Genomic DNA, 115,343 nt, shown 5'->3' with positions numbered 1-115,343 from the left:
GACCACGCGGATGGCGCTGCACGCCATCAAGGCGGGCGAGGGCGACGTCTTCGTCTCGGCCGGGGTCGAGATGGTCTCGCGCTTCGCGAAGGGCAACTCCGACAGCCTGCCCGACACGATGAACCCGGTCTTCGACGAGGCCAGGGCCCGTACGCAGCAGCGCGCCGAGCAGGGCAGCGCGGAGCTGGGCGACTGGCACGACCCGCGTGAGGACGGCGCGGTGCCGGACGCGTACATCGCGATGGGGCAGACGGCGGAGAATCTGGCCCAGCTCAAGGGGATCACCCGGGAGGACCAGGACGAGTTCGGCGTGCGGTCGCAGAATCTGGCCGAGGAAGCGCTGAAGAACGGCTTCTGGGAGCGCGAGATCACACCCGTCACGCTGCCGGACGGCACCGTGGTGTCCAAGGACGACGGTCCGCGGGCCGGGGTGACGCTGGAGGGCGTGCGGGGCCTCAAGCCGGTCTTCCGCCCCGACGGCACGGTCACCGCGGGCAACTGCTGTCCGCTCAACGACGGCGCCGCCGCGCTGATCGTGATGTCCGACACCAAGGCGCGCGAGCTGGGCATCACGCCGCTGGCCCGCGTGGTCTCCACCGGCGTGTCCGGGCTCTCCCCCGAGATCATGGGCTACGGCCCGGTCGAGGCGTCCCGGCAGGCGCTGTCGCGCGCGGGTCTGTCGGTCGGCGACATCGACCTGGTCGAGATCAACGAGGCGTTCGCGGCGCAGGTCATCCCGTCCTACCGCGACCTGGGCATCGACCTGGACCGGCTGAACGTCAACGGCGGCGCCATCGCCGTCGGCCACCCCTTCGGCATGACCGGTGCCCGCATCACCGGCACCCTCATCAACAGTCTCCAGTTCCACGACAAGCAGTTCGGCCTGGAGACGATGTGCGTCGGCGGCGGCCAGGGTATGGCGATGGTCATCGAGAGGCTGTCGTAACGCGCCGTCGAAGCCCGTCATCCGGCCAGTTTGTGACCTTCCGTGATCACTCGGCTTCGTAACGCACAGTTGTGACGTAAGTCGCAATCAAATCGCCCCCAGGACGTGATTTTTCCTGGGGGCGATGCGTTTTCGCAGGTCAGAACGGTCATACCCGGATGGCCTAGGACGACAGACCCGGCCAATTCGTGACTTTCCGCACTGCAAAGGCCAGGGGTTTACCGGCAGAGTGTTGGGAGGGGAAAGTTTCACCCACCGCTTCGGTGGGCATTGCTCGGGTCGCGCGTCAGTCGGGAGAACGTCAGTGAGCGCCAACTTCACCGTCCTGCTGGTCGCCGCGGGTATCGCCGTGGCCGCGGGTTCCGCCGCCCTGCTCTCCGCTCGTGGCATGCGCCGCGAGCTGTCCGCCCTGCGTCAGGACCTCGCCGGTCTGAGTGTGCCCGGACCGCGCGCCTCCGCCGGGGACATCAGGTCCGCCGTCGCCGACGCGCTCGCCGACGAGCGGGAGCGGGAGCTGGCCGAGGCCCGTGCCTTCTGGGCCGAGCAGGAGGCTCGCGAGACCGCCACCGACGGCACCTTCTTCCGCGGCGGCGTCTACGGCGCCGGCGCCGAGGGGCCCGCGCCCGGTGACTACGAGGTCCCGCCGGTGCTTCCCTACCTGCCCCGGCAGGCCGACCTCGCGGGTCTTGAGGCGGCCGGAATCGAGACGGGCGGCCTCGAAGCGGCCCACGAGCCCGAGGCGTCGGAGGCGACCCTCCCGCTGCCCGGCACCTTCCCGCACCCCTCGGGTCCCGACTCCGCGCCGTCCCCGGTCGTCGCGTCCCAGGACCAGACCGCCGAGCGCCTCGCCGACCTCGCCGACGGCCGCGTCCCGCTGACCGACGTGCGCCCCGGACCGCTCGGCACCCTCGACGTGTACGTCTTCGCCGACGGCACCACCTTGTGCATGACCCCCGGCCACCGCGAGACCGCGGTGCAGCTCTCCGACGCCCTCGACCGCGGCGAGGTGCCCGTGCTGCGCGGCGGCTCCGCGATAGCGGGCGCGTACGCGCTCACCTTCGCGTACGGCGACGAGAGCGTGTACGTACTGGCCGACCGGGTCGTGGCCTCGCTCTGAGGCGGACCCGCTCCATGACGGCCTCGCCCCCAGGGCGGGACGCCGGATCCCGGCCCTTACGGGCTCAGCCGATCGCCTTCGCCGCCGCCGACACCCGCTGGAGGGCCGCGGCGCACACCTCCGCCGTACCCGCCGGGTCGGCTTCCAGGGCCGCCGCCAAGTCATTGCCCGCGACGGACAGTTGATCACCGACGGTGAAGACGCCGTCGTCGGGCAGCTCGTACGGCTCCCGGCCGGGGAACTCCAGCGCCTGCGCCTGCCGCGCCAACCACCGTGCCAGCGCGAGCCCTTCGGCCGCCGCGCCCGCCTGGAGGCGGCGCTGCGGAAGCGCCCGCAGCCGTCCCGCGAGGCGTTCGACGGAGGGGCGCAGAGGAGTGCGATCGGCCATGGTCGTGACCCTACCGGCGCGCGCGGACCGGCATCGCACCCATATCCGCACGTCCGGGGTGGTTGCCAACGGGGGAAGGCTCGGGCACGGTGGGGTAACCGGACCACCTACCGGAGGCGCCGATGTCCCAAACGCACTTCTCCGCCGAGACCCACCGCAATCTGCTGGACCGCATCCCGCACTGCACAGGCCGCGAGGTCAGCGACTGGCTGAGAGACCTCGCCGACGGCCCTTCTTTCTTCCGCTTCGACGACAAGGTGAGCTGGCTGCGCAGCGAGCACGCCCTCTCCTACGGCCACGCGAAGGCCCTCGTCCACGAGTACGACCTGCGGCGGGCCGCACGCAATCTGATGTAGCGCCCGCCAGGCCCCGCCCCCTCCCTCCGCAGACGCCGACGGGCCGCCCGGAAGCGATGCTTCCGGGCGGCCCGTCGCGATGACGCGGACCGCGTGCGCTAGTCGCGCAGGATCGAGATCAGCCGCAGGATCTCCAGGTAGATCCAGACCAGCGAGACGGTCAGGCCGAAGGCCGCGAACCACGACTCGTTCTGCGGGGCGCCGAAGCGGATGCCGTCCTCGACCTGCTTGAAGTCCAGGGAGAGGAAGAAGGCGCCGAGGCCGATGCCCAGCAGGCAGAAGACGATGCCCAGCGGGCCGGTGGTCAGGCCCAGGCCGTTGCCGCTGCCGAAGGCGTAGAACAGCAGGTTGACCACCATCGCCAGCAGGAAGCCGACCGCGATGGCCATGCCGATCCGCGCGTAGCGGGCGGTGACCCGGATCAGCCGGGTCCTGTACGCGAACAGCATGCCCGCGAAGACCGCCATGGTGCCGAGCACGGCCTGGACGGGCGCGCCCTGCCACCGCTCGTTGTACATGTTGCTGATGACGCCGAGGAAGACGCCCTCGAAGATCGCGTACCCCAGGATCAGGGCCGGCATCGGGGTGCGCTTGAACGACTGGACCATCGCCAGCACGAACGCGATCAGCGCCGCGCCGATGGCCAGGCCGTAGCTGTCGGGCAGCGCGAACCAGCCGAGGATCGCGCCGAGCACGACCACGCCGAGCGTCATCGCGGTCCGCATGACGACGTCGTCGATCGTCATCCGGCCGGTCTGCGCCGGACCCGCGGCGGGACCGGCGTACATCTCCTCCATCTGCTCGGGGGTGAGGGGCTGCCCGCCGGCCGCGTACGGGTTCCCGCCCTGCTGGGGCTGGGCGTACGGGCTCCCGGGCGCCTGCTGCCCGTAAGGGTTCCCGCCCTGCTGCCGGGCGCCTTGGGCGCCCGGCGCACCGAATCCGGCGTACGAGTCCCCGCGGGTGAATCCCCGCCGGGAGAAGACCGGGTTGCTGCTCCTCATTTCACTCCTCCAAGACCGCGTGCTGCGGCTCCGCTTGCGTCAAGAGTAATGGCTTGGCAAAAAGCCGAGCTACGCCTGGAGGAGGATCTTCCCCCAGGACGGACCCTCAGTCACGTCGGCGCCGGAAGAGTCCGCGGCGGGGCGGACCCGCGGCGGCGGTTTCCACGGCCGTTTCCCGGACGGCTTCCGCTTGTTCGCCTTGCTCGCCCTGTTCACTGTGCTCGGCTCGCTCGCCCTGTTCGCCTTGCTCGGCGTGTGCGTCCGAGCGGCGGACGGCGGCCAGCAGGTCGCGGGCGAGGCTCGTATAGGTGTCGTCCAGCCAGGGGCAGAGCAGCACCAGGCGGCACAGCGAGCCGAGGACGGTCACCTCACGGGTCTGGTACGCCTTCGCCGCGTCCAGCATCCGTTCGGTCAGCCGCAGGCCGACGTCGGCGCGGACGGCCGGGTCGCCCCAGGCGGTGGCCACCATCGCGAAGGCCGCCGTCTCGTTGACCCAGTCCTCGGGGCCGTGCAGCAGGTCGAGCAGGACCGCGCGGCGCCGGGAGTCCTCCCAGGGCTCGTCGGCGCGGTGGTGGGCCACGCCCAGGCAGGCGAAGGTCTGCACGGCGCGAATCCACAGCTCGGGGCGGTGGTCGCGCAGGAAGCGGCCCTGGTCGTCGTCCGGCGGCTGCGGCGGGTGCGCGAGGACGCCGAGCAGGTCGTCGAGGCCGAGCCCGGCCAGCCGCACCGCGTGGTCGTACGCGGCGGGCAGGTGCGGCCAGCTCACCGAGGCGGTGTCCTGGACCAGCCCCGCGGCCTCGGGCGACGGCGGCGCGACGGCGGGCAGCGCGGCCAGGCCCTCGTACCGCCAGATCCGGACGGCGACCTCGGCGGTCGGCTGCCGGGGGTCGGGGTCGCCCGCCGCGTCGTTGACGAGCGTGCCGCCGGGCAGCGCGAGGGCGAAGGCGAGGGCGGCGCTCGGCGGTTCGACCGCGGAGGCGGACAGCTTCGCGCCGCCGCCGGACCGGATCGCCTGCGCGTCGGGGCTCTCCAGGATCTGGTGCAGGACGTTGACGGTCGCCTCGGTGGCGCTGTCGACCACGCCGAGCCACGGCTGCCACTCACTGTGCCGGGCCAGGACGGTGCCCGCGTAGGGGTGGTCGGGGTGCTCGCGCAGGTGGTCGGTGAGGGCGACGAGATGGGCCGGGTCGCCGTCGGCGGCGTAGCGGACGCCGTGCACGGCCGGGGCGGCCTGCGGGTGCCCCGGGTCCGCGGTGACGGCCCGCTCGGCCCACGCCAGGCCCTGCTCGGCGCGGCCGGTGACCGCGTACAGCTCGGCGATGTCGACCATCAAGGAGAGGTCGGAGTCGTCCCTGGCCATCTCCTCCTCCCAGACCCGCAGCGCCTCGTCGGGGCGGCCCGCGGCGCGCAGCGCGTAGCCGAGCATGACGCTGGGCACGTGTCCCGGCTGGACCCGGCCCGCCTGCCGGGCCCAGGCGATGGCGCGGTCGTGGTCCTCGAAGCGGCGGGCGAGCCCCGAGCCGATGGCGGCGAGCTGCGCCTCGTCCGGGTGGCGTTCGACCACCGCTCGGGTCAGGTCGTAGAAGGGCCGCAGCGCGTCGCGGGCGTGCTCGGGCACGGGGTCGGGCAGCGCGCCGCCGACCGCGCGGGCCAGCGCCTGCGTCATGACCTGCGGTGGCAGCAGTTCGGGCAGCCGGTCCTGGGTGAGCCAGGCGACGTGCGACCACGGCCGGTCGTACTCGGCGCGTACGGCGGCGGCGATCAGGCCGACCGCCTCGGCCCACTCGCCGCAGGCGGCCTGGAGGTGCGCCCGGCAGACCACGGCGCCGATGTAGGGGTGGTCGAGCGGGAAGAGGTCGAGCGCGGCGCGCGGGCCGCCCGCGCGGGTGGCGAGTTCGGTGAGCGCCTCGTGGGTCTCGGGGAGCAGCGGGTCGATGGCGACCGCGTTGCCCAGATGGCTCGCCGCGTGGGGCAGGTCGCCGCCGTCCATGATCAGCCGGGCCAGTGCCGTCTCGCCCTCGGCCGCCAGCCGTTCGTCACCGCCGCCCGCGCACAACTCGGCGTCCCCCGCGTGCAGTTCGTCCATCTCTCCCGCCCCTCCGTCGCGGCGCCGGCCCGCCTGGGGCCGGACTCGGACAGCTACGACCTGTCCGCGCCCGACCGTAGTACCCGCGCGTGTCGAACACGGTCACCGGGGTGTCACGGGCGTGACCCGGAACGCACCGCCACACCGGCTTGCGCAGTGGACGGTGGGCGCCGCGCGCGGTATTACTTGAGGGTGCAGACGAACACACGTTCGAACGTCAGGGAGCAGGCCATGCCACGCCCCGACCACACCCGCGCGCTGCACGCCGCCCTGCTCACCGCGGCGCGCGGACTGCCGGTGATCCCGCTGTCCCGGACCAAACTGCCCGCCATCCGCTCACCGCACCGCGACGAGCCCCGCACGAGCGACTGCCGGGGCGCGTGCGGACGTCCAGGACACGGTGTGTACGACGCGAGCACCGACCCGGCCCGGATCCGCGCCCTGTTCGCCGCCGCGCCCTGGGCGACGGGGTACGGGATCGCCTGCGGCCGGGCGCCGCACCATCTGATCGGCCTCGACCTGGACGTCAAGCACGGCGCCGACGGCGTCGCCGCGCTCACCGCCCTGGCCGCCGCCCACGGTTTCGCCGTGCCCGACACGGTCACCGTGCTCACCCCCAGCGGCGGACGCCACCTGTGGCTGACCGCGCCGACGCAGGTCCCCAACTCGGCGGGCCGCCTGGCGCCCGGCATCGACGTGCGCGGCGAGGGCGGTTACGTGGTCGGCCCCGGCTCGCGTACGGTCGCGGGCCGCTATCTGCTGGCGCCCGGCACCGCGGGCCATCCGCTGGCGCCCGCGCCGTCCGAGCTGCTGCTGCTCGCGGCGCCGCCACCGCCGGTCGCGCCGCCCCGCGATGCCTCCGCGCCGCGCCACCCCGCGGAGAAACGTGCCGCCGCGCTCGTCCGCTTCGTCCTGGATTCACACGAAGGAGAGCGCAACGGCCGGTTGTTCTGGGCCGCGTGCCGGGCGTACGACGCCGGTCTCGGCGAAGCGCTGGCACCCGCGCTGGTGACGGCGGCGGTGCACACCGGGCTGAGCGAGCGCGAGGCGGCGGCGACGGTGGCCTCGGCGGCCCGCCCCCGTACCTCCCCGCACCCGTAGCCCCGGAACGAGGCACCCCGGCGGCTCCATGTGCCCTCCGACACCCCGACGCGGGGTTCGGACCTCGAACTGGTCGCGTCGTACGGCTGCTGACCGGCTGCCCGCGACCGGGGTACGCACCGGCCTTCCCGGGCATGACGTGTACACCAGCTCACACCATGGGGCCCGCGTGCCGCACATCCTGATCGTCGCCGCGGTCATCGCCGCCATAGTCATCGCCATAGCCCTGGCCGTCACCGGCCGCCGCGGCCGCATCCGCTGAGGCCCGCCTCACACGGGGGCACCGCCCGCCGGCTCCGAGGAGGGCGTGGGGGCACCGTGCTCGCACGGTGCCCACCGGGCGGTCCTCTGGGTGGAGCGGGGTCACCGCCGGTGAGGGCGGTGGTGCCCGGAGCCGGACTTGAACCGGCACGCCCCCGAGGGGCAGCGAGGTTTAAGCTCGCCGTGTCTGCGTTCCACCATCCGGGCCGGCGAGGCGCAGTGAAAAGCGTATCGGGGTTGGAGATCCCGAACAGGGCGCCCAACCGGCCATGTTGTCTTATTTTAGGGGTTACTGACGGGGTGTTAGTACGAGTTCCAGGGTTCTTGGGCTGAACAGGCACCGTTCACAGCAGTATCAGTCGCCACGCACAAGTGACGCGAAATCGCTCTCCGCGACCGGATCTCGCCCTCCGCGCTCAGCCGGGCCCCGCTCAACTCACCTCAGCACAGCCCAAACCCGGCCGGGCTCGGCCCAGCCGGGCTCAACTCAGCCACGCCGTGCGGGTCGCGGGCATGCCGGGGTCGCCGTCGGGGCCGGTGCGCACCGCGAGGACCTGGTTGACCCCGATCCGGTTGCGCTCGAAGGCCAGCGCGGAGGCCGCCATGTAGAGCCGCCAGACACGGGCGCGCCCGGCCGACGTGGCCCGCGCGGCGGCGCCCCAGGCGTCCTCCAGATTGCGCACCCAGGCGCGCAGCGTGCGCCCGTAGTGCTCGCGCAGCGCCTCGACGTCCCGCACCTCGAACCCGGCCTCCTCCAGCCGGGCCACCGTGGACCCGACCGGTGCCAGCTCCCCGTCGGGAAAGACGTACCGGTCGATGAACTCGTCGATGTGGTACGACTCCTCGTCGCGCAGCGGGCGGCGCGCGATCTGGTGGTTGAGCAGCCGGCCGCCCGGCCGCAGCAGTCCGTACAGCGCCTGCGCGTACTCGCGGTAGCGCTCGCTGCCGACGTGCTCGGCCATGCCGATGGACGAGATCGCGTCGTAGGGGCCGTCCTTGACGTCCCGGTAGTCCTGGACGCGGATGTCGATACGGTCGGTGAGCCCGGCCTCGGCGATCCGCTTGCGGGCGAAGGCGGCCTGCTCCGTGGAGAGCGTGACGCCCGTCGCGTGGACGCCGTAGTGCTCGACGGCGTGCAGCACCATCGACCCCCAGCCGCAGCCGACGTCCAGCAGCCGCATCCCCGGCCGGAGGCCCAGCTTGCGGCAGACCAGGTCGAGTTTGGCGGACTGCGCCTCCTCCAGCGTGGTCCTCTCGCCCTCCCACACCGCGCAGGAGTAGACCATCGAGGGGCCGAGGACCAGCGAGTAGAAGTCGTTGCCCACGTCGTAGTGGTGGGCGATGGCCGCCTTGTCGCGGGGCCTGCTGTGGGCGATCCCGGTACGGCGGCGGAGCTCCTCGGGCGGCGGCGGGGGCGGCAGCCCGGGCCCGGCCAGCGCGAGGGCCGCGCGGGCGACGCGGTAGTTCGCCGGGTCGCGCAGGACGCCCGCGGTACGGCGCACGGCGGCGGCCGTACCCTGCGCGGGCCCTTCCTCGCGCTCCCAGAACAGCCCGGACAGCAGGCCGAGCGCCTCGTAGAAGTCGCCGTCGACATCGAGGTCGCCGGAGACATAGGCGCGGGCCAGGCCCAGCTCGCCGGGCTTCCACAGCAGTCGGCGCAGCGCGCGGCGGCGCCGGATGACGAGGACGGGGGCGCCGGGCGGCCCGGCCTCGCTGCCGTCCCAGGCGCGCACGCGCAACGGGAACGGAGTCGAGAGGGCGTGGTCGGCGAGTTCGACGATTCTGTGAGCCGCGTCAGCCATGCTTCCGAGCGTACGACTGAAAGACAGTCTCCGCTGACGAATCTACGTTGCGGATACATGCATTTTTTCCGGGCCGGTCACCGGGGGCGGCGTTGGGCACCGCGCGGCGGAAGCGGAGGACGCCGCGCGGGTGCGCGGGACGGGCGGCGAGGCGCCGCCCGACCGGCTCACGGCGGGGCGTCCGGCGGCTCGGGGGCAGACCTCGCGGGCAGGTCCCGGAAACGGCGCCGGGCACGCCGAAGGGCGCCCGCACCACGGATGGCGGGCGCCCTTCGGACGGTGTGACGGGTGCGGCGCGCGCGCCGCGGCGCGTCAGGACGCCTTGGCGGGCTCCGCCGTCTTCTCGGCGGGAGCCGGCACCGCCGCGGCCGGAACCGGAGCGGGGCGTGCGGCCTCGTAGAACTCCTCGCGCGGGTTCTCGATCGCGCCGAGCGAGACGACCTCGCGCTTGAGGAACATGCCGAGCGTCCAGTCGGCGAAGACCCGGATCTTGCGGTTCCAGGTCGGCACGGCCATGCCGTGGTAACCACGGTGCATGTACCAGGCCAGCCGGCCCTTGACCTTGATCTTGGCCTTGCCGAAGACGATCATCGCGACGCCCTTGTGCAGGCCGAGACCGGCGACGGCGCCCTTGTTCGCGTGCTTGTACTCCTGCTGCGGGAAGCCGCGCATCCCGGAGACCACGTTGTCGCCGAGCACCTTCGCCTGGCGCAGCGCGTGCTGGGCGTTCGGCGGGCACCAGGCGCCCTCGCCCGCGGCGAGGTCGGGGATCTGGGCGTTGTCGCCCGCGGCCCAGATGTAGTCGCTGCCCTGCACCTGGAGGGTGGGGGCGGTGTCCACGTGACCGCGCGGGCCCAGCGGCAGACCGAAGCGGGCGAGCGCCGGGTTGGGCTTCACACCGGCCGTCCACACGATGGTGGAGGCGTCGACCTCCAGGCCGTTGGCGAGCACCACGTGCTTGTCGACGCAGGACTTCATCGACGTGCTGAGGTAGACCTCGATGCCGCGCTCGCGCAGGTGCTCGAGGCCCCACGTGCCGAGCTGCGGGCCGACCTCGGGGAGGATCTTGTCCGCCGCGTCCACCAGGATGAAGCGCATGTCCTCGCGCTTCACGTTCGGGTAGTACTTGGCCGCGTCGCGGGCCATGTCCTCGACCTCGCCGATGGTCTCCGCACCCGCGAAGCCGCCGCCGACGAACACGAAGGTCAGCGCCTTGCGGCGGATGTCCTCGTCGGTCGTGGAGTCGGCCTTGTCGAGCTGCTCCAGGACGTGGTTGCGCAGGCCGATCGCCTCCTCCACGCCCTTCATCCCGATACCGTTCTCGGCGAGGCCGGGAATCGGGAAGGTACGGGAGACCGCGCCGAGCGCGATGATCAGGTAGTCGAACGGCAGCTCGTAGGACTCGCCCACGAGCGGCTCGACCGAGGCGACCTTGCGGTCCTGGTCGATGTCGACGACCCGGCCGGTGAGCACCTCGGCCCCGGGCAGGACGCGTCGCAGCGGGACGACGACATGCCGCGGGGAGATGCTGCCGGCGGCAGTCTCAGGAAGGAAGGGCTGGTACGTCATGTACGAGCGCGGGTCGACGACTGTGACGGTCGCCTCGCCGTACCGCATCTTCTTCATGATGCGACGCGCCGCGTACAGGCCGACGTAACCGCCGCCTACTACGAGGATCCGTGGACGCTCCGTGGTGCTCATGGCGACAAGTATTCAGCACGTCCCAGGGGGGTGCTCGTGAGCCCCTTCACAAGGTACTGGACACCCTGTGCTATCCTGCCCGGCTTCATGACCAGGGCCTATCTGACCTGCGCGGACTCCTCCGCACCGCCCGCTCCGGCCACCACCTCTGAGCAGCGCTGATCGATCACCGCTCATCCGTCGTTCCGACGCCCGTCACACCGCCGAAACACGCCCCCGCCAAGGATTCAGGGGGTTTGACACGCGGTCACCTTGGAAAATTTGGGCCGCGGGGCGGGAACTTCATGTGAAGAGTTTCACAAAGCTTTTCCGGAGGAGGTCCGTCCGGCCGGGTCATCCGGCCCCCGTGCGGGTGAAGACCCGGGTCGTCCGGGTCCCCGGCGCGGCCTCCGTCGTATGGGTCCAGCGCAGGAAGCCGGCCTCCTGAAGCTGCTGGTCGAGCCCGTCGTCACCGTGGGAGTAGAGCCGGAATTCGGTCAGCACGGGGAAGCACTCGCGGAGCCGTTTGAGGGAGTCCGCGACCTCGCCGACGCCGAACACCATGTCGGACCGGACCGCGAGGACGGAGAGCCCCGGAAAGCGCTCCGCCAGCAGCCGCGGATCGAGCGTGGCCGGGGCGGCCCGCACCGACAGCAGCCACACCGCGCGCCGCGCTTCGGCGGGCCACAGCCCCGCCGTGCGCCACGCGCCCAGGTCGCAGTCGGGACAGGCGCAGTCGTCGAACCACAGTTCCTGGACGCCCGGCGCCGTCGGCGCCGGGAACCGGTCGTGCCGGACGGAACCGTCGAGGGACAGCACCAGCAGGGTGGGCGGCAACTCAAGGCCGGACAGGTCCGGTTCGGGGTCGACCAGACGCAGTGAGCGCAGATTCCGCAGCCGCCGGACGACCGCGTAGCTGTCGGCGACGCCGTCGACGGTGAGGTCCCTGACACCGGTCAGCCGGTGGAGAGGGGGCAGTTCGTGCGGCCCCACCGTCAGCGGCCCGACCCAGGACAGTTCGGAGAGCACGACATGGGCGAACTCCGCCGTGTCGAAGTCGGGCCACATGTCGGCCAGCCGCCGCTCGGTCTCCAGGTCGGGGAACGCGGCGAAACGGGCCGGCAGCCGCGTGGCGGAGGGCCCGCCGACCAGCCGGCAGGTCTCCAGGATCGCCCGCATCACCCGGGCGCCAACTCGGGCCGGGGGCCGGGCATCTGATTGAGCGCCACCTCGCCGGGATTCGCCGGCGCCGCGGCCTGCGCCGGATTCTGCGGGGGGATCAGCTCCGCCGCCCGCCGTCTCGCCTCGTCGACGACGCGCGGGTCGATCGCGGTGCCGTCGCCGACGCGGTCCACGGCGAGAACGGTCAGCCGCAGCCGGTGGGCCTTGTCCCGACGGGCCCGTTTCAACAGGGACTTGATCAGGTGAGCGCGCTCGGAGTCCCGCGCCCGCCCGGACACCACCACCACGACGTCCTGCCACTGGTCCTCGTGCGCGTGCTTGATCAGCAGGGCCGGATCACGTCGTCGAGCAACTGGTCCGCCGCCGGGTACTCCTGGAAGCTTGCGGTGCACGAAGTCCACCGAGTCGTGCGCCGGGGCGCGCAACAGCCCCGACCGCTCCAGCGGTTGGCGGGCCACGGCGGCGGATTCTTCGGGGTACTGCGCCGCGCGGGACGGCGCCGGTCAGCCGGGCCAGGACGGCCGGCGACGGGTTGCCCGCGTGGGCCCGTAATCGTGCCAGCCACACCGCGAAAGTCGGCCGCCGCCGACAGGTCCTCCGACTGATCGATGCCCCGCCGTTCCGGTCTGCCCGACCCTGTCCAGCCCTGTCCAACACAGTCCGGCATCTTCCCGCGTGCCGGAGACGGTGTCCGCGCTCCGGCTCAACTCGTCACGTACACAGAGAAGAAGGGGAAGGACATCGTGACGGTCATCGAGACGGCGGCGGCAGCCGCGCGGACGGACATCAGCTGAGAAAGTGTGCCGGCGCTCGCCCCGGGAGGCCCCTCAGCGGGCTTCCGCGGGGCCGTCTGGGACGTGCGGGCGGCCCCCCGGCGGACTCCCCCGGCCGGGTCGGGCCAGGCCCGCAGACGGCGCGCGAAGGGGTCGCCGTAGCGGCTCTGACCTGGGCTTTTGTGCCCGATGGGCCTAGCGTTCTCCCTGTCGGAAACGCCGGAGAAGACCGGAGAAGAGGGGGCTGGCGTGGAGCGGGACATCAGGTCGGTGGAGGACGTACTGAGGCTGCTGGACGGGCTGTTCGCCAGGGACGCGGACCGGTGGACGGCAGGGGCCGGCGGGTGGTGGGACGGGTTCTACGGGGACCGGGAACGGGGTGTGCCGTTCTTCGTGGACAAGCCGGACGAGAACTTGGTGTCCTGCCTGGACCGGGAGGTGGTGCGGCCGGGACGGGCGTTGGACCTGGGGTGCGGGCCGGGGCGCAACGCGGTGCTGCTGGCGCGGCGCGGCTTCGAGGTGGACGCCGTCGACCTGTCACCGGCCGCCGTGCGATGGGCGCGGGAGCGGGCGCGCGAGGCCGGGGTGGAGGGAATCCGCTTCCACGAAGGGGACGCCTTCGCGCTGAGCGAGGGCGAGGGCGGCGTGGGCGTGGGCGAGTTGAGCGGGCCGTACGACCTGGTCTGCGACTCCGGCTGCTTCCACCATCTGCCGCCGCACCGCAGGATCAGCTATCTGGCGCTGCTCGACCGTGTGCTCGCCCCCGGCGGCCATCTCGCGCTCACCTGCTTCGCCGCGGGGGCGATGGGCTCGGAACTGCCCGACGCGGCCTTCTACCGGGACGCGCGGCTGCACGGCGGCCTCGGCTACACCCCGGAGTCGCTGCGCTGGATCTTCTCCGGCCTGACCGAGGTCGAACTGCGCCGCATGCGCGACGAGCCGAAGGACTCCCCGCACTTCGGGGAGCCCTTCCTCTGGACGGCCCTGTTCCGCAGGGACGGCTAACCTGCCGACTCCGCCACCGCGTACGCGATCCCGTCGAGGATGTCGTGTTCGCTGACCACGACCTCCTTCGCGCCCGTGCGCTCCATGATCCGCAGCAGCACCAGCGCGCCCGCGCCGATCACGTCCACGCGGCCCTCGTGCATCACCGGGATCGCGGCGCGTTCGGCGTGGGTGGCGGCCAGCAGCCGCGCGGTGATCTCCGCGACCTGCTCGACGGTGATACGGGAGTGGTGGATCGCGGCGGAGTCGTACGCGGCCAGGCCGAGCGCGATGCCCGCGACGGTGGTGACCGACCCGGCCAGACCCACGAGCGTACGGGCCCGGTCGAGAGGGACGGCGCGGGCCGCCTCGTCCAGGGCGGCGTCGATGTCGGCGCGGATCGCGGCCACCCGGTCGCCGGTCGGCGGGTCGACGACCGCGCCGTCCGCCACCAGGTGCCGTTCGGTCAGGCGGACGCAGCCGATGTCGACCGAGCGGGCGGCGGTGACCGTGTCGTCGCCGAGGACGAACTCCGTGGAGCCGCCGCCGATGTCGACCACCAGATACGGCGGGTCCAGGGCCTCGGCGCCGGTCAGGCCGCGGGTGGCGCCGGTGAAGGAGTAAGCGGCCTCCTGGTCGCCGCTGATCACCTCGGGCTCGACGCCGAGGAGGGAGACGACTCCGCGCACGAAGTCGTCCCGGTTCTCCGCGTCGCGGGACGCGGAGGTCGCCACGAAGCGGACGCGGTCCGCGCTGACGCCGTGCTCCGCGATCACCTCCGCGTACTCGCGGCAGGCCGCGAAGGTCCGCTCCAGCGCCTCGGGGGCCAGCCGCCCGGTGCGGTCCACGCCCTGGCCGAGCCGGACGATCCGCATCCTGCGGTCGAGGTCGGTCAGCGCGCCGGTCGCGGGGTCGACGTCGGCGACGAGCAGCCGGATCGAATTCGTACCGCAGTCGACGGCCGCCACGCGGACGGTCGTGCCACGCGGCCCGTCGGTCGCCGTACCGGTCGTCACGCGGACTCCTCCGTCTCGGGGGCGGTCCCGGTCCCGGTCGCGGTCTCCGTCGCGGGGGCGACGCACGGGCCCTTCGCCCACCACTCGGGCAGCATGGCGATGGCCTCGTCGCCGAGCGGGTTCACGCCGGGGCCCGCGGCCAGGGAGTGGCCGACGAGCACGTGCAGGCACTTGACGCGGTCCGGCATGCCGCCCGCGCTCGGGAAGCCCTCCAGGACCTCGATGGCGTCGCGCCGCGCGATGTAGTCCTCGTGGGCCGCGCGGTAGGCCGCGGCCAGTTCCTCGTCCTCGGCGAGCCGGGCGGTCATCGTCTTCATCACGCCGTCGGCCTCCAGCGTGCCGATCGCGGACGCGGCGCGCGGACAGGTCAGGTAGTACAGCGTCGGGAAGGGCGTGCCGTCCTCCAGCCGGGGCTGGGTCTCGACCACGTCCGGGTTGCCGCAGGGGCAACGGTGCGCGATCGCGCGCAGGCCGCGCGGCGGGCGGCCGAGCTGCGCCGTGAACGCGGCGACGTCCGCGTCGGTGGGCGGGGTGGGGGCGGTGGGATCGGGGTGCTTCGTCATGGGCCGTTCTAGATCGGGAGGGGTCGGGGGCGGTACGCGGGGAGCGAGGGGTCAGTGCCGGGGCGCGGCGGCGGCGTCGGCGTGGTCGAGGCTGTCCCACAGATTGTCGTACCAAGGACGGTGTGCGGCGGCCTCGTTCGTCGTCCGGTGGTCGGCGGCGGCGTCCCCGGTCGGGGCCGGGGCCGCCACGTTGTAGCCGGTCTCGCCGGGCAGGACGAAGTGCAGGCGCTCGCGGGCCTGCGTCCGTACGTACTGCGGGTCCTGCCAGCGCGCCTTCTCCTCGCGGAGCTCATCGACCCGCTGGCGGGCCTTCTGGGCCTCGCGGCGCTGGTCGGCGATGTCGGAACGCTGGGCGATGTACTGCCGTGTCGGGTAGGCGAGCGCCACGACCAGGGCGCACAGCACCAGGGCGAGCAGGGCCGCGCGGCCGGTGAGCTTGTTGCGCCGCGGCGGGCGCCGCTTGGCCGCCGCCCGGTACACCCGGGCCTGCGCCTCCTGGCCGATGGCCTTCAGCCGGGCCGAGGTGGAGAACCGATCCGCCCCCACGCCGTGTCTCCCCTCGCCGTCCTCGCACGCCGTCGCGTCCACACGCTGCCGTACGGGCGCGCACGCCAGTACGTCCCCGCCCACGGTACGGGACCGGGTGCGGGGACGTACGGAGGCCGGGGCCCGGAAACGGACGGCTCAGTGCTTGAAGCGGGGGAACGCCGAGCGACCCGCGTACACGGCGGCGTCGTCCAGGATCTCCTCGATCCGCAGGAGCTGGTTGTACTTGGCGACGCGCTCGGAGCGGGCCGGGGCGCCGGTCTTGATCTGGCCGCAGTTGGTGGCGACGGCCAGGTCGGCGATGGTGACGTCCTCGGTCTCGCCGGAGCGGTGCGACATCATGCACTTGTAGCCGTTGCGCTGGGCCAGCTCGACGGCGTCCAGCGTCTCGGTGAGCGAGCCGATCTGGTTGACCTTCACCAGCAGCGCGTTCGCCGTGTCGTTGTCGATGCCCTTCTGCAGGCGCTCGGGGTTGGTGACGAACAGGTCGTCGCCGACGATCTGCACCTTGCTGCCGAGCTTCTCGGTGAGGACCTTCCAGCCCGCCCAGTCGTCCTCGAACAGCGGGTCCTCGATGGAGACCAGCGGGTAGGAGGCGACCAGGTCCTCGTAGTACTCGGTCATCTCGGCGGCCGAGCGCTCCTTGCCCTCGAACTGGTACTTGCCGTCCTTGTAGAACTCGGAGGCGGCGACGTCCAGCGCGAGCGCGATGTCCTGGCCGGGCGCGTACCCGGCCTGCTTGATGGCCTCGATGATCAGGTCGAGCGCCTCGCGGTTCGAGCCGAGATTCGGCGCGAAACCGCCCTCGTCACCGAGGCCGGTGGACAGGCCCTTGGTCTTCAGCACGCCCTTGAGCGTGTGGTAGACCTCGGCGCCCCAGCGCAGCGCCTCGGAGAAGGACTCCGCGCCGACGGGGGCGATCATGAACTCCTGGATGTCGACGTTGGAGTCCGCGTGCGAGCCGCCGTTGAGGATGTTCATCATCGGCACGGGCAGCACATGCGCGTTCGGGCCGCCCAGGTAGCGGAAGAGCGGCAGGTCGGACGCCTCGGAGGCGGCGTGCGCCACGGCGAGCGAGACGCCGAGGATCGCGTTGGCGCCGAGCGAGGACTTGTCGGGCGTGGCGTCCAGGTCGAACATCGCCTGGTCGATCAGCCGCTGCTCGGTGGCGTCGTAGCCGACCAGCTCCGGGCCGATCTGCTCGATGACGGCGAGGACGGCCTTTTCGACGCCCTTGCCCTGGTAGCGGTTCTTGTCGCCGTCGCGGAGTTCGAGGGCCTCGAATGCGCCGGTGGAGGCGCCGGACGGGACCGCCGCGCGGCCGGTGCTGCCGTCGTCGAGGCCGACCTCGACCTCGACGGTGGGGTTGCCTCGCGAGTCGAGGATTTCCCGGGCTACGACGACGTCGATGGACGGCACGAGTGTCTCCTTCAGTCCTTCTGAGATGTCTCTGTCTTTTTCGACCTGAGCCTAACCGTCTTCGGTCTCGCGCCCGGTACCGAGCCCGGACCCTGAGACGGAAAAAGGCCCCGGCCGGGCACGCTCGGGGGAGAGTACGTGCCCGGCCGGGGATCACATCCCGTGGCGTCAGCCCAGGTGCAGGTGCTGGCCCGGGTAGATCAGGTTGGCGTCCTGCACGATGTCCTTGTTCAGGTCGAACAGGTGCTGCCAGCCGCCGGAGACGTGGTGCGCGGTGGCGATCTTGGAGAGCGAGTCGCCGGAGACGACGGTGTACTCGCCGTTGCCCTTGCCGTGGCTCTTGTGGTGGGTGACCGGCGCGGAGGTCTCGGCCGGGGCCGGGGTGCTCTGCTGCTGCGACGGCTGCGAGGAGCTGTCGGAGGAGCCGGTCTTCGAGGAGCTGCTGGAGGAGTCCGAGCTGCTGGAGCCGGAGGAGCTGGAAGACGACGACGAGGAGGACGAGGACGGCGACGAGGTGTCGACGTTCGCCGCGGAGCCGCCCGAGGTCAGGTTGCCGGCGCCGGCGCAGGCCCAGGCACCCGGGCCCTGCATGGCGAGCAGCTTCTCGGCGGTGGCGATCTGCTGGTCCTTGGTGGCCAGGTCGGCGCGCGCGGCGTACTGGGTGCCGCCGGCGGCCTCCCAGCTCGACTGCGAGAACTGGAGGCCACCGTAGTAGCCGTTGCCGGTGTTGATGGACCAGTTGCCGCCGGACTCGCACTGGGCGACGGCGTCCCACGTGGAGACGGAGGCGGCGGAGGCGGAGGTGGCTCCGAGGAGCGGTACGGCGATCGCGGTGCCGGTGACACCGGCGAGCGCGGCGATGCGGACGAGCTTGGACGTACGGCGGTGCTTAGCCATGGTTCGTGTCCTCACCGACGCCTGCGAGGTGAGCTGTCGGGTTCGGGCGTGAGTTGCCCGGCCGGATCCGCGACCGCGGATTCCGTGCTTAACCCCGAGCCGGTGCGTTCCGCAGGCTGCGTGCCGTACGAACGTGACCGGCGAAAGACCTTGGGTCCCCCGCTCCTGCCTACGGCGCTTTCGCGTCGACTGTTCCCGTCGGTCGGCGGCAGGACTCGGCGTTCCTGACCGGCGGGGCCCGCTGTGGCGAGCGATGACGACGCTAAGCACAGGCGCCGGAAAGGACAAACATCCGCGTTCCGCCCGCGTACCGCTCCCGCACCCAGAGCGGGTTCAGAGAATCGCAGGTCACAGGGGCCGGTTTCAGCGCTCTGCGAGCGGGCGGTCACAGGGGCGGGCGAGAGGCTTGTCACACGGGCCGCGGAGGACGTCGTACGGTTCGCCCGGTTTGCCCCCGCGGCCCTGACGGACGGTCAGGAAGACGCGGAGCCCTCAGCCGAGGTCAAGTGTCAGGATCTGACCGGGTTTGATGAGGTTCGGGTCCTGGCCGATCACCTGCCGGTTGGCGTCGTAGAGACCGCTCCAGCCGCCCTGGACGTGGTGGCTGGAGGCGATACCGGCGAGCGAGTCGCCGTACGCGACGGTGTAGTCGTGGCCGCCGTCGGCGCTGTGTCCGGTGTCACTGGTGCCGGTGGCTCCGGTGCCGCCGTCGTCCGAGCCCTTGCCGGTGTCCGTACCGCTGTCCGCGCCCGCGTCCGTGACGGCGGTCAGCTCCGTACGGGTCGCCTGGTCGGCCGCGGCCAACTCGGCGTCGGTGGGCACGTACGGCTTCGCGTGGCGGCCCGTGCCGGGCGTCGTGGGCGCGTCGGCGGTGGGCGAGCCCGGAGTGGTCCGCGAGCCGTCACCGGGCGAGGTGGGGGTGGCGGGGGCGGTGGGCGCCGTGGGCGTCACCGGGGTGACCGTCGAGCCGTCGGCGGGCCCGGTGGGCGTGTCCGTCGCCGGCGCGGTCGGGATGATCGTCGGCAGCGACGGGTCGGTGTTCGAACCGCCGGTGCTGCCGGAGCCGCCGGTCGTGGCGTCGCCGGAGGGCGGGGTCGAGGCGGACGGCGCCGGGGTGGTGGGCGTGGCCGCGGGCGTGCCGCCCGCCACGGGCGGCGTCACGGCGTCCAGCAGCCCCGTACCGTCCTCGCAGCCGGGCCAGGCGTTCGGCCCGAGGTCGGCGAGCATCCGCTCGGCGACGGCGATCTGTTCCGTTCTGGACGCGAGGTCGGGGCGTGGCGCGTACGCCTGGCCGCCGTAAGCGTTCCAGGTGTCCTGGGTGATCGCCAGGCCGCCGTAGAAGCCGTTGCTCGGGTCGGCGCTCCACAGGCCGCCGGTCTCGCATATCGCGACTTTGTCCCACGTGCTGGAGTCCGCGGCGTGCGCGGCCCCCGCGCCGAGGAGCGGGAGTGCGATCCCCGCGCCGGTCGCCGCGACGGTCACCATGGCCGCCGGGGCCTGTCGCGGACGGCGGTGCCGGCCGTTCCCGGACGAGAGCATGCGGTCGCCTTTCTCGTAAGCCTTACGCGCCGGAGCGCGGTGCGTGACGTGACGGCGGCGGGGAGCGGGCCGGGGCCCGCCGACGTTGCTGTTGCTGTTCCTGCTGTTTCCGCTTCCGCTTCCGTGACGTCCGCCGCGTCTGGCGCGAGCCGTCCGCGAGAGGTGGCCGTCCGTACGCACCGTGCCCGTACGAGCGACCGCGCTTCTCGCGTTGACCGCAGAACGTAGCGGTGTTGGCCAACGGATCACAAGTCGGTGTAGCGATCATCACGTCGCGATCACGACCGTGACGCGCCGTCACTTCTGTTGCGCGGCCTCGGCGGTGAACGACACCGGCAGCGTACGCAGTCCGCGCATGATCAGTCCGCCGCGCCAGCGCAATTCGGCCGGATCCGCCGCGAGCCGCAGGTCGGGGAGGCGGGTGAGAAGGGACGCGAGCGCCGTCCTGGCTTCCAGCCGGGCCAGCGGCGCGCCCAGGCAGTAGTGGATGCCGTGCCCGTAACCGAGGTGGGGATTGTCACGCCGGGCCAGATCGACGGTATCGGGTGCGTTGAAGCGCGCGGGGTCGCGATCGGCCGCCGCGAGTACCACCAGTACGGGGTCGCCCGCCGCGATCGACTGACCGCCCAGGCTCAGCGCGCTGGTCGCGTAGCGCCAGGTGGCCAGCTCCACCGGGCCGTCGTAGCGCAGCAGTTCCTCCACCGCGGTCTCCAGCAGGCCGGTCTCGCCCGCGGCCAGCGACTCCTGGAGGCGGGCGCGCTGCTCCGGGTGGCGGAGCAAGGTGTGCACCCCGTTGCCGATGAGGTTCACAGTCGTCTCAAAACCGGCGAAGAGCAGGATGAAGGCCATGGCGGCGGCCTCGTTCTCCGTCAGGTGCTCGCCGTGGTCGCTCGCCCGGATCAGACCGGAGATCAGGTCCTCGCCCGGGTCTTCTCTCTTACGGTGGATCAGCTCGACCAGATACGCGCGCATCCGCTTCACCGACCGCGCCACTCCGCCGCGCGGGCCGCCGCCGTGCCGGATCATCATCCCCGCCCAGTCCCGGAAGTCGTCCTGGTCCTGCGGCGGCACGCCCAGCAGGTCGCAGATCGCGTAGATCGGCAGCGGGAAGGCGAAGTCGTGGATGAGGTCCGCCTCGCCGCTCGCCGCGAAGCCGTCGATAAAACGGTCCGTCAGTTCCTGTACCCGCGGCCCGAACTCCGCCACCCTGCGCGGTGTGAACGCCTTCGACACCAGGCGGCGCAGCCGCGTGTGGTCCGGCGGATCGATGTTCAGCAGATGCGTCATCAGATCCGCGCTGCGCTCCCCCGGAATCCCGGTCTTCCCCTTCGCGCCCGCCGACTCCGCGTGATGCACCGGATTCTTGCTCAGCCGCCCCTCCGCCAGCGCCTCCCGCGCGTCCCCGTACCGCGTCACCAGCCACGCCTCCACCCCGCTGGGCAGCGTCGTCCGCCGCACCGGCGCGTGCTCCCGCAGCCACGCGTAGGCGGGGTAGGGGTCGGTGGCGAATTCCCACGTGAAGAGGGTGGGGCCGCCGTCGGCCGGGTCGGTGGGGGTGGGGCCGGTGGGCGAGTCGGCGGTGGGGTCGGTGGGCGAGTCGGTGGTGGGGTCGGTGGGGTCGGTGGTGGGGTCGGTCATGCACCGACGCTATCCGGCCCGGCCGGGTTCCCGGCTCACCGCGGCCTGGCCGTTGACCTCACCACGGCCCGCCGGCCGCCGGGGCAGTCCGAGGCGGAGACGGGGGCAGGGGCGGAGGCGGGGGAGTCAGAGGCTCTCTGAGGCCGTGGACGCCAGGGCGACGCGGCTCAGGCGGTCGGACTGGCGGGTGGTTTCGGGGAGGCGGTAGGCGGGGGCGAGGGTCAGGGTGTGGGCGCAGGCGGTGGCGAGGTCGATGCCGTGGCCGGTGGAGACGTAGACGGGCTTGACGCCGGTCTGGGTGCGCAGGGCGCGGCCGACGGTTTCGCCGCCGTCGAGGAGGTCGGCGTACGCGCCGCGCTCCGGGGCGAGGGCGTCGGGGTCGTAGCGGCCGACGAACGGGGTCTTGGCGACTCCGGCGGTCGGCAGGCCGGTGAGCACGCCCAGGTGGCAGGCGAGGCCGAAGCGGCGCGGGTGGGACAGGCCGTGGCCGTCGCAGAGCAGCAGGTCGGGGGTGGCCCGCAGGGTGCGCAACGCCTCGACGAGGACGGGCAGTTCGCGGAAGGCGAAGAGTCCGGGCACGTACGGGAAGGTCGTGGTCGCGGTGGCCGTGGCGCGCTCGACCACATCGAGCGTCGCGGTGTCGATGACGACCACGGCCGCCGCGACGAGGTCCCCGGTGCCGCGTCCCTCGCCCGCGTAGGCGACGTCGAGCCCGGCGACCAGGCGGGGCGCGGCCGGTCCGGGGCCGCGGTGGTCGGCCAGCGGGCGCAGCCGGTCCTGGAGCGCCAGCGCCTCCGCCTCGTCGGCCGGCCACGCGTGCGGCACGTCGACGCGCATCGGCGCTAGCCCGCCTCGGTCGTACGGGGTGGACCGGCGGTACGGGCCCGCTCCGCCGTACGGATCGCGTCGCGGTAGCGGCGGGCCGCGTGGCGCAGGGCGGCTTCCGGGTCGAGGCCCGCGGCCTGGGCGGCGGCGGCCTCGGCGAGGAGGTGGTCGCCGAGGGCGGTCTCGTCGGTGGTGGGGGTGCCCGGGGCGGGGGTGCCGGGGGCGGGGGTGCCCGGGGCGGGGGTGTCGTCGGCCGGGAGCGGGAGGTCAGCCTCCCGGGCACGGCCCGCGAGCTTGGCGGCCAGGGCGAGGGCGGGCGAGGCGAGGGGCACGCCGTCGGTGACCGAGTCGCGGGACTTCTCGACGCCCTTGAGGCGGATCCAGTTCGCCCGCACCTGCTCGGGGGTCTCGGCGACCTCGTCGCCGAAGATGTGCGGGTGGCGGTGGACAAGCTTGTCCACCAGTCCCCCGGCCACGTCGTCGATGCCGAACGGCTCCTCGGGGTCGCCCTCCGCGATGGCCGCGTGGAAGACGACCTGGAGCAGGACGTCGCCCAGCTCCTCGCGCACCGCCGCGCGGTCCCCCTCCTCGATCGCCTCGACCAGCTCGTACATCTCCTCGATGCCGTACTTCGCCAGGTCCTCGTGCGTCCGCAGGCTGCTCCAGGGGCACTCGGCCCTGATCCGGTCCATCACCTGGACGAGGTCGAGCAGCCGGGCGCCGGGCAGGTCGTACGAGCCGGGCAGCAGCTCCAGGTCGGGCATGGCGACCCGTCCCGAGCCGCCGAGCCTGGCCAGTTCGTCGGTGACGGCCGGGTCGCCCGCGCCGCCGCCGGGCGGCAGATAGACGACCGTACGGCCGCCCGCCGTCGCGTCCACCAGCTCGCGGCCGCCGGGCGTCGCCAGCTCGACCCGTACCCCCGCCTCGCGCAGATAAGGGAGCTGCGGATGCGCGGGGTCGGCGCACACCACGAGGTCGGCCTCGCGCAGCGTCTGCCAGGCGGGCCAGGAGAGCTGTCCCGGCGCGACCCGGTGGCTGGTCGTGAGCAGCACCAGCCGCCCGGGCGCGTTCGCGTCGTCTACGTCGTTCACCCCTCGAACGTACCCCGGACCACCGACATGCCCTGCGGGCGGCTGCTGCACGGACCGCGCGGGCGGGTCCGCGCGCGTCGCGACGCCTTCGCTTCGCGGCCTACGCCGTCGGGTCGGCGTCCGTGGCGGCGTCCGCAGCGGCGTCGGTGGCAGCCCTCGTGGCGGCGGCGCGCGCTCACGCGACTGACGCGGTCGGGCCCGCTTACGCGCTCGGGTCCGCCGGGGTCGCCGTCTTGGTCACGACCCACGGCTCGTTGGTGGCGCCGACGATGGCCTTCTTGGCGTCCCAGGTGCCGTAGCGCGGGTTGACGTCCACGCCGAGCGACTTCGCGGTCTTGGAGATGACGGCGACGGCCGCCGCGTTCCCGTTGTCGCTGCCGGGCTGGAAGCCGAGGCTCTGGATCAGCTTGCCGACGGCGATGTTGGTCCGCAGGAAGGTGTCGATGCCGGACGGCACGATGTCGTACTGCTGGAGCAGCGCCGCCTCGAACTGGCTCTCGTCGCCGCCGAACTGCTGCAACGCCTGCGCGTGCGACTGCTGCACCTCGGCGGTGCTGACCGAGAGCCCGGCGTCGGACACGGCCTTGTCGATCACCTTGTTCTGCACCAGCATGCTCAGCGTCTGCTGCGGCAGCTTGCCGCTCTGCCCGATGAGCTGCGCCGCCTGCGGCGACTTGCTCTGCGCGTCGCGCACCTGGTCGACCTCGTGCTGGAGCGTGGCGATCGAGATCTTCTGGTCCCCGACCACCGCCGCGGCCCCCGGGTGCGCGGGTCCCGAACCGCACGCGGTGAGGGCGGGCGATGCCGCCAGCAGCGCGGCTGCGGCGATCGAGACGGCGGTGCGGCGGCGGACCATGGTGCCTCCCGGCATGGGAACGACCTAGCGGTACTGAAGCGATGATCGAGTACGAGGATATGGACCGGGGCCCGCCGATTTCCAGCACTCGGCGCAAACGGCTCTCCTCGCGGGGGAGAGTACGCCTCGCGGCTGGGCCCTCGCGCACCCGGTGGGCGCGGACCGTCCCCCGCGTTCCTGGCGCCTTTGTCCCCTCTACCGCCCCGCCACTCTCACCGCCCCTCGTCAGACGACGGCGACCGGGCCGTCCCAGGCGTCGCGGTCCACGGTCAGCGTGACGCCGCCGTAGGTCTCCTTGGAGTTGACCAGGAACTGGTGGCCGCGCCGGTGCCCGGTCCACAGGTTCGCCGCGAACGGGAAGCCGGTGGTGGTGCTGTTGACGCCGTCGTACTTGGCGTACCAGAAGGCGTCCGGCATGTCGTCCATGGTCGCCTTGGCCGCCGCCACGGCAGCGGCGCTGGACGAGCTGAAGCCGTAGAAGCCCGCCAGGTAACCGCCCGTGTGCAGCGCCCGGTTCCACGCCTGGACGTAGGTGAGGACGGCGTTGTTGCACGACGTGTCGGAGACGGCGTACGGCTCCATGTCGAGGTAGAGCGCGCTGGCCGAGCGCATACCGAGGGCCGCGGCCTTCGTCACCGCGTCGGCGCCGTCGCGCGCGCCGAGCGTGGCCGCGTTGGCCGCGGTGAGCCGTTCGGGGCTGTTGCCGGTCTGGCAGGGCGGCTGCGCGCCGACGTAGATCGGGATGAGCTTCCAGCCCGCCGCGCTGACGGTCGTCACCCACGAGGACGTCAACTGGGGCTGCGCGCAGCCGCGGTTGGCGCCGCCGATGTAGACCGCGGCGGCGCCGTAGGGCGAACCGCTCTTCCAGGACGCCATCTTGCTCGCGCTGGGCGCGGTGCAGGTGTCGAAGGCGAGGCCGGTGAAGGTGCGGACGAAGCCGCTGAACGGCGCGGCCGGACGGCGGGTCTGGTGGGGCACGGACGGCAGGGAGCCGGGGACCGAGGCGACCGGGTTGACGGGCTTGGCCGTCTGGGCGGCGGCCGGGGCGTGCGACGCGGAGGGGCTGCCGCTCGGGGTGCCGGCCGGGGAGCCCTTCGGGGCCGCGTTCTTGGCGCCGTTCGGTGCGTTGAGGGTGCTCGTCGCGCCCTGCGGGGCGTTCGCGTCGGCGGACCGGTTGGCGGCCTGGCCGGCCGCCGCCGACCCGCCCGTACCGCCGCCGGACGTGGCGCCCACGGCGAGTGCGCCGCCGCCCCCGACGACGATCACTGCGGCGACTGTCGCGATGACGCGGTACCGCATCGGCTTGGGCAGGCGACGGCTGTTCGACACGGGGTCCTCTGGAAGCTCGGGCGGCGCGATCCACCAGAGGCGATCGGAGTGATCGCGGTGCGCGCGGCCAGCAAAGTATGGCGGGGCCGCGCGCCGTTGACAATCACACCGCGGCCCCCGGCGTCACCCTCCGCACTGCGCGAGCATCGTGTCCTTGTCCGCGCTGGTCACCGGCAGTTGGTACTTGATCGAGACCTGCGCGACCCGGACCGCGTACGAGCACCGGATCTGCTTGTTCGGCGGCAGCCAGGACGCCGGTCCCGAGTCGCTCTTCGAGCCGTTGGACGGGCCGTCGACCGGGATGAGGTTGAGCGGGTCGTTGGCGATCGACTCCCGCTTGTCCTTGCTCCAGTGCGCCGCGCCCATCTGCCAGTCGTACGACAGCGGCATCACGTGGTCGATCTGGACCGTGGTGGCCTTGGTCTTGGTCCACTTGATGACCCGGCCGGTGTACGGGTCGTTGAGCGTCATCGTGGCGATCACGCACTTGGACGTGCCCTTGTAGTGGACGTCGTCGCCGTCCCGCTTGAGCAGGTCGTTACGCGTGTCGCAGCCGTTGTGCGCGAAGGGTACGGAGGGCGCGGAGTCCATCCACGCGGCGCCGAACTGCGCCCGCGAGTAACCCGTCTTGGGGCCGCGGCCCTTGGTCTTCACCTTGGCGATCAGGTCGCGCGCCTTCTTCTTGTCGGCGTCCGAGGTGATCGCGGCCAGACCGGCCTTCGTCCCGTCCGGGTTGTCCAGTGGGCTCACCGCCCGCCCGTTGCCAGCCGCGGGGCCCGCCGCTCCCGACGGGTTCGCGCTGCCCGTCGGGTCCGCGCCGAGCGTCGTGTCCTTGCACCCCGCCACGCCGATCACCGCGAGCAGGGTCGCGGCGCAGGCGAGGCGCCGGGATATCCGTCTGTCCATGTACGCACCTCGGAGGTCGTCGTCCGGGGACGCAACGGCACCGCCCCCCTGCCCCTACACAATCACGCCTGCCCCGCCGTGCCCCACTTACGTCGTCCTCATCTCCCCATCTCCCCGGGCCGCCCGCCGAATTGACCGGCCGCCAGGGCCAGCCAGCGCCGCCCCGCCTCCCGTGACCTCTCGCGGATCGCGCCCTCCGCCGCCCCTGACGCCAGGTCGGCGATGTCCCGCCGCTGCGTCGCGTCCTCCCCGGTCAGCAGATCGGCGCCGCAGCGCCGCCCGAGGCGGAACGCCATGTCGCGCAGGACCGACGAGCACCCGAGGACCGGCTCCGCGCCCATGGCCGTGTGCAGCGCCACCGCCCCCTGATACGCGAACGCCCGCGCCCCCGACGCCCCGTCACCCTCGACCAGTTCCCGCATCCCCTCGATGCGCCCGCGCCCCTCCGTCAGCGTCCCGGGCGTCCACAGCGCCTCCAACTCCTTTGTGTACGCCTCCAGATCCGCCGTGCGCCCGTCCCCGGCCACCACCCAGAACAAGATCGCCGCCGCCCGTTCCGCACAGGCCGCCCCGAACACCGCCGCCTGCTCCCGTGCCGCGCTCCGCGCGAACTCCCCCGTCACCGCCTCCGCCCCCCGACCTTCACTCGATAGATTCCCGCCGTGGGCACGGGACTTCACCCCAGATCGCGCGGCGGGTCGTACTCCTCATCATGGCCGACGTAGAGACGCGTCGGAGGAATGGAGACCATACACACGTCTCCCGCTCGCAGCTCCGATGCCGCCGGGACGACCACTTCACTGGCGACCGTCTCCGTCAGCCCTGTTCGACCCATGTGTACCGCTCCCACACCGTCTGTCGGTCACTGGCCTCCAGGAGGACCTCGGGGCCCGTCGTGGGAGGTAGGAGACAGCCCTTCGGCCAGGTGATCTCCTCCCCTGCGACAGTGATCACCGTGTCTGCGGAGTCGTCGGACGTCTGAAGGTTGTAGAACGTACGGTCCCCGAACAACGTGACCGTGGAGAACTCCGGCTCCACGGTCACGATGACGCAGTCGTCCTCACCGTCGTCCAACGTCAGACCCATCGACGTGCCCGCCGGAACCGCGCCGACCACCGTCGCGAGGTCCGACAGAGGGACCTTCGAGTTCCGGTAGGACGGGTCCCACGTCTCCACGGTCACGACGCCACGTGTCATTGCGCCGCGAAGCCTCGGAGTACAGCGGCAAGTTGGTCGCTGTACGCGTCGCAGGATGCCTCAAGTCGCTGGCGTACGGCGGACGTCAGGAGATCCGCACCGGCCGGGGCGGCGAGAACGGCGTCGTGACACTCGGCCTCGACGGCGAGGTTCCGGGTGCCGAAATACCCCAGCCCGTAGACGCGCAGGGACTCGTCGACATCAGCGAGCCAGCGCTCGCGGGTCTCTTCGCCGGCGACCTCGGTGAGCGAGCCGGCCATGTAGTCGTCAAGGTAGACGGCCATCGCGCGGGCGACGTCGATGATCCGCTCGGTGTCGGCCTCGCTCATCTCGCCGAGGGCGTCCGCGAGCATCAACCAGCCGTTGAGAGCTTCCAGTTGGAAGCTCTCCGCGAATTCCGGCTCGATCTCCGACTCGAACAGCGGGGCGGCGGTCAACGCGGCGACCGCCCGGGCGAACTCCGCACTGCTCCCGCCGTCCGCCACGTCCGCCCCGGCCCGGAGCAGTTCCGCGAGCGCCGCCGGGTCCACTCCCCACTCCTCGGGCATCGCCATACCGACCAACGGCCCCCGCAGTCGCCGCAGGGCGAAATACGCCGCCTGGTAGCGCTGCCCCCGCCCCATGGCCGCGACCTGCGCCGACAGCCCTTCGTCGTTCTGCCAGTCCGGCTGACTCGCTGTTCCACTCACCGATAGCCCATCGTCGCGAGGAAGTTCGTCCATGCTTCGTGATTTCTCCACACGTACATGGACTGACCAGGGATTTTCGCCTTTGTTCCCAGCGTAATGGGTCCTGTCATCTGCGCGCCCACCTGGTTCAGGAAGTCGCTGCATCCATCGGGGGCGCAGGCGTTCCGCGACACGCCACCAGCCACGGGTGTCAGATCGTTCTGCGCCATGTAATGGACAGCGGTCTCCTCGGCGTGGGCCCCTTCCATATTGGTGGCGGCCACGACGTCTTCCCGTCCCAGAGACGCGATGTAGTTGAGCTGTTCCTTCTCCAGCCCCCGGCCCGCACCGCTCACCACGTGTACGAGAGATCCGTTAGCCCGCCTGGCGGCCGTCACCGCGGTGGTTCTGAAGACATCCCGTGCGAAGGGGCTCGGGATCTTGCTGTGGATGTCGTCGGCCAGCGTCTTGGCCCCTGCCGCAATCTCCTCCACATCGCAGTTGTGGACCAGGACCGGTGTGTCGCCGGCCTCCACGTAGTAGGTGTGGAGGTCGCCGATGGTCAGGTCGTATGTGGTGGTGTGGGCGTGGAAGAGGCGGACGGTGGTGATCTGGGCGGTGCCGGTGGGGGTTTGGAGGAGGTCGCCCTGGTGGAGGTCCTTGGCCTCGACGAAGGCGGACTGGGTCTCGTCGTAGAAGGGGTGGTGGAAGGTGGTGGTGAGGTGGCCGTTCGCGGGCGTCGGGGCGGCCGGGGAGACCGCCGCCACCGGGGCCGTGGCCGGGTGGGAGTCGGCCGCGTGGTGGGTCGCGCCCAGGGCGCCCAGGACCGCCGCGGAGGCCGCGAGGCCGAGGGCCGCGCGCCGGACCACCTTCTTCGCGGCGGACGTGACGGCGTTGGCCGCGACCGGCTTCACCGCGACGTCCACGAAATCGTGGTCCGTCGTCGTCACGATCACCGCGGTGACCTTGTGGCTCTGCGTGCCGGAGGCACCCGGCACCGAGTTGACGACGGAGTCGCCCACCTTGATCCGGTCGATGGCCTTGGTGCCGCCGCCCGCCATGAGGACACGGGAGCCGGCCGTGAAGCTGTGGCAGGTCCCGCTGTCGGTGGCCGACTTGGCGGCGCCCGACTCGCCCTCGCGCGCCGCGGTCTGGGTGGCGTCGCCCGCCGCCGCCTCCTCGGCCTCGGTGGCGCCCTTGCCGAAGAGCCCGCCGACGGCCTCCATCGCCTTGGGGGCGAACTTGCTGAGCACCTTGCCGCCCAGCGACCCGAGCGCCCCGCCGATCGCGCCCGCGACGGCGCCCGTCACGGCCGAGGTCGCGAAGGCGCCCGCGCTGCACGCCGCGCCGCCCGCCTCGGCGCACTTGAAGCCCTGCTCGACCAGTGACCCGGCCGCGCCCGCGACCGCCGCGCAGCCGATGGAGCCGACGCCCGCCGTGACCGCCTCGCAGCCCATGAAGACGGCGGTGGAGACCACGAAGGACGTGATGGCCGCCGCATGGTGCTTGGCGTAAGTGGCCGCGGTTTTCACGGCCTTGACGGTGGCGTGATACGCGGTTCTGGATGCCTTCGCCACCGCCTTGGCGGTCTTCTTCACCGCGTGGACCACGCGTTTCGCGACCTTCTTGACCGCGTGGTAGGCCGAGTGGACGGCGTGCACGGCGGCGTGGACGACGCGTTTCACCTTGCGCGCCGCGTAGTGGTAGACGCGGCGGGTGTAGCGGACGGTGGCGCGGTAGACGTCCCGCACGTGGTGGACGACCCTCTTCACCACGCGCTTGGCGGCGTGCACGACCTTGTGCACGATCGGCGGCGTGTAGTGGTAATAGGCGTACGAGGCGTAGAAGTTGAAGGAGCTCCAACTGCTGGAGGCGTACGAGGTGGCCGCGTGGTAGGTGCTGCTCACCGCGTGGCTGACGGCGTGGCTCGCCGCGTGCCAGACGCTGCCCAGGCCCCAGTTGCCCGAGGGGTCGGTGCCGTCGAGCGGGTTGTCGCCGACGTACGCGAAGGGGTTGGCCGCCGCCTCGTTCGGGACCGGGTTGACGGACGCGGAGTCCTTGTTCATGAAGGTGCCGGTCGCCGGGTTGTACCAGCGCGACGCGGTGCCGACCTTGCCGGTGTCGGCCTCCGTCCAGCCGGACTGGAAGCCGAGGTGGCCGATGAGCCCGTTGTTGGCGGTGACCTTGCCCATCGGGTCGTACGTCGTGGAACCGGCCAGGGCGGTCGCCCCCGGCGCGAAGTTCCCGATGACGTCGTCGTGGCTGTCGGTCAGGGCCAGTTGGCCGGTGCCCGGCGCGGTGCCGCCGTTGATGCCGATCAGCGAGCCGCCGGGATCGTACGTATAGCTGTAGTTGCCGTCCGCGGCGATGGTGTTGTCGGCGCCCGAGTACTGGAAGGCGCGCGAGGACTGGTCGGCCGCGTTGGCGTCGGTGATGTTCCGGCCCGACGCGTCGAGCGTGTACGAGTGCGTGCCCGCGGTGATCTGGTTGTTGTACGCGTCGGTGGAGTAGGCCACTTGGCCGTTGGCGGTGGAGGTGTCCGAGGTCATGGTGCCGCGCGCGGAGTACGCGTAGCTGTGGACGCCGTCCGAGGTGAGCTGGTCGCGGGCGTCGTAGGTGTAGACGTCGGCGCCGACCCGGGTGCGGTTGCCGGAGTCGTCGTAGGAGTAGTTCGTGGTGGCCGTGCCGTTGTTCCACGAGCTGAGGCGGTCGGCCTGGTCGTAGGTGTAGACGTTGTTGGAGGCGCCCGCGACCCCGACGGTGTTCTTCGACGTCAGGTTGCCGTTCCTGTCGTAGCCGTAGGTGATGGCCGACAGTGTGCCGGCGCCCTGCGTCAGGGTGTCGCCGGTGAGGTCGTGCGCGGTGTTGTACGTGAAGGTGCGGGTCTGGCCGCTCGCGCCGTACTTGACCGACGCGGTCTGGTTCAGCGTGTTGTAGCCATAGGTGAGCGCGGTGCCGGAGGCCGCGTCGTTGAGCGTGGACAGCCGGCCCGCGGTGTCGTAGCCGTAGGAGGTGGTGCCGGCCGCGTCCGAGCGGGTCAGCGGTGAACCGTCGTCGTTGTAGGTGAAGTTGGACGAGCCGCCGGAGCCGCCCGCCGACGTCAGGTCGCCGCGGTCGTCGTAGCTGAACGTCTCGTGGGTGGCGGCCTGGTGGTCCTTGGCGCCGGTGGTGCCCGCCTCCGCGGTGTCGGCGGCGGTCACCTGGTTGTCGTGGTCGTAGGTGAAGCTGCGGGTCGCGGTGGCGGCGTCGGCGCCCTGTCCCGAGGCGGTCTTCAGATTGCCGAGCTGGTCGTACGTCATCGTGTTGGTGACGCCGCCGGGCAGCGTGCTGGAGGCCAACTGCCCGTCGAGGTCGTAGACGTTGGTGGTCGTGGAGTCGGCCGCCGAGCCGTACTGGGCGGTGGCCGGCTGCTTCACCGTCTCCTGCTGGCCCCACGGGGTGTATCCGTACAGCCAGGAGTTGTTGCGCCCGTCGGTGAACCGGGTCCTGTTGCCCGCCGCGTCGTACCCGAAGGACGTGGTGATCGAGGTGGTCGCGGTGACCGGCTGGATCTCCTGGGTGACGGTGCCCGCCGCGTCGTACGTGAAGTGGCTGGTGTTGCCGTTCGCGTCCGTGGAGGCGGTGAGGTTGCCGACGCCGTCGTAGATCTGGTGGGTCTGCCTGAGCTGCGTGTTGGCGGCGTCGTACTGGGTGCTCAGCGTCGGGTTGCCCGCGACGTCGAAGTCGGTCTCGGTCCAGGTGTTGTCCGGCTGGATCGTCTTCTGCCGGTTCCCCATGAAGTCGTACGTGTACTTCGTGGTGTTGCCCGCGCCGTCGGTGACCGAGGTGACCTCGCTGGCCCGGTCGTACCCGTAGGTGGTGGTGACCCCGGCGGGCGTCGTGGTCGACGCCAGATTCGCGCCGTACGGATTCCCGGTGGTCACCGCGTACGAATTGGTGGTGGTCAGCACCCGGTTGGAGGGGAAGCGTTCCAGCGTGCTCGCGGTGACCTGCCGGCCGAGGTAGTCCCAGGTGGCCTGGGTGACGGCCCCGGTGCCGTCCGTCACCGACAGTCGGTCGCCGTTGGTGTCGTACGTGGTGTGCAGCTTGGTGCCGTCCGGCTCGGTGACCTGCGCGAGGTCGCCGAGCTGGTCGTACAGGAAGCCGGTGGTCTTCCCGCCCGGGGTGGTCGAGGAGATCTGGTTGCCGTCGGAGTCGTACGACCAGGTCGACGTGGCCGCCAGCGGGGCGGACGCGCCCGCCGGGGTGTACGGCGGCAGGGTCTCGGAGACCTTGTTGCCGTTGGCGTCGTAGACCGTGGTGGTCTGGTTGCCGGTCGGATCGACCTCTTCGACGGCCTCGCCGAAGGTGTCGAACCCGCTGGTGGTGACCGGCCGTTGGGTGACCGGCTGGCCGCCGCCGGTCTCGACCTGGACGGCGGGGGCGGTGGTGACCGCCAGATTCCCCGCCTCGTCGTAGGAGTAGTCGGTGGTGAAGTTGTCCGCGTCGGTCATCGACTTCGGCAGGCCGCGCTTGTCGTACGTGTAGCGGGTGGTCTGCTCGGTGGAGGAACCGACGGTGCCGCCGGTACGGCCGTTGCCGTACAGCGTGTTGACCTCGGTGCCGGTCAGCGCGCGCGGGTAGACCTGCACGTTGGAGACCGAGCCGGGCAGGAAGTCGGTCGGCGCGCCGTTGTACTTGCCCGCGCCGATGGTCAGCGGGCCGTTCGCGGACCACGGCGCGGTGTTGGTGCCACTGCCGGACAGCGCGCCGTTGACGTAGATCTGGCTGGCGCCGTTGGCGACGTTGTACACGCCGACCACATGCGTCCAGGTGTTGGTCTTGGGCACGGCGGTGGAGTACGCGGACGGGAAGGTCGGCGCGGCCGTGTCGGCGCTGGTCTGCTCCATGCTCCACAGCGGCGCGCTGGTGTGCGCGTAGTTGTACTGGAGGTAGAAGGCGCTGGCCGTGGTGCCGCCCTGAGCGACGATCGTCGCGTTGTGGGTCGGCAGCGACGCCATGTTGACCCAGGCGGAGACCGTGTAGGACCCGGCGGTGTTGAGCACCGGGCCGTTGGTGGCGATCTGCTGGCCCGAGGTGCCCGGGAAGGTCGCCGCGTCGCCGCCCCAGGTGACGCCCGAGGCGGCGCCGGTGTAGCCGCTGCCCGAGGTGTCGGTGACGGTGGAGCCGGTGGTCTGGTCGAGCTTCCACCAGGCGGAGGGGTGTCCCGAGGCGTCGCCGTGCAGCGTCTCGGTCAGGGTGTTGCCCGCCGCGTCGTAGGTGGAGGAGGTGGTGCGGTCGAAGCCCGAGGAGTCGTGCTCGTTCTGGGTGGCGACCTGGTCGTCCGGGGTGAAGGACACGCTGGTCACCCGGTCGACGCCGGTCGGGTCCACGGTGGTGCTCGTGGTCCTGGAGGCCGCGTCCACCGTGAAGTTGACGACCGTCTGCCCGTTGTCGGTGGTCTGCGACAACTGGTTCCCGGCCGCGTCGTACGTGGTGGTCTGGAGCACCGTCGAGGCCGTGCCGTCGGCGCTCTTCTTGCTCGCGGTGACCGCCAGGCCGTTGTCGGTGTACGTGTACGACGTCGTGGCGCCCATCGAGTCGGTCACCGACGCCAGCCGGCCCGCCGGGTCGTACGCCCGCGAGGACTCCGTCAGCGTGGTGGCGGCCTGCGGGCTGACCGGGTCGCCGGTGTACTGGAGCGTCTGGGTCAGCAGGTGCCCGTTGTCGTCGTACGTGTAGTTGGTGGTCGTGCCCGACTTGGACACTTCCTGCGTCTTGTTGCCCGACGTGTCGTACGTGTACGTCGTCGTCCCGCCGTTGGTGCCGCCCGCGTTGGCGTTGGCGTCGGTCTGGGTGAGGACGTGGTCGTACGCGTCGTAGGTCTGGGTCTCGGTGCGGGGCGCGTCGCCGCCGCTGAGGTCCTTGACCGTCTGCGAGGTGATGTCGCCGTCGGCGTCGAAGACCGTGGTGGTGGCCGCCGCGTGGGTGGCGCCGGTGACCCGGTCGGTGAGCTGCGGGTCGTCCTCCTCGGTGATCTGCCCGGCCTTGTCGTACGTGTAGGACGTGGTCAGACCTGCGGGGTAGGTGTCGGAGACGGCCTTCTTGGTGAGCACCTGCCCGAGGCCGTCGTAGGTGTAGCTGGTGACCAGGCCCACCGCGTCGGTGGAGGAGGCCACGTCGCCGTTGTGGAAGTACGACACCGAGTTGACCGCGCCGCCGGGCGAGACCGACCGCACCGGCAGGCCCTTGGGCACGTTCCCGCCGTCGGCGGCGGGGTAGGTGGCGGTGCCGTCGCTGAACACGGTGGACGAGGCGCGCCCGTTGGGGAAGCCCGCGACCGGCGGTCCGGTCACCGCGGTCTCGTCGCCGAACGCGTCGTAGGTGTACGAGGTCAGGTACGTGGGGTCGGTCGCCGAGGAGGAGCGGCCGTCCCGCTCGGTGAGCAGGACGTCGTTGCGCGGGTCGGCGGTGGTGAGCTGTTCCGTCGTGTCGTCGGGGAAGTACGTGTAGTACTCGGTGGAGCAGACCTTGGCCGCCTGATTCTGGCAGGTGGTCGAGGAGACGACGTTGCCGCGGACGTCGTGGCCGGTGACGGTCATCGCGCCGTTGGGGTCGGTGACCGTGTGCTCGTAGCCGCCGGTGTCGTAGCCGAAGCTGGTCCTGTTGCCGAGGCCGTCGGTCTCGGTGAGCTGGCGTTCGTTGTTGACGACGTCGTAGGTGTACGTCGTCACCTTGTTCGCCGGGGAGGTGACCTTGACGGTCTCCACCGGCAGCAGGCCGGTGGAGTTCTTGCCCGCCTGGAAGTGGCTCTCGGCGTCCTGCGCGGTCAGCGCGGTGCGGTAGGTGGCGACGTCGGCGAGCGTGCCGTTGAAGTAGGCGACGGTGCCGTTGGTCAGGCCGGTCCAGCCGGAGCCGGTGGTGCCCGCGCCGATGTAGGCGGTGGTCCTGGCGCTGTTGGACAGCGCGGCCGTGGCCGTCTTGGTCGCGGCCTGCGCGCCGTCGAGGTACAGGGTCTGGCTGGTGGCTCCGGCGCTGAGCAGCACATGGTGCCACTTGCCGTCGGTGACGGTTCCCGTGGTGCCCATCTGCACCGAGCCGGACGTGGTGTAGAAGCCGCCGTAGAGCTTGCCGTCGCTGCCGATCCACAGTTGCGGTGTCGTGGAGGAGACGGTCGAACCGATCGCGCCGCTCTGCGTGTTGAGCAGGATCGCGCCGCCGTGGGTGGTGCTGAACCACAGTTCTGCCGAGGCCGCGGTGTCCCCGGTCACGGTGTCCGGCACCTTCACCCAGGAGCTGGTCCCGTTGAACGTGGCGGCCTTCTGGTCGCTGAACGGCCCGGTCGCGCCGAGCGTCACCGCGTTGTACGTGCCGGTCCCGCCGCGCGTCTCGTCCAGCGCCGTGGTGGCGCCCGCGGGTTCGCCCAGCCGGAAGTACGTGGCGGGCGCGCCGCCGAGCACCGCGCCGCGGTAGGTCTGGCTGGAGCCGGTGACGGTGGGCGCGCCGAGCTTCCAGACGCCGCCGTTCTCGTCGGTGAGCTGGGTCAGCGCCGTGGTCGCCGGGTCGTACGTCATGGCGTGGTACGTCTTGGCGGACGGCCGGGTGACCGTGCTCAGCAGGCTCGCGGCGTGGGTGCCGTAGGTGCGCAGCGCGCTCGCGTCGGCGGCGACCAGCGGGCGGTCGTACCAGGCGGCGTCGGCGATCGCGCCGTTGAAGTACGTGGCGTAGCCGGTCTTGTCGGTGGTGCTGGAGTGCGGCTGGTCGGGCCAGGCCCCGCCGAGGAAGCCCGCTCCCAGGGTGTTGTACGGCTGGTTCTTGCCGAAGGCGATGCCGGGCTGGATGGAGACCGAGCCGGACACCGAGCCGACCTTGGCGCCGTCCAGGAAGAGGGTCTGGCTGTTGCCCGCGGCGGACAGCACCATGTGGTGCCACTTGCCGTCGGCGACCGAGGCGGTGGTGCTGATCGGCGCGATGCCGCCGCTGTACCAGAATTCGGCCTTCAGCTTGCCGTCGGTGCCCACGTAGGCGGCCGGGGTGTAGCCGCCGGGCGAGTCGCCCGCGGTGACCGGCTGCGAGGCGTAGGAGTAGAGCACGCCGGGCCCGGCGGAGGTCTTGAACCACAGCGACAGGGCGCCGGAGTCGGTGTTGTTGCCCATGTCGAACGGGAGGGTGGCGTACGAGCTGGTGCCGTTGAACCCGATGGCGGTGGCGGCCGATCCGGTGAGCGGGCCCGCCTGGCCGTAGGTGACGCCGCTGTACGCGAGGTTCTTGGTGCCCTGGTTGGCGAGGACCGCGTCCTTGCCGACGGTGCCCGACGCCTCGGACATCGGCCACACCGCCCGCGGGTCGAGGTCGAGCGCGGCGTTCTGGTACTGCGATCCCGCGGTGTAGTTGTACGCGGTGCACTGCGTGCTGGAGATCGGCGAACAGACCTTCGTGAGCTGGTCGTTGGTGTAGCCGTACGTCCAGGTCTGCGCGGAGTTCGGGTCGGCGGCGGTGACCGGGTCGGTGACGACGGTGGCGACGTGCGCGGCGCTCGCGCCGGTGGGTGTCTGCCAGGTCAGGTGCAAGGCGCGGGCGGAGGTCACCGAGGTCATGGTGGTGACGTGGCCGCTGGTCCAGGTGAAGGTGACGGCGCGGCCGTTGGCGTCGGTGACCGAGGTGATGCCGTACGCGCCGGAGCCCAGCGACTGGGTGAAGGCGTAGACGGTGGCGTTCTTGTCGGTCAGCGTGTAGCCGCCGGTGACGGCCTTGAAGGTGGCGAAGCGGCCCGCGGGCGGCGAGTAGCTGCCGTCGCCGTTCTTGCCGAAGCCGACCTGGGAGCCGTCCGGATAGGTGACGACGTTGGAGACGACGGCGCCCGCCGGGTTGTACTGCTCGGTGGCGCGGGCGTCGAAGATGCTCGACCAGCCCGCGCCGAACGCCCCGGTCCAGCGCGGGTCACGGGAGTTGTAGTCGCGGTCGACGTCGAGGCTCGGGCCGACGGTGGAGACGGTCGCGTCGGTGTCGGAGGTGGTGTAGTTGCCGATCGACGGGTCGTAGCCGTGGTCGCTGCTGTTCTGGGACAGCCCCGAGGTGATCAGCGGCTGCGGGACCTGGATCGCCATCTGGTACCAGGTGGCGCCGGAGTACAGCCCCGCGTCCTGCGACTGCACCGTCCAGGAGTAGCTCTGGCCCCACTTGAGCTTGCCCGCGGGGACCGTCCAGGAGCCGGTGGTGAGCAGTCCGGAGTCGACGACCTTGGTGTTGGTGTTGTCGTAGATCTGGAAGTCGTACTTGGTGGTGGTGTTCGCCTGCGAGTTGGCGCCGCCGGACCAGGCGGTCAGTTGGGGGGTGGTGGTGTACTCCACCTCGTTGTCGTTGGGGTACTGCTGGTAGACCTGCGGCGGGGTGGTGCCGGTGTACGTGACGTCGATGTACGGGCCCTTGCCCGCGTCGGCGAAGGAGCCGAACTGCTTCCAGTGCAGGGCGTCGGTGGTGGCCGCGTAGACCGCCAGGCCGTAGTCGGGGGTGGTGCCGTTCATCCAGCCCTGGATGGAGGCGGTGGTGAGCGGCACCTCCACCGCGTTGCCCTTGGTGGGGTCGGCGGCGGTGTTGGCGCAGGCGATGGGCACGCTGGGCGTGAGGTTGCCGATGGACGCGCCGTGCGAGGGGCCGGGGTAGGTGGTGACGCCGGTCGGGGTCCACGGCGCGGTGATCAGCGCGACGTCGAAGCGCTCGGCGGTGCATGTGGAGGCCCAGGTCTCGAACAGGTGCAGCGACGCGGCGGTCACGGTGACCTTGGAGCCGTCCCAGCCGCCGTACCAGTGGTTGACGAAGGTGTTGGCGGAGTGCGTGCCGGAGTCGTACGAGCCGATCTTGACGGTCTGCTCGAAGGAGTGGTCGCCCGCGGGGTTGCCGGACTCGGCGTAGGTGGTGGTCCAGCCGTCGACGATGCTGGGGTCGACGGTGACGGGGAAGACCCGCGCGGGGTCGTGCAGCCACGTCGGGTCGAGGGTGACCTTCAGGGCGGTGCCGCCGTGGTCGGCGACCAGCCGGTAGTCGACCGCGTAGGTCGTCGCCGGCTCGCCGGAGCGGCGGTCGACCTTGGAGTCGTAGGCGTAGGCGCGCGGTATCCGGGCGGTCACCTTGCCCGCGGCGTCGCGCAGTTCGACCGAGCCGTCCTTGGCCTGGACGGGAGTCAGGCCCTGGAGCCTCAGCGGGAAGAGCCAGGAGTTGGCGGCGCTCGCCGCGTGCAGGACGACGGCTTCCTTGACGCCGGTCGCGGACGGGGCGACGACCAGGTCGGTGCGCGGCAGGGCTTCGGGGTACGTGACCTCGTCGCCCGACACGGCGGCGGTGACGTCGGCCGCGCCGGACAGGCCGTACACGACGGAGTGCGCGGCGTCGGTGCGCAGGGTGGCCAGGTCGGGCGCGGAGGAGCGCGGCGCGAAGTCGACGCCGAGGGAGTTGGCGGCCTCGTGGAGGCGGCCGTCGGCCCGGCGGTGCACGCTGGTGTCGATCGGCTGCCAGGCGCCGTGCGCGTCCCGGTAGTTGACCGGCGTCTGCGACACGCGGCGGGTGTGCGTGCCGTCCGCGTTGTCGAACACCGTGACGGTGTCGGTCGACTTCGCCGCGTTCCGCTTGCTGGTGCGGGCGGAGTAGCCGCCGACGACACCGCTGCGGCCGGACGTGGACGCCTTGCGGAACGGGTGGTAGGCGTCGAGTTCGCCGGGCGCCTTGCCGGGCTTGTGCCCCGCGCCGACGTGGGCGCGGGTGGAGTCCGCGGTCGCCCGGTGGCTGTGCCCGGCGGCGGTGCCGCTCTCCTGCTGCGGCACGCGCCCCCAGTGCGGGTGCTTCAGCCACGCGGTGAGCGAGGCGAGGCTGGGCATCGACAGCGCGGGCAGGGTCGCCCCGTCCGCCGCCGCCTGCTCCGTGGTCAGCACCAGCGCCAGCGCGATCAGCGACAGCATCGCGGTGGCACGCAGCCACCGGCGGCGGAGGGTTGTTCTCCGGGACGAACGACGGGCGAAGGATGCGCGCACGGCACAGGCTCCTGACAGGATCGACACAGAAAACTCGCCGATCGTGACCGTTTTCCTCACCCGCGGATAGATCGCGGGGACGATCCGGGGACACTCTTTGCCTGTACATGATCAAGCGCGGCGACTTGTGACCCCTGTCCCGGTTCGTTCCGGGAACGATCTTTACGATGGAGGGGTTTGGTCCGCCTTTCGCCCTGCTTTTGGGCAAGCGAGGTCAAGCCCGCGCGGGCCTCCCGGCGGACCCCTTCAGCGACACCTCAGTGACGCAGCGCGTCGGTCACGGCGGCCTCGACCGCCTTGCGCGTGCTCGTGGCGGAGCCCCCGGGCACGGCGGTGACATTCGCACCGGGCGCGTCAGCCGTACCGCCCGTACCGCCCGCCTTCTCCCCCACGACGACGAAGCGCGTGCCGGGGAATTTCGGTCCCGCCGCCGGGACCGCGCCGTCGGGGGCCGCGCCGACCGTCAGGACGACCGTGCACTTGCGGTCGGCCAGGGTCGCCAGATAGGGCCCGGCCGCCGCCGCGCTCTGCTCCCCCGCCATCGCCAGATAGCTGACCTTCGCGCGCGTCCCGGCCGAGGCGTCCCGCATCCCCGCCCACACCGGCGCCGCCGCCGGGTCCGCCAGACCGCGCTCCCCGGTGAGCAGACACGCCTGCTGGTCGGTGTACGTACGCGCCCGGGCCGGCGGCAGAGCCCGCTCCTTGCCGGGGCCGGAGGACGTCAGGACCAGGGCTGTCACGGTGGCGGCCACCGCCACGGCCGCGGCGCCCGCCAGGAGTATCCAGAGCCGATGCGCGTTCGTCCACGTTTTCACGGCGGGCAGCATATGCGGCGCGGGCCGCCGGGACAGCGGCGGCCGAGGGGTATCTTTCTCGCGGTGAAGCACCGCATAACGGTGCATACGGGACGGAGACCGTGGGGGCCGCGCCGGTCCGCCGGGAGCGGCGGGCCCGCGGTGCCGGGACGCGAGTGGCGGAGGTGAGTGGGGATGGCGGGTTCAGGAGTGCCCCCGGCACAGCCGCGTCCCGTATCTTTTCCGGCAGACCCCGACCCAGCTTCCGCGGGAGGACCGACGATGGACAGGGCCGAGGCCGTCATACCGGCGCAGGACACCAGAGCCGCCGCGCCCGGCGGCACCACGGTCGACGACGCGCCGACGACCGGCTTCAGGCCCGGCGGCATCGGACCGCGCGTCGACCCGTATCTGCTGGCCACGGTCTTCTTCGCGGCGTTCCTCGCGCTGTCGGTGACCCGCTACCGGCGGATGCTCACGATGTCGTGGGACCTGGGCATCTTCGAGCAGGCGGTCGGCTCCTACGCGCACTTCCACGCGCCGGTCGCCGACCTCAAGGGCCCCGGCTTCAACATCCTCGGTGACCACTTCAGTCCGATCACCGCCCTGATCGCCCCCTTCTACCGGGTGTTCCCGAGCCCGGTGACGCTGCTGGTCGCGCAGGCGCTGCTGTTCGCGCTGTCGATCGTGCCCGTGACCCGGGGCGCCGCCCATCTGCTGGGCCGCGGGCGCGGGCTGGCGGTCGGCGTGGCGTACGGGCTGTCGTGGGGCGTGCAGCGGGCGGTCGAGTTCGACTTCCACGAGATCGCCTTCGCGATGCCGCTGCTGGCGTTCTCGCTGGAGGCGGTGCTGCGCAGGAAGTGGGCGCCGGCGATGTGGTGGGCGCTGCCGCTGATCTTCGTCAAGGAGGACATGGGCGTCACGGCCGCCGCGATCGGCGCGATCGTATGGCTGCGGACCCGCAAGGAGACCGAGCCGGACGCTGGATCCGAGTCCATGTCCGGGGCTCCGTCAGGGGCGGGGTCGGTCAGCGGGTCCGGGTCCGTCGGCGGGTCCGGGTCCGTTCGGGGCGAGGACGTCGTCCCGGCGCCGCGCGCCGACGGCGCCGAGGCCCCGGAGGCCGAGGAGAGCGGGACGCGGGCCGAGGAGCCGCCGCGGCTCAGCGACGGCATGCGGTACGGGCCGTACGCGCTGGGGCTGGTCAGCCTCGGGGTGCTGGCCTCCGCGCTCGCCTTCGCGGTGATCATCCCGGCGTTCAACAGCGCGGGCGGATACGACTACTGGAACAAGCTGAACGGCAACGGGGCGCCGATGCCGGGGCACATCCCGTTCGGCACCGCCGTGCACACCCTGCTGTGGATCCTGCTGCCGACCACCGGTCTGCTGGCGCTGCGTTCGCCGCTGCTGCTGGCCGCGCTGCCGACCATCGGCTGGCGGTTCATCTCGCACGACGACCACTACTGGGGCACCGAGTGGCACTACAGCGCGGTGCTGATGCCGGTGGTCTTCCTCGCCCTCGTGGACGCGGCGGCGCTCTCCCGCAGGAGCCCGCGGCCCTGGCTGCGCTCGTACGCCTCGGGGCTGCCCGCGGCGGCGGCGGGCGCCGCGCTGGCGCTCACCTTGACGATGCCGCTGGCCTCGCTCAGCCACTCCGACACCTACAAGGTCGACGCGCACACCAAGGCCGTGGAGAAGCTGCTCGAGACGGTGCCCAGCGGCTCCTCGGTGGAGGCGAACGTCGGGCCGATCAGCCGTCTCGTCCACCGGACCACGGTGTACTGGGTCGGCGACACGCAGGGCATCAGCCCGGACTACATCGTGATCGACAACTCCTCGGGCTGGGTGCCCGATCCGCTCACCTACGCCAAGCAGCTCCACCCGAACGCCGAGTATCAGCAGATCGTCAACGCCGAGGGCTATGTGATCATGCACCGGACGAGCCCGCCGAACAGCTAGGCGGGCCGGGCGCGTTGAGCCTGGCCGGGCCGACCGGTCCGCTCAGGCCGTCGGGTAGTCGACGTAGGCGAAGCGGCGGCTGTCCGGGGCCCAGCTGTTGACGTTGAGGCTGCCCTGGCCGCCGGGGAAGGCCAGGACGTCACGCGGGGCGCCGCCGTCCGGGGCCATGACGCGCAGGACGACGTCGCGGTCGGCCGGGTGCCCCTCGGTGCCGGGCGGGAAGCTGATGTAGAGGACGTGTCGTCCATCGGGTGACAGGTGCGGGAACCAGTTGACGCGCGCGTCGGAGGTGAGCCGCGTCAGCCCGGTGCCGTCCGGCCGCATCCGAAAGAGCTGGGCGTGGCCGGGGACGGTCGCGCCGTGCTCGGAGTTGAAGTAGATCCAGGCGCCGTCGGGGCTGAACTCCGGGCCGTCGGCGGGCGCCGGAGAGTCCGTCAGCCGGGTGTCGGGGCCGCCGGCCGCGGGGACGGTGAAGATGTTGCGGTAGCCCCACTCGTCGCCGCCGTACGGCTCGACGCCCACGTACGCCAGCGTGCGGCCGTCGGGCGAGACGCCGTGCAGGAAGTGCCGGAAGGGGCCGGGGCCGCGGTCGTTGGTGATCCGGCGCGCGGGTCCGCCCTCGAACGGCACGGCGTGGATGTGCCCGTCGCCCGCCGACAGATAGACGGTGCCGCCGTCCGGCGAGAGCACATGGTCGTTGTTGGCGTCCGTGATGCCGCCGGTGTCGATGACCTCGGGCGCCCCGCCGCCGGGGGCGATCCGCAGCAGCAGCCCGTCCTGGTTGAAGACCAGCCAGCGGCCGTCCGGCGACCAGTTCGGCGCCTCCAGCGCGCTGTCCGCCGTCTCGTACACCAGGCGCGGCTCGCCGCCGTCGATGTCCCCGACCAGCAGCCGCGCGCGCTGTCCCGCCGCCAGCGGCCGTACGTTCGTCCCCGCTCCGGTGATCGTCACAGCCGCTCACACTAACGCGCCCCGCTCGTGGTGAGCGGGGCGCGTCGGATGAAGCGTGCGTACGGGCTGGGCCCGTACGGCCTTACCCGCGTACGGCCTTGCGTGCGTCCGTGGGACGACGCCGGGTCAGCAGCTCAGGTTGTTGCCCGCCGGGACTCCGAGGATCGAGACGAAGCTCTGGTAGGAGTTGATCCGGCTCTGCACCTGCGCGGGGTTGCCGCCGTTGCACTCGATGCTGCCGTTGATGCTGCGGATGGTCTCACCGAATCCGGCGCCGTTGACCATGGCGTTGTGCGGGGTCATGGTGCCGGGGCCGGTCTGGGTGTTCCAGTACCACAGGCCGGTCTTCCAGGCGACGGCCGAGTCGGTCTGCACCAGGTTGGGGTTGTGCAGCAGGTCGATGCCGAGCGCGTCGCCCGCGGCCTTGTAGTTGAAGTTCCAGCTCAACTGGATCGGCCCGCGGCCGTAGTACGCGGACTGTCCGGCCGGGCAGCCGTAGGACTGGCTCGTGTCGCAGTAGTGCGAGTAGTTCGCGGTGTTCTGCTCGACGATGTAGACGAGGCCGCCGGTCTCGTGGCTGACGTTGGCGAGGAAGGCCGCGGCCTCCTGCTTCTTCACCGTGTCGCTGCCGGTGTTCGCGAAACCGGGGTACGCGCTGAGCGCCGCGGTCAGGCCGCTGTAGGTGTAGAAGGAGTTCCGGTTCGGGAACATCTGGTTGAACTGGGCCTCGGTGACGACGAATCCGCTGGGGTTGCCGGGCGGGGTGGTCGTACCGCCGCCGTTGCAGCCGAACGGGTCCCAGTACCAGGTGCTGATGGTGGGGTCGTAGCCCGGGTTGTCGTGGGAGGCCTTGTAGTAGTTGCCGTTGCTGTACTTGACGATGTCACCGGCGACGTAGTTGTGGCCCTGGACCCACGCCGGGTAGTTGCAGGTCCCGCCGGTGCCGCCCGTGGTGCCGCCGGTGCCGCCCGAACCGCCGGTACAGGCGCCCTGGTCCGACCAGACGTCGGCGGCACCGGGCGTCTCGCCCTGGGTCCACCACTTCGCCAGCCAGTTGTGGCTGTTGTACGACGCGCTCATGCCGCCGGTGTACACCGACGACGAGTTCCACGCGGTGGAGCAGCCCGCGGCGGAGGCGGTGGACGCCAGCGGTACGAGGATGGCGATTCCTATCGCGACCGCGAGTGCGGTGAGGAACGCTATGAGCCGTTGTCTCGACACGTGACCACTCCTTGTGGGGGTTCGAGTGGGGTCGGGACAGACTCAAGCGGAATGGTCTGGACCTGTCAAGGTCCAGACCATTGAACGTCCGCCGGGCGGTGGGAAACCGGCTGGAACAGCCCTAGTTGTCCCACACGCGGGGCCGCCGGCCGTGCGGCGCGCCCGCCGTCAGTTGTCCAGCACTGTTGTCAGTTGTCCAGCACCGTTGTCAGTTGTCCAGCACCGTCGTCAGGAACTCCGCCGTCCACTCCAGCAGTTCGCGCCCCACCACCGGCTTGCCGCCGATCCGCGCCGTCGTCGGACGCGGGACGAGGATCTGCTTCGTCGCGTGCTTGAGCACCGTGCGCGGGTAGAGCCGGTTCAGCCGCAGCTCCTGCGACTCGCGCAACTCCACAGGGCCGAAGCGGACGTTGACGCCCTGGAGGGTGATGTCGCTGACGCCGACCTTGCGGGCCAGCATCCGCAGCCCCGCCACCAGCAGCAGATTCTCCACCGGCTCCGGCAGCTTGCCGTAGCGGTCGGTCAGCTCCTCGCGGACCGCCGCGATGTCCTCGGCCGTGTTGGCCGCCGCGATGGCCCGGTACGCCTGGAGCCGCAGCCGCTCGCCCGGCGCGTAGTCGTGCGGGACGTGCGCGTCCACCGGCAGCTCGATCTTGACGTCGAGCAGCGTCTCCTCCGGCTCGCCGCCGCTCTCCAGCGCCGAGCGGTAGTCGGCGACGGCCTCGCCCACCATCCGTACGTACAGGTCGAATCCGACGCCCGCGATGTGCCCGGACTGCTCGCCGCCGAGCAGATTGCCCGCGCCGCGGATCTCCAGGTCCTTCATGGCGACGTACATGCCCGCGCCCATCTCGGTGTGCTGGGCGATGGTGGCGAGCCGCTCGTGCGCGGTCTCGGTCAGCGGCTTCTCCGGCGGGTACAGGAAATACGCGTAGCCGCGCTCGCGCGAGCGGCCGACGCGCCCGCGCAACTGGTGGAGCTGGCTGAGCCCGAAGGTGTCGCCGCGCTCCACGATCAGGGTGTTGGCGTTGGCGATGTCGATGCCCGACTCCACGATCGTGGTGGACACCAGCACGTCGAACCGCTTCTCCCAGAAGTCGACCACGACCTGTTCGAGCTGCGACTCCCCCATCTGCCCGTGCGCGGTGGCGATCCGCGCCTCCGGCACGATGGCACGCAGCCGCGCCGCCGCCCGGTCGATCGACTCCACCCGGTTGTGGATGTAGAAGACCTGGCCCTCGCGCAGCAGTTCACGGCGGATCGCGGCGCCGATCTGCCGCTCCTCGTACGGGCCGACGAAGGTCAGCACCGGGTGCCGCTCCTCCGGCGGGGTGGTGATGGTGGACATCTCGCGGATGCCGGTGACCGCCATCTCCAGGGTGCGCGGGATCGGGGTGGCGGACATGGTCAGCACGTCCACGTTGGCCCGCAGCTTCTTGAGCTGCTCCTTGTGCTCGACGCCGAAGCGCTGCTCCTCGTCGACGATGACCAGGCCCAGGTCCTTGAACTTCGTCTCGGAGGAGAAGAGCCGGTGGGTACCGATCACCAGGTCGACGGTGCCGTCCCGCAGCCCCTCGATGGTGGCCTTGGCCTCGCTGTCGGTCTGGAACCGCGACAGCGCCCGCACCTTGACCGGGAACTGCGCGTACCGCTCGGCGAAGGTGCCCATGTGCTGCTGCACCAGCAGCGTGGTCGGCACCAGCACGGCGACCTGCTTGCCGTCCTGCACGGCCTTGAAGGCCGCCCTCACGGCGATCTCGGTCTTGCCGTAGCCGACGTCGCCGCAGATCAGCCGGTCCATGGGGACGGACTTCTCCATGTCCTCCTTGACCTCGGCGATGGTGGTGAGCTGGTCGGGCGTCTCCGCGTAGGGGAACGCGTCCTCCAGCTCGCGCTGCCAGGGGGTGTCGGGGCCGAAGGTGTAGCCGGGGGCGGCCATCCGCGCCGAGTACAGCTTGATCAGGTCGGCGGCGATCTCCTTGACGGCCTTCTTCGCCCGCGCCTTGGTCTTCGTCCAGTCCGCGCCGCCGAGCCGGTGCAGCGAGGGGGCCTCGCCGCCGACGTACTTGGTGACCTGTTCGAGCTGGTCGGTGGGGACGAAGAGCCGGTCGCCCGGCTGGCCGCGCTTGGCGGGCGCGTACTCGACCAGCAGGTACTCGCGGGTGGCGCCTTGCACGGTGCGCTGCACCATCTCCACATAGCGGCCGACGCCGTGCTGCTCGTGCACGATGTAGTCGCCCGCCTGGAGGGTGAGCGGGTCGATGGTCTTGCGCCGCCGGGACGGCATCCGGCCCATGTCCTTGGTGGACGAGCGCTGCCCCGACAGGTCGGTCTCGGTGAGCACCGCGAGCTTGAGCGCCGGGTCGATGAAGCCGTGCTCGATGGAGCCGGTCGCCACGTGGACCACGGACGCCGCGAGGTCGGCCAGCTCGATGTCGAGGCGGGCCGCGATGCCCTCGCCGCCCAGCACCTCCACCACGCGGGCGGCCGGGCCCTGGCCCTCGGTGACGTAGACGGTGCGCCAGCCGTCGGCCAGCCAGCCCTTGGTGTCGGCGAGCGCGCGGGCGGTGTCGCCGCGGTACAGCTCGGGCGCGTGCATGCCCAGCTTGAGGGTGTCGGCGGCCAGGTCGTCGGCCTCGTCGGCGGCGAAGGGGCTCACCGACCACCAGGGGACGCCCAGCTCGCGGGCCCGGTCGCGGACGTCGGCGATCGACCACAGCGAGGCCGCGCCCAGGTCGATCGGCGCCTCGCCGCCGCCGGCCGACGCCGCCCAGGACGCCTCCAGGAATTCGCGGGAGGTCGCCACCAGGTCGGCGGCGCGGGTACGGACCCGCTCCGGGTCGCACACCACGGCCATGCTGCCCGCCGGGAGCACGTCGAGCAGCAGCTCCATGTCGTCGACCAGCACCGGGGCCAGGGACTCCATGCCCTCCACCGCGATGCCCTCGGCGATCTTGTCCAGCAGCTCGTGCAGCTCGGGGTGGGCGACCGACAGCGCCGCGGCCCGCTCCTTCACCTGGTCGGTGAGGAGCAGCTCACGGCAGGGCGGCGCCCACAGGCCGTGCTCGGCGACTTCGAGGGAGCGCTGGTCGGCGACCTTGAAGTAGCGGATTTCCTCGACGTCGTCGCCCCAGAACTCCACCCGCAGCGGGTGCTCCTCGGTCGGCGGGAAGACATCGAGGATGCCGCCGCGCACCGCGAATTCGCCGCGCTTCTCGACCAGCTCGACGCGGGAGTACGCGGCTGCCGCCAGACCCTCGGTGACGGTGCCCAGGTCGGCGCTCTGCCCGGTCCGCAAGGCGACGGGCTCCAGGTCGCCCAGGCCCTTGACCTGCGGTTGCAGCACGGACCTGATGGGGGCGACCACGACCTGTACGGGTCCGGTCGCCGCGTCGTCGGCCCGCGGGTGCGCCAGGCGGCGCAGGACGGCCAGGCGGCGGCCGACGGTGTCGCTGCGCGGGGACAGCCGTTCGTGCGGCAGCGTCTCCCACGCCGGGTACTCGGCGACGGCGTCCGGCGGCAGCAGGGTGCGCAGCGCGGCGGCCAGGTCCTCCGCCTCGCGACCGGTCGCCGTGACCGCCAGTACGGTGCGGTGCGCGCGGGCCGCGAGCGCCGCGATGGCCAGGGAACGCGCGGCGGGCGGCCCCACCAGGTCCACCATCGGCCGGGCGCCGGAGGCGGCGGCCTCCACCGCTTCCGCGAGGGCGGCGTCCTCGACGACGACGTCGACCAGACCGTTCAGACTCATGAGGGGTTTTCCGTCCCGGGGCAGAGGCAACGCGAAGCACCCGACACGTGTCACGGGCCGGGGGTACCTCCAGCGTACGACGTACCGCCGACAGCCACAGGCCATCGCGCGAGGCGCGGGGCCGCGGAGCCCGTGGGCGGGGACGCCCGGCGGGGGCGGACCCGGGGGCGGGACGCACGGGCGGCCCCGGAGCGCGGGGGGTTGCGCTTCCGGGGCCGCGTCTGTGGTGACCTGCGCCACCGGCCGGTGTGACCGGCGGCGTCAGTCCGTGGCGATCGCGTTCAGTACGTTCATCCGCCCCGCCCGGAAGGCCGGGAGCAGCGCGGCCAGCAGGCCGACGACCGCGGAGCCGATGAAGACCAGGATGATCGTCGTCCACGGGATCTGGAGGACGCCGAGCCCCTGGGAGGCCAGCACCTTCTGTCCCGTGGTGCCCCAGCCGAGGCCGAGACCGAGGCCGACCAGCGCGCCGAAGAGCGCGATGACCACCGATTCGAGGCGGATCATCCGGCGCAGCTGCCGCCGGGAGGTGCCGATCGCCCGCATCAGGCCGATCTCCCGGGTGCGCTCGACCACCGACAGGGCGAGGGTGTTCACCACGCCCAGGATGGCGACGATGATCGCGAGGCCGAGCAGCCCGTAGATCATGTACAGGAGCTGGTTGACCTGCTTGTGGATGAGGTCCTTGAAGTCGGACTGGTCGCGGACCTTGAGCTGCGGGTAGTCCTTGACGGCCGCGGTGAGCGAGGCGCCCGCCTCCTTGGCCTGGCCGTCGACGGCCTTGGCGAACATGATCTGGTCGAGCGGCTGCTTGTCCGCCGGGAGGTACTGCTTGGCGGTGGCCAGGTTGGTGTACCAGACGCCGTGGTCGACCGTGGTGTCGTCGCTGGTGATGACGTTGACGCGGAGCTTGGTCGGCGTGCCGCCGATCATCGTCACCGGCAGCTCGTCACCGATCTTGATGTGGTGGTCCTTGGCGTACGCCTCGTTGACGGACATGCCGTTCTTCGCGTACGCGTCCTTCAGATTGCCCTTGACGGTCTTGAGCCGCAGGTCGTCGGCGTAGGTCGGGCTGACCGCGCTGAACTGCTTGGTGACCGTCTTGCCGTCGGGCAGCGTGACCTTGGCGTTGACGCCCGCGTACTCGGTGAAGTGCTCCATGTGGGAGGCCGACTTGATCGCCGCCACCAGGGCGGGGGTCAGCGGCTGGCCGCCGTCGGGCTGGAGGATGAAGTCCGCGCCGACCGACTTGTCGAGCTGGTCGTCGGCGGAGGCCACCATGGACGAGCCGACCACCGACATGCCGGCGACCAGCGCGAGGCCGATCATCAGCGCGGAGGCGGTGGCACCGGTACGGCGCGGGTTGCGCAGCGCGTTGCGCTCCGCGAGGCGGCCCATCGGCCCGAAGAACCGCAGGATGACCGCGCTGACCGCTCGTACGATCACACCGGCCAGCAGCGGGCCGATGATCACGAAGCCGACCAGGCTGAACAGCACGCCCAGGCCCAGCAGTCCGCCGCCGGAGGACGCCTTGTCCGACTGTCCCGCGCCGACCAGCGCCACGGCGCCGATCGCGCAGACCAGGACGCCGATCGCGGCGCGGATCCGGCCGGACTTCGCGTCGGTGGGGGTGCCCGCGTCGCGCAGCGCCGCCATCGGGGAGATCCGTCCGGCCCTGCGGGCCGGGATGTAGGCGGAGATCACGGTGACGATGACGCCGATGGCCAGGCCGACGATCGGGGTGGTGGCCTTGATGGTCAGCTCGGAGGTGTCGAGCTTCATGCCCGCCTGGCCCATGAGCTTCATCAGGGCGACGGCCAGGCCGATGCCGCCGCCGATGCCGAGCACCGAGCCGACGACGCCGAGCAGCACCGCCTCGACCAGCACCGACCGGTTGACCTGCTTGCGGCTGGAGCCGAGGGCCCGCATCAGACCGATCTCACGGGTGCGCTGGGCGACCAGCATGGAGAAGGTGTTGACGATCAGGAAGATGCCGACCAGGACCGAGATGCCCGCGAAGCCGAGCATCGCGTACTTCATGAAGTTCAGGAAGCCGCCGACGTCGTCCTTGTCCTTCTTCTTGGTCTCGGCGGCGGTGTCGACGGTGTACTTGCCCGCGCCGATGGCCGTCGTGACATCCGCCTTGAGGCGGTCGTCGGTGACGCCCTTGGCGGCGGTCAGGCCGTAGCCGGTGTACGCGTGGCTGTCACCGAGCAGCTTGGCCTGGGCGGTGGCGGTCTCGATGTAGATGACGGCCGCGCCGGGGTTGGTGGTCTTGAAGGTGACGATGCCGGAGATCGTGACGTGGAAGTCGCCGGGCGCGGCGATGACGCGCAGCGTGTCGCCGATCTTCAAGTGGTGCTTGTCGGCGGTGTCGGCGTCGATCACCGCGTCGGTGGGCCCGCGCGGGGTGTTGCCCGAGGACAGCTCGACGGCCTTGGTCTCGGTCGGGTCCCAGTTGCTGACGATGGTCGGGGCGCCGCTGGTCGGGCTGATGCTCTTGTTGTTCGCGTCGGCGACCGTCACCTGGTCGCTGGTGACGTCGGGGTAGGACTTGGCGACGCCCGGCACCTTGAGCAGGGTCTGCTGGAGCGAGGCGGGCACGGTGTCGGGCCGCCCGGTCTCCTGCGCGTCGTCGACCTTCTTGGCGCTGATGGTGACGTCGGAGGCGGTGGAGCCGAAGAGCTTGTCGAAGGTGGCGGTCATGGTGTCGGTGAACACGAGCGTGCCGCACACGAACGCCACCGAGAGCAGGACGGCGACGGCGGACAGCGCCATGCGTCCCTTGTGCGCGAGGAAGTTGCGCACCGATGTCTTCAGGACGGTCACGAGGTCCTCCCGCGACCGTCGAAGGACTTCATGCGCTCCAGGACGCCGTCGGCGGTCGGGTTCTGCATCTCGTCGACGATCCGCCCGTCCGCCAGGTACAGCACACGGTCGGAGTAGGAGGCGGCGACCGGGTCGTGGGTGACCATCACGATGGTCTGGCCCAACTCGTCCACCGACTTGCGCAGGAAGCCGAGGACTTCGGCGCCGGCGCGGGAGTCGAGGTTTCCGGTCGGCTCGTCACCGAAGATGATCTCGGGGCGGGCGGCGAGGGCGCGGGCGACCGCGACGCGCTGCTGCTGACCGCCGGAGAGCTGCGTGGGGCGGTGCTTGAGGCGCCCGGCGAGACCGACGGTCTCCACCACCCGGTCGAACCAGTCGCGGTCCACCTTGCGGCCCGCGATGTCCATGGGCAGCGTGATGTTCTCCGCCGCGTTGAGCGTCGGCAGCAGGTTGAATGACTGGAAGATGAAGCCGATCTTGTCCCGGCGGAGCTGGGTGAGCTTCTTGTCCTTGAGGGTGGTGATCTCGGTGTCGCCGATCCAGATCCGGCCCTCGGACACGGTGTCCAGCCCGGCCAGGCAGTGCATCAGCGTGGACTTGCCGGAGCCCGAGGGGCCCATGATCGCGGTGAACCGGCCGCGCGCGATGTCGACGTCCACCGCGTCGAGCGCCAGGACGCGCGTCTCGCCGCTGCCGTACGCCTTCGTCACCGCTCGGCCTGCTGCGGCAACGGCCGGACGCTCTCCGCTGCCCCCGGACTTGGGAATCGTCACTGCCGTTGTCACGTGAATCTCCTGTGAGGTCGATGCGGGCCCTGACCAGGCCCTGTTGAGCCGGTGTGCTCAGCTTGTCGGAGCGCCGTCCCCCGGCACGATGGGGGAGGTCTCCGTCTTGTGGGTGGGGCTATCCCCACCCCGCCTCATGACCGTATGGAACGGACGGCCCGGGATCGTCATCCGCCGGTACGAACCGGTGGCCGCCAAAAGTAGGTACCTCCCCCTAGGGGTCTGCTACCTGAGACTCATCCCCGTGTCGGGGACGTCGTCGCGACCGCGCAAAGGTGTCATTTACACGTACGGGAGTTGAGGGGCTGTCATGGCCGGGGGGGACGCCCGCATCCACGGCCGCGGACGCGGGCGGTTCGTCGTGGACGGGTTCGCCGCGAGCCGGTTCTTCACGGCTCAACCCGCCGAAGGTCAGTGCATCACGGCTCAACCCGCCGAAGGTCAGTGCTTCGAGGCCCAACCCGCCGAAGGTCAGTGCATCGTGAGGCGCACCGGGCGTACGCCGCCGATCAGGGCGGTCAGCGCGCGGTCGATGTCGGGGCCCACGTACCAGTCGCCGGTGTGGTCGACGGTGTAGACGCGGCCCTCGGCGTCGATGGCGAGCAGCGCGCCGGACGCGGGCTCCTCGCCGAGCGGGCTGATGTCGGTCTCCAGGGCGCGGCCGAGGTCGCCGAAAGTCCGCGCCAGGTGCAGGCCGCGCAGCGGGTCGACGGCGATGGCCGAGGGGGCGATCTGCCGGCCGGGACCCGAGGCGCCGGGGATCAGCAGGCCGCCGAACTCCGCCCACGCCTCGACCGCGGCGGGGAAGACGGCGTGCCGGTGGCCGCCCGGCGACTCGTACGCCCGCAGCCGGTCCGCCCAGAACTCGGCCTGCTTGATGTCCCAGCGCCCCGGCTGCCAGCCCGCGGCGCGCAGCGCGGCGTCGACGCCGACCGGGAAACGGGTGGTGCCCGCCATCGGGATGCTCATGCTCCTTCGGCCGCCGGATCCACCGGCTTGACCCCCAGGTGCGACAGCAGCGGCGCGCACGAACGGCAGGGCGGGGCGTACGCGCCGTGCGTCGGGTCGCCGTCCTCCCGGATGCGCCGCGAGGTGAGCTTCGCCCCGCGCAGCGCCTTGCGGGCCTCACCCTGGGTGAGCGGCTTGCGGGACGCACGCTTGCCCCGGTTTGCCTCGACTGCCGTCAAGTGGCGTGAAATGAGCACCGGTTCGGGACAGCGCCCGGTGAACCGCTCCCGCTGCGCGACCGGCAGCGCGTCCAGGAAGTCCTGAACGATCGGGTGCAGTACGGGCGGTTGCTCACCTTTGGCACCGGTGCAGGTCAGCACGTCGTCGCGGATCAGCAGCGCCGCGGCGACCGCGGGCATGATGCCGTCCCTGCGGTGCCGCAGCACCGGCGGGCCCACCGGATCGTGCGAACCGCTCCAGCTCAAGCGCGGATCGGCGGCCCCCGCCGCCTGGGTCTGAGTTGTCATGATCTGTGTGCATCCCTCCATCCGCCCGCCTGGGCGGGCGATCCCCCGTATGTCGTTCAGAGTGCCAAACAGGCCATGCGACGGGAAGCCGGACGCGGCACCACGCCCATCCTGTGTGGGCCATGTCACCGTCGTGTGACGGAGCGTCGGCAGGGCGGGCACAGCACGTGCACGGAACCGGCCGCCATACGGTCGCGGGCGATCGTCGTACGGGCGCGGACGGTCGACGCAGGGTGACGGCCGGTCCCCGGCGGGCGCTTCCCGAACACATGTCGGCGGGCGGGCGCGCGCACCGCGGGGGCGTGGGGCACGCACAGCCGCGACACAGCTTCGGCGCGGCATGGACGTGCGCCCGACATGGCGGGAGTATCGGCAGTCGGTCCGCGCCCGCGGACCCGCTGCCGCCGATCAGGGAACGTGACCCCCCCATGCGCAAGACCCGGCTCCGCCTGGCCGCCGCCGTGCTCCCCGCCCTCGTCCTCGCCGCGGCATGCTCCGGCTCGTCCGACGGCTCCAAGGACGCCGACGGCAAGGGCGGCAAGGCCACGGGCTCCGCTTCGGCCTCCGCTCCGACGAGCGGCGCCGACAGTCCGTCGGACGGCTCGGCGCTCACCAAGGCGCAGCTCACCAAAGCGCTGATCGCCGAGGCCGACGTGCCCGGCTGGACGATCCAGGTCTCGCAGACCGACGACTCCGCCGACACCTCCACGCTCACCGCGGACAAGCCCGCGTGCCAGCCGCTCGCCGACATCACCAGCAGCAAGCCGAAGATCCCGCGCAAGGCGTTCGTCGGCGCGGCCTTCGCGAAGACGACGTCGAGCGCCACCCCCGACGCGATCAACCAGATGCTGGTCGCCAGTCACGCGCCCGGTGACGCCCAGAAGGTCATCGAGTCGGTGAAGACGGCGCTGGGCACCTGCAAGAGCTTCACCGCGACGGACAACACCGGCACCAAGACGCCGTTCACGATCTCCAAGGGCCCGGCGGTGCCGACCGGCGACGAGGCCGTCTCCTATGTGATGGCCGACACCGCGGACAAGAAGTCCGGCGCGGCCCTGGTGAGCGTCGTGCGGACCGGCGACACGATCACCGCGTACCTGTCGGTGAAGTCGGCGGGCGGCGCGGGCACCCTGCCCATGGATGTCGCGCGCAAGCAGAGCGAGAAGCTGAAGGCGGCGCAGGCGAAGTGACCGTCCGCTGAAGGGCCTGTGGGGCCCGTTTCGGGGCGCACCCCGGGGCCCGCTTTCGGGCACCTCTTTGTGAGCAGCCCCACAGGCGAAATCGCGACCCTGGTGCCGTAAAGTCGCGCGGCAACAGGCCGTCGCCCGTGCGATCCCGGGGACGGACACAACACAGGGGAACACCAGATGCCGATACGTGCACGCAGTCGCCTACTGACCGGTAGCCGGGAGTCGGCCGCTGACCTGCGACGCGGCGGCCCGCACACGCGGGCCGCTGTACTGGCGGCCGCCGCCCTGGTGCCGGTGCTCGCGCTCACCGCGGCCTGCGGGGGCGGGGGCGGCGACGACAAGGCGAAGAAGGAGCCGGGCCCGGTCCGCGCGTCCGGCGCGGTGTCTACGGCCAAGCTCACCTCGGCGCTGCTCACGTCCTCCGACGTCCCCCACGTCCAGGTGCTACCCGCGGGCAGCAAGACGCAGCTCCTCGGCCCGGCCACGACGGTCGACAACGCGGCCTGCCAGCCGGTCGCCGACCAGTGGAGCAGCCGGCCCAAGCACACGCGGCAGGTGTACACCGGCGCGATGGTCACCGACACCGCGGACAAGGACAAGAACGCGAAGGCGATCAGCCTGGAGGTGATCGCCTCCTACGCTCCCGGCACCGCCGAGACCGTGCTGGACGAGCTGACCACGGCGCTGAAGACCTGCCGCACCTTCAAGGCCACCCGTAACGGCGGGGTCACCTCCTACAGCGTCCGGCCGGTGGCGCCGCCCGCGGGCCGGCCCGCGCTGGGCGACCAGGAGGTGGCGTACACGATCGCCGACACCGCGCGCGGCGCGGCGGGCATCGTCCTGGTCACCGTGGTCAGGTCCGGCGGCGCCACGGCCGCGTACGAGACGGTGCGCGCCGACCACAAGACGGCGACGCTGCGGGCGGCGATCGCGCTGAAGCAGGCGGAGAAGCTGCGGGCGGCGGCGACCGGCGACTGAGCCCGACGGCTGCCGAGGCGGGGCCGACAGCCGCCGACGCGGAGTCGACGGCTGCCGACGCGGGCCCGGCGGCGGGCCGATCAGGCAAGTTATCCACAGGCCCTGGCTCTGCCCTGGTGGTGAGGCCCTAGGCTGTGGTCATCAGCCAGACGCAGCAGGGGGCAACCGCCATGACGACAGGTCGGCAAGGGCTGGGCGCACCTCCCGGTCCGCGGGCCGGGGGACGTATCGTGCCGCCGCCGAACGCGGCCTACGCCGGACAGGTCGTGCATTTTCCCGACCCGGTACGCGCCGCCCGCCATCCCCAGGGTGTCTGGGTGGACGACAACGGGATCCCGGACTTCGCGCCGTACGCGCGGGCGGTGGCGGAGATCGCCGAGCCCCCCGAGGGCTTCGGGATAGACGAGCTGCGGCTGACCGACTACGTGTCGGCGAACGCGGCGCTGCACGCCTCGGGCCACGAGCTGTGGGGCAGCCTCTCCCCCGTCGCGACCCCGCACGGCTGGACCTGGCACCACGTCATCGGGACCCGCCGGATGGAGCTGATCCCGGTCGAGGTCAAGGCGCTGCTGCGGCACCACGGGGGCCTGGCCGCCTCCTCCGCCGACCACGCCAAGCGCGGCACCCGGCCGCTCCAGGAGACCCGCCCGGTGCACTTCGGACTGCCGAAGGACCCGGTCGCGGTCACCGAGTCGCAGGTCCGTGACGTCGAGGAGGAGCTGGGCTACCGGCTGCCCGGCGGCTACCGCACCTTCCTGAAGGCGGCGGGCGGCTGCGCCCCGAGCGGCGTCGCGCTCGACCCGGACCTCGGCCTGCTGATCGACCAGCCGTTCTTCACCGTCCGCGACGACGCCGCGGTCAACGACCTGGTGTACGTGAACAAGTGCCTGCGCGACCACCTGACCAAGGACTTCCTGGCGATCTCCTACCTCCAGGGCGGCCTGCTCGCGGTCAAGGTCAAGGGCGAGCGGACCGGCTCGGTCTGGTTCTGCGCGTACGACGACGTCCGCGACGGCGACCGCTGGGCCGCCCCCGCCGACCGGGTCGCCGAACTGCTGCTGCCCTGCGGTGAGTCACTCGACGCGTTCCTGCTCCGGCTCGCGGGCAATCCGCCGGAATTGGAGACCGTCGCGAACCTGATGGTGGACGGGGGCTTCGCCAGCGCCGTCCCGGTGGAGGGATGAGGCCGGACATGGTCACTTTCGCGCAGGCCCAGGAGCGGGCGGAGCGCTGGATCAACGGCGACGTCCCCGCGTACGAGGCCCGGGAGATCCGGGTCCGCGAATTCGACCTCGGCTTCGTCGTCTGGTCGGAGCCGCGCGAGGGCGGCCCGTCCGCGGGCGACGGCGGCGACGTCCGCGTCGTCATAGCCAAGGACAGCGGCGAGGCCACCTTGTGGCCCGGCCTGCCCGTCGGGGAACTCATCAGGCGTTACGAGGAGGAGTACGGCCCGGTGCCGAACGACGCGGTGCCCGACCCGCCGCAACGCATCGACCTGGAGGCCACGTCCTTCCTGCTGAGCCCACCGCAGTGGCTCCAGGACGCGGCCGACAAGATGGGCATCCCCGACAACCGCCGGTCGAGCCGGACCAACGGTGCCGGTATCGCCGCCGGCGCGGGCGCCGACGCTCCCGCGTGGCATGCCGCCGCCCCCGGGTCCGACAACGCCCCGGCCGACCGTGCCCCGGCGGCCGACGCCGACGGCGGGTACGGCCTGGCGGCGGCCTCGGGACCGGGCGACGGTACGGGCTCCGCGCCCGACTCCGGCGGTATCGACTACCGGCGGCCCGCATCCTCCGCTGCCTCGACGCCCTCCCCCGCGCCCGCACCCGCTGACAGCGCTCCCGTCGCACCGGCCGCGTCCGGCGGGATCGACTACCGGCGCCCGGCCCCGGCGGCCGACACGCCCGCGACGCCCTCGGCGCCCGCGGAACCGGCGGTGCCCGGCGGCAGTTGGGCGGGCAAGACAACCAGCGACAGCGGCGAGGGCCAGTCGGTCCCGGTGCCCGCGACCGTCTTCGCGCCGCCGATCAGCGGCTCCGACCAGGTGGACCTCGCGCAGGACCCCGAGGCCGAGCAGGCGCGCACCGAACTGCTGCCGAGCGGCAGCGGGTTGCCCAAGACCCGGATCGCCCCGCCCGTGGAGCCGCAGGCTCCCGTGCCGCCCGCCAGGCCCGGCGTGCCGCACACCGTGGGGGGTTCGCAATTCCCGCCGCCCGGCGGGCCCGCGGTGCCGCTGCCGCCGCCCGGCGGCCTCGGCGCCGGATCCGTACCTCCGCCCGGTGGCCCCGGTCGCGGTGCCGCCGACATCGCCGACCTGGAGACGGCGAAGGCCGCTCGCGGCAATGTGCCGCCGCCCTCGGGCGGTCCGGTCCGCAGCCCGGACGCGCCGCCGCCCCCGCCGGGAGCCGCCGCTCCGGCGGGCGGTTACCTGCCGACGCAGCTCGTACCGCAGAATCCGCCGGGTGGTCAGAGCCCGCAGAACCCGCAGGGACCGCCGCCGCCCGGCGCCGGTCACCCCGGCGGCAACGACCCGCACTACGCGGCGACGATGCTCGCGGGCCCCGGCGGCCCGCCCGGACCTCCCGGACCCACCGGTCCGACGGGACCGCCCCCGCCGCCACCCGGCCCCGGCATGTCGCCGCCCCCGCCGCCCGCGGGGAACAACGACCCGCACTACGCGGCCACGATGCTGGCAGGGCCTTCGGGTCCGCCCGGACCTCCGGCACCCGGCGCGGGCCCCGGCGCGCCCGGCCGGCCCGGCGGCAACGACCCGCACTACGCGGCGACGATGCTGGCGGGTCACGGCGGCGCGCCCATGGGTCCGCCGCCCCCGCCCGGTGGCGGCGGCATCGCCCCGCCCCCGCCGCCCGGCTACGGCTACCCGCAGCCGACGGCGGTGCCCACGGTCGGTCCCGGCTACATGGCGGTGCTCCGCTACCGCGGCCAGGACGGCAGCGAGCAGCAGCTCATCCGGCGTTCGGCCCCCGGCACTCCGCACCCGGAGTGGCAGATCCTGCACGAGCTGCGCTCGATGGGCGTGCGCCCCGAGCAGGTGCTCGAACTGCACACCGAGTTGGAGTCGTGCGACCTGCCCGGCGGTTACTGCACGCGGATGATCCGCGAGACCTGGCCGCAGGTGCGGATCAGCCACACCGCGCCGTACGGCAGGGACCACGCCAGCCGCCAGCAGGGCGTCCAGCATCTGCTGACGCACCAGGGCGAGCTGCACCAGGTGGCGGGCGCGCCCGCGCGCCCGCAGCCGCAGCGGGTGCCGATGCCCGACCCGCACAGTGTGCTGCGGGTGCCGCCGGTGCCGCTCGACGTGATCGGGCAGGAACTGGCGTCGGCCTTCGGGCCGCAGGGCCTGTTCCGCTTCGACCAGCGGGCGGTGTCCCGGCAGGGCGTGCCCGACATCGTGGCGCAGACCCTGGTGTGGTCCGGGCTGCCGGTGGACTTCGGGCCGTTCTTCTGGGCGCAGGCCCAGCCGGGCCAGCCGGTGCCGACGCTGGCGGAGCTGGCCCAGCAGCGCGGCGTGCAGGCGGCGTCGGACGCGGGCTCGTATCTGGTGATGGGCAATGACTTCGGCCGTCAGCTCTGTGTGCAGTACGGCACCGCGCACATCGTGGCGGTACCGCTGGAGGCCGGTCCCGGCGGGCAGCCCGCGCCGCCGCAGTTCGTCAATTCGAGCCTGCCGGAATTCGCCCGCTGCCTGGCGCTGCTGGGCCGGATGTGGCGGCTGCGGATCGGGCTGACGCCCGATCAGGCGGGCCGCTGGACGGTGGACTTCCAGGCGCAGCTCGCCGCGCAGGACCCTGCGGCCATCGCCTCGCCCGACCACTGGTGGTCGGTCCTCATCGAGCAGATGTGGGACGGACTGCTGTAACGGCCCCGTGAGGACCCGGCCGGCAGAAGTTCCGTCCCGCCGGGTCGTAGCAGAGGCGCCGGTGACCGGCCCCGCCGCGGCGGGGCCGGTCGCTGTGCCGTTCAGGCGGCCCGATCAGGCGGGCCGATCAGGCGGGCCGATCAGGCGTTCAGTGGTGCGAACAGCGCCTGGACGGTTTCGGTGGCCAGGTCGCGCAGCCAGATGTGGGCGCGGTCCTCGTCGTACCGCTGGTGCCACAGCAGGTACAAGGGGACGTCGGGCAGCGGGAGCGGCGTCGGCAGGGTGAGCAGGCCGAGGTGGTCCCTGGCCTCGCGGGTGACCGCGTCGGGCACGGTGACCACGAGGTCGGTGTCGAGGACCAGCCGCAGCGCGAAGGCGGCGGTGGGCCCGGCGGCGGCGCGTCGTTCGAGGCCGCGCGCGGCCAGGGCGTCGTCGACCGAGTCGCGCAGACTTCCGCGCCGCACGCGGCGAAGAGCCGGGTGACGAAGGGCACTTCCCTTCTCCACCCGGCCCGTCTGCGTTCGGGGCCATCAGGAAGGGAGTGGATGGGTAGGAGACAGGTCGGAGTGTCGCAGCCCGTACAATTCGGACATAAGCCAAAAATAGGCAGGACGGAACGGCCGACGGCGAGGGGCAGGGCATGAGCAGCAACACCGCATCGTCAGCCCGCAACATCGACACCGCGCGCGGACGCGGCTATCGGCCAGAACAGGTCGACCGTTTCCTCGACGAGTTGTCGGAGGACCGGGACGCCGCCTGGGAGCGGGCCGCCCGGCTGACGGTGCTCGCCAACGAGATGGACGCCGAGTGCGCCTCGTTGCGGCACCAGGTCGAAGCGCTCGGCGCCACCTCGTTCGACGCGCTCGGCGACGGCGCCCAGGAGTTGCTGCGGCTGGTCGAGGAGGAGGCCGCCGCCGTACGCGACCGCGCCGAGGCCGAGGCGCAGCACGCGCGCGACACCGCGGAGACCGCCCGCCGCACCCTTCAGGACGAGGCCCGCGCCGCCGCCTCCGCCCGGCTCGCCGCCGCCGAGGAGCAGGCGGAACGGCTGCTGGACGAGGCGTGCGGACGCGCCTCCGAGATCCTCGGCCAGGCCCGCGCGGAAGCCGAGGCCGTACGCGGCGAGGCGGGCCGCGCCCTCGACGCCATGCGGCAGGACGTCGGCCGGACCCTGGCCGAGGTCGACAAGGAGCGCCGCGAACGGCTCGACACCCTCGAACACGAGCTCGCCGAGCGCGAGGCCGGGGTCGACAGCAGGCTCGCCGATCTCCTCGGCGACGCCGAACGGCGCCTCCACGAGGCGCACCAGGAGCGTGCCGACGCCGAGGAGGCCCTGCGGGTGCAGCAGCAGGAGGCCGAGGAGCGGGCGTCCGAGCTGCTCGCCCAGGCGCGTATGCACGAGGAGCGCACCCGTCGCGAGAGCGAGCGCTCGCTGCGCGAGCACGAGCAGCACCGCGACGAGATTCGCGCGCATCTCGCGCACGTACGGGCCACCCTCGCCTCTCTGACCGGCCGCCACCTCCCGCCCTCCGGGCCGGACCAGCCCGAAGCCCCGGGCGCCCCCGGCCTCCCCGAACAAGCCGACCCGTCCGACCCGGCCTGACCCGGCCCCGCCTGATCCCGCGCGCGCTGCCATTGCGCAGGGCGTTGTCTTGAGGGGCGCGGGGAAGGTGCGCGGCCCGCCCCCACCGGGCTGTCGGCCCGACAACAACGGCGTCTGCCCCGCTGGGGCCGGTTTTCACAGGCCGCGCCACCGTTGGTGGCTGAGCGCGCCGTTCCCCGCGCCCCTGGGGCGCGTCCTCCTGCGCACGGTGGGCGTGCAGCGGCCCCGCCCCCGAAGAGCGGCTTACCGTCCGGCGCCAGGGGAGCGTCAGATCGGGCGGGCTGCCAGGGGCAACAGGGCGGAGACGCGGAAACCGCCGTCGGGGGTGGGGCCCGCGGCGAAGCCGCCGCCGTGGGTGGTGACACGTTCCTTCATGCCGACCAGCCCGTGCCCCCCGCTGGGAAGCGGCGTGGCCGGGGTGCCGTCGGAGGGCCCGTTGAGAACGAGGACGGCGATCTCGAGCTCGCGGTAGGCGAGCCGGACATGGGCCCTGGCGCCCCCGGCGTGCTTGTGGACGTTGGTGAGCGCTTCCTGCACCACGCGGTAGACGGTCTGTTCGACGCGGGCGCCGCAGGGCCGCTCCTCGCCCTCGACGGTGAACTCGACGGTCATCCCGGCGGCCTGGGACTGCTCGACGAGTTCGCCGAGCTGGTCGATGCAGGGCCCCTCGGGCTCCGGCTCCGGCTCCGGATCCGGCTCAAGAACCCGCGGCGCGGGAAGCCGCGGGGCGGGCGCGGACGCCCGCTCGGGTGCCGCCGTGCGCAGCACCCCGAGCATCTGGCGCAGTTCGGTCAGCGCCTCGCGCCCCATGTCGCCGAGCAACTCCGCGGTGCTGGACGCCTTGGCCGGGTCCTTGAGGGCGACGGCCTTGAGGGCCGCCGCGTGGACGACCATCAGGCTCACCCGGTGGGCCACCACGTCGTGCATGTCGCGGGCGATCCGGGTCCGCTCCTCGGCGCGGGCCCGCTCGGCGCGCTCGGCCGCCTTCTCCGCGAGGAGTTCCAGCTCGCGTTCCAGGCCGTCGGCCCGCTCCCGCAGGCTCTCCACCAGCCGGCGCCTGGCCCGTACGTACAGACCGAGCAGGACCGGCGGGGCGGTGAGGCCGAGCGCGAGCAGGAGTGAGGTGCTCAGGACGATCGGCAGGGACATCGAGCGGTTGTTGTCCGCGTTGCGCAGGCTGTCGTGGAGGCGGATGAAGGAGACCAGGAAGGTGCCGAGGCCGTTCATGGAGGCGAGCGCGGCGGTGATCCGGCGCGGCACCTCGGAGACGGTCAGGGAGTAGAGGCCGACCACCGACAGCAGGAAGCCCAGCTCGGCCGGGCTCAGGGCGATGCCCACCAGGACCACGGCGATCGGCCAGCGGCGGCGCAGCAGCAGGGTGCTGCCCGCGAGCAGCCCGATCAGCGCCGCCACCGCGGGTGTCACCCCGGTCTTGTGGGCGAAGGTCACCCCCTCGAAGGCGCACTCCACGGCCGAGGCCACGGCCAGCGCCAGGTCCAGGAGGAAGCCGCGCCGCCGCGTCCACCACCACCAGCCGGACCCGGGCCGTCCTCCAGCCCCGTCGTCCGGTACGTGCGCCCCCGTCGTACTCATGGCGTCCAGACTAGGCGGTGCCCGAGGCGGCGTGGCGGCCGTGTCAGCCCCGTATCGGCGCGGTATCGGCCGGCGGGACCGGTAAGGGTCTCCAGGGGTGAGCGCGACCGGGTGCCGTGTCCGCCAGCTGGGCGGGCCGTCTCGCCGCGGAGGCGGCCACCTATCCTGGAGCGGTCGGACAGCGCGGTCCGCAGCCACGTCTTTCCCTACGCCTTGTATGCCGTCGTCCAATTCCACTGCACAAGGAGCCGCACCTGTGAGCAGCGCCGACACCGCCCCGGAGAGCAGTACCGCCCTGCGAGCCGACATCCGCCGCCTGGGAGAACTGCTCGGCGGCACGCTGGTGAGACAGGAAGGCCAAGAACTCCTCGATCTCGTCGAGCGGGTACGTGCCCTGACCCGCACCGACGGCGAGGCAGCCGCCACGCTTCTCGGCGACACCGACCTGGAGACCGCCGCCAAGCTGGTACGCGCCTTCTCCACCTACTTCCATCTGGCCAACGTCACCGAGCAGGTGCACCGCGGCCGGGACCTGCGCGAGCGCCGCGCGCAGGAGGGCGGCCTGCTCGCCCAGACCGCCGACCTGCTGAAGGACGGCGACCCCGAGCACGTACGCGAGACCGTACGGAATCTGAACGTGCGGCCGGTCTTCACCGCGCACCCCACCGAGGCCGCGCGGCGCAGTGTGCTGAACAAGCTGCGCAGGATCGCGGAGCTGCTGGACGACACCACCGGGCAGGGCACGGGCGACCGGCGCCGCGCGGACCTGCGGCTCGCGGAGAACATCGACCTGCTGTGGCAGACCGACGAGCTGCGGGTGGTGCGCCCGGAGCCCGCCGACGAGGCGCGCAACGCCATCTACTACCTGGACGAACTGCACGCGGGCGCGGTCGGCGACGTCCTGGAGGACCTGGCGGCCGAGCTGGACCGGGTCGGGCTGCCGCTGCCCGCGGGGACCCGCCCGCTGACCTTCGGCACCTGGATCGGCGGCGACCGCGACGGCAACCCCAATGTGACCCCGCAGGTCACCTGGGACGTGCTGATCCTCCAGCACGAGCACGGCATCACCGACGCGCTCGACCTGGTGGACGTGCTGCGCGGCGCGCTGTCCAACTCCATCCGCAACTGCGGTGCGAGCGCCGACCTGCTGGACTCGCTCGCCACGGACCTGGTGGCGCTGCCCGAGATCAGCCCGCGCTACAAGCGGCTGAACGCCGAGGAGCCGTACCGGCTGAAGGCGACCTGCATCCGGCAGAAGCTCGTCAACACCCGGGAGCGGCTGGCCGGCGGCACCCCGCACGTCCCCGGCCGCGACTACCTGGGCACCAGCGGTCTGCTGCACGACCTCCAGCTCATCCAGGACTCGCTGCGCGTCCACCGCGGCGGCCTGATCGCCGACGGCCGCCTGGACCGTACGATCCGGACCCTGTCCGCCTTCGGCCTCCAGCTCGCGACCATGGACGTGCGCGAGCACGCCGAGGCGCACCACCACGCGCTGGGGCAGCTCTTCGACCGGCTCGGCGAGGAGTCCTGGCGGTACGCGGACATGCCTCGCGACTACCGGCGCAAGCTGCTGGCCAAGGAGCTGCGCTCGCGCCGCCCGCTGGCGCCGACGCCCGCCCCGCTGGACGAGGCGGGCGCCAAGACGCTCGGGGTGTTCCACACCATCCGGGAGGCGTTCGAGCGGTTCGGTCCCGAGGTCGTGGAGTCGTACATCATCTCGATGTGCCTGGGCTCGGACGACGTCTTCGCGGCCGCGGTGCTGGCGCGCGAGGCCGGGCTGATCGACCTGCACGCCGGGATCGCCAAGATCGGCATCGTGCCGCTGCTGGAGACCACCGACGAGCTGAAGATCGCCGACCAGCTCCTGGACGAGATGCTGTCCGACCCGTCCTACCGGCGGCTGGTGTCGCTCCGCGGTGACGTGCAGGAGGTCATGCTCGGCTACAGCGACTCGTCGAAGTTCGGCGGCATCACCACCTCGCAGTGGGAGATCCACCGGGCGCAGCGGCGGCTGCGTGACGTCGCGCACCGGCACGGGGTGCGGCTGCGGCTGTTCCACGGCCGCGGCGGCACCGTCGGCCGCGGCGGCGGCCCCTCGCACACCGCGATCCTCGCCCAGCCCTGGGGCACCCTGGAGGGCGAGATCAAGGTGACCGAGCAGGGCGAGGTGATCTCGGACAAGTACCTGATCCCGTCGCTGGCCCGGGAGAACCTGGAACTGACGGTCGCCGCCACGCTCCAGGCGTCCGCGCTGCACACCGCGCCCAGGCAGTCCGACGAGGCGCTGTCGCGCTGGGACGCGGCGATGGACATCGTCTCCGAGGCGGCCCACGACTCGTACCGCAAGCTGGTCGAGGACCCGGACCTGCCGCCGTACTTCTTCGCCTCCACGCCCGTCGACCAGCTCGGCGAGCTGCACCTGGGGTCGCGTCCCTCGCGCCGCCCGGACTCCGGCGCGGGTCTGGACGGGCTGCGCGCCATCCCGTGGGTGTTCGGCTGGACGCAGTCCCGGCAGATCGTCCCCGGCTGGTTCGGGGTCGGCGCCGGTCTGAAGGCCGCCCGCGAGGCGGGGCTCGGCCCGGTGATAGACGAGGCGTTCGGACAGTGGCACTTCTTCCGCAACTTCCTGTCCAACGTCGAGATGACCCTGGCCAAGACCGATCTGCGGATCGCCCGGCACTACGTGGACACCCTGGTGCCCGACGAGCTCAAGCACGTCTTCGCCACGATCGAGGCGGAGCACGCGCTGACGGTCAGCGAGGTGCTGCGGATCACCGGGGAGTCCGAACTGCTGGCGGGCAGCCCGCTGCTGGCGCAGACCTTCCACATCCGTGACCAGTACCTGGACCCGATCTCGTATCTCCAGGTGACGCTGCTGGCCCGGCAGCGGGCGGCGGCGGAGCGGGGCGAGACCCCCGACCCGCTGCTGTCGCGCGCGCTGCTGCTGACGGTGAACGGTGTGGCGGCGGGGCTGCGCAACACCGGCTGACCGATCGGAGGAAGGCGCCCGGCGGACCGATGATCGGTCCGCCGGGCGCCTTCTTCTGTACGCCTGTACGCCTGTACGCCTGTACGTCGTCGGCCGCCTCAGTTCTTGCGGTGGCCGATCAGCCGCGGCTTGGGCTCTATGCCCGCCAGGCCGTTCCAGGAGAGGTTCACCAGGTGGGCGACGACCTCGGCCTTCTTCGGCTTCTGCGCGTCCAGCCACCACTGGCCGGTGAGCGCCACCATGCCGACCAGCGCCTGCGCGTACATCGGGGCGAGCTTGGGGTCGAAGCCGCGCCGCTTGAACTCGTGGCCGAGGATGTCCTCCACCTGGGTGGCGATGTCGCTGATCAGCGAGGCGAAGGTGCCGGTGGACTGGGGCACCGGTGAGTCGCGCACCAGGATGCGGAAACCGTCGGTGTACTGCTCGATGTAGTCCAGCAGCGCGAAGGCGGCCTGTTCCAGCAGCTCCCTGGGGTGGCCGCCGGTGAGGGCGCCGGTCACCATGTCGAGCAACCGGCGCATCTCACGGTCGACGACGACGGCGTAGAGCCCTTCCTTGCCGCCGAAGTGCTCGTACACCACCGGCTTGGAGACGCCCGCCTTGTGGGCGATCTCCTCGACCGAGGTGCCCTCGAAGCCGCGTTCGGCGAAGAGCGTGCGGCCGATGTCGAGAAGCTGCTCGCGCCGTTCCTTGCCGGTCATACGGACCCGGCGGGCGCGCCGGGCCGTGGGCCCCGCCGCGCCTGAGGCCGTAGCCGGACGTGAGCCCGACTTCGCACCCGAATCCGTACCCGAGGCCCTGCCGCTTCCGCCGTCGCCGTTCGATCCGCTGCCGTCGCTCACGCGTCAATCATGCCGCTTCACTGATGTTTTCCTTACGGCGGGCCGCGATACGGTCCGCGCTCGGCCAGCGGACGTCGGTGGCCCAGCCGAGTTGTTCGCACCAGCGGATGATCCGGGCGCTGGAGTCGACCTGGCCGCGCAGCACACCGTGCCGGGCGGAGGTGGGGTCGGCGTGGTGCAGATTGTGCCAGGACTCGCCGCAGGACAGGACCGCCAGCCACCACACGTTGCCGGAGCGGTCACGGGACTTGAACGGGCGCTTGCCGACCGCGTGGCAGATCGAGTTGATCGACCAGGTGACGTGGTGCAGCAGCGCCACCCGAACGAGCGATCCCCAGAAGAACGCGGTGAACGCGCCGTACCACGACATGGTGACGAGGCCGCCGACCACCGGCGGGATGGCCAGCGAGATCACGGTCCACAGCCAGAAGTCGCGCGAGATGCGGCGGATCGCGGGGTCCTTGATCAGGTCGGGCGCGTACTTCGCCTGCGAGGTCTGCTCCTCGTCGAACAGCCACCCCATGTGGGCCCACCACAGGCCCTTCATCAGCGCGGGCAGCGTCTCGCCGTACCGCCACGGGCTGTGCGGGTCGCCCTCGGCGTCGCTGAACTTGTGGTGCCTGCGGTGGTCGGCCACCCAGCGCACGATCGGGCCCTCGACGGCCATCGATCCGGCGATGGCGAGCGCGATCTTCAGGGGGCGGTTGGCCTTGAACGAACCGTGGGTGAAGTGCCGGTGGAAGCCGATGGTGATGCCGTGGCAGCCGAGGAAGTACATGCCGATCATGAGGCCGAGATCCAGCCAGCTCATGCCGCGGCCCCAGGCGAGCGGGATGGCCGCCACCAGCGCCACGAAGGGGATGCTGATGAACAGCAGCAGCGCGATCTGCTCGATCGACCGCTTGCTCTCACCACCGCGGGTGGCGCTGTTCAGCGCGTCTTCCTGTCCCGAGGGCCCGGGTTCCCGGGACTCGGGCCTCACGTCCGTGTGCGTGGTCATGTCTGTCCCTTGGGGATCTGAGGGGGCTGGTTTCAGCCGGTCAAGCCCGTAACTTACGCCGCCGTAAGTATTGCAGCGGCCGACGACGAGCGACAGAACCACTTCGTGCGGCCCGTCGGGCGATCTCTACCCCGGATCTACGTCGCGTCCACCCCTGCTCGTACGGCATGATGGTGAAGTCCAGCCCGCCCGGCTCGCCAACGGGTCGAAGACGCGGGTTGATCCGCCGTGGTGTAATTGGCAGCACTGGGGCTTTTGGTGCCTTATGTCCGGGTTCGAGTCCTGGCGGCGGAGCACCTCACCGGGGCCCCGGCCGGTCCGGCCGGGGCCGCCCGGCGTCCATCCGGGAACCCGTCGGTATCCTGCGGATGTCCAGCACCCGAAGTCGAGGAGTCTCCTCACGTGAGCCCGAACCGTCCGGCTGCCGTCGTCGTCCTCGCCGCAGGTGAGGGCACCCGCATGAAGTCGGCCACCCCGAAGGTCCTGCACCCGATCTGCGGCCGTTCCCTGGTCGGCCATGTGGTCGCCGCCTCCCGCGAACTGGCTCCGCAGCACCTCGTGGTGGTCGTGGGCCACGCCCGCGAGCAGGTCACCGAGCACCTCAACGGCATCGACCCGCAGGCGCTCACCGCCGTGCAGCACGAGCAGAACGGGACCGGGCACGCGGTCAGGATCGGCCTCGACGCGCTGTCCGCGCAGGGCGTCGTCCTGGACGGCACCGTGGTGGTCACCTACGGCGACACCCCGCTGCTCACCGCCGAGACCCTGTACACCCTGGTCGGCGCGCACGAGGGCGACGGCAACGCCGTGACGGTCCTCACCGCCAAGGTGCCCGACCCCACCGGCTACGGCCGGATCATCCGCTCCTCCGACGACCGGGTCACCGCGATCGTCGAGCAGAAGGACGCCGGACCGGCCCAACTGGCGATCGCCGAGATCAACTCCGGGGTCTACGCCTTCGACGCGGCTCTGCTCGCCGACGCGCTCGGCAAGATCACCACGGACAACTCGCAGGGCGAGGAGTATCTGACCGACACCCTCGGCATCCTGCGCGAGGCCGGCCACCGTGTCGGCGCGTACGTCGCCCCCGACCACCGCGAGATCGCCGGGGTGAACAACCGGGTGCAGCTCGCCGAGGCCCGCCGGGTGCTCAACGACCGCCTGCTCCACCGCGCCATGCTGGACGGCGCCACGGTCGTCGACCCCGCCTCCACCTGGGTCGACGTCGACGTCCGCTTCGAGCAGGACTGCCTGGTGCACCCCAACACGCAGCTCCTGGGCGCCACCAGCGTCGGCGCGGGCGCCGAGGTCGGCCCCAACTGCACGCTCACCGACACCGCGGTCGGCCCCGGCGCGCGCGTGTCCAACACCGTCGCCGACCAGGCCGAGATCGGCGAGCAGGCGACCGTCGGCCCGTACGCGTATCTGCGGCCCGGCGCCAAGCTCGGCCCGAAGGCCAAGGCGGGCACGTACGTGGAGATGAAGAACGCCTCGATCGGCGAGGGCACCAAGGTGCCGCACCTCAGCTATGTGGGGGACGCCACGATCGGCGAGTACACCAACATCGGCGCCGCCAGCGTCTTCGTGAACTACGACGGCGAGGCCAAGCACCACACCACCATCGGCAGCTACTGCAAGACCGGCTCCGACAACATGTTCGTGGCGCCGATCACCGTCGGGGACGGCGCGTACACCGCCGCCGGATCGGTGATCACCAAGGACGTTCCCGCGGGGTCGCTGGCCGTCGCCCGCGGTCAGCAGCGCAACATCGAGGGCTGGGTGGCGCGCAAGCGTCCCGGCAGCGCCGCCGCCGAGGCCGCCGAACGCGCACAACGAGGAGACACGCCGCAGGGCGAGTGAGGGACGTCTCATCCGGGCCCCTTGAGGTGCACAGATGCGCCGGTTGGGGCGTAGCGTGTGGCTTGCACACAATTCCGCCAGCACGCCTAACCGAAGGCGACGCTGTGCCGAACACCAGTCGAAAACTCCAAGGAGACGGTGCAGTGACCGGGATCAAGACGACCGGTGAGAAGAAGCTGATGCTCTTCTCCGGCCGCGCCCACCCCGATCTGGCGGAGGCGGTGGCACACAGTCTCGGAGTCGGCCTGGTGCCGACCAAGGCTTTCGACTTCGCCAACGGCGAGATCTATGTGCGGTTCCAGGAGTCGGCCCGCGGCGCGGACTGCTTCCTCATCCAGAGCCACACCGCTCCCATCAACAAGTGGATCATGGAGCAGCTCGTCATGCTCGATGCTCTCAAGCGGGCCTCCGCGCGGAGCATCACCGTGATCGTGCCCTTCTACGGCTACGCCCGGCAGGACAAGAAGCACCGCGGCCGTGAGCCGATCTCGGCCCGGCTGATGGCGGACCTGTTCAAGACCGCGGGCGCCGACCGCATCCTCACGGTCGACCTGCACACCGACCAGATCCAGGGCTTCTTCGACGGCCCGGTCGATCATCTCTTCGCCCTGCCGGTGCTCGCGGACTACGTGGGCGCCAAGGTCGACCGCGCCAAGCTCACGGTGGTCTCGCCGGACGCCGGCCGGGTACGGGTCGCCGACCGCTGGTGCGACCGGCTCGGCGCGCCGCTGGCCATCGTCCACAAGCGCCGCGACCCCGACGTCGCCAACCAGGTGAAGGTCCACGAGGTCGTCGGTGACGTCAAGGGCCGGGTCTGCGTCCTGGTCGACGACATGATCGACACCGGCGGTACGATCTGCGCCGCCGCCGACGCGCTGTTCGCCAACGGCGCCGAGGACGTCATCGTGACCGCCACCCACGGTGTGCTCTCCGGGCCCGCCGCGGACCGGCTGAAGAACTCCCGGGTGAGCGAGTTCATCCTCACCGACACCCTGCCGACCCCGCGCGAGCTGAACCTCGACAAGATCACCGTGCTGTCCATGGCGCCGACCATCGCCAACGCGGTGCGCGAGGTGTTCGAGGACGGCTCGGTCACCAGCCTGTTCGAGGACTCCGAGCACTGAGCTAGATCGATTTCTCCCGGGGCCTCCCCGCCGGTTACGCTGTCCGCGTTGCTCGGCGAGGGAGGCCCCGGTTTTTCCGGCGGACCTCCGTTATCGGCGCGCTCCTCGTAACGGTCTCCGCGCAAGCGGGGGTGAGTCGTGGAACGGCCCGTCGTGGGTCGGGCGACCGTATGACCCCCCTTTCGCGTACCGAGTTTTCCGTATCGAGGAGTTGAGCATCATGGCCGAGGTCAAGATCGCCGCAGAGCCGCGCACCGAGTTCGGCAAGGGCGCCGCCCGCCGCGTGCGCCGCGCCCACCAGGTCCCCGCCGTCATCTACGGTCACGGCGCCGACCCGCAGCACGTCACCGTCCCCGGCCACGAGCTGCTGCTCGCGCTCCGCACCGCGAACGTGCTGATCTCCCTCCAGCTCGACGGCAAGACCGCGCTGGTCATCCCCAAGGCGGTCCAGCGCGACCCGCTGCGCGGCACCATCGAGCACGTCGACCTGCTGTCCGTGAAGAGCGGCGAGAAGGTCACCGTCGAGATCCCGGTGCAGACCGAGGGCGAGCTGGCCGTCGGCGGCAACCTGCTGGAGCACGTGCTCAACACGCTGCCCGTCGAGGCCGAGGCGACCCACATCCCGACCGCGGTCACCGTCTCCATCGAGGGCCTGGAGGCCGGCGCCTCCATCCTCGCCAAGGACATCACCCTGCCCAAGGGCTCCACCCTGGCGATCGACGAGGACGCGGTCGTCATCCAGGTCGTCTCGGCCCAGGCCGAGGCCGCCGACGAGGCGGGCGACGAGGCCGCCGAGGGCACCGAGGACGCCGCCGCCGAGGCGTAGTCCCCCGCGCTCCCCCGGTCCTCGCGCGCTGATGCGCTTATGCGCTCGTGTGCCTCACGTGCTCACGTGCCTGCGCGCTCGCGTGCTCGCGTGTGACCCCGGCCGCCGCCGCACCCTCACGGAGTGCGGCGGCGGCCGTTTTCCCGGTACGAAGTCGGCGACACGGAGTCGGAGACGTGGATGAGTGACACCTCAGGGCCCTGGCTGGTCGCGGGCCTCGGCAATCCGGGCCCCGAGTACGCGGGGAACCGGCACAACATCGGCTTCATGGTGGCCGATCTGCTCGCCCAGCGGGTCGGCGGCAAGTTCAAGCGCGCGCAGAAGGCGCAGGCCGTGGTCGTGGAGGGCCGGATCGGCCCGCCCGGTCCCGCGAACCAGCGGGTGGTGCTGGCAAAGCCCCAGTCGTACATGAATCTGTCCGGCGGCCCGGTGACCGCGCTGCGTGACTTCTACAAGGTGCCGACCGAGCGGATCATCGCCGTCCACGACGAGTTGGACATCGACTTCGGCACGCTGCGGCTCAAGCTGGGCGGCGGCGACAACGGCCACAACGGCCTCAAGTCGATGACCAAGTCGATGGGCCCCGACTATCTGCGGGTGCGCGCGGGGATCGGCCGTCCGCCGGGCCGGATGGACGTGGCGGCCTTTGTGCTCAAGGACTTCTCGTCCACCGAGCGCAAGGAGCTGGACTGGTTCGTGGACCGGGCGGCGGACGCGGTCGAGGCGCTGATCACCGAGGGCCTGGAGCGCGCGCAGACCACGTACAACACCTGACGGGACGCGCGACCGGTCAACCGCCGGACACGGCGCTCACCCTTGTCGAGGGCGGGCGCGTACCGAGGTTGACCGGACGGCATGCGATGGCCAAAGATCGCCCGCATGGTGAAACGCAGCCGTTCCCGCCGGATGGCCGAGGGCACCTGGGGGCTGGTCCTGCTGGCCCGGGTGGTGGGCGGGTGGGCGCTGGTGCTGCTGCTCCTGGCGTCCGGCGCCTGGGACTCGTGGAAGACCGCGCAATATGTGGTGCTCACCAAGGGGCACGAGCACGGCACCATGACGCTGACGAACTGCGGCGACTCCACCTGCACCGGCCCCTTCGCGCCGAAGGGGTCGGCCGTCGCCCGCCCGAAGGTGGTCATCAGCCTGCCGGTCAAACACCATGTCGGCGACCGTGTGCCGGTCGTGGTGAAGCCCGATACGAACACGGTCGTACGGTCCGACTGGGGCGGTCTGTTCTTCTCCTGGGTGCCGCTGGCCGGAGCCCTGCTGCTGGCCGCGGTCGTGGCCGGCGGGGCGCTGCGGATGCCGCGCACGGCATGGACGCTGGCGGCGCTGGGGGCGGCGCTTATTGGTGCGGCCTTCTTGCTTCTGTAGGACGCGTGGGGGCGTCGGGCGCGCTCGCCCGACGCCCCTGCGCACGCGAGCGTCAGGCTTTCATCGCCATCGGCTCCAGGAACTCCAGCCGGTTGCCGACCGGATCCTCGGAGTAGAAGCGGGAGTGGCCCGGCAGGTCGTAGTCCCAGACGACCTTGGCGCCGCGCGCCTGGAGCTCCGTGCCGAAGGCGTGGATCCCGGTGACGCGGATGCCCGGGTGGGCCTTGCGGGCGGGCCTGAAGTCCTCCTCGATCCCTAAGTGCAGCACCGCGTCCCCCGCAGCGAACCAGCAGCCGCCGCGCGCCGCGAGCACCGGCGGCTTGGTCAGCTCGGCCATCCCCAGCACCCCGACGTAGTACGCGCGCAGCGCCTCCTCGCTGCCGGGCGGCGCGGCGAGCTGGACGTGGTCGACCCCCGCGATCCCGAAGCCGTCGGCGCCCCCCGACGTCTCTCCTGCCGCTCCCCGCGTCACGCCACGGCCTCCTGCCCCTGTTTGCGCGCGACGGTGAAGATCCGCCGGAAGGGGAAGACCGTGCCGTGCGGGCCCGGCGGGTACGCCTTGCGCAGCAGGTCGCGGTACTGGCCGACGAATTCCGTCACCGCTCCCCGGTCGCCGTCCAGCGCGGTCAGCACCGGCCGCAGCGCGGTGCCCTTGGTCCACTCCAGCACCGGGTCCTCGCCCTGGAGCAACTGCACATACGTCGACTCCCACACATCGGCCGCGCAGCCCAGTTCGGTGAGCCGCTCCAGATAGTCGGCCGGGCTGAGGATGTGGACGTAGCGGCGGCCGTGTCCGTCGAGCCGGTCGCGCCACTGCGGGGTGTCGCACAGCTCGCCCAGCAGCGCGTGGCTGGGCGCGGTGAAGTTGCCCGGCACCTGGAAGGCCAGGGTGCCGCCGGGCGTGATGTGGTCGAGCCAGCCGGGGAAGCGGTCGGCGTGGCCGGGCACCCACTGGAGCGCGGCGTTGGAGACGATCAGGTCGAAGGACTCCTCGGGCACCCACTGCGCCGCGTCGGCCTGCCGGAAGTCCAGCTCACCGCCGCCCGCCGTGGGTCCCGCGTACCGCGCCGCCGCGTCCAGCATCTCGCGGGAGCTGTCGAAGCCGGTGATCCGGGCTCCGGGCCAGCGGTCGGCGAGCAGCGCGGTGACATTGCCCGGACCGCACCCGATGTCGGCGATCCGGGGCGCCTCGCCGCCCGGCAGATCCTGGATACGGGTGAGGAGGTCGAGGAAAGGGCGGGTGCGGTGGGTGGAGTGCCGGAGATACTGTTGCGGGTCCCACGTTGGCGCTGCGTGCATCGTCGTACTCCCTGGCTTTTCATAGCCGGCTGCGCACAGCCGCTACCGAAACGGAGGGCGAGGTTCTGCCCTCTGGTCGGTGTCCAGGCTCCTCCGACATATCTCTTGAAGTCAAGAGGCTTCATATCAAGAGACTTCATATCGACAGACCTACTACACTGAGCGCATGGAGGACGAGGTCGACCGGCTGGTCGCTGCATGGCGCCGAGAGCGCCCCGACCTCGACGTGGAGCCGCTGGAGGTGCTCAGCCGGGTCAGCAGACTCGCCCGGCACCTCGACCGCGCGCGGCGGCTGGCCTTCGCCGAGCACAGTCTCGAACCGTGGGAGTTCGACGTGCTCACCTCGCTGCGCCGCGCGGGGCCGCCGTACCAGCTCTCGCCGGGTCAGCTCCTGACCCAGACGCTGGTCACCTCCGGCACGATGACCAACCGGATCGACCGGCTCGCCCAGCGCGGGCTCGTCGAGCGGCTGCCCGACCCCAGCGACCGGCGCGGCGTGCTCGTCCGGCTCACCGTGGTGGGCCAGGAGCGCGCGGACCAGTCACTGGCCGGGCTGCTCGCGCAGGAACGCGCGATCCTGGGCGAGCTGTCCGCCCGGCAGCGCAGTGATCTGGCCGGGCTGCTACGACAGTTGACCGCGCCTTTCGACAACGTCCCCGGCTGACGGCACCAGCTCCACCGGCCCCACGCCCGCCCTGCGGGCCAGCGCGACCGCCGCCAGCGTCGAGTGCACGCCGAGCTTGCCCAGCACATTCTGCATATGGGTGCGGACGGTGTGCGGCGACAGGAACAGCCGCTCGGCGACGGCTTTGCGGCCCAGGCCCGCGACCATACAGCGCAGCACCTCCTGCTCGCGCGGCGTCAGCGACTCCACCAGCCGTTCGCTCTCGGTGCGGTGCCTGCGGGCGGCCGTCAGCTCGCGCAGCACCCCGGTCAGCAGCGCGGGCGGCAGATGCGTCTCGTCGCGCAGCACGCCGCGTACGACCGCGAGCAGCCGTGACAGCGAGCAGTCCTTGGCGACCCACCCCGACGCCCCGGCCTGGAGCGCGCGGGCCGCCCTGCGGGCGTCGTCCCGCTCGGCCAGCACGACGGTACGGGTCCCCGGATACTCGGCCCTGACCCGTTCCACCAGCGCCAGGCCGTCCAGGACCGGTTCCTGCTCGACCGGGATGCGCGGCACCGCCGCGAGCGTCACCGGCGGTCGCGGACCGTCCCCCAGATCGGCGTCCACCAGCAGGACGTCGTAGCGCCGATTGTCGGCCGCCGCGCGGTCCAGGCAGCGCTGAGCGGCCGGGCCGCTCCCCGCGGCCGAGACGTCGACGTCGGGCTCCGCCGCGAGCGCGGCGGCAAGCGACTCGGCGAAGATGCGATGATCATCGACGACGAGAACGCGGATTCGTCCCACGGGTACCACTCCCGGTGTTGGGCACTCCCCCAGTGGCGGGGCGGCATTCGCGCGGGATCCGGCACACGGACAGGGACCGCCGCCCCTCCCCGGGTGCCGAACCCTTTGCGTCTCGCCCCCTGATGCACGCCGGCCCCCACCGGCGCTGTCCCAAAAGCGTAGGGCGTCGCGCCCCCGTTAACACCGTCTTGACGGAAGTTCTCCGTCGCGGGATTCCGGATTCCCTCGCCTTGTGGTACTGGAGTGGCCACGGTGACGGGAGCGGCCCCGCGCGCGCCGAACGGGCCGGTCCGCGCGTGCCGAGCTTCACACGGACCGACCCGTCCGACAGCGAGAACGGGAGCGGGGAACGGGGTCTGGGAGCGGAGTCTGGAAACGGGGTCCGGGAACGGGGTTTGAGATCCGGGCCCCGCTAAACCAGCCGGTGCGCTCCGGGGCCCGCCGTCGTCGAGAAGAGCCGGGCCGCCGGGAGGGCGGCCTGGATCGTCGCGGACAGCTCCGGGATGTCGGTGGCCTCCGCCAGGACGATGGCGGAGCCGCCGAAGCCGCCGCCGGTCATACGGGCGCCCAGGGCGCCGTTGGCGAGCGCGGTGTCGACCACGAGGTCGAGTTCCGCGCACGAGATCCGGAAGTCGTCGCGGAGCGAGACGTGCCCCGCGGTCAGGACGGGCCCGATCTCGCGGGTGCGCCCGGCGTCCAGAAGGGCGATGACCTCCTCGACGCGCCGGTTCTCGGTCACCACGTGCCGGGTGAGCCGCCGCAGCCGCTCGTCGGGGAGGGCGGCCAGCGCGGCGTCGAGCCCGTCGTAGGGGACGTCGCGCAGGGCGGGGACGCCGAGGGCCGCGGCGGCGGCCTCGCAGCCCGCGCGCAGTTCGCCGTACGCCCCGTCGGCGTGCGCGTGCTTGACGCGGGTGTCGACCACCAGCAGTTGCAGCCCCTGCGCGGCCAGGTCGAACGGCACCTGGCGCTGCGTGAGCCCGCGCACGTCGAGGTGGAGCGCGTGCCCCCGCGTACAGCAGGCGGACGCGGTCTGGTCCATGACGCCGACGGGCGCGCCGACGTAGGTGTTCTCCGAGGACTGGCAGAGCAGGGCCAGTTCCTGGCGGGGCAAGTCCAGTCCGTGCAGTTCGGTGAGGGCCAGGGCGGTGACGACCTGGAGGGCGGCGGAGGACGAGAGCCCGCCGCCGACCGGCACATTGCTGTCGTAGTGGATGTCGGCGCCGCCGATGGCGTGGCCCGCCTGCCGCAGCGTCCACAGGACGGCCGCGGGGTAGACGGCCCAGCCGCCGGTCGTACCGGGAGCCAGTTCGTCGACGCGCAGTTCGACGATGCCGCCGTCCATGTCGGCGGAGTGCACGCGCAGCAGCCCGTCGTCGCGGCGGGCGACGGCCGCCCGGGTGCGGTGCGGGAGCGCGAACGGCATGACGTAGCCGTCGTTGTAGTCGGTGTGCTCGCCGATCAGATTGACCCGGCCGGGCGCCGCCCATATGCCCTCGGGCGCGCGCCCGAAGATGTTCTTGAACGCGATCTCGAACGCGGCTTCCGTCGTGGCTTCCGTCATCGTCCGTCCTCCCCCTGCGTCGGCGAGTGGTCCTGCGACAGCGACCGGGTGAAGTTCCATGCGTCGCGGACGATCTCCGCGAGGTCGGTGCGGCTGGGCTGCCAGCCGAGCCGCTGCCTGGCGCGCTCCGCGGAGGCGACCAGTACGGCGGGGTCGCCCGCGCGGCGCGGCTCGTCGGTGGCCGGGATCGGGTGGCCGGTGACCTGGCGGGCGGTCTCGATGACCTCGCGGACCGAGAAGCCGTTGCCGTTGCCGAGGTTGCAGATCAGGTGCTCGCCCGCGGGCGCCTTGTCGAGCGCCAGCAGATGCGCCTCGGCCAGGTCCGCGACGTGGATGTAGTCGCGCAGGCAGGTGCCGTCCGGCGTCGGGTAGTCGTCGCCGAAGACCGAGACCGCGCGGCGGCGGCCCTGCGCCACCTGGAGCACCAGCGGAATCAGGTGCGACTCGGGCTCGTGCCGCTCGCCGTGGCCGCCGTACGCGCCCGCGACGTTGAAGTACCGCAGGGAGACGGCGGACAGGCCGTGCGCCGCGCACTCGCTGGTGATCATGTGGTCGACGGCGAGCTTCGTCGCGCCGTACGGGTTGGTGGGCGCGGTCGCCGCGTCCTCGGTGATGGGGATGGCGGTGGGCTCGCCGTAGGTGGCGGCGGTGGAGGAGAAGACGAGGGTGCGTACGCCGGAGTCCCGCATGGCGGCGAGCAGTTCGAGGGTGCCGCCGACGTTGTTGCGCCAGTACTTCTCGGGTACGGCGACGGACTCGCCGACCTGCGAGGAGGCGGCGAAGTGCAGCACCGCGTCATAGGTGCTGTCGAGCACCTTGTCCGCGTCCTGGACGCGGCCCTCGACGAAGTCGGACCCCTTGGGCACGCCCGCGAGGAAGCCGGTCGACAGGTCGTCCAGCACCGTCACCCGGTGCCCGGCCTCCAGCAGATGGGCGGCGACGACCCCGCCGACGTATCCGGCGCCGCCGGTGACCAGGACCTTCTTGGGCCGGGCGGCCGTCTCCCGCTGGGCGGTCGTCGACTCGGTGCCCGCTCGCTCGGTGCTCACTGGCTCGCTACCTCTCGCAGTCGCAACGCCGCGGACTCCGGCGGCACATCGTTGATGAAAGCGCCCATTCCGGACTCGGAGCCCGCGAGGAACTTCAGCTTGCCCGATGTGCGCCGGATAGTGAAAAGCTCCAGATGGAGCGCGAAATCGCGGCGGTCCGGCGCGTTGAACGGCGCCTGGTGCCAGCCGGAGATGTACGGGGTACGCGGCTGGCCCTCGCCGAAGATCCGGTCGAAGCGGCGCAGCAGCTCCAGATAGACCCGCGGGAACTCGGCGCGCGCGTCCTCGTCGAGGCCGAGCAGGTCGGGCACCCGGCGGTGGGGGTACAGGTGCACTTCGTACGGCCAGTGCGCGGCGTACGGCACGAAGGCGGTCCAGTGTTCACCCGTGAGGACGATTCGGCGGCCGTCCGCGCGCTCGTCGGCGAGGACGTCGTCGAAGAGGTTGCGCCCGCCGGTGCGCTCGCGGTGCTCGGCGAGCGAGCGCAGCATCAGGGCGGTGCGCGGTGTGACGAACGGATAGGCGTAGATCTGGCCGTGCGGGTGGCCGAGGGTGACGCCGATCTCCGCGCCGCGGTTCTCGAACGGGAAGACCTGCTCCACGCCGGGCTGCTGGCCCAGGTCGCGGGTGCGGTCGGTCCAGGCGTCCAGCACCAGGCGGGCGGAGGCGGGGCTCAGGTCGGCGAAGGACGCGTCGTGGTCGGGGGTGAAGCAGACCACCTCGCAGCGGCCCGCGTCACCGGCCAGCGAGGGGAAGCGGTTCTCGAAGACGACCACCTCGTAGTCGCTGTCCGGGATCTCGCTCAGCCGGCCCTCGCGCGACGGGCACAGCGGGCACTCGTCGGCGGGCGGGTGGTACGTACGGCCCTGCCGGTGCGAGGCGACGGCGACGGTGTCGCCCAGCAGCCGGTCGGCGCGCAGCTCGGACTCGGTGGCGACGGGCTCCAGCGGACGGCGGTCCACGGCGTCGCGCACGACGTCGTCCCTGGAGTCGTAATAGATCAGCTCACGGCTGTCGGCGAGCCGGGTCGTCGTCTTCTTCACCCTTGAGGCCCCTCATCACAAGCACTCAACATAATCAAACACAAGGAACCACAAAATAACAGCCCGGTCAATGGGGACTCCGGGAAGATGCTTGAAACAGGTTGATTGTGGTGGTAAGTGTCCGCGCACGCGAGAGCGGGGCGGCACCTCCTGTCCGGAGATGCCGCCCCGCGTGCGGAAGACGTGCGGAAGTCGTGCGGAAAAAAGGGGGTGCTGGGGTCTGTGCGTCAGCCCGCCGCGCCGGGACCGGCCGCTGAGGACTGCGGGAACGGCGGGGACGCCGGGGCGCCTTCGGCCGCCGCGCGGTCCAGCAGGCCGGTACGGGCGGCCAGGGCGGCGGCCTCCAGCCGGGAGCCGACCCCCAGCTTCATCAGGACGCGCTGCACATGCGTCCGCGCGGTGCTCGGCGCGATCCGCATGCCCGCCGCGATCAGCCGGGTGTCCTCGCCCTCCGCGACCCGCACCAGGACCTCGATCTCGCGCGGGGTCAGCATCTCCAGCAGCCGCGCGCCCTCGTCGTCCGGCTGCCGCGCGGGGTTGAGCAGTTCCGCGAAGGCGCCCTGGAGGAGCGTCTGCGCCACCGCGACCTCCCCGGCCCGCGCCTTGGCCATCGCGCGCTCCACGCCCTCGATGCGCTCGTCGTGGCGTACGTAACCGGAGGCGCCGGCCGCGAAGGCCGCCGCGATGCCGCGCGGGTCGGGCACCGGTCCGAGGACGACCACGGCGACCGCCGGGCGCTCCCGCTTGATCCTGGCCACCGCGTCGAATGCGCCCGGCTCGGCCGGTGCGGCCGTGCCGTACAGGCACACCTCGGGAGACCTGCTCAGTACCAGTTCCGCCGCCCCCGCCGCGGGCGCCGCCGCCGCGAGCACCCGGTGCCCGCGCAGCTTCAGTGCCGAGGCCAACGCCTCGGCGAGCAGGCGGTGGTCGTCAACGACCACGAGCCGTACGCCCATGTCGGGTATCCCCTATCCCCCCGGGGTCCGGACCACTGCCGACCCCGACCCCTACGCATACCGCCCTAGGCGGCGAAGCTACACGCATCCACCACCGCCCGCGCCCCCTATCGAACAGAAGGTTCCGGCGAATCCGGAATTACCGTCGGTAGGGGGCACGGGCGGAGCGTTCGGTCGTCCGAGGAGCAGATCGGCTGGTGAGTCGGTCGGCCGGCCGGTGGGGCGGCCGGTGGGGCGGCTGGCCCGGTCAGTCGCTCCGCTCGTCGGCTCGTCAGCTCGTCAGCTCGTCAGCTCGTCAGCCGAAGGTCACCAGATAGGTCTGGTCGGACGAGGACGCGTACACCGTGCGCGTCGCGATGATGAAATGACCGTCGTGCCAGACGGGGTAGCTGCGCATCGCCGACACGTTCAGCTTCTGCGAGGCGTCGGTGTCGAACTGCGCGTAGGTGGTGAGCGCGCCGCTGGCCGGGTCCAGGGTCACCAGACGGCCCTGCACGTCGTAGTCGGCGGGCTCGTACGCGAGCAGCTTGCCGTCCTCGATCGCCAGGCCCTGGATGTCGTGCTTGCTGTCGGGCTTGGCGATCCACTTCTGCTTGCCGTCGCTCAGGTTGAACGCGACGATCCCGCTGAGCACCTGGCCGTTGCTGTCGTGCTTGCTCGTCAGCGACAGATAGAGGGTGTCACTGCTGACGATCACATTGTGCACGGCCTGCATCTCGGTGCCGTCCGTGCTGATGTCGTACTTGTCGGTGCCGAGCGAGACCCGCGACTGGAGACGGCCGTCGACGATCGTCGCCACGTCCGTCTGCCTCTCGCCCTCGGTGCCGAGCACCACCACCACCGGGTCGGTGGAGACGACGGCCGAGACCTTGGTGCCGACCGGCGCCGTCCACGACCATTTGGCGCTGCCGTTGTTGTCCGGATCGATGACCTGGACCTTGTACGTCTTGTAACCGCAGTTGACGATTGCCACGAACTGCTTGCCGCCCGCGTAGCCGTCGTCCTCGCAGTCACCGTTGCCCGACCGCCACAGCACCTTCTGGGTGCTCAGCCGGTAGCCGATCGAGCCTTCCAGCCAGTCCACGCCGAGCGTGTCGCCGCTGATCGCCATCTCGCTGTAGTTGAAGTCCGGCTTCTCCGAACTGCCGACCGGCAGCTTCGCCGTCCACACCGCCCTGCCCGCCGCGAGATCGATCACCATGACCTGCTCGCAGTTGGCGCCGAACTGGACGGCCGTCATGTTGTTGTTGGAGTCGCGCGCGGCCGTGCAGTCGCCGCTCGACGGCGTCGGTACCGTCCACGCCACCGCGCCGGTGCCCAGGTCGTAACCGACGACCTTGTCGATCTCGTTCTTCACCACGTACTTGTCGGTGAACCAGACGCCGAGGACGCTCTTCAGATTGTCCTTCGACGCCACCGGGTCCGCGGGCTTGTCCCACTTGTACGACAGTGTCGAATTGTGCGTCTTGGCGGTGTTCGTACCGCCGTTGGCGCCACCGGCGTTGGCCTGCGGCTTGGGCGCCGGGTCGTCGCCGCCGCCGCTCTTGGTCGCGAAGTACACGCCGCCGCCGATCACCAGCACCGCGGCGACGACCGCCGCGACGATCACGATCAACTTGTTGTTCGACGAGCCGCCTGAGGGGGCGGGGTGGCCCGAGGGTCCGGGCCCGTACGGCGGCTGTTGCTGCTGCGGATAGCCGTACGCCTGCTGCTGCGGCGGGACCTGGCCGGGCTGCGGGTAGCCGTACTGCGGGGGCGGTGTCTGCCCCTGCGGCACCTGGCCGGGCGGCGGGGGCGGGGGCGGGGGCGGCACCTGGCCGGGCGGCGGAGGAGGTCCCTGCCTGCCGCCGTACTGCTGCTGCGGGAAGGCCGGTTGGGTGGGCGCCTGCGCGTACGGGTTCTGACCGGGGGGCACCGGCTGCGCGTACGGGTTCTCGTTACCGGGAACCGGGCCCGCCTGGCCCGGGTATCCGTAACCACCGCCGGGAGGCGGCGGGTTTCCGGGGGGCGGCGGGGGCGGTTGCGACATCAACAGGTCCTTCGGGCACAGGTGAATCAGGGACGGATGAACGGAAATTCTTTCTATCACCCGCCCCAACCACCCCCTCGGGGAGCGGCCCGACCGTTACCTGGCCGCTACACGTCTTCACACGTCGAGAGGTTCTGCTTCACCTGCGAAGCGGTGTTGCCGGCCCCAGGTGAAGGGGTGTTACGCGTCCTCCGCCAACTCCAGCCAGCGCATCTCCAGTTCCTCGCGCTCCTCGCGCAGCGCGCGCAATTCGGCGTCCAGAGAAGCGACTTTCTCGAAGTCGGTCGCATTGTCGGCGATGCCGGTGTGCAGCTTCGCCTCGCGCTGGCCGAGTTTGTCGAGCTGCCGCTCGATGCGCTGGAGTTCCTTCTTCGCCGCGCGGGTGTCGCCCGTGGGCTTGTCCTTGGCGGGCGCCGGGGCGGGTGCCGCGGCCTCGGCGACCCGGCGGCGGCGCTCCAGGTACTCGTCCACACCGCGCGGCAGCATGCGCAGGCTGGCGTCGCCGAGCAGCGCGAAGACGCGGTCGGTGGTGCGCTCCAGGAAGTACCGGTCGTGGCTGATCACCAGCATCGAGCCGGGCCAGCCGTCCAGCAGGTCCTCCAGCTGGGTGAGCGTCTCGATGTCGAGGTCGTTGGTGGGCTCGTCCAGGAACAGCACATTGGGCTCGTCCATCAGCAGCCGCAGGATCTGGAGCCGCCGACGCTCACCGCCGGACAGGTCGCCGACCGGCGTCCACTGCTTCTCCTTGGTGAAGCCGAACTTCTCGCAGAGCTGCCCTGCGGTCATCTCCCGGCCCTTGCCGAGGTCGACGCGCTGCCGTACCGACTCCACGGCCTGGAGAACCCGCCAGTTCGGGTCCAGCTCGGCGACCTCCTGGGAGAGGTAAGCGAGCTTCACCGTCTTGCCGACGACCACTTTGCCGGCCGCCGGCTGCTGGTCGCCGCCGGTCGCCGCGGCCTCGGCGAGCGCCCGCAGGAGTGAGGTCTTGCCCGAGCCGTTGACGCCGACCAGGCCGACGCGGTCGCCGGGGCCGAGCTGCCACGTCAGATGCTTCAGCAGCACCTTGGGGCCCGCTTGGACTGTCACATCCTCCAACTCGAAGACCGTCTTGCCGAGGCGGGAGTTGGCGAATTTCATCAGCTCCGCGGTGTCGCGCGGCGGCGGCACGTCGGCGATCAGCTCGTTCGCCGCCTCGATGCGGAAGCGCGGCTTGGAGGTGCGGGCCGGGGCGCCGCGGCGCAGCCAGGCCAGCTCCTTGCGCATCAGATTCTGCCGCTTGGTCTCCTCGGTGGCCGCGATCCGTTCCCGCTCGGCGCGCGCGAACACGTAGTCGCTGTAACCGCCCTCGTACTCGTACACCGAGCCGCGCTGCACGTCCCACATGCGGGTGCAGACCTGGTCGAGGAACCAGCGGTCGTGGGTGACGCAGACGAGCGCGGAGCGGCGGGTGCCGAGGTGGCCCGCCAGCCAGGCGATGCCCTCGACGTCGAGGTGGTTGGTCGGCTCGTCGAGGACCAGCAGGTCCTGCTCCTCGATCAGCAGCTTCGCGAGCGCGATCCTGCGCCGCTCGCCGCCGGAGAGCGGGCCGATGACGGTGTCCAGGCCGAGCGGGAAGCCGGGCAGGTCCAAGCCGCCGAACAGGCCGGTCAGCACGTCGCGGATCTTCGCGTCGCCCGCCCACTGGTGGTCGGCGCGGTCGCCGATCACCTCGTGGCGCACGGTCGCGGCCGGGTCGAGGCTGTCGCTCTGCGTCAAGACGCCCAGTCGCAGCCCACCCTGGTGGGTGACGCGGCCGGTGTCCGGCTCCTCCAGCTTGGCGAGCAGCCGGATGAGGGTGGTCTTGCCGTCGCCGTTGCGGCCCACGACGCCGGTGCGGTCGCCTTCGGAGACGCCGAGGGACACGGATTCGAGCAGCGCTCGCGTGCCGTATGTCTTGCCGACGGCTTCGACGTTGACCAGGTTGACGGCCACTCTCGTACGCTCCAGGGGTTCGCGGGGGTTCTGCTTCAGCGTAGTGCGGCGCGGTGAGGTGCCGGTTCCGGGTGGTGCCCCGGCGGTCAGGGGGCGGCGACGACGGTCGCGCCGGGGGCCGGGGAGGCGGCCGGGCGGGCGGTGCGGCAGGTGCCGGACGCGGTGAGGGTGACCGCGATCTTGGCGGCGGTGTCGGCGTCCGGCGCGAGGAAGGCGCAGGTGGGTCCCGAGCCGGAGACCAGCGCGGCGAGCGCGCCCGCGTCCGTGCCGGTGGCCAGGGTGTCGGCCAGCGCGGGCCGCAGCGACAGGGCGGCGGCCTGGAGGTCGTTGACCAGGACGGCGGCGAGCGCGTACGGGTCGCCGGTGCGCAGCGCGTCGATCAGCGCGGGGTCGGCGACGGGCGCCGGTACGTCGTCGGTGGTGTCGCCCGCGCCGGACTCGCGGCGCAGGCGGTCGCACTCGCGGTAGACGGCCGGGGTGGACAGGCCGCCCTCGGCGACGGCGAAGACCCAGTGGAAGGGGCCCGCCACCTCCAGCGGCGTCAGGATCTCGCCCCTGCCCTCCCCCAGCGCCGCCCCGCCGACCAGGCTGAACGGCACGTCGCTGCCCAGCTCCGCGCAGATCGCGAGCAGGTCGGCGCGCGGGGTGTTCAGGCCCCACAAGGTGTCGCAGGCGAGCAGCGCCGCCGCCGCGTCCGCGCTGCCGCCCGCCATGCCGCCCGCCACAGGGATGTCCTTGGTGATGTGCAATCCCACAACGGGATCGACGCCATGGTGCGCGGCGAGCTCGACCGCCGCTTTGGCCGCCAGATTGGTGGCGTCCAGCGGGATGTTGTCGGTGTCCGGGCCGGACGCGGTGATCGTCAACGTGTCGGCGGGCACTGCTGTCACATGGTCGTACAGGCCGACCGCCAGAAAGACGTTCGCCAGGTCGTGGAAACCGTCGCGGCGGCGACCGCCGACCGCGAGCTGGACGTTGACCTTTGCGGGCACGCGGACGGTGACGGGTGCGGCGGTCACTGCTGGCTCCCTTGCGAGGGTGGTGCGTACGGAGGACGGTCCGCCGGGCGCGGCGGATTCACGGGCTGGGGATTCGCGGGCGGCGGGTACGGGCGGCGGCGGGTTTGCGGTGCGGCGGCGTCAGACCGCGGGCTTGTGCTCGGCGACGGCGGCGAATTCCTCCACCGTCAGTTCCTCGCCCCTGGCCTGCGGGGAGACCCCTGCGGCCACCAGCGCGGCCTCGGCAGCCGGGGCCGAGCCCGCCCAGCCGGACAGCGCGGCGCGCAGCGTCTTGCGGCGCTGGGCGAAGGCCGCGTCGACGGCGGCGAAGACCTCTTCGCGGGTGGCGGTGGTCTTCGGCGGGTCACGCCGGGTCAGCGAGACGAGACCGGAGTCGACGTTGGGCGCGGGCCAGAACACATTGCGGCCGATGGAACCGGCGCGCTTGACCTCCGCGTACCAGTTGGCCTTGACCGACGGCACTCCGTACACCTTGTTGCCCGGCCCGGCGGCCAGCCGGTCGGCGACCTCGGCCTGGACCATCACCAAGGTGCGCTCGATGCTCGGGAAGGCGGCGAGCATGTGCAGCAGGACGGGCACCGCCACGTTGTACGGCAGATTCGCCACCAGGGCGGTGGGCGGCGGCCCCGGCAGTTCCGTCACCCGCATCGCGTCGCTGTGCACCAGGGCGAAACGGTCCGCCCGGTCCGGCATGCGCGCGGCGACGGTCGCGGGCAGGGCGGCGGCCAGCACGTCGTCGATCTCGATCGCGGTGACCCGGTCGGCGGCCTCCAGCAGCGCGAGGGTGAGCGAGCCGAGTCCGGGACCGACCTCGACGACCGCGTCCTCGGGGCGCACCCCGGCGGTCCTGACGATCCGCCGCACCGTGTTCGCGTCGATGACGAAGTTCTGCCCGCGCTGCTTGGTGGGGCGCACCCCCAGTGCCGCGGCCAGTTCACGGATGTCGGCCGGTCCGAGGAGGGCGTCGGGATCTGTCGTACTCACACCCGCAAGAGTACGGGGCGGCCGGGGCCGCCCTCGCGGACCGGACCTAACCGCCCAGGTGCCGCCCGCAGACCGGCCAGGGGGCGGCGCCGCGCTGGACGTACAGCTTCTTGGCCCGGTAGGTCTGCTCGGCGGCTGGGGCGTCCTGGGGGCGGCCCTGGCCGCCGATGCTGTGCCAGGTGTGCACGTCGAACTGGTAGAGCCCGCCATAGGTGCCGGTCGCGTCCACCGCGTCGGGTCTGCCGCCGGCCTCGCACTGCGCGAGGCGGCCCCAATTGAGGCCGTCGGCGCCCGCGACGGCGGTGGGCAGCGGTCTGGTGCCGACGCGTACGACCTCGGTGACCGGTTCGCGCGCGGTCACCGACTCCACGACGCGCGGGCGCTCCCGGACGCCGTTGACGGTGCGGTAGGCGTAGGTGACGCGGCGGACGCCGTCGCGGCCGGGGCGGTCCACGGCCTCGGTGCCTTGCGGGAGCGTCGCGTCGGTGTGCTTGCGGGTGCGGAAGGGGATCGGTTCTTCGCGGGTCTCCTGGTGACCGGAGATCCGCAGCACCGAGACGGTCTGGCCGTCGCGGGGGAAGCTGTCGGCGTCCACGGAGGTGGCGTCCTGGCCGCCGAGGGTGACGCCCGCGTCCGCGACGGCCTGCCGGACGGTGGCGGCGTTGGTGCGCACGGTGTGCTCGCGGCCGTCGGCCAGGACGGTGACCGTACGTTCCGTGCGCACGTCGAGGAAGAGGCCGTGGCGGCCGATGGACGCGTCGCGGGAGGCGTTGAGATACGCGCCCTGGGCCCGTACGCCGAGTTGCCGCAGCGCTTCCGCGACGGTCTTGCCGGTCGTCCACACCCGCTGGTGACGGCCGTCCACGGTGAGCGTCAGCGGACGGCCGTAGCGGACCACCACGTCGTCGCCGTTGTGCAGCGCCTCACCCGGCGCGGGCGCCACGATGTCGTGGTCGCCCACCTCGACGCCCTGCTCGTGCAGCACGTCGGCCACGTCGTCGGCGAAGGTGTGCAGCGTGCGCGGCCGCCCGTCCACGGTCAGCCGTACCGCCTTGTCGGCCAGCACGTACGCGCCGGTGCCGCCCGCCAGGACCGCCATCACCAGCGCCCGCGGCACGATCGCGCGGGCGGTCTGCCGGACGGCGGCCACCGGACGGGCGGCGGCTCGGTGTGTGCCCTGCGTATTGGTCACGACGGCTCGCTCCACGGCTGCGGGGTTCCGGTGCGGGGAACCGGGAACGTAGCCGACTTGTCGCCACCGGCCAAGCGCTCGCCGTCACGTGGCGTCGTCACCTCCGGTCGCGCGAAGTCACCTGTCCGGGTGAGCGCGTGGAAACGTCAGTAGGCGAACGCCCTGGCGGTGTTGGCCGCGACGGCCGTCGCGAGGGTGTCCTCGTCGATGCCGCGGGCCGCGGCCATCGCACGCAGCGTGACCGGAATGAGGTATGGCGCATTCGGCCGTCCGCGGTAGGGCACCGGGGTGAGGAAAGGCGCGTCGGTCTCCACCAGGAGGCGGTCGAGCGGGGTGACGGCCACCGCGTCGCGCAGATTCTGCGCCGACTTGTAGCTGACGGTGCCGGCGAAGGAGAGGTAGAACCCTTGCGCCGCGCAGACTTCGGCCATCTCGGCGTCGCCGGAGTAGCAGTGGAAGACGACGGTGTCCGGGGCGCCCTCCTCGTCGAGGATGCGCAGGACGTCGGCGTGCGCCTCGCGGTCATGGATGACCAGCGCCTTGCCGTGCCGCTTGGCGATGTCGATATGGCGACGGAACGAGTGCTGTTGGGCGGCGACACCGTCGGGCCCGGTGCGGAAGTAGTCCAGGCCGGTCTCGCCGACGCCGCGCACCTGGGGAAGGGCGGCGAGTGCGTCGATCTCGTCGATCTCCCGGTCGAGCCCCTCGATGCCGCGCGGCGCCTGCGCGCCCCCGTAGGAGCCCTCGGGCGCTCCGTGGACGATGCGGGGCGCCTCGTTCGGGTGCAGGGCCACGGTGGCCCAGATCGCGTCGTGGGCGGCGGCCGTCTTCGCCGCCCAGCGGGAACCCGCGAGATCGCACCCCACCTGGATGAGGGTGTCGACGCCGACCGCGGCGGCCTGGGCGAGGGCCTGGGGAACCGTGCCCGGCTGCATGTCGAGGTGGGTGTGGGAATCGGCGACCGCGACCCGCAGCGGCTCGGGCGCCGGCGGGGCGGACTTCTTGTCGTCGGCCTTGGCGTTCTTGTCGGGCATGGCCCCGATCCTAAGGACGCGGGGCCGTCGTCCTGTCAGGCGGTGTCGGCTCCCCCGGACCGCTCATCGCACTGGAGGCCGGGCTGCACCCCGGGCTGCGTGTCGGGCCGCCCGCCGTGCCTGCCGTGCTGCTTGGCGTGCTTGCCGCGCTCCCCGTGTTTGCCGCGCTCCCCGTGCTGCTTGCGGTGCAGGAAGTGCAGGACCGACCAGTGGTGCTCGCGGCGCACACCGCGGTCGCCCCGCGGGTGTGCCCATACGGAGGCGACGCCGGAGACCTGCCCCGAGCGCATGATGCGTACGTGCGTACCGCCGCAGTTGAGGCACGCCGGGCGGGTGAGCGGTGACGGCACCCTCGCACCGTCCGCGAGGTAGACGACGAAGGCATGGCCGGACGCGTCCACATGGTGCTCGATCTCGTACGCCTGCTCCCAGCCGTGGCCGCAGTTCAGGCAGGCGAAGGCGTACGCCTCCGCCGCGTTCCGGCCTGACTCCTCGCGCACGGCGGCCGCGCGGTCGGGTGCGACGGCCGGGCCGTCGGGTGCGGGGGCGGTGACGGTCACCGTGACGGGTACGGCGGGCGTACCCGGTGCGGCGGCGGCGACGGGACGGGGATCGCTTCCGATGGTCTCGCTCATGGCAGCTCCTGCGTGCCCTCCGGACAAGGTGTCCGGAGCGGGACTTTGCACCTACCAGCGAACGCCCGATTTGCCCGCTCCGCAGGAGATGCGCCCGACTCTTGAGCCAGATTTGGGCCCGTATGTGGCAGACGGCGGATATTGCTTTGCCATGCATACGGTTTAGGTTCTTACGGCGTCAAAAGGGCGGCCCGTCGGGATTGTGCGCCCGGGAATCAGGGCATCAGGCGCCGGATTCCGCGAACGGCGGTCGCCGGGCCGTCGGAAATCGGTCCTCGGGCCGCAGGCCGCCGAGCCGTGCGGGGTCCCGGTCCTCAGGCGCCCGGGGGCAGTTCGCCGGTCCGCTTGGCGGCGACGACGGCGTCGAAGACCTCCCGCTTGGGCAGGCCCGCCTCGGCGGCGACCGCCGCGATGGCCTCCTTGCGCCGCTCGCCCGCCTCTTCCCTGGCTGCCACCCGGCGGACGAGTTCGGCAGGGTCGAGGTCGGCGGGACCGGGTTCTGGCGCGCCTTCCACCACGATGGTGATCTCGCCGCGCACCCCCTGCGCCGCCCACAGCGCGAGCGCCTTCAGCGGCCCGCGCTTGACCTCCTCGTACGTCTTGGTCAGCTCCCGGCAGACCGCGGCCCTGCGCTCCTCGCCGAACGCCTCCGCCATCGCCGCCAAGGTGTCGTCGATCCGGTGCGGCGCCTCGAAATACACCAGGGTGCGGCGATCGGCGGCGACCTCGCGCAGCCGCGACAGCCGTTCGCCCGCCTTGCGCGGCAGGAAGCCCTCGAAACAGAAACGGTCCACCGGCAGCCCGGAGACCGCCAGCGCGGTCAGTACGGCCGACGGGCCCGGCACCGCGGTCACCTTGATGTCGCGCTCGACGGCCGCCGCCACCAGCCGGTAGCCGGGGTCGGACACCGACGGCATCCCCGCGTCCGTCACCAGCACCACCCGCGCGCCGCCCTCCAGCGCCTCGACCAGCTCCGGGGTGCGCCCGCTCTCGTTGCCCTCGAAGTACGAGACGACCCTGGCCGTCGGGTGCACGTCCAGCGCGTGCGTCAGACGGCGGAAGCGGCGGGTGTCCTCCGCGGCGATCACATCGGCGGCGAGCAGTTCCGCGCTGAGGCGGGGCGGGGCGTCGGCGGGGTCGCCGATGGGGGTTCCGGCCAGAACGAGGACGCCGACGGCTGAGGTGGTCACGCCCCCAGCCTCCCACCTGCCCGCCGTATCCCCTCAATCGCGCCCAGCGCCCCGCGCCACCCGCCCCGCTACTCGGAGTCGGCCGCACGGCGCGTGACCAGGATCACGCCGGGGGCCCTCGCCCGCCCCCGCGGCCCCGCACGAACGGCATCGGCCCCGATCCCGGCCGCCCCACCGCCCGGAAACCGCTCGGATACGGCCCGCGCACCCCTGGTTACCGGCCGGGATTGCGGACAAACCCGGGCGGTGAGCCCGGACCTCATCGCTTTCTCAGGGGGTTTCCCTACGATGGGCCGGTGACAAGTGAGACCGCGACGCAGGACCGGGCCGACGAGGGCTTTCGGGTGGAGGCGGAGTCGAGCGCGTGGGCGCGACGACTGCGCCGGTTCGGCTATGCGGAACGGACTCGGATCGACACCCGCGACCGCCTCGTACCGCCGTTCCCCGAGCCGGGCACCCGGATGTGGGAGGCGCTCGGCCTCGGCCCCGTCGCGGCCCACCGGGTGGCGAAGTGGAGCGGCTGGCTCGGCCCGCTGCTGGTCGCCGTCTTCGCCGGCGCGATCCGCTTCTGGCACCTGGGCAACCCGCGTGACGTCGTCTTCGACGAGACGTACTACGCCAAGGACGCCTGGTCGCTGCTGAAGCTCGGCTACGAGGGCACCTGGCCCGACGGCAAGGTCTCCAACCCGCAGATCCTGGCCCACCCCCAGGTGATCCCGCTCTCGGACGCGCCCGGCTATGTCGTGCACCCGCCGATGGGCAAGTGGGTGATCGCGGTCGGCGAGTGGATGTTCGGGCTCAACCCCTTCGGCTGGCGCTTCATGATGGCGCTGATCGGCACGCTGTCCGTGCTGATGCTGTGCCGGATAGGGCGACGGCTGTTCCGCTCCACGGCGCTCGGCTGCGTGGCGGGCACCCTGCTCGCGGTCGACGGACTGCACTTCGTGATGAGCCGGATCGCGCTGCTCGACCTCGTCATCTCCTTCTTCGCGCTCGCCGCGTTCGGCTGCCTGCTGATCGACCGCGACTGGTCGCGGGCCCGCCTCGCGCGCGCCCTGCCAGTCGACGAGAGCGGTTACGCGGGACCCGACCGGCAGGTCGGCGACCGGACGGGCATGGGCTGGCGGCCCTGGCGGATCGCCGCCGCCGTCTGCCTCGGCCTGGCCTGCGCCAGCAAGTGGAACGGCCTGTACTTCCTGGCGGTCTTCGGCATCATGACCGTCGTGTGGGACATCGGCTCACGCCGCCTGGCGGGCGCCCGCCGTCCGTACCTCGCCGTCCTGCGCAAGGACCTGGGCTGGGCCGCGCTGACGATCCTGCCCGTCGCCCTGGTGACGTATCTGCTCTCCTGGTCCGGCTGGTTCCTGTCCGACAACGCCTACGGACGGCACTGGGCGGACGCCCGCGGCGGCACCTGGTCGTGGATCCCGGCCCCGATCCGCAGCCTGTGGCACTACGAGGTGCAGGTCTACGACTTCAACGTCAATCTCCAGACCCCGCACCCCTACCAGTCCAACCCCTGGAGCTGGCTCGTACTCGGCCGCCCGGTCTCGTACTTCTTCCAGTCCCCCAAGAACGGCGAGGACGGCTGCCACGCGGCGGCCGGCTGCTCCCGCGAGATCATCGCGCTGGGCACGCCGCTGCTGTGGTGGTCCGCCTGCTTCGCCCTCATCTACCTCGTCTACCGCTGGGCGATGCGCCGCGACTGGCGCGCGGGCGCCATCCTGTGCGCGGCGGGCGCCGGTTACCTCCCCTGGTTCCTCTACCAGGACCGTACGATCTTCTTCTTCTACGCCGTCGCCTTCGTCCCCTACCTCTGCCTCGCGGTCGCCATGATGATCGGCGCCTTCCTCGGCCCACCGAGCGCGAGTGAGGGCAGACGTATGTGGGGCGCGGTCGGCGCGGGCACGCTTGTCCTATTGATCATCTGGAATTTCATCTACTTCTTCCCGATCTATACCGGTATGACGATTCCGTACAGCAGTTGGCAGGCCAGGATGTGGTTCGACTCCTGGGTCTGACCGGGGGCCGCGCGCCGGGGGCCGGGGGCCGCGCGCCGAGCACCGGGGGTCCGGGGGGCCGCACAGCGCTACGGCCCGGGCTGAGTTTTCCTGGGGCTGGTGAGGGTCCCGGGAGGGCTGTTTCCGTACGAACCCGTGCCCGGACTGAGACCTTCCTCCGCACAGGGGTCCCGTAGGGTGCTACAGCGCGCGTTCCTTGAACGCGTTCAAAGGGGAGGGGGAGGTCTCGTGCCCATGTCACGGGGTGTCAAGTCGGGGATCATCGGCACGGTGTTCGTCGGAATGCTCGTGGTCGCCGGGTACGGCGCCTACAACATCTACGACTCGCTGGACGGCAGCGGCGGGGGCGGCGGCACGTCCGCGCGGCCCAAGCCGACGCCGGTCAACACCGCGCCGCCGAGCGCCGCCGAAGTCACCGACGTCGGGGACGACTTCCTGACCGCGTGGTCGTCGGGTGACATCACGCGGGCGGCGGCCCTGACCGACTCGGTGCGGACGACGACGGCCGCGCTCACCGCGTACAAGACGCAGGCCCACGTGACGTCCGTGCAGCTCACCCCCGGCACACCGGCGGCGACGACCACCACGACCATGCCGTTCACGGTGACGGCGCAGGTCACGTACGACGGCGTCACCACCCCCTGGAGCTACCGCTCGTCGCTGACCGTCGTACGCGGCGCGAGCGGGAAGCCGGTCGTCCAGTGGAAGCCGTCCGTGATCAGCCCGGAACTGGGCGACGGCGACCAGCTCATCACCGGTCAGGCCAAGGTGCCCGAGGTGGATGTCGTGGACCGCAAGGGGCGGGTGATGGACCCGGCCGACTATCCGTCGCTGAGCCGCATCATCCCCGACCTGCGCACGCGGTACGCGGAAAAGCTGGGCGACGGCACCCCCGGCATCGAGACGTACGTCCAGAAGGCGGACGACTCGGCCGGCAAGACGCTGAACGTGCTCAAGAAGGGCAAGCCCGTACGGCTGGACACCACGCTCGACGCCACGATCCAGAAGGCGGCCGAGAAGGCGGTGGCGGGCAAGGACAAGTCCGGGGTGACCGCCGTCGACACCACGAACGGCGCCATCCTGGCGGTCGCCTACGGCCCGGCGTCCGGCACCGACTACGCGTTGCAGGACAAGGCCGCGCCCGGCTCGACGTTCAAGATCGTCACGGCGGCGGCACTGCTCCAGCGCGGTCTGACGCCGTCCTCGCCCGCGAAGTGCGTCAACGGTGCGAACTACGGTTACGGCAAGGCGTACAAGAACGACGGCGGCATGAACAACCCCGGCGCCTCGCTGCAATGGGACTTCATGAAGTCCTGCAACACCGGCTTCATCCTCCAGGCGAAGACGCTCGGCGCGACCGGACTCGTGGACACGGCCAAGCAGTTCGGCCTGACGCAGGGGTGGAACATCGGCACCGTGTCCCAGGACCCGGTGGTGCCGGGCGGCACGGGGGACGAGCTGACGTCGGAGATGATCGGACAGGGCACTCTTCAGATGAGCCCGCTCATCATGGCGTCCGTGGCCGCGACCGCCAGCACCGGTGACTTCCACCAGCCGCGGATCGTCGCCAAGAGCCTCATCGAGGGCCCCATCGCCACCGCCTCCGGCATCCCGTCGAAGACGACGCAGTATCTGCGGCAGATGATGCGCGCGACCATCACCAGCGGCACGGCCAGCGGTGTGATGAGCGGATTCGGCCCCAACTCCGGTGCCAAGACCGGCTCCGCCGAGACCGACACCTCCCCGGAGGCCAACGGCTGGTTCACCGCGTACGCGGGCCATGTCGCCGCCGCCGCCGTCGTCCACAGCGGCGGTCACGGCAACCAGTCCGCCGGCCCCATCGTGGCGGCCGTGCTGCGCGCCTCCTGACCCGCCGATGCGTCCGTCGCACCGCCCGAACCGCCCCAGCCGTCTGAGCGGTCCGCGCCCTACGAGCAGCCCCGGCCGTTCGAGCCGCGGATGACGCCGCTGGTCGTCGCCGTCGTCCTCACCGCCGCGATCACGCACGCGGCGTGGAACGCCATCGCTCACGGCATCAAGGACCAGGTCCTCGCCTTCACCCTCGTGGGTGGCGGCGGGGCCCTGTGCGCCCTGGTCCTGCTGCCCTTCGCGGCGGTGCCGCACGCGGGCGCGTGGCCGTATCTGATCGCGTCGGTGGTCATCCACCTCGCCTACCAGTACCTGTTGATGCGGTCCTTCCAGCTCGGCGAGTTCGGGCAGGTCTATCCGATAGCCCGCGGTATCGCGCCGCTCGCCGTCACCGTGCTGGCGGCCGTCTTCGTCGCCGAGCGGCCGGGGCCCTGGCAGACCGCGGGCGTCATCACCTCCTGCGCCGGACTCGGCGGCGTCGCCCTGTGGGGCCTGCGCGGCAAGCGCCCCAACTGGCCCGCGCTGACGGCAGCCGCCGGTACGGGACTGACCATCGCCGGGTACACGGTCGTGGACGGTGTCGGCGTCCGTGCCTCCGGCAGCTCGCTCGGCTACATCGCCTGGCTGCTGCTGTTCCAGGGCCTGGTGATCCCGGCCGTCGCATTCTCTGCGCGCCGCAGAGAATTGGCCGCGCAGCTAAGACCCGTCGCCCTGCGCGGCCTCCTCGGCGGCGCTCTGTCCATCACCGCCTACGGCCTCGTCCTGTGGGCCCAGACCCGCGCGCCGCTGGCCCCGGTCGCCGCCCTGCGCGAGTCCTCGATCATCGCGGGCGCCGCCATAGGCGCGCTGTTCTTCAAGGAGCACTTCGGCCGTCCCCGTATGGTCGCCGCCGTGGTGGTCGTGACCGGCATAGGTCTGATGCTGCACGCGAGTTGACGCCCACCCGGACAGGCCCCGCAGCTTGTCGGGGTTGACCTGGAAGCGCAGTTCGTGGATGCGGCCGTCGGCGGCGAGTTCGAAGGTGAGCGCGCCGGCGGGCGCGCCGTGCAGGGTGAAAAGAACACCCGACCGGCCGTTGACGGCGGCCGGGGTCGCGGTGATCGCGGCGAGTTCGGGCTTGCCCAGGACGCCGAGGACCCACCGGGCCACGTGGTCGGCGCCGCGCAGCGGGCGGGTGGCGGCCGTCACCTTGCCGCCGCCGTCGGACCATGCGGTGACGTCGGGGGCGAGCAGCGCCAGCACCGCGTTGAGGTCGCCGCCCGCGCAGGCCGCGAGGAACTTCTCGGTCACCGCCGCGCGGGTGGCGTCGTCGGCGTCGTAACGGGAGCGGCGCGCCTGGATGTGCGCCCGGGCGCGGTGCGCGGTCTGCCGTACGGTCGGCTCCGCGCGCTCCACGGCCGCGGCGATCTCCGCGTACTCGTAGCCGAAGACCTCACGCAGCACGAAGACCGCGCGCTCCAGCGGGCTGAGCGTCTCCAGGACGACGAGCATGGCCATGGACACCGAGTGCGCCGTGTCGGTGCGGTCGGCGGCGTCGGGCCCGGTCAGCAGCGGTTCCGGCAACCACGGGCCGATGTACGTCTCGCGGGTGGCGCGCGCCGAGGTGAGCCGGTTCAGGCAGAGCCGGGAGACCGTACGCACCAGGTAGGCGGTGGGGTGGCGGACGTCGGCGCGGTCGGCGCGCGCCCACCGCAGCCAGGTGTCCTGGAGTACGTCCTCGGCGTCGGCGACGCTGCCCAGGAGGTGGTAGGCGGTGGAGAACAGCAGCCGCCGGTTGCGCAGGAAGGCGTCGTTCCCGCGCGCGCCGCCGAGGTCGCCCTTTGGGCGCTCGTACGTGCCGCCCGTGCGCCGTTCCCCCGTGTCGTCCGCCATCCGCTCAGGCTGGCAGCAGCGGCCCGGCCCCGGCAACCGGCCCGGCGGCGATCGCCCGCACCCCCTGCGCGCTGTCGCGGTACGACGGCCGCCAGCCCAGTTCTGCCGCCGCCTTCGCGCTGTCCAGTTTCAGCCGGGTCCCCATGATCGCGCGCATCAGCGGGGTGGCGCACAGCACCCAGGCCGGTACGGTCAGCGGGCGCGCCACGCCGTACGCGTCGGCGACCGCGCGGATGTGGGTGGCGAAGCCGAGCGGCCGGTCGTCGGCGATGTTGTACGCCTGCCCCGGCCGCCCCGAGGTGACGGCGAGCGCGACCGCGCGGGCCGCGTCGCCGGCCTCCACCCACGACACCTGGCGGTGGGTGTCGTCGACGACCGGCATGGTGCGCTTGCGGAGCAGCGGCAGCATCAGGGTGTCGGTGACGCCGGCGCCGTAGAAGAGGCCGAAGCGCAGGGCGACGCCCTCGACGCCGTCCGCGCCCAGGACCAGTTCCTCGTTGACGCGCATGGCGGCGACGTGCCGTTCCAGGTGCGGGTCGTCGCCGTGCGGCCCGAACGGTGTGCCCGCCTCGGTGACCGGACCCTCACCGTGGTCGCCGTATCCGTAGCCGAACATCATCGACTCCGTGACGCAGCGCCACGCGCCGGTCGTGCGGGCCGCCTCCAAGAGGTGCCGGGTTCCGGCCGTACGCAGCGTATTGGTGCCGTCCATGTCCCGGTGCCTGGTCATGGACTTGCCGGACAGCGCGGTCGCCGCGTGCACGACGACGTCGAAGCGGAGCCCGTCGACCGCGCGCAGCAGCGCGTCACGGTCGAGGAGGTCGGCGCGGATGTCGTGGGACGCGCCCCTGCCGAGCTGTACCACCTGGTGCCCGGCGGCTGTCAACTCCTTCGCGGCGGAACGTCCCAGGACGCCGCTGCCGCCCGCCAGCAGAATCCGCAGGCCCCCGCCGCCCGTGCGCCGGTCGCTTCCCGTGTCCTTCGCAGCGTCCATGCCGTCCGTCCCTCGTCCCGTGCCGGGGCCGGACACACACAAGCCGGCCGCCTCGTCGATGCCCATAGGACAAACGGCCCGGCGCCCGCGTGACAGAAGCGGAGGTGACCTGCGTCACTCTTTCCCGGCGGCGCCGACGGCGGCTCCCGCCGCGGCTCCTACGGCGCCTCGTCGTCGGCGATCCCGGCCGACAGCGCGTTGGTGAACCCCGGATTCGCGGAGAGGATGCCGCCCTCGACCGGCAGCGTGACACCGGTGATCCAGGACGCGTCGGCGGAGGCCAGGAAGGTGACGGCGGCGGCGATGTCGGCGGGTTCGCCGACGCGGCCGAGCGGGTAGAGCCCCGCGGCGGTCTCCAGCGTGGACTCGCGGCCCGCCCACGCGGGCGTGCGGATGGTGCCGGGCGCGACGAGATTGACGCGGACGCCGCTGGCCGCCGCGTGCACGGCGAGCGTGCGGGTCAGGGAGATCAGTCCCGCCTTGGCCGCGCTGTAGGAGTGGTTGCCGAAGTACGACAGGCCGTTGACCGAGCCGATGTTGACGATCGCGCCGCGCCCGCCGGACGCGGCGGCCAGGTGCGGCAGCGCGGCGCGGGAACAGCGCATGGCGCCGGTCAGGGTGACGTCGAGGTCGCGCAGCCAGTTCTCGTCCGGCTCCTCGGTGAAGTCGTCGGAGTGATCGCTGCACGAATAGGCGTTGTTGACGAGGACGTCGAGGCCGCCGAAGGCCGCCACCGCGTGCGCGACCGCCGCGTCCACGGCCGTACGGTCGGCGACGTCGCACCCGACCGCCTCCGCCCGACCGCCGTCCTCGCGGATCGAGGCGGCGGTGCGCTCGGCCGCTTCACCATTGAGGTCCGCGAGGAGTACGGCGGCGCCTTCCGCGGCGAATCTGCGGGCCGTCGCCTCGCCGATGCCCCGGGCGCCGCCGGTCACCATGACGGTGTAGGTCGCGAATCGTTCCCCTGAATACGCCGCCGCAGCTGTCCCGTTACGCACCATCGGGTCAGCGTAGGCACTCCCGTACCGCCCTGACCAGGGCTTGGGCACGGGGATCCGCGGTGACGTTCTTCTGCATGGCGTTGGTGACGTAGCCGAAGCCGATTCCGCTCGCGGGGTCCGCGAAACCGAGGCAGCCGCCGCGGCCGGGATGCCCGAAGGAGCCGGGCGCCAGCAGCGGGGACGCCGGGCCGTGCAGCATGTATCCCAGGCCGAATCGAGTGTTGACGATCAATACTCGATCCGGCCCCTCGGACTCCACCGTCCGGGCGGCGGTGAGCGTGGCGGGCACGAACAGCCGCGGCCCGTCCGTCAGTTCCCCGATCAGCGCCGCGTAGAAGCGGGCCAGCGAGCGCGCGTCGGTGATGCCGTTGGCGGCGGGCAGCTCCCCCGCGCGATAGGCGGGGTCGTTCTCGTCGGGCCGCGGCGAGATCGCCCCGAAGGCGCGCATGGTCAGCGACTCGGGGTCGGCGTAGGCGTCCTGCACGGACCGCTTGGGCCGGGCCCGCAGCGCGCCGGAGACGGCCGGCTCCGGCGTGACGGTCTCGGCGGTGCCGCCCACCCGGTGCGCCTGCCCCGGCGGCAGCCCCACCCACAGGTCGAGGCCGAGCGGCCGGGCGATCTCCTCCGCGACGAAGCGGCCGACCGTCCGCCCCGACGCGCGCAGCACCAGCTCCGCGACCAGCCAGCCGTAGGTGTGCGCGTGGTATCCGTGCGCCGCGCCCGGCGGGAACTGCGGCTTCTGCGCGGCCACCGCGCGCGGCCCCGTCGTGCCGTCGAGCGCCTGCTCCGGCGTCAACGGCGTGTCCAGCGCGGGCACTCCGGCCCGGTGCGCCAGCACGTCCCTGACGGTCACCCGCTCCTTGCCGTGCGCCTTGAACTCCGACCAGTACGCGCCCACCGGCGCGTCCAGATCCAACTGGCCGCGCTGGTGGAGCAGCAGCAGACAGGCCGCGGCCACGCCCTTGGTGGCCGACCGGACGATCTGCACGGTGTCCTCGGCCCACGGCTTCCCTGAAGGCTCCCCGGCCGACGCGGCGCCGCCCCACAGGTCGACCACCTTGCGGCCGTGCCTATAGAGCGCGAAAGCGGCGCCGGCATCCCCCCGGCGGGTGAAATTCTGGGCGAAAGCGGTACGTACCGGCTCCCAGCCGTCCTCCGCCGTGCCGTGGACGTCCGTGAACGCGTCCATGAATGCCGCCTCCGCCTGCCGCTCCGCCGGTCCACCCGCTGCACCGAACTCTGCGGCACCCATGGTGCACGACGAAGATGCGCGTTCTGTAAACAGGCGGTGGGGCGGGCCGTATACGCGGCCGAGCGCGGGCGGCGGAGGGGCGGCGCCCGTTCCCCGCGATCGGCGGCGGGGCGGCGCCCGTTCCTCGCGGCAGGAGCCGGAAAACCACCCCGGCCCGCGGCGGGCCCGCGACCCCGGCCGGAGAGTGTCCGGCCGGAGCGCGGGACCCGTCACGGGCCCGGTGGGGGGTCCGCTACGGGAGCGGCGGGTACGCGTTCTGCACGAGCTGGTGGAACTGCGCCGAGAACCAGGTACCCGCGAGCGGGGCGTTGGCCAGGGCACCGGTCGGGTTGTTGCCGTTGCGGGCGTTACCGGTGTAGGTCGGGTCGCACATCCGGTCGAAGCCCTTGCCCTGGTCGTTCGGGATCTGGGTGCTCGAACCGTCGGACTCACCCGGAGGCTTCACCCACACGTAGGCGTCGATACCGGCGGCGGGCGCCGCGGTCGGGCGCTCACCGATGCCGGCCCCGGACTGGTTGCACCAGTTGCCGGCGTGGATGCGGCGGTCGATACGGCCACCGTCGACGTAGGTGTCAACGGTCGTGGTCGCCCCGGGACCGGCGGGACGCGAGGCGCCGCCCCAGCCGTTGCGGGAGGTGTCGATCAGCATGCCGATGTTGGAGTTGAAGCCGTCCGACACCAGGAGATTGCGCAGGGCCTGCGCGTAGCTCTGCTCATCGACGTATTGATTCCAGTCAACCCACTTGGACTGGCGAATGGTGGTGCCGTTCACGCTGTCCGTGACCTTGAAGTTCGGCTCCACGGTGGCGCTGTAGTTGGCCGTGTTGACGATGAAGCCCTGGACGTCGTTGACGGTGGCGCCACCGGTCTTCGCGGCCTTCAGGAACTCCTGCGCGGCGGGCGCCAGGTTGGAGTCCCAGCCGAGCCAGGCGTGGTGTCCGGCGTCGATGTAGTTGTACGTGTTGCCGATCGCGCCGAGCTTGGCGAGCGCGTAACCGACGCCGTTCTCGTAGTTGCCGTTGGCCTTCATCGTGGCGCAGGCGTCCGTCGAACCGGCGGTGCCGCCCGCGTTGGTGACCAGGTTGGGCAGCGAGTCGGGCTCGATGATGTTGACGATCCGCAGGCCCGCGTACTTCGGGTCCGACATGATCGCGGCGATCGGGTCGATGTACTCGGTCTTGTAGCGGCCGATCTCCGTCGCGCCCAGTTCGCCGTTGGAGGCGAGCGCGGCGCAGTCACGGCCGGGCAGGTCGTAGATGACCAGTTCGATGGTGAGCGGCTGGCCCGCGGCCTGCTGCACGGCCGCGTCCAGGTGGGCCTTGAGCCCCATGGCACCGTTGGTGCCCGCGATCGCCGCGATCCGGTCCAGCCACACCGCGGTGGACTGGTTGGCGATCTTCGATCCCCCGTCGGCCGCGGCCTTCGCGGACCAGTCCGGGTTCACGTAGCCCTTGGCGCCCGCGTACGGGTTGTCGACCCTGGTGCCGGGCGGCGGCGAGGTGGGCGGGGTGGTCGGCGGCGTCGTGGGGGGCGTCGTCGGCGGAGTGGTGGGGGGTGTGGTCGGGGGCGTGGTCGGCGGGGTCGTACCGGTGCCGCCGCCGCACACGACGCCGTTCAGGGTGAACGACGACGGCTTGGTGTTGGTGCCGCTGTACGAGCCGTTGAAGCCGAAGGTCGCCGTACCGCCGGTCGCCACCGCGCCGTTGTACGACAGGCTCGCCGCGGTCACGGCCGCGCCCGTCTGGCTCACGGTGGCGTTCCAGCCCTGGGTGACCTTCTGATTGCCGGGGAAGTTCCAGCCGAGTTGCCAACTCGTGATGGCCGGGCCGGTGTTGGTGATCGTCACCTGCGCGGTGAAGCCGGAATCCCACTGGCTCACGTCGTAGGCGACCGAGCAACCGGCGGTGGCCGCCGAGGCGGATGTCGTACTCATCGCGGCGACCACGCCGCCTGAGGCGACGACCATCAGGCCGGCCGCGAGCGCGGCGGTTCTGCGTCGGACTGTCGGGACTGCCATGTGCGAACAACCTCCATAGGGGGGATGGACCCCTCGAAACGACTTCGCGGGGTCATGGGAGGTGGTGCGGTGAAGCATGGTTCGGTTACACGCTCTTAACGTGGGAGCGCTCCCATAGTGGGCAGGCGGTCCGCTCCTGTCAATGCTTGGCGCTACGTCCATGGAGTTGGTCCCGGACGGGGGCCGGGCGCCAACACCTCTGAAACGCATGACGGTTGGCGGACCCGCCCGGACGGGCGGCCGGGCGCCGGGGGCGGAACCCCCGGCGCCCCCTCGTGCGTTACGCCGTCGCGGCCGCGGCGGCCCGCCCCGCCGCGCGCCCGGAGAAGATGCAGCCGCCGAGGAACGTCCCTTCCAGCGACCGGTATCCGTGCATCCCGCCGCCGCCGAATCCCGCGGCCTCGCCCGCCGCGTAGAGCCCGCTGAGCACCTCGCCGCGACCGGCCGCGCCGCCGTCCTCCGCGCCTTCCGATCCGCCGCGCAGGACGCGCCCTTCGAGGTCGGTCTCCAGGCCGCCGAGCGACTTCCGGGTCAGGATGTTGAGCCGCACGGCGATCAGCGGCCCCGCCTTCGGGTCGAGCAGCCGGTGCGGCGACGCGGTGCGAATGAGCTTGTCGCCGAGGTAGTTGCGGGCCCCGCGAATGGCGGTGACCTGCAAGTCCTTGGTGTACGTGTTCGCGATCTCGCGGTCGCGCGCCTCGACTTCGCGCCGTACGACCGCCTCGTCGACCAGCCCCTCGCCCGTCACGGCGTTCATCCCCCGTACCAGGGCGCCGAGTTCCTTCTCCACCACGAAGTCGACGCCGTGCTGCTTGAACGCCTCGACCGGCCCCGGCGCCCCCGGCAGCGCGCGCTTGAGCACGTCGCGCACGCTCTTTCCGGTGAGGTCCGGATTCTGCTCGGAGCCCGACAGTGCGAATTCCTTCTCGATGATCTTCTGGGTGAGGACGAACCAGGTGTACTCGTGGCCCGTCCCCATGATGTGCTCCAGGGTGCCGAGCGTGTCGAAACCGGGGAAGTACGGGACCGGCAGCCGCTTGCCGGTGGCGTCCAGCCACAGCGACGAAGGGCCGGGCAGGATACGGATGCCGTGCCGGGCCCAGATCGGGTTCCAGTTCTCGATGCCCTCGGTGTAGTGCCACATCCGGTCACCATTGATCAACCTTCCGCCCGCCGCCTCTGTGATGCCGAGCATCAGGCCGTCCACGTGCGCGGGAACGCCGGAGAGCAGTTTGCCGGGCGGGGTGCCGAGCCGCTTGGGCCAGGCGGCCCGTACGAGATCGTGGTTGCCGCCGATGCCTCCGCTTGTGACGACCACGGCCTGCGCGCGCAGTTCGAACGCGCCCGCCGTCTCCCGTGAACTGGCCTCGCCGCGCGCCACGTCGCTGGCCACCAGGACCTCACCGGTCACACCGTCCACGGCGTCGCCGGTACGGGTCAGGCCGGTCACCCGGTGCCGGAAGCGCAGCTCGACCCGCCCGCGCGCGACCTCGTCGCGCACCCGCTGCGCGAAGGGCGCGACGACGCCGGGCCCGGTGCCCCAGGTGATGTGGAAGCGCGGCACGGAGTTGCCGGGGCCGGTGGCCAGGAAGCCGCCGCGCTCGGCCCAGCCGACCACCGGGAAGAAGCGCATGCCGCGCTGGTGCAGCCAGGCCCGCTTCTCGCCCGCGGCGAAGTGCACGTACGCCTCGGCCCAGCGGCGCGGCCAGTAGTCCTCGGGCCGGTCGAAGCCGGCCGTGCCGAGCCAGTCCTGGAGCGCGAGGTCGGGCGTGTCCTTGATCCGCATCCGGCGCTGCTCGGGCGAGTCGACGAAGAAGAGCCCGCCGAAGGACCAGAACGCCTGGCCCCCGAGGGACGCCTCGGGCTCCTGGTCGACCAGGATCACCTTTCGTCCGGCCTCCGCCAGCTCGACCGTGGCCACCAGACCGGCCAGCCCCGCGCCCACCACCACGACGTCCGCGTCCAGCGCCATCCGACCGCTCCTTACTCGCCAGTAGTCAACGTAGTGACGAGCACGTTACGCGAGCGGCGGGCGCGGGTCAGCGGCATCGGGACCCCGCATGGTCCGAGGCGCGGGGCGCCGACCCGGCTCGGTAGGATTCACGCCATGTCTGATGCCCCGCTCCGCGTCCGTTTCGCCCCCTCCCCGACCGGTATGTTCCACGTCGGCGGCGCCCGTTCCGCCCTCTACAACTGGGCGGTCGCCCGACAGTCGGGCGGCACCTTCGTCCTGCGCATCGAGGACACCGACGCGGCGCGCAACAAGCCCGAATGGATCGACGGCATCATCAGCGCGCTGGCCGCCATCGGCATCAGCGGCGCCGACCCCGCCTTCGAGGGCCCGTACTTCCAGTCGCACAACGCCGACCGGCACCGCGAGGCCGCCTCCCGGCTCCAGATCGAGGGGCGCGCGTACTACTGCGACTGCACGCGCGACATGCTCAAGGAGCGCACCGGCTCCGAACACCTCGGCTACGACGGCTTCTGCCGCGAGCGCGGGCTGGCGTACGAGCCGGGGCGGGCGATGCGTTTCCGCACGCCGGACGAGGGCGAGACGGTCGTGGTCGACCTGATCCGCGGCGAACCCGCCTTCCCCAACAGCTCCATCGAGGACTTCGTCATCGCCCGCGGCGACGGCTCCCCGGTCTTCCTGCTCGCCAACGTCGTGGACGACCTCGACGAGCGCGTCACGCAGGTCATCCGCGGCGAGGAGCACCTGTCCAACACGCCCAAGCAGCAGCTCCTCTGGGAGGCGCTGGGCGCCACCCCGCCCACCTGGGCGCACCTGCCGGTGATCGTCAACGAGAAGCGGCAGAAGCTCTCCAAGCGCCGCGACAAGGTCGCCCTCGAGGACTACCTCGCCGAGGGCTACCTGCCCGAGGCCATGGTCAACTACCTGATGCTGCTCGGCTGGGGCCCCGGCGACGACCGCGAGATCCTGCCGTACGAGGAGCTGGAGCAGCTCTTCCGCATCGAGGACGTCATCGGCTCCTCGGCCTTCTTCGACGTCAAGAAGCTCACCGCCTTCAACGGCGAGTACATCCGCGCCCTGTCCCCCGCCGCCTTCGTCAGCGCCTGCGCGCCGTGGCTGACCGCCCCGCACGCCACCTGGGACCCGCTGTCGTACGACGAGGCCGTCTTCGAGACCGTCGCGCCGCTCGCCCAGACCCGGATCGCCCTGCTGTCCGAGATCACGTCGTACGTCGACTTCCTCTTCCTCGACGAGCCGGTGCGCGACGACGCGTCGTGGTCCAAAGCGATGAAGGCGGGCGCGGCGGATCTTCTGCGCGACGCAGCCAATGAACTGGGCGCGCTTCCCGACTGGTCGGCCGAGCCCCTGAAGGCGGCTCTGGAGTCCATCGCCGCCGCCCACGGCCTCAAGCTCGGCAAGGCCCAGGCGCCCATCCGCGTCGCCGTCATGGGCCGCACCGTCGGGCTGCCGCTCTTCGAGTCGCTCGAAGCCCTCGGCCGCGAGCGCGCGCTGGCCCGCCTGGAGGCCGCCCGCACCCGGCTGGAGTCCGAGACGCCCGCCGAGTCGTAAGACCCGCCACCCTGGCGCGGCGGGTCTTACGCCGCCGCGCCGGACCCGGCATCGGGACCGGTCGCCGGACGGCGTACGGTCGCCGCCGTGACCGTTTACGACACCGCCCGGCGGCTCCCCGCCATCCCCGTGCTCCGTGACCACTGCCGCGCGCTGGCCATGCTGGAGGCGATACTCAGCCCGTCGTGGGAGAGCCGCTTCTACTCCTTCGACGCGCACTGGTCGGACGTCGAGGAGATGGCCTCCATGAGCAACGGCTCGGGCGACGAATACTCCATCGTCTTCTCCCCCCTCGGCGCCTACGTCCGCGGCTTCGCCCACGAGTCCCGGATGAGCCCCTACGTCGAGGACGGCCCCTGGCCCGGTGTCCTCGACGACGTCCCCGCCGTCTTCCGCCCCTGCGTCGAGGAACCCGCCTTCAGCGACGAGGACGGCATGCCCGTCGTCACCGCCTGCCTCTGGCGGCAGCCCGCCGACACCGCGTGGCAGGCCGGCGGCGCCATCGAGTTCCCCGACGCGCCCGACGGCGACCCCGACGGCGCCGGGCTCCTCTTCCCGCTGCTCACCGACCGCGACGCCGACGCCTACCGCGCCTTCGCCGAGGACTACTACGAGGTCCCGGTCGCCCCCGCTCCCGTCCACCACGTCCTCGCCCTGCGCCCGCTGACCGCCGAGGTCGTCACCACGCTCAACCCCGACCTCACGCTCCCCGAACTGGCCGACGACATCGCGGCCATCGGCTACCCGCGGCCGTAGCCGTAGCCCTAACCCCACCGCCTGACTACGTACGGCCGTCCGCGCCGCTCTCCGGGGCGGCGTGGACCAGGCCCGTGCGGTAGACGATGACGACGAGCTGCGCCCGGTCGCGACCAGGTCCCCCCGCGCTACCCCTGGCCGCCCGCGGGCCCGGAAGCCACCCCCTTGAACCGCGCCCACACCACCTTCCCGAACGGCTCCCGCCCCTCGACCCCCCACCCGTCCGCGACCGCCGCGACGATCAGCAGCCCCCGCCCCCGCACATCCGCCGCACCGGGCTCGCACACCCGCGGCCTCCGCTCCCCCTCCTCGTCACGACTGTCATGCACCTCCAGCCGCACGCACCCCTCCTCCACCACCACCCGCACCAAAAACCCATGCCCCCGCCGCGTCCCGTGCGCCAACGCGTTCGACGCCAACTCCGATACGCACAACCGCACGTCGTCAACGACAGGCGACAACCCCCATGCCCTCAGAGCCCCCACGGCGAATTCGCGTGCCAGCCCGACCGATTCGCGTTTCGCGTCGAAGAATCTCGATACGTCCGCGGGTAAGGCTCCGGCCTTGAGCGCAGCGCTCTCATCGGTCACGGAATGTTCCCTTCGTGTAGCACAGTGAAATCACACACAGACGTGCCGGATTTGCGGGAATCCCGGCCTGGACCCCGTGCGGCACGCCAACGACGAACAAGGGGTGCGATGAAATCGCCCCTCTTGAGACTGGACCGGTTGACCGGTCCAGTCAAGCGATTGTCAACTATCCGTGACTCATCGGGTAGTTGTCCGTCAGCTCCCACAGGTCGGAAGGAGTGACGCCTTCTTCTGCGACGAGAACCCGGCCGTCCTTGTCGTGCGCGACATGGAGCACTACCGCGACTGCGAGCGGTAGCTCACGTCGCAACTGCTCCGCCTCCGCTGACGTCGCCAGGCGCACTTTCGTGAGGTCGGTACCCCGCGCCGGTGAACGCCCGGTCTGGCGGGCCACGTAGTGGGTCGTCCCTTCGGCGATCGGACCCGCCTGAGTCAGCTTCGGACAGGCCTCAGCGATGTCCGCCGGAAACCAGGCCGTGACCAGCGACAGCGGAGCACCGTCGTCCAGCAGCACCAAGCGGTCACGCCGCAGAGCGGACACGCCCGCGGCAAGGTCCAAAATCCTTGCGACACGGTCGGGCGGCGTTTCGTGAACAGGCTTGCCCAACCGTCGGAAGGGGTGACCACCGGTCACGCGCGTGGCGTCTGCGCGGCGCCGACCGGCAGGACGCGCCAATGGCGTTGCGAGTACGTGGAATCCCTGCCCCTGGCGAGCCGCCACGAGGCCGTCTCCCCTTAGCACATCCATCGCCTTGATGACCGTCGCCCGCGACACGGACCACTGCTCGCACAGATCCCGCCCGGACGGCAGGACGTCTCCCGAACCGAACTCACCGTCGGCGATCCGGGCCCGCAACGAATCCGCGATCTCTTCGTACTTGAGCTTGGGCATGGCGGGGCACTCCCGTTCGGTGGACAGGTTGACCGGTCAGGGTAGACCATCACAACCATGGCGACCGCACCCCACGTAGCGTCCGAGATCCTGGACTTCTACGGCTCGGTATTCGACGAGTCGACGCGTCTGACCTCCTCTGCCGACGGCGCGCTGGAGTTGGCGCGGACCCGGGAGATCCTGCGGCGTCATCTGCCGCCCGCGCCCGCCGCTGTGCTCGATGTCGGCGGCGGGGCCGGGGTGCATGCGAAGTGGCTGGTCGAGGACGGCTACCGGGTGCACTTGGTGGATCCGGTCGAACGGCATGTGGAGCACGCGAAATCGGTCGGCTGCACCACGGAGTTGGGCGACGCGCGAGCGTTGAGCGCGGGGGCCGGGACGTACGACGCCGTCCTGCTGCTCGGACCGCTCTACCACCTGCTGGAGCGTGCCGACCGCGATCAGGCGCTAGCGGAAGCCCGGCGGGTGGTACGGCCTCGTGGCATGGTCGCTGCCGCCGCGATCGGACGGTACGCCTCGCTCTTCGAGCACACCGCGACGACGCTGCTGACGAAGGACCGCGTCCGGGACGCCGTCGGTGACATCCTGGCGACGGGCCGCCACGACCCCGGACGCAAGGGCTTCACAGCCGCTTACTTCCATACAGCGGTGGAGCTGGCGGATGAGCTGACCTGCGCGGGCCTCACCGACGTGACCGTCCTCGGTGTCGAGGGCCCGGCCTGGGCACTGCTGAAGGCCACCGAGCAGCACACGGGCGAGCCTCTGACCGACTCACCGATGTTCGCCGCGGCTCTGACCGCCGCCCGGCTGGCGGAGCCCTACCCGGAGCTGCTGTCCGCCGCATCGCACCTGCTGGCGGTGGGGACCGCCTGACGTCGGCCGTCTGGCCAAGGTCTGTGGGACGGGGTCCCACGGGTGGGCGCGCTGCTCCCGGGGCGGGGCGCATGGGCGGCGGACGGGGGCGAGGCGGGGGCGCAAGGTGGCGAAAAGTTGCCGGGGGTTTCCGGGGGCCGAACCATGGGAGGGGTGAGCGACGGCGCGTACCTCCGATTCCCGCATCTCCACGGCGACCTGCTCAGCTTCGCCGCCGAGGACGACATCTGGGTGGCCCCGCTGGGGGCGGCCGGGGGGTCGCCGGGGCGGGCGTGGCGGGTGACGGCGGACCGGACGCGGGTGGGGCCGCCGCGGCTGTCGCCCGACGGTTCGACCATCGCGTTCACGACGTGGCGGAGCCTGGACCCCGAGGTGTATCTGGTCCCGACGGACGGCGGGGAGTCGCGGCGGCTGACGTATTGGGGCAGCTCCGACACGCGGGTGTGCTCGTGGACGCCGGACGGCCAGGTGCTGGCGGTGTCGTCGCACGGGCAGCCGTTCGCGTACCACACGTGGGCGCACAGCGTGCCGGTGGACGGCGGGCCCGGCGGGCCGCTGCCGTGGGGGCCGGTGTCGGACATCGCGGTGTGCGACGAGAACGGGGAGCCGGGTGAGCGCCGCACCCTGCTGTTGACGGGGACGCCGCCGCACGAGCCGCACGCGTGGAAGCGGTACCGCGGCGGCGCGACGGGGCGGCTGTGGCTGCACGGCGAGCGGCTGGTTCCGGACATCGACGGTCACCTGGCGTCGCCGATGTTCGTGTCGGGCCGGATCGCCTTCCTCTCCGACCACGAGGGCATCGGCAATCTGTACTCGTGCCACCCGGACGGTACGGATCTGCGGCGGCACACCGACCACGCCGAGTTCTACGCCCGCAGCGCCGCCACCGACGGCCGGCGGGTGGTGTACCAGTGCGCGGGCGAGCTGTGGCTGGTGGAGGACCTGGCGGCGCCCGGCGCCCGGCCGCGCCGCCTGGACATCCGGCTGGGCGGTGCGAGGAGCGGGCAGCGCCCGTACCAGGTGCCCGCGGCCTCGAATCTGGACAGCCTGGCCATGGACGGTACGGGCCGGGCCAGCGCCGTCTGCGTACGCGGCAGCCTCTACTGGCTCACGCACCGCGACGGCCCCGCCCGGACGATCGCCGACGAGCCCGGCGCGCGGGTCCGGCTGCCGGAGATGCTCGGCGACACCGGTCTGGTCGCCTTCGTCACGGACGCGGAGGGCGAGGACGGGATCGAGCTGGCGCACCTGCCGGGGCGGGCGTCGCGGACGGCGATCCGCGGCGGCGCGCGGGATTCCGCGGCGGCGGACGCGAAGGCGCAGATGACGGAGGCGGAGGACGTCACCGAGGTGACGGAGGAGCTGACCGATGTGGTGCCGGTCGCAGGTGGCGACAAGGCGGACGGCGGGGCGGGTGGCGGAGGCAAGGGCGGCGCGGACGTCAGCCGTTCGAGCACCGTCTACACGGACCCCGCGGACGCCCGCGGCAAGGGCGAAGGCCCCACCCGTACCCCCGGCTCGGACGGCCAATCGCCCGACACCGATGTGTACACGGACGACGACGTCACCGGCGGCGGTCACGAGCCGGACCGCCCCATTCGCCTCGCCGTCGGCAAGCTCGGCCGCGTCCTGGAGCTGGTCTCCTCCCCCGACGGCGGCACGCTGGCCGTCGCCACGAACGACGGCCGCCTGCTGCTGGTCACGACCGGCGAGGCGGAGGACGACTCAGACGGTGACGAGGGCGGTGACCCGTACGGCCTAGGCGACGACGTACGGGCTGACGTACGCGACGTGCGCGAGGCAGGCGACGAGCCCGGCGGCGCGGGTGACGGCACGCGAAACGGCGTACGCCGCATACCGCTGGACGATCGCACAACCGACGGCCGCACCATGGCGGGCGCTGTCGACGAGCTGATCCGTTCCACCAACGGCCCCGTCCGCGACCTGGCCTTCTCCCCCGACTCGGCGTGGCTGACCTGGTCGCACCCCGGTATCGGCCGCAGTCTGCGCTCGGTGAAGATCGCCCGCTTGTCGGACCAGTCGATCATCGACGTCACCAACGGCCGCTTCGAGGACGAGCAGCCCGTCTTCACCCGCGACGGCCGCTACCTCGCGTTCCTGTCGTGGCGCGGCTTCGACCCGGTGTACGACGTTCATACCGGCGACCTGTCGTTCCCGCTCGGCTGCCGCCCGTATCTGGTGCCGCTGAACTCGGCGACGCCGTCACCCTTCGCGCTGCCGGTCGACGGCCGTCCCATCGGCGGCGGTCTCGACCCGGGCGAGAGCGGCGGCGGCGACGGCCCGGTGGTCGTGGAGGTGGAGGGCCTGGCGAACCGGGTGACGCCCTTCCCCGTCCCCGCGTCGAAGTACTCGGCGCTGGAGCCCGTGCACAACGGCCTGGTCTGGCTGCGCTGGCCGATCTCCGGCGCGCTCGGCGAGACCTTCGCCAACCCCACCGACCCCTCCGCCCGCCCGACGCTGGAGTACTACAACCTGACCAAGTCCAAGCGGACCGAACTGGTCCACCACATGGACTGGTACGCGGTCAGCGGCGACGGCCAGCGCCTGGCCGTCTTCGACGAGGGCGAGTTGGCCGTCCTGCCCGCCACCGAACGCGGCGACGACGACTCGACGGTCTATGTCGACATGCGCCGCATCCTGCACGAGGTGGACCCGCCGGCCGAGTGGCGGCAGTCGTACGCCGAGGCAGGACGGCTGATCCGCGACTACTTCTGGGCGCCCGACATGTGCGGCGTCGACTGGCCCGCGATCCTCGACCAGTACCGCCCGCTGGTCGAACGCGTCGCCACGCCCGACGAGTTCGCCGACCTGCTGCGCGAAGTCCTCGGCGAACTGGGCACGTCGCACGCGTACGTCGCCCCCGCCCGCCGCAACGAGGGCCCGCCGCACTACCAGCGCCCCATCGGCCTGCTCGGCGCCGACTTCCAGCACGGCAAGGACGGTACGTGGTCGGTCGTACGGATCCTGCCGGGCGAGTCGTCGGACTCCAAGGCCCGTTCGCCGCTGGCCGGTACGGGCATCCGCGAGGGCGCGGTCCTCACCCACATCGACGGGCGGCCGGTCGACCCGGACGCGGGACCGTATCCGCTGCTGGCCGGCGCGGGCGGCACCACCGTCGAGCTGACCTTCGTCGGACCGGGCCGCCGCGGCGCGCCCCGCCGCGTCGCCGTCGTCCCGCTGATCGACGAACGCCCGCTGCGCTACCAGCATTGGGTGGCCAAACGCCGTTCGGTCGTACGGCGGTTGAGCGGTGGCCGGTGCGGTTATCTGCACATCCCCGACATGGGCGGCTCCGGCTGGGCGCAGTTCAACCGCGACCTGCGGATGGAAGTCGCCTACGACGCCCTGCTCGTGGACGTCCGCGGCAACGCGGGCGGTCACATCAGCGAACTGGTCATCGAGAAGCTGACCCGCACCATCCTCGGCTGGGACCTCACCCGCAACGCGCAGCCGGTCTCCTACACCGGCAACGCCCCGCGCGGCCCGGTGGTCGCCATCGCCGACGAAGCGACGTCGTCCGACGGCGACATGATCACCGCCGCCTTCAAACTGCTCGGCATAGGGCCGGTCGTCGGCTCCCGCACCTGGGGCGGCGTCGTCGGCATGACCGGCCGCCACCGCCTCGGCGACGGCACCGTCATCACCGTCCCCATGAACGCCGCCTGGTTCGACGCGTACGGCTGGTCCGTCGAGAACCACGGCGTCGACCCCGACATCGACGCCCTCCGCACCCCCTTGGACTGGGCCGAGGGCCGCCACGGCCAGATGGACGTCGCGGTCCGCACCGCCCTCGCCCTCCTGGCCGAACACCCCGCCGCCACCCCGCCCGACCTCTCCACCCGCCCCAACCGCCAGCGCCCCCCACTCCCCCCGCGCTGAAGTTCTCGATCACGCGATCTAGCGGGCTCGGAAATCACCGAACCGCCTGGACGGGATCAACAGGCGTGCCAGCACCGTCGCGGTACTGACGCGCCACCGCGAGCATCCCGCGTGCCGCTTCCCCAGGCAAGCCGTGCGAGGAAAGGAAGACCCGCGCGGCGTTGTTCCCAGCGGCACGTCCCGACCTCACCCATTTGCCACCCAGCGCCGCCTTGCCATCCAGCACCCCCACACGCTGTCCGAACTCACCTTCCGTACGTCTCTCCCCAGGCCCGACGGCAACCGAGCGGGGAAGCTTCTCTCCCCCGAAGCAGGGCCTCACTCGCCGTCATCGATGAATTGTTGGGCTTCGCCCACACCGGGGTGACCACGACCGTAAACGCCACGTCCGAATCCAGCGGAGGCGATCAACCTCCTCGAACAGGCGCTCAACAACCCCGCCGAGCTCACAACCGAGCCCGATGTCGGCGGCGAGCCGCGCCGACTTGTGTAACGCCCCTCCGCTGACGTTGCCGCAGTTACTGTCGTCAGACACCACAGCGGCCCCACCGGAAACACTCCGGTGGGGCCGCCGCCATCGTGATAATTCAATACTCGACATATCGCCGAATAGAGGCCTCACTTAGGATTGACTGAAGGTAGCGGACTTGTTCCGCTAGACATTGCCCACCCCTTCCTCGACCCGAATCTCGACAACGAAATCAGGCAGGGCCCCTTCGAGGGGTGGCCATCGGGCCCAGCCGACTCAGGCTCGGCCTTCCAGTCGACCAAATAAACGACCGCGGAATAGCGACCACTCGGCAGCTCGATCCGATTTGCATCCCGCCTTGGAAAGTCGCCCGCCTCCTCAAGACCCCTGATGTAAAGAAGACCCGGGGACGTCAACAGGTAGGGCTCAGAAGTAACGAGAACATGACGCCCTTCTCATTCGGTGAGTCCCGAGCCTGAGAAGTTCCAGCGGGTCAGTACCTCACATACTCCATCTGCACCCGCCATAACGGGGACCACAGCTCCAGCAGAGAGGGCCTGGACTAGCAGCTCATCGTCCGAGGCCCAGTCATCCCAGTCATCAGGATCACCAGTCTCTACGAAGTACTCGGTCTGCCAGAGAGCGCACAGGCCAGCATCAGTACGAACAGTCCTCGAAATCTGCTGAACAGTCGGATCGTCAGCGCATCCATTCACAATTTCCGCGAGCGGTCGTTGGCGCAGGCCGGCGTCTACACCGATCTGCACCGCACGCTGCGCGCGGTCCCGCTCCTGTCGGACGTGCTGTCGCGCTACGACGCCAACCCTGCACGCGAATTGGCGCTGTACCTGTCGTGGCTGGCCGTGGCGTTCGCGGACGCGAACGAGCCCGAGGCCGCCGCGCAGACCACGGCCCGGATGCTCACGCTCACTGACGGCGGCAGCGAACGCACCGCTGAGCGCGCCCGTGTAGTCCTGCAGCGACTTCGCGCCTTCCGCGAGGTGCCCGAACGAACCCGCCAACCCGAAGCCTATACCTCGACGCCGACCTGCCCGGCACCGGTCGGCCGACACGTCGGGCAGCCGGACTGCGAGGGCCAGCCGGTAACTGACCGAAGCTCTGACCACTGTGATCTGACCGCCGGTCACCGCACAGGTCACCGCGACACGGTCAGTCAGCGCGACAGTACGGACACCACCCTGGTCATCTCCCACTGGCAGTACACCGGAAGCGGCCTGCTGCCCGAACTCACCGACCTCGCAGCGCTGTTGGCCGCTGCGCCGAAGCCTCGGCCCGAGCAGCCGAGCCGTCACCGGCACGCGCGGCGCTCCCGCGACCGGGCCGGTCACTCCACCGGCCCGCTGACCGCCGCCACCCCGGCGGAGGTGACCGCATGACCGCCGACGCCGAACTCCTCACCGTCCCCGAGGTCATGGCCCGCCTGAAGATCAGCCGCTCCACCGTCTACGGCCTCATCCGCACCCGGCAGCTCGCCTCGATCACCATCGGGCGCGCCCGCCGCATCCCCGCCCACGCCCTGACCGCCCTCGTCCACCACCAGCTCGAAGAGGCAGCCTGATGACCACCTCCGACACCAACCCCAACTCCACTCCCGGTGCAGGCTCGCGCAGGGTCCGCGCCAACGGCGACGGCGCCGTCTACCAGCGCAAGGACGGCCGCTGGGAAGCCGCCGGATACGTCCTCGTCACCGGCGACACCCGCAAGCGCATCCGCGTCTACGGCACCACCCGCAAGGAAGCCCTGGCCCAGCTCACCGAGAAGGTCGCTGCCAGCAACCGCGGAGTTCCCGCCCCTACCGCCCAGGGCAGCCTCGCCGCGTTCCTCGCCTACTGGCTGGAGACCATCGCCGTCCACCGGCTCCGCGAGAACACCCACACCCGCTACACCGCCTGCGTGCGCCTCTACGTCATCCCCGGACTGGGCAAGAAGAAGCTCGCCAAGCTCACAGCCAAGGACGTCCGCACCTGGCTCGACCGCTCCGCACCACCTACCAGTGCTGCACACGCGGCCTCGACGCCGCCCGCGACCGGCCCCAGTGCTGCGAGGCCGGGACGTGCTGCCGCAAGCAGTTGTCCCCGCTGACGCTGGCATACCTGCACTCGGTGCTGAAGTCCGCCCTGGAGCACGCCGTCCGAGAGGAGGAGATCCCGCGCAACGTGGCCCGTAACGTCCGCATGGGCACTCCGCGACCCCGGCGCTTCGAGCCCCTCACCGCCGAGGAGGCGCGCTCGTTCCTCGCTGCCACGAACGGCCACCGGCTGAGCGCGCTGTTCGAACTCGCCCTCCGCACCGGACTGCGAAAGGGCGAACTCCTCGGCCTGCGCTGGGAAGACCTCGACCTCACCGGCGGAACCGCCAGCATCCGCCGCACTCTCCAACGCACCAACTCCGCTGGCCTAACGGCCCTCCCGACCAAGACCCACAGCTCCGAACGGCGCATCGCCCTGCCCACCGAGTGCCTGCACTCCCTCGAACAGCAGCGCGAACGGCAGGCCCAGGAACGCGCGGCAGCGGGGACCGGATGGAACGCGAGCGGGTACGTCTTCACCCGGCCCGACGGCAGCCCGATCGAGGGTGCCACGCTCACCCGGCACTTCAACGCCCTGCTCCGCCGGGGCGCCCTGCGACGCATCAGGTTTCATGATCTCAGGCACTCGGCGGCCACCCTGCTGCTGGAGCAGGGCGTGGAGCTCGTCGTGATCAAGGAACTGTTGGGCCATGCCCATATCGGCGTGACTGCGACGGTGTACGCCCACGTCCGGCTCCGCCTCCAGCGCGACGCCATCAACCTCCTCGGCAACGCCCTCCGGCACCCCGCTCGACCCGGCGATGGCGACGAACCACCCGTTCGTGCAGTGTCCGTCCGCTGACGTTGCCGTCAACTACTGCCGTCAGGCACCCGAGAGCCCCCGCCGGAATCACGTCCGGTGGGGGCTCTCTGCTTTTCAGAATTGCCTTATACCCCGAAAGCCCTTATCGCTGATCGGGCCCAGAGACCTATCAGTCGAGCATGTATCCATCCAAAATCGGCTCAACCCATGCAGCGTAGGCAAGAACGGGCCGATACGTAAGGTGCCCGGTGGAATCATCGACCAAATCCTGCCGAACGTGCAAGCCATAGTGAACTCGATACTTAATCCCACCGATATTCACTGTGCCACACGCAGTCCCGTCGAGCGTCCCGTCATATCCGGGATCGTCTACGACATCCCACCCTGCTTTCTGGGCAAGGTGAGACCAGACCTGGAAGGCTCTCTCGCTCCCTCCAAAGTCAGGCCTGACCCCACCAACCCGAGCGATGATCTCAACTGGGTCCCGCCGGTCGTTGCTCATACTCCCTCACCAGCCCTTATAGCTGCGCCTAGCCGGTTTGCCACCAGCTCATCCCACCATTTCCGTCTGGCCACATATACACGAACGTCGATCCCGTGTCTTCCGCCGCCCGCCTCATGGCCCCCATACAACTGGAACATGGGGTAAGAGTCCCGGATATGACTACATAGCCATCGTACGGAACGGGTTTCTCCAGGAAGAATTCATCGTTCCAAACGATCCTCGTCCCGTAGCTCGGCACCCCGCCCGACATTCGGGCAACGCGGTTTTCAGTGTGACTCAGTGAGCCTTTTCCATCATCGGCCTGAGCTGCTCAGATGCAGGGCGAGGATGGCTTGGACGAGGGCGGTGACTCGGGTGGTGGAGCAGCGTAGTTTG

84 protein-coding genes, 2 tRNA genes, 4 pseudogenes and 1 riboswitch (1 of these 91 running past the window's edge) are annotated in these 115,343 nt (G+C 71.7%); of the genes and pseudogenes, 29 read left to right on the top strand and 61 right to left on the bottom strand.

Going from position 1 to position 115,343, the window contains the following annotated elements; genetic code table 11:
* Positions 1-946, top strand: partial view of an acetyl-CoA C-acetyltransferase gene (locus ACFZBB_RS29845; protein WP_391128761.1) — the 3' portion only. The gene continues 284 nt to the left of window position 1, outside the view; only the last 946 of its 1,230 coding nucleotides appear in the window; its start codon lies beyond the left edge, outside the window; it ends in the stop codon at positions 944-946.
* Between the two features lie 304 nt (positions 947-1,250).
* Positions 1,251-2,063 (top strand): hypothetical protein, encoded by an 813-nt coding sequence (locus ACFZBB_RS29840; RefSeq protein WP_391128758.1) that lies wholly within the window; start codon positions 1,251-1,253, stop codon positions 2,061-2,063.
* Between the two features lie 64 nt (positions 2,064-2,127).
* On the opposite strand, the gene ACFZBB_RS29835 is transcribed toward ACFZBB_RS29840, so the two are convergent.
* Entirely contained in the window at positions 2,128-2,451 is a 324-nt protein-coding gene (locus tag ACFZBB_RS29835) for a hypothetical protein (protein WP_391128755.1), read from the bottom strand.
* Positions 2,452-2,573: 122 nt separating this feature from the next.
* Between ACFZBB_RS29835 and ACFZBB_RS29830 the strand changes: the two genes are divergently transcribed.
* A complete protein-coding gene (locus ACFZBB_RS29830) occupies positions 2,574-2,807 on the top strand; it encodes a DUF4287 domain-containing protein (RefSeq protein ID WP_188285479.1) in 234 nt (77 codons plus the stop codon).
* Positions 2,808-2,905: 98 nt separating this feature from the next.
* On the opposite strand, the gene ACFZBB_RS29825 is transcribed toward ACFZBB_RS29830, so the two are convergent.
* Both ACFZBB_RS29825 and ACFZBB_RS29820 read right to left on the bottom strand, forming a co-directional pair.
* Positions 2,906-3,808 carry a Bax inhibitor-1/YccA family protein gene (locus ACFZBB_RS29825; RefSeq protein WP_391128752.1) on the bottom strand — a complete coding sequence of 301 codons (903 nt, stop codon included), beginning with the start codon at positions 3,806-3,808 and terminating at the stop codon, positions 2,906-2,908.
* 106 nt (positions 3,809-3,914) lie between these two features.
* Positions 3,915-5,894, bottom strand: coding sequence for a hypothetical protein (locus ACFZBB_RS29820; RefSeq protein WP_391128750.1), 1,980 nt, complete (start codon positions 5,892-5,894; stop codon positions 3,915-3,917).
* Positions 5,895-6,125: 231 nt separating this feature from the next.
* Between ACFZBB_RS29820 and ACFZBB_RS29815 the strand changes: the two genes are divergently transcribed.
* Positions 6,126-6,995, top strand: a complete 870-nt coding sequence (locus ACFZBB_RS29815) for a bifunctional DNA primase/polymerase (protein ID WP_391128747.1) — start codon at positions 6,126-6,128, stop codon at positions 6,993-6,995.
* Between the two features lie 382 nt (positions 6,996-7,377).
* On the opposite strand, the gene ACFZBB_RS29810 is transcribed toward ACFZBB_RS29815, so the two are convergent.
* From ACFZBB_RS29810 to ACFZBB_RS29790, 5 genes are all read right to left on the bottom strand, one after another.
* A tRNA-Leu gene (locus tag ACFZBB_RS29810) sits at positions 7,378-7,463 on the bottom strand.
* Positions 7,464-7,738: 275 nt separating this feature from the next.
* The gene (locus ACFZBB_RS29805) at positions 7,739-9,058 is read right to left on the bottom strand and encodes a class I SAM-dependent methyltransferase (RefSeq protein WP_391128744.1); all 1,320 of its coding nucleotides are present in this window, start codon (positions 9,056-9,058) and stop codon (positions 7,739-7,741) included.
* A 312-nt stretch (positions 9,059-9,370) separates the two neighbouring features.
* Entirely contained in the window at positions 9,371-10,759 is a 1,389-nt protein-coding gene (locus ACFZBB_RS29800) for an NAD(P)/FAD-dependent oxidoreductase (RefSeq protein WP_355346929.1), read from the bottom strand.
* Positions 10,760-11,092: 333 nt separating this feature from the next.
* Positions 11,093-11,917, bottom strand: a complete 825-nt coding sequence (locus tag ACFZBB_RS29795) for a hypothetical protein (protein ID WP_391128741.1) — start codon at positions 11,915-11,917, stop codon at positions 11,093-11,095.
* On the bottom strand, positions 11,917-12,378 hold the full coding sequence (locus tag ACFZBB_RS29790; protein ID WP_391128738.1) for a hypothetical protein: 462 nt from the start codon (positions 12,376-12,378) through the stop codon (positions 11,917-11,919). The genes ACFZBB_RS29795 and ACFZBB_RS29790 overlap by 1 nt, the downstream gene beginning before the upstream one ends.
* 564 nt (positions 12,379-12,942) lie before the next feature.
* Between ACFZBB_RS29790 and ACFZBB_RS29785 the strand changes: the two genes are divergently transcribed.
* On the top strand, positions 12,943-13,698 hold the full coding sequence (locus tag ACFZBB_RS29785; RefSeq protein WP_391128735.1) for a methyltransferase domain-containing protein: 756 nt from the start codon (positions 12,943-12,945) through the stop codon (positions 13,696-13,698).
* Here ACFZBB_RS29785 and ACFZBB_RS29780 read toward each other — a convergent pair.
* The 17 genes from ACFZBB_RS29780 to ACFZBB_RS29700 form a co-directional block, all read right to left on the bottom strand.
* The gene (locus tag ACFZBB_RS29780; protein ID WP_391128732.1) at positions 13,695-14,693 is read right to left on the bottom strand and encodes an exopolyphosphatase; all 999 of its coding nucleotides are present in this window, start codon (positions 14,691-14,693) and stop codon (positions 13,695-13,697) included. The genes ACFZBB_RS29785 and ACFZBB_RS29780 overlap by 4 nt on opposite strands.
* Positions 14,690-15,256 (bottom strand): DUF501 domain-containing protein, encoded by a 567-nt coding sequence (locus ACFZBB_RS29775; protein ID WP_391128729.1) that lies wholly within the window; start codon positions 15,254-15,256, stop codon positions 14,690-14,692. Before ACFZBB_RS29775 ends, ACFZBB_RS29780 begins: the two co-directional genes overlap by 4 nt.
* A gap of 51 nt (positions 15,257-15,307) precedes the next feature.
* Positions 15,308-15,802 carry a septum formation initiator family protein gene (locus tag ACFZBB_RS29770; RefSeq protein WP_391128726.1) on the bottom strand — a complete coding sequence of 165 codons (495 nt, stop codon included), beginning with the start codon at positions 15,800-15,802 and terminating at the stop codon, positions 15,308-15,310.
* Between the two features lie 138 nt (positions 15,803-15,940).
* The gene (eno, locus tag ACFZBB_RS29765) at positions 15,941-17,221 is read right to left on the bottom strand and encodes a phosphopyruvate hydratase (protein WP_355346911.1); all 1,281 of its coding nucleotides are present in this window, start codon (positions 17,219-17,221) and stop codon (positions 15,941-15,943) included.
* A gap of 168 nt (positions 17,222-17,389) precedes the next feature.
* Positions 17,390-18,118 carry a transglycosylase family protein gene (locus ACFZBB_RS29760; protein ID WP_391128723.1) on the bottom strand — a complete coding sequence of 243 codons (729 nt, stop codon included), beginning with the start codon at positions 18,116-18,118 and terminating at the stop codon, positions 17,390-17,392.
* A 3-nt stretch (positions 18,119-18,121) separates the two neighbouring features.
* A riboswitch (cyclic di-AMP (ydaO/yuaA leader) is annotated at positions 18,122-18,305 on the bottom strand.
* 305 nt (positions 18,306-18,610) lie between these two features.
* On the bottom strand, positions 18,611-19,657 hold the full coding sequence (locus tag ACFZBB_RS29755) for a transglycosylase family protein (protein WP_391128721.1): 1,047 nt from the start codon (positions 19,655-19,657) through the stop codon (positions 18,611-18,613).
* Positions 19,658-19,954: 297 nt separating this feature from the next.
* Entirely contained in the window at positions 19,955-21,295 is a 1,341-nt protein-coding gene (locus ACFZBB_RS29750; protein WP_391128719.1) for a cytochrome P450, read from the bottom strand.
* A 126-nt stretch (positions 21,296-21,421) separates the two neighbouring features.
* Complete coding sequence (locus tag ACFZBB_RS29745) at positions 21,422-22,132, bottom strand: endonuclease V (RefSeq protein WP_391128715.1); 711 nt, start codon at positions 22,130-22,132, stop codon at positions 21,422-21,424.
* 5 nt (positions 22,133-22,137) lie between these two features.
* Positions 22,138-23,211, bottom strand: a complete 1,074-nt coding sequence (locus tag ACFZBB_RS29740; protein ID WP_391128712.1) for a nucleoside triphosphate pyrophosphohydrolase — start codon at positions 23,209-23,211, stop codon at positions 22,138-22,140.
* 202 nt (positions 23,212-23,413) lie between these two features.
* Complete coding sequence (locus ACFZBB_RS29735) at positions 23,414-24,082, bottom strand: SurA N-terminal domain-containing protein (RefSeq protein ID WP_391128709.1); 669 nt, start codon at positions 24,080-24,082, stop codon at positions 23,414-23,416.
* Positions 24,083-24,292: 210 nt separating this feature from the next.
* Complete coding sequence (locus tag ACFZBB_RS29730) at positions 24,293-25,054, bottom strand: glycoside hydrolase domain-containing protein (protein ID WP_391128909.1); 762 nt, start codon at positions 25,052-25,054, stop codon at positions 24,293-24,295.
* A 465-nt stretch (positions 25,055-25,519) separates the two neighbouring features.
* Positions 25,520-26,302 carry an HNH endonuclease family protein gene (locus ACFZBB_RS29725; protein ID WP_355346890.1) on the bottom strand — a complete coding sequence of 261 codons (783 nt, stop codon included), beginning with the start codon at positions 26,300-26,302 and terminating at the stop codon, positions 25,520-25,522.
* Positions 26,303-26,400: 98 nt separating this feature from the next.
* Positions 26,401-26,925 (bottom strand): hypothetical protein, encoded by a 525-nt coding sequence (locus ACFZBB_RS29720; RefSeq protein WP_391128706.1) that lies wholly within the window; start codon positions 26,923-26,925, stop codon positions 26,401-26,403.
* A gap of 193 nt (positions 26,926-27,118) precedes the next feature.
* Positions 27,119-27,484: a hypothetical protein gene (locus tag ACFZBB_RS29715; RefSeq protein ID WP_391128703.1), complete on the bottom strand. Its 366-nt coding sequence runs from the start codon at positions 27,482-27,484 to the stop codon at positions 27,119-27,121.
* Positions 27,485-27,495: 11 nt separating this feature from the next.
* A complete protein-coding gene (locus tag ACFZBB_RS29710) occupies positions 27,496-28,188 on the bottom strand; it encodes a hypothetical protein (protein ID WP_391128700.1) in 693 nt (230 codons plus the stop codon).
* Positions 28,185-39,170 carry a LamG-like jellyroll fold domain-containing protein gene (locus ACFZBB_RS29705; protein ID WP_391128697.1) on the bottom strand — a complete coding sequence of 3,662 codons (10,986 nt, stop codon included), beginning with the start codon at positions 39,168-39,170 and terminating at the stop codon, positions 28,185-28,187. Before ACFZBB_RS29705 ends, ACFZBB_RS29710 begins: the two co-directional genes overlap by 4 nt.
* A 257-nt stretch (positions 39,171-39,427) precedes the next feature.
* Positions 39,428-39,985, bottom strand: coding sequence for a hypothetical protein (locus tag ACFZBB_RS29700; protein WP_391128694.1), 558 nt, complete (start codon positions 39,983-39,985; stop codon positions 39,428-39,430).
* A 261-nt stretch (positions 39,986-40,246) separates the two neighbouring features.
* Here ACFZBB_RS29700 and ACFZBB_RS29695 point away from each other — a divergent pair, with 261 nt between their 5' ends.
* Positions 40,247-41,920 (top strand): DUF2079 domain-containing protein, encoded by a 1,674-nt coding sequence (locus ACFZBB_RS29695; RefSeq protein ID WP_391128691.1) that lies wholly within the window; start codon positions 40,247-40,249, stop codon positions 41,918-41,920.
* Positions 41,921-41,962: 42 nt separating this feature from the next.
* On the opposite strand, the gene ACFZBB_RS29690 is transcribed toward ACFZBB_RS29695, so the two are convergent.
* The 7 genes from ACFZBB_RS29690 to ACFZBB_RS29660 all read right to left on the bottom strand — a co-directional run bounded on the left by ACFZBB_RS29690 (position 41,963) and on the right by ACFZBB_RS29660 (position 52,929).
* Positions 41,963-42,871, bottom strand: a complete 909-nt coding sequence (locus ACFZBB_RS29690; protein ID WP_391128688.1) for a TolB family protein — start codon at positions 42,869-42,871, stop codon at positions 41,963-41,965.
* A gap of 126 nt (positions 42,872-42,997) precedes the next feature.
* A complete protein-coding gene (locus ACFZBB_RS29685; protein ID WP_391128686.1) occupies positions 42,998-44,092 on the bottom strand; it encodes a glycoside hydrolase family 19 protein in 1,095 nt (364 codons plus the stop codon).
* 208 nt (positions 44,093-44,300) lie between these two features.
* Positions 44,301-47,840, bottom strand: a complete 3,540-nt coding sequence (gene mfd / locus ACFZBB_RS29680) for a transcription-repair coupling factor (protein ID WP_391128683.1) — start codon at positions 47,838-47,840, stop codon at positions 44,301-44,303.
* 261 nt (positions 47,841-48,101) lie between these two features.
* Entirely contained in the window at positions 48,102-50,669 is a 2,568-nt protein-coding gene (locus tag ACFZBB_RS29675; RefSeq protein ID WP_391128680.1) for an FtsX-like permease family protein, read from the bottom strand.
* The gene (locus ACFZBB_RS29670; protein WP_188285264.1) at positions 50,666-51,454 is read right to left on the bottom strand and encodes an ABC transporter ATP-binding protein; all 789 of its coding nucleotides are present in this window, start codon (positions 51,452-51,454) and stop codon (positions 50,666-50,668) included. The genes ACFZBB_RS29675 and ACFZBB_RS29670 overlap by 4 nt, the downstream gene beginning before the upstream one ends.
* A gap of 471 nt (positions 51,455-51,925) precedes the next feature.
* On the bottom strand, positions 51,926-52,423 hold the full coding sequence (locus tag ACFZBB_RS29665) for an SUKH-3 domain-containing protein (RefSeq protein ID WP_391128677.1): 498 nt from the start codon (positions 52,421-52,423) through the stop codon (positions 51,926-51,928).
* Entirely contained in the window at positions 52,420-52,929 is a 510-nt protein-coding gene (locus ACFZBB_RS29660; RefSeq protein WP_391128674.1) for a YwqJ-related putative deaminase, read from the bottom strand. Before ACFZBB_RS29660 ends, ACFZBB_RS29665 begins: the two co-directional genes overlap by 4 nt.
* A 428-nt stretch (positions 52,930-53,357) precedes the next feature.
* Between ACFZBB_RS29660 and ACFZBB_RS29655 the strand changes: the two genes are divergently transcribed.
* The 4 genes from ACFZBB_RS29655 (at position 53,358) to ACFZBB_RS29640 (ending at position 58,983) form a co-directional block, all read left to right on the top strand.
* Positions 53,358-54,119, top strand: coding sequence for a sensor domain-containing protein (locus ACFZBB_RS29655; protein ID WP_391128671.1), 762 nt, complete (start codon positions 53,358-53,360; stop codon positions 54,117-54,119).
* 177 nt (positions 54,120-54,296) lie between these two features.
* Positions 54,297-55,097 (top strand): hypothetical protein, encoded by an 801-nt coding sequence (locus tag ACFZBB_RS29650; RefSeq protein ID WP_391128668.1) that lies wholly within the window; start codon positions 54,297-54,299, stop codon positions 55,095-55,097.
* A gap of 170 nt (positions 55,098-55,267) precedes the next feature.
* Entirely contained in the window at positions 55,268-56,281 is a 1,014-nt protein-coding gene (locus ACFZBB_RS29645; RefSeq protein WP_355346841.1) for an HNH endonuclease, read from the top strand.
* Positions 56,282-56,289: 8 nt separating this feature from the next.
* A complete protein-coding gene (locus tag ACFZBB_RS29640) occupies positions 56,290-58,983 on the top strand; it encodes an SUKH-4 family immunity protein (RefSeq protein WP_391128665.1) in 2,694 nt (897 codons plus the stop codon).
* 140 nt (positions 58,984-59,123) lie between these two features.
* On the opposite strand, the gene ACFZBB_RS29635 is transcribed toward ACFZBB_RS29640, so the two are convergent.
* The gene (locus ACFZBB_RS29635; protein ID WP_391128662.1) at positions 59,124-59,489 is read right to left on the bottom strand and encodes a LysR substrate-binding domain-containing protein; all 366 of its coding nucleotides are present in this window, start codon (positions 59,487-59,489) and stop codon (positions 59,124-59,126) included.
* Positions 59,490-59,623: 134 nt separating this feature from the next.
* Here ACFZBB_RS29635 and ACFZBB_RS29630 point away from each other — a divergent pair, with 134 nt between their 5' ends.
* Positions 59,624-60,586, top strand: coding sequence for a DivIVA domain-containing protein (locus ACFZBB_RS29630; RefSeq protein ID WP_391128659.1), 963 nt, complete (start codon positions 59,624-59,626; stop codon positions 60,584-60,586).
* A gap of 267 nt (positions 60,587-60,853) precedes the next feature.
* Here the strand turns inward: ACFZBB_RS29630 and ACFZBB_RS29625 are convergent, their stop codons facing one another.
* The gene (locus ACFZBB_RS29625; RefSeq protein ID WP_391128657.1) at positions 60,854-62,179 is read right to left on the bottom strand and encodes a histidine kinase; all 1,326 of its coding nucleotides are present in this window, start codon (positions 62,177-62,179) and stop codon (positions 60,854-60,856) included.
* Between the two features lie 256 nt (positions 62,180-62,435).
* Between ACFZBB_RS29625 and ppc the strand changes: the two genes are divergently transcribed.
* Complete coding sequence (gene ppc / locus ACFZBB_RS29620) at positions 62,436-65,171, top strand: phosphoenolpyruvate carboxylase (protein ID WP_391128654.1); 2,736 nt, start codon at positions 62,436-62,438, stop codon at positions 65,169-65,171.
* Positions 65,172-65,269: 98 nt separating this feature from the next.
* Here the strand turns inward: ppc and ACFZBB_RS29615 are convergent, their stop codons facing one another.
* Together ACFZBB_RS29615 and ACFZBB_RS29610 are read right to left on the bottom strand one after the other, a co-directional pair.
* Positions 65,270-65,872 carry a TetR family transcriptional regulator gene (locus ACFZBB_RS29615; RefSeq protein WP_391128905.1) on the bottom strand — a complete coding sequence of 201 codons (603 nt, stop codon included), beginning with the start codon at positions 65,870-65,872 and terminating at the stop codon, positions 65,270-65,272.
* 148 nt (positions 65,873-66,020) lie between these two features.
* Entirely contained in the window at positions 66,021-67,013 is a 993-nt protein-coding gene (locus ACFZBB_RS29610; protein WP_391128651.1) for a fatty acid desaturase, read from the bottom strand.
* 222 nt (positions 67,014-67,235) lie between these two features.
* Between ACFZBB_RS29610 and ACFZBB_RS29605 the strand changes: the two genes are divergently transcribed.
* The 6 genes from ACFZBB_RS29605 to ACFZBB_RS29580 all read left to right on the top strand — a co-directional run bounded on the left by ACFZBB_RS29605 (position 67,236) and on the right by ACFZBB_RS29580 (position 72,197).
* Positions 67,236-67,307 (top strand) — tRNA-Gln (locus tag ACFZBB_RS29605).
* A 108-nt stretch (positions 67,308-67,415) separates the two neighbouring features.
* Positions 67,416-68,873 (top strand): bifunctional UDP-N-acetylglucosamine diphosphorylase/glucosamine-1-phosphate N-acetyltransferase GlmU, encoded by a 1,458-nt coding sequence (glmU, locus tag ACFZBB_RS29600; RefSeq protein ID WP_391128648.1) that lies wholly within the window; start codon positions 67,416-67,418, stop codon positions 68,871-68,873.
* Between the two features lie 143 nt (positions 68,874-69,016).
* The gene (locus tag ACFZBB_RS29595) at positions 69,017-69,997 is read left to right on the top strand and encodes a ribose-phosphate diphosphokinase (RefSeq protein ID WP_391128644.1); all 981 of its coding nucleotides are present in this window, start codon (positions 69,017-69,019) and stop codon (positions 69,995-69,997) included.
* A gap of 220 nt (positions 69,998-70,217) precedes the next feature.
* On the top strand, positions 70,218-70,823 hold the full coding sequence (locus ACFZBB_RS29590; RefSeq protein ID WP_355337995.1) for a 50S ribosomal protein L25/general stress protein Ctc: 606 nt from the start codon (positions 70,218-70,220) through the stop codon (positions 70,821-70,823).
* A 180-nt stretch (positions 70,824-71,003) separates the two neighbouring features.
* A complete protein-coding gene (pth, locus tag ACFZBB_RS29585) occupies positions 71,004-71,597 on the top strand; it encodes an aminoacyl-tRNA hydrolase (RefSeq protein ID WP_391128641.1) in 594 nt (197 codons plus the stop codon).
* 105 nt (positions 71,598-71,702) lie between these two features.
* The gene (locus ACFZBB_RS29580; RefSeq protein ID WP_391128637.1) at positions 71,703-72,197 is read left to right on the top strand and encodes a hypothetical protein; all 495 of its coding nucleotides are present in this window, start codon (positions 71,703-71,705) and stop codon (positions 72,195-72,197) included.
* A gap of 52 nt (positions 72,198-72,249) precedes the next feature.
* On the opposite strand, the gene ACFZBB_RS29575 is transcribed toward ACFZBB_RS29580, so the two are convergent.
* Positions 72,250-72,669, bottom strand: a complete 420-nt coding sequence (locus ACFZBB_RS29575; protein ID WP_391128634.1) for a glyoxalase — start codon at positions 72,667-72,669, stop codon at positions 72,250-72,252.
* Entirely contained in the window at positions 72,666-73,496 is an 831-nt protein-coding gene (locus ACFZBB_RS29570) for a trans-aconitate 2-methyltransferase (protein ID WP_391128631.1), read from the bottom strand. Before ACFZBB_RS29570 ends, ACFZBB_RS29575 begins: the two co-directional genes overlap by 4 nt.
* A gap of 166 nt (positions 73,497-73,662) precedes the next feature.
* Between ACFZBB_RS29570 and ACFZBB_RS29565 the strand changes: the two genes are divergently transcribed.
* Positions 73,663-74,160, top strand: a complete 498-nt coding sequence (locus ACFZBB_RS29565) for a MarR family transcriptional regulator (RefSeq protein WP_391128628.1) — start codon at positions 73,663-73,665, stop codon at positions 74,158-74,160.
* Here the strand turns inward: ACFZBB_RS29565 and ACFZBB_RS29560 are convergent.
* The 13 genes and pseudogenes from ACFZBB_RS29560 to rsmI all read right to left on the bottom strand — a co-directional run bounded on the left by ACFZBB_RS29560 (position 74,119) and on the right by rsmI (position 89,564).
* Complete coding sequence (locus ACFZBB_RS29560; protein ID WP_188282377.1) at positions 74,119-74,901, bottom strand: LuxR C-terminal-related transcriptional regulator; 783 nt, start codon at positions 74,899-74,901, stop codon at positions 74,119-74,121. The genes ACFZBB_RS29565 and ACFZBB_RS29560 overlap by 42 nt on opposite strands.
* 412 nt (positions 74,902-75,313) lie before the next feature.
* Positions 75,314-76,462 (bottom strand): galactokinase, encoded by a 1,149-nt coding sequence (gene galK, locus ACFZBB_RS29555; protein ID WP_391128625.1) that lies wholly within the window; start codon positions 76,460-76,462, stop codon positions 75,314-75,316.
* Positions 76,459-77,439 (bottom strand): UDP-glucose 4-epimerase GalE, encoded by a 981-nt coding sequence (gene galE, locus ACFZBB_RS29550; RefSeq protein WP_391128902.1) that lies wholly within the window; start codon positions 77,437-77,439, stop codon positions 76,459-76,461. Before galE ends, galK begins: the two co-directional genes overlap by 4 nt.
* A 68-nt stretch (positions 77,440-77,507) precedes the next feature.
* Positions 77,508-78,554, bottom strand: coding sequence for a galactose-1-phosphate uridylyltransferase (galT, locus tag ACFZBB_RS29545; protein WP_391128622.1), 1,047 nt, complete (start codon positions 78,552-78,554; stop codon positions 77,508-77,510).
* 227 nt (positions 78,555-78,781) lie between these two features.
* Positions 78,782-79,510 (bottom strand): LuxR C-terminal-related transcriptional regulator, encoded by a 729-nt coding sequence (locus ACFZBB_RS29540; RefSeq protein WP_391128619.1) that lies wholly within the window; start codon positions 79,508-79,510, stop codon positions 78,782-78,784.
* Between the two features lie 295 nt (positions 79,511-79,805).
* Positions 79,806-81,425, bottom strand: a complete 1,620-nt coding sequence (locus tag ACFZBB_RS29535) for a hypothetical protein (RefSeq protein WP_391128615.1) — start codon at positions 81,423-81,425, stop codon at positions 79,806-79,808.
* 294 nt (positions 81,426-81,719) lie between these two features.
* Positions 81,720-83,510 (bottom strand): ABC-F family ATP-binding cassette domain-containing protein, encoded by a 1,791-nt coding sequence (locus tag ACFZBB_RS29530; protein WP_355337968.1) that lies wholly within the window; start codon positions 83,508-83,510, stop codon positions 81,720-81,722.
* A gap of 86 nt (positions 83,511-83,596) precedes the next feature.
* Complete coding sequence (locus tag ACFZBB_RS29525) at positions 83,597-84,529, bottom strand: 4-(cytidine 5'-diphospho)-2-C-methyl-D-erythritol kinase (protein WP_391128612.1); 933 nt, start codon at positions 84,527-84,529, stop codon at positions 83,597-83,599.
* 120 nt (positions 84,530-84,649) lie between these two features.
* Complete coding sequence (rsmA, locus tag ACFZBB_RS29520; RefSeq protein ID WP_188282385.1) at positions 84,650-85,513, bottom strand: 16S rRNA (adenine(1518)-N(6)/adenine(1519)-N(6))-dimethyltransferase RsmA; 864 nt, start codon at positions 85,511-85,513, stop codon at positions 84,650-84,652.
* A 46-nt stretch (positions 85,514-85,559) separates the two neighbouring features.
* Positions 85,560-86,729, bottom strand: a pseudogene (locus tag ACFZBB_RS29515) (ubiquitin-like domain-containing protein); the annotation flags it as partial.
* Between the two features lie 122 nt (positions 86,730-86,851).
* Positions 86,852-87,739, bottom strand: coding sequence for a TatD family hydrolase (locus tag ACFZBB_RS29510; RefSeq protein ID WP_391128608.1), 888 nt, complete (start codon positions 87,737-87,739; stop codon positions 86,852-86,854).
* Between the two features lie 35 nt (positions 87,740-87,774).
* On the bottom strand, positions 87,775-88,374 hold the full coding sequence (locus ACFZBB_RS29505; protein ID WP_391128605.1) for a hypothetical protein: 600 nt from the start codon (positions 88,372-88,374) through the stop codon (positions 87,775-87,777).
* Positions 88,375-88,688: 314 nt separating this feature from the next.
* Positions 88,689-89,564 carry a 16S rRNA (cytidine(1402)-2'-O)-methyltransferase gene (gene rsmI, locus ACFZBB_RS29500; RefSeq protein ID WP_355337951.1) on the bottom strand — a complete coding sequence of 292 codons (876 nt, stop codon included), beginning with the start codon at positions 89,562-89,564 and terminating at the stop codon, positions 88,689-88,691.
* A 296-nt stretch (positions 89,565-89,860) separates the two neighbouring features.
* Here rsmI and ACFZBB_RS29495 point away from each other — a divergent pair, with 296 nt between their 5' ends.
* From ACFZBB_RS29495 to ACFZBB_RS29485, 3 genes are all read left to right on the top strand, one after another.
* A complete protein-coding gene (locus ACFZBB_RS29495) occupies positions 89,861-91,585 on the top strand; it encodes a phospholipid carrier-dependent glycosyltransferase (protein ID WP_391043451.1) in 1,725 nt (574 codons plus the stop codon).
* Between the two features lie 234 nt (positions 91,586-91,819).
* Complete coding sequence (locus ACFZBB_RS29490; RefSeq protein WP_391128602.1) at positions 91,820-93,454, top strand: penicillin-binding transpeptidase domain-containing protein; 1,635 nt, start codon at positions 91,820-91,822, stop codon at positions 93,452-93,454.
* Positions 93,455-93,544: 90 nt separating this feature from the next.
* Positions 93,545-94,390, top strand: a complete 846-nt coding sequence (locus ACFZBB_RS29485) for an EamA family transporter (RefSeq protein ID WP_391128599.1) — start codon at positions 93,545-93,547, stop codon at positions 94,388-94,390.
* A gap of 9 nt (positions 94,391-94,399) precedes the next feature.
* Here ACFZBB_RS29485 and ACFZBB_RS29480 read toward each other — a convergent pair.
* The 6 genes and pseudogenes from ACFZBB_RS29480 to ACFZBB_RS29455 all read right to left on the bottom strand — a co-directional run.
* A pseudogene (locus tag ACFZBB_RS29480) lies at positions 94,400-95,326 on the bottom strand (RNA polymerase sigma-70 factor); the annotation flags it as partial.
* A 4-nt stretch (positions 95,327-95,330) separates the two neighbouring features.
* Positions 95,331-96,320: an NAD-dependent epimerase/dehydratase family protein gene (locus ACFZBB_RS29475; protein ID WP_391128596.1), complete on the bottom strand. Its 990-nt coding sequence runs from the start codon at positions 96,318-96,320 to the stop codon at positions 95,331-95,333.
* Positions 96,321-96,478: 158 nt separating this feature from the next.
* Entirely contained in the window at positions 96,479-97,321 is an 843-nt protein-coding gene (locus tag ACFZBB_RS29470) for an SDR family oxidoreductase (protein ID WP_391128593.1), read from the bottom strand.
* Positions 97,322-97,325: 4 nt separating this feature from the next.
* Positions 97,326-98,510 (bottom strand): serine hydrolase, encoded by a 1,185-nt coding sequence (locus tag ACFZBB_RS29465; protein ID WP_391128590.1) that lies wholly within the window; start codon positions 98,508-98,510, stop codon positions 97,326-97,328.
* Between the two features lie 295 nt (positions 98,511-98,805).
* Positions 98,806-100,590 carry a glycoside hydrolase family 6 protein gene (locus ACFZBB_RS29460; RefSeq protein ID WP_391128586.1) on the bottom strand — a complete coding sequence of 595 codons (1,785 nt, stop codon included), beginning with the start codon at positions 100,588-100,590 and terminating at the stop codon, positions 98,806-98,808.
* Between the two features lie 280 nt (positions 100,591-100,870).
* Positions 100,871-102,562, bottom strand: a complete 1,692-nt coding sequence (locus tag ACFZBB_RS29455) for an FAD-binding dehydrogenase (protein ID WP_391128583.1) — start codon at positions 102,560-102,562, stop codon at positions 100,871-100,873.
* 183 nt (positions 102,563-102,745) lie between these two features.
* Between ACFZBB_RS29455 and gltX the strand changes: the two genes are divergently transcribed.
* Positions 102,746-104,131 (top strand): glutamate--tRNA ligase, encoded by a 1,386-nt coding sequence (gltX, locus tag ACFZBB_RS29450; protein WP_355338096.1) that lies wholly within the window; start codon positions 102,746-102,748, stop codon positions 104,129-104,131.
* A gap of 87 nt (positions 104,132-104,218) precedes the next feature.
* Positions 104,219-104,887 carry a hypothetical protein gene (locus ACFZBB_RS29445; RefSeq protein WP_391128580.1) on the top strand — a complete coding sequence of 223 codons (669 nt, stop codon included), beginning with the start codon at positions 104,219-104,221 and terminating at the stop codon, positions 104,885-104,887.
* A 128-nt stretch (positions 104,888-105,015) separates the two neighbouring features.
* Here the strand turns inward: ACFZBB_RS29445 and ACFZBB_RS29440 are convergent, their stop codons facing one another.
* Together ACFZBB_RS29440 and ACFZBB_RS29435 are read right to left on the bottom strand one after the other, a co-directional pair.
* Positions 105,016-105,477, bottom strand: a complete 462-nt coding sequence (locus ACFZBB_RS29440) for an ATP-binding protein (RefSeq protein ID WP_391128577.1) — start codon at positions 105,475-105,477, stop codon at positions 105,016-105,018.
* Between the two features lie 166 nt (positions 105,478-105,643).
* Positions 105,644-106,369: a GntR family transcriptional regulator gene (locus tag ACFZBB_RS29435; protein WP_391128575.1), complete on the bottom strand. Its 726-nt coding sequence runs from the start codon at positions 106,367-106,369 to the stop codon at positions 105,644-105,646.
* Between the two features lie 57 nt (positions 106,370-106,426).
* On the opposite strand from ACFZBB_RS29435, the gene ACFZBB_RS29430 reads away from it, so the two are divergent.
* From ACFZBB_RS29430 to ACFZBB_RS29410, 5 genes and pseudogenes are all read left to right on the top strand, one after another.
* Positions 106,427-107,242 (top strand): methyltransferase domain-containing protein, encoded by an 816-nt coding sequence (locus ACFZBB_RS29430; protein WP_391128572.1) that lies wholly within the window; start codon positions 106,427-106,429, stop codon positions 107,240-107,242.
* A 144-nt stretch (positions 107,243-107,386) separates the two neighbouring features.
* Positions 107,387-111,142: a S41 family peptidase gene (locus ACFZBB_RS29425; protein WP_391128569.1), complete on the top strand. Its 3,756-nt coding sequence runs from the start codon at positions 107,387-107,389 to the stop codon at positions 111,140-111,142.
* Positions 111,143-112,345: 1,203 nt separating this feature from the next.
* Positions 112,346-113,008: a hypothetical protein gene (locus tag ACFZBB_RS29420; protein WP_391128566.1), complete on the top strand. Its 663-nt coding sequence runs from the start codon at positions 112,346-112,348 to the stop codon at positions 113,006-113,008.
* Complete coding sequence (locus tag ACFZBB_RS29415; protein ID WP_391128563.1) at positions 113,005-113,190, top strand: helix-turn-helix domain-containing protein; 186 nt, start codon at positions 113,005-113,007, stop codon at positions 113,188-113,190. The genes ACFZBB_RS29420 and ACFZBB_RS29415 overlap by 4 nt, the downstream gene beginning before the upstream one ends.
* Positions 113,190-114,502 (top strand): annotated as a pseudogene (locus tag ACFZBB_RS29410) (tyrosine-type recombinase/integrase). Before ACFZBB_RS29415 ends, ACFZBB_RS29410 begins: the two are co-directional and overlap by 1 nt.
* A 491-nt stretch (positions 114,503-114,993) precedes the next feature.
* On the opposite strand, the gene ACFZBB_RS29405 reads toward ACFZBB_RS29410, so the two are convergent.
* Together ACFZBB_RS29405 and ACFZBB_RS29400 are read right to left on the bottom strand one after the other, a co-directional pair.
* The gene (locus ACFZBB_RS29405; RefSeq protein WP_391128560.1) at positions 114,994-115,218 is read right to left on the bottom strand and encodes a hypothetical protein; all 225 of its coding nucleotides are present in this window, start codon (positions 115,216-115,218) and stop codon (positions 114,994-114,996) included.
* Positions 115,219-115,261: 43 nt separating this feature from the next.
* Positions 115,262-115,343 (bottom strand): annotated as a pseudogene (locus ACFZBB_RS29400) (IS5/IS1182 family transposase); the annotation flags it as partial.

Source organism: Streptomyces sp. NPDC008139 (genome assembly GCF_042957025.1).
Taxonomy (GTDB): Bacteria; Actinomycetota; Actinomycetes; order Streptomycetales; family Streptomycetaceae; genus Actinacidiphila.
The sequence above is the reverse complement of the archived record's forward strand: the minus strand, read 5'-3'. Positions and strand labels throughout refer to the sequence as shown.

Excerpts from the sequence above, each read along its gene's own strand:
- ACFZBB_RS29460 (WP_391128586.1), bottom strand. The coding sequence starts at position 100,590 with ATGGCAGTCCCGACAGTCCGACGCAGAACCGCCGCGCTCGCGGCCGGC.
- ACFZBB_RS29650 (WP_391128668.1), top strand. The coding sequence starts at position 54,297 with ATGCCGATACGTGCACGCAGTCGCCTACTGACCGGTAGCCGGGAGTCG.
- ACFZBB_RS29565 (WP_391128628.1), top strand. The coding sequence starts at position 73,663 with ATGGAGGACGAGGTCGACCGGCTGGTCGCTGCATGGCGCCGAGAGCGC.
- ACFZBB_RS29830 (WP_188285479.1), top strand. The coding sequence starts at position 2,574 with ATGTCCCAAACGCACTTCTCCGCCGAGACCCACCGCAATCTGCTGGAC.
- ACFZBB_RS29425 (WP_391128569.1), top strand. The coding sequence starts at position 107,387 with ATGGGAGGGGTGAGCGACGGCGCGTACCTCCGATTCCCGCATCTCCAC.
- ACFZBB_RS29630 (WP_391128659.1), top strand. The coding sequence starts at position 59,624 with ATGAGCAGCAACACCGCATCGTCAGCCCGCAACATCGACACCGCGCGC.
- ACFZBB_RS29805 (WP_391128744.1), bottom strand. The coding sequence starts at position 9,058 with ATGGCTGACGCGGCTCACAGAATCGTCGAACTCGCCGACCACGCCCTC.
- ACFZBB_RS29570 (WP_391128631.1), bottom strand. The coding sequence starts at position 73,496 with ATGCACGCAGCGCCAACGTGGGACCCGCAACAGTATCTCCGGCACTCC.
- ACFZBB_RS29405 (WP_391128560.1), bottom strand. The coding sequence starts at position 115,218 with ATGTCGGGCGGGGTGCCGAGCTACGGGACGAGGATCGTTTGGAACGAT.
- ACFZBB_RS29455 (WP_391128583.1), bottom strand. The coding sequence starts at position 102,562 with ATGGCGCTGGACGCGGACGTCGTGGTGGTGGGCGCGGGGCTGGCCGGT.
- ACFZBB_RS29615 (WP_391128905.1), bottom strand. The coding sequence starts at position 65,872 with ATGACCGGCAAGGAACGGCGCGAGCAGCTTCTCGACATCGGCCGCACG.
- ACFZBB_RS29465 (WP_391128590.1), bottom strand. The coding sequence starts at position 98,510 with ATGGACGCGTTCACGGACGTCCACGGCACGGCGGAGGACGGCTGGGAG.
- gltX (WP_355338096.1), top strand. The coding sequence starts at position 102,746 with ATGTTCCACGTCGGCGGCGCCCGTTCCGCCCTCTACAACTGGGCGGTC.
- ACFZBB_RS29795 (WP_391128741.1), bottom strand. The coding sequence starts at position 11,917 with ATGCGGGCGATCCTGGAGACCTGCCGGCTGGTCGGCGGGCCCTCCGCC.
- ACFZBB_RS29695 (WP_391128691.1), top strand. The coding sequence starts at position 40,247 with ATGGACAGGGCCGAGGCCGTCATACCGGCGCAGGACACCAGAGCCGCC.
- ACFZBB_RS29815 (WP_391128747.1), top strand. The coding sequence starts at position 6,126 with ATGCCACGCCCCGACCACACCCGCGCGCTGCACGCCGCCCTGCTCACC.
- ACFZBB_RS29490 (WP_391128602.1), top strand. The coding sequence starts at position 91,820 with ATGTCACGGGGTGTCAAGTCGGGGATCATCGGCACGGTGTTCGTCGGA.
- ACFZBB_RS29835 (WP_391128755.1), bottom strand. The coding sequence starts at position 2,451 with ATGGCCGATCGCACTCCTCTGCGCCCCTCCGTCGAACGCCTCGCGGGA.
- ACFZBB_RS29435 (WP_391128575.1), bottom strand. The coding sequence starts at position 106,369 with ATGCCCAAGCTCAAGTACGAAGAGATCGCGGATTCGTTGCGGGCCCGG.
- ACFZBB_RS29820 (WP_391128750.1), bottom strand. The coding sequence starts at position 5,894 with ATGGACGAACTGCACGCGGGGGACGCCGAGTTGTGCGCGGGCGGCGGT.
- ACFZBB_RS29470 (WP_391128593.1), bottom strand. The coding sequence starts at position 97,321 with ATGGTGCGTAACGGGACAGCTGCGGCGGCGTATTCAGGGGAACGATTC.
- ACFZBB_RS29800 (WP_355346929.1), bottom strand. The coding sequence starts at position 10,759 with ATGAGCACCACGGAGCGTCCACGGATCCTCGTAGTAGGCGGCGGTTAC.
- mfd (WP_391128683.1), bottom strand. The coding sequence starts at position 47,840 with ATGAGTCTGAACGGTCTGGTCGACGTCGTCGTCGAGGACGCCGCCCTC.
- ACFZBB_RS29610 (WP_391128651.1), bottom strand. The coding sequence starts at position 67,013 with ATGACCACGCACACGGACGTGAGGCCCGAGTCCCGGGAACCCGGGCCC.
- ACFZBB_RS29430 (WP_391128572.1), top strand. The coding sequence starts at position 106,427 with ATGGCGACCGCACCCCACGTAGCGTCCGAGATCCTGGACTTCTACGGC.
- ACFZBB_RS29760 (WP_391128723.1), bottom strand. The coding sequence starts at position 18,118 with ATGGCTAAGCACCGCCGTACGTCCAAGCTCGTCCGCATCGCCGCGCTC.
- ACFZBB_RS29660 (WP_391128674.1), bottom strand. The coding sequence starts at position 52,929 with ATGACAACTCAGACCCAGGCGGCGGGGGCCGCCGATCCGCGCTTGAGC.
- ACFZBB_RS29625 (WP_391128657.1), bottom strand. The coding sequence starts at position 62,179 with ATGAGTACGACGGGGGCGCACGTACCGGACGACGGGGCTGGAGGACGG.
- ACFZBB_RS29735 (WP_391128709.1), bottom strand. The coding sequence starts at position 24,082 with ATGCCGGGAGGCACCATGGTCCGCCGCCGCACCGCCGTCTCGATCGCC.
- ACFZBB_RS29540 (WP_391128619.1), bottom strand. The coding sequence starts at position 79,510 with ATGGGCGTACGGCTCGTGGTCGTTGACGACCACCGCCTGCTCGCCGAG.
- ACFZBB_RS29485 (WP_391128599.1), top strand. The coding sequence starts at position 93,545 with ATGACGCCGCTGGTCGTCGCCGTCGTCCTCACCGCCGCGATCACGCAC.
- ACFZBB_RS29475 (WP_391128596.1), bottom strand. The coding sequence starts at position 96,320 with ATGGACGCTGCGAAGGACACGGGAAGCGACCGGCGCACGGGCGGCGGG.
- ACFZBB_RS29825 (WP_391128752.1), bottom strand. The coding sequence starts at position 3,808 with ATGAGGAGCAGCAACCCGGTCTTCTCCCGGCGGGGATTCACCCGCGGG.
- ACFZBB_RS29665 (WP_391128677.1), bottom strand. The coding sequence starts at position 52,423 with ATGAGCATCCCGATGGCGGGCACCACCCGTTTCCCGGTCGGCGTCGAC.
- ACFZBB_RS29510 (WP_391128608.1), bottom strand. The coding sequence starts at position 87,739 with ATGCCCGACAAGAACGCCAAGGCCGACGACAAGAAGTCCGCCCCGCCG.
- galK (WP_391128625.1), bottom strand. The coding sequence starts at position 76,462 with ATGACGGAAGCCACGACGGAAGCCGCGTTCGAGATCGCGTTCAAGAAC.
- ACFZBB_RS29725 (WP_355346890.1), bottom strand. The coding sequence starts at position 26,302 with ATGGACAGACGGATATCCCGGCGCCTCGCCTGCGCCGCGACCCTGCTC.
- pth (WP_391128641.1), top strand. The coding sequence starts at position 71,004 with ATGAGTGACACCTCAGGGCCCTGGCTGGTCGCGGGCCTCGGCAATCCG.
- ACFZBB_RS29755 (WP_391128721.1), bottom strand. The coding sequence starts at position 19,657 with ATGCTCTCGTCCGGGAACGGCCGGCACCGCCGTCCGCGACAGGCCCCG.
- ACFZBB_RS29640 (WP_391128665.1), top strand. The coding sequence starts at position 56,290 with ATGGTCACTTTCGCGCAGGCCCAGGAGCGGGCGGAGCGCTGGATCAAC.
- ACFZBB_RS29655 (WP_391128671.1), top strand. The coding sequence starts at position 53,358 with ATGCGCAAGACCCGGCTCCGCCTGGCCGCCGCCGTGCTCCCCGCCCTC.
- ACFZBB_RS29415 (WP_391128563.1), top strand. The coding sequence starts at position 113,005 with ATGACCGCCGACGCCGAACTCCTCACCGTCCCCGAGGTCATGGCCCGC.
- ACFZBB_RS29645 (WP_355346841.1), top strand. The coding sequence starts at position 55,268 with ATGACGACAGGTCGGCAAGGGCTGGGCGCACCTCCCGGTCCGCGGGCC.
- ACFZBB_RS29775 (WP_391128729.1), bottom strand. The coding sequence starts at position 15,256 with ATGACGAAGCACCCCGATCCCACCGCCCCCACCCCGCCCACCGACGCG.
- ACFZBB_RS29745 (WP_391128715.1), bottom strand. The coding sequence starts at position 22,132 with ATGCGCGTCGACGTGCCGCACGCGTGGCCGGCCGACGAGGCGGAGGCG.
- ACFZBB_RS29505 (WP_391128605.1), bottom strand. The coding sequence starts at position 88,374 with ATGAGCGAGACCATCGGAAGCGATCCCCGTCCCGTCGCCGCCGCCGCA.
- ACFZBB_RS29580 (WP_391128637.1), top strand. The coding sequence starts at position 71,703 with ATGGTGAAACGCAGCCGTTCCCGCCGGATGGCCGAGGGCACCTGGGGG.
- ACFZBB_RS29590 (WP_355337995.1), top strand. The coding sequence starts at position 70,218 with ATGGCCGAGGTCAAGATCGCCGCAGAGCCGCGCACCGAGTTCGGCAAG.
- ACFZBB_RS29750 (WP_391128719.1), bottom strand. The coding sequence starts at position 21,295 with ATGACCGACCCCACCACCGACCCCACCGACCCCACCACCGACTCGCCC.